Below are 114,376 nucleotides of genomic sequence, written 5' to 3' on the forward strand. Positions count from 1 at the left end.
TCGGCCGCCCGTCACAGCGGTGCCCGATCGGTTCGAGCGGGGTGGGGAGTGAGGGGCGCGTCATGCGTGAACCATCCACAGGTCTCCAGCGCCCCCGCGCCGACAATCAGTCTACCGATCGGGCGGGCCCGCCCGATCCCGCCGCCGGCTCACCACCAGCCTCCCTTGCGCAAGCCCAATCCCCGCTGGCTCGTCCCAGACGACAGAACCAGCAGTTCCCGCGATCAGAGGCTGTTCCCGCGCAGTACACACGCGGGCCTGGTCCTGGCTGAGGCTCCGTGGTCGGTCGTAGCGGCGGCAGAGTCATGTCTCCTGCGGGCGTCTTCCAGGCGCGGCCGAAGTGAGTGGAAGGGCCATGGGATCATTCTGAGGCGCAGGTCCTGACGCCAACAGCAGGCTGAGCACAGTCTTGATCACGGAATACTGAGCCGCGGGAGATGTCCATGTGGGAGACCCTCTACGGCACCGTGGTCCTCGCCATCGTGACCGAGCCGCTCCTGCGCCCGATACAGAAGCGACTGCGCAGGAGTCGCATCTCCCGGAGGGTCGCCGCGGTGAACCGTGGGGAAACCACCCGAATCCGCTGCGCCGCGCGATTCCGCAACTCTGGCGGAGCTCGACACCGCGCTCGCCTGACGGTGAAGACCGAGGGCGTCTTCCTTTCCACCCTTGACGGCAAAGTCGCGGAACTGCGGCTCGGGACGCCACGCACCAGTGTCGAAGCCGCCGCCGAGCTCTCGATGATGGTGTGCAACGTAGCCGGGCGACAGCTTGAGATTTGGCTTCCGGCCGAGGAAGATCGCCTCTTCAAGGCCGTGGTGGCCAGGCTTCTGGACTGAAGCGACGCCCCCCGCCGCAGTCGTATCGTCCCAAGATCGGTTTCGGACTCAGGGCCCGCGCACCATAGAAGTTGAACCCGAACCCAACCTCGCGGGCAACGCCACGGCCATTTCGGATTGAGGCCGCAAGTTCCGTCATCGATTCGTATTGGCCTCCTTGGTGGTGCCGGTGCGGACCGGAAGGGCAAGCAGACCGCGGGATCGCATCGAGGGCCGCCATTGCAGTTGGCTCGGCGACACGTCGAGGGTCAGGTCGGGGAAGCGGTCGAGGAGCGCAGCTAGCGCGATCTCGGTTTCCATCCGGGCCAGAGGAGCGCCGAGGCAGTAGTGGATGCCGTGGCCAAGGGCGAGGTGGCCGGTGGCGTCGCGGTCGATGTCGAACTGGTCCGGATCGGTGAAACGGTGCGGGTCCCGGTGCGCGGCGGCAAGGGAGAGCAGGATGGTCTCGCCAGTGGGGATGGTTACGCCGCTGATGGTGACGTCCTCGGTCGGAAACCGGCGGATAGCCAGGGGTACTGGGCCGTCATAGCGGGCCAGTTCCTCCACCGCCGCGCTCATGCGGGTGGGATCGGCCCGCAGCTCGGCCAACTGGTCGGGGTGGCGAAGCAGAGTCAGGACCGCATTTCCGATGAGGTGAACGGTGTTCTCATACCCGGCGAACAGGATGAGGAAGGCCAAGGACATCAACTCGTCCTCGTTCAGTCGGTCTTCCTCATCGCGCACGGCGATCAGCGCGGAGAGTAGGTCATCGGTTGGGGCGGTTCGCTTGTCGGCGATGAGTTGGGTGAGGAACGACAGCATGCTGCCGACCGCTTCCTTGGCGAGGAACGGCCGCGCTGGATCGGGAGCAACGAGAGCGTCGGTCCATGAACGGAAGTCGAGCCGGTCGGCTGGGGCTACGCCAAGCAAGTCACAGATCACGGTGATCGGCAGCGGCGCAGCGTACGAAGCAATCAGGTCCGCGCGCTCAGCCACAGCAATAGCGTCCAGCAACTGGTCAGCGGTGCGCCGGATCGGCTCACGTAGCTGCTCGATCTGGCGCGGGGTGAAGGCCCGGCTCACCAGCCGCCTGATGCGGGTGTGGTCCGGAGGGTCCATGTTGAGCAGATTTGCGTCCAGCGCCGGCGGTAAGGCCATACCTCGGTAGCCGCCGGGCGCCGCGTTCCGCTTGTCCAAGGAGAGCCGCGGGTCGGCGAGAGCCTGGCGTACATCGTCATAGCGGGTCACCAGCCAGGCAGGCAGCCCGTCTGTCCCAATGATTCGGTGGACGGGCCCGGCTTCGCGAAACTGCGCGTACACGGCGTACGGGTCGGCAGCGAGTGCCGCATGGTCAACAAGAGTCTGCTGAGCCGGAGTTGTTTCGGTCATGCCCTGACCCTACTTACAGGCGTTGACCTGCGATGTCAGGATCCCTCAACCCTTGAGCTATGACTGTCGGAAAGTCTGTTAACCTCCCGCCACTGAAGATCAAGGGGGCCTCCATGGACAAGCGTTATGTATTTGGGTACGCCATCACGGGGGCTGCGTGCCTTGCGCTGGGGGCTGCGGTCGGCGTAGCCAGTAGTACAGAGGCTTCACCGAAGCCGAGCCCGACCGTCACTCAGACTGTCACAGCGCCGACTGCAACACCGACGGTCAGTACACAGCCTGTCAGCGTTCCCACGTCGAAAGGTGAGTGGACACCACAGGAGTGGGCCAGCGCCTTCAAGGTATTCACGGCGAAGCAGGGAACAGCCCAGCAGAAGGCCGCTGTGGGGCACGTAGTCAAGATCAAGGGAATCGACGGCAACGAGGACGACTGGGAAGTCAACGACGACATCAAGATCTTCATGGACCTCAAGGGAGAGGACTACGCCTATACCTCGCAAGCGGAGCTGATCCTTGACGCGCTCACCGACTGGCAGGAAAGCCGCGACGGCGACGTGCTCGTAGAGGTCTACAACGCCAATGGAAGCAACCAGGGCAGCGACTACATGTGAGGCGCTGCAACGGTCACTACGCCGCCTCCGCGAAGTCGCGAAGATCCGAGGCGCTATAAAAGATCGGGATCAAGCGACTCTCCCCCGATGGGCGGAATTCCGGAGTCGGACTTTGGCAGTCCGAGGTACATACGAACGGCGTCGTTGTCTCCGGTGGCATCGGCGAGCCGAGCAGCGGCCTCAAACGCCCGGGACTGGATGCGCTCGATCTCGGCTTGCGCGTCGTCGATGGGGTATCCGGCATCAATGAGCATCCGAACACCGGTCTCGACAGACAGCACACCGGCTCCCACGCCCTTGACCACCTCGTCCAGGACCGCGGCGCGGTCGGTCGGGGTGTGCGGGCCCCACATCAGTCGTGCGGGCAACGACTCCCCTACGGGCCAGCCTTCGGCCTGTCCGGCTTGGTGGAGGCGCTGCACCAAGCGCAGCAGGACGACGTACTTGTGGTGGCGGGCCAGGCGCATGGCAGCGACAAGCGAGTCGAGCGGGCCCAGTGCGAGCTGTAGCGCGTAGCCGGATGGCAGAGCGGTCGGGTCGAGAGTGCCGAGGCCGGCGGCGGTGAGGCGGCTGTTCGCGGCGATGCGGTCGAGGATGTGGTCGACGCGGGCGTGCAGTTCGGCGAGTTGCGCCGCGGCGTTGAGGACATCCATACGCCCGTTGTCGTTGAGCTGCCACACCGTCCCGGCCTGCACCTTGATCGGGAGCGGCTGGCCGGTGGCGCGGTCAATGGGCAGTCGGGCCCCGGCCAGACCGATGATCGGCGAGCCGGTGGTAGCCGAAGCGCCGGAGCTGTCGGTGTCCGTGGCGGACAGTTCATCGAGGGCCTGGAGGACGGTGGCCACGGTGGGCTTGCCCCAGTGCTCCCCGCTGGCGGGGATGCTGTTCGTGATGTGGACGACGGGGATGAAGTCCGCCATCAGGTCGAGCCGGTCAAGGACTTCGCCGTCCGAGCGGACCCGGTACCGGACTTTGTGCATCGGCAGGTCGTACAGCAGGTCGGCGTATGTAAGGTCGTCCAGGTCCCATTCCGCGTCGGTGAGGTAGCACGTCCACGGGGAGGGTCGGTTGGGTGCCCACGGGTAGGTGCGGGTGATGACGCCCGTGTCGGCGTTGCGTGCGTCGCCGTTCACCAGGACCGGGTCGCCGCTGTCGGTGTACAGGTGCTCGCGTACTGGGCTGCCGCCCTTGGCTGCGCCGCGCCGGCTGGCCGGACCGATCGGACCGAGTTCGTAGGTGACCCGCCGAAGCCTCGCCTTGAGCCCACGCCGTTTGTCCTCAGATAACTCCCACGCCAGGTGAACGCGCAGCGGGAACTCGGCGCCGTCCTGCTCCCCGTCCTCCGGCCACTCCGGGAAATACAGGCCCGGGTCCCAAGTACGCAGTAAGACTCGGCTCTTCGCGGGATCCCACGCCAGGGTGTAGACGGCGTCACCCAGCAGGATCGCCGTTCGCTCCGCCTGCTGAAGACGCAGCGGCAGCATTTCCTTCTCCGCCCAGGCTCTCAGCTTGTCCTGTGCAGCCAGCGCCGCGGCCGCCTCGGCAGTCGGCTCATCGTCACTGTGCTCCGCGCCCGCGACGCTGATGACCTGCTGGGAGCCAAGAAGGTAGCCGAGTGCGGTGTCGACCAGCTTGGAGGCGTCGCCGAGCTCCCTCCGTTCGACACCGGCCTCATCGCCCCCGGTCACGGCGGCGACCTGACCGGCCTGATTGGAGTCGTACGCGGCCAGGAGCCGGTAAGCGGCCAGGCGTCGCAGGTCCTCGTCCGGCACCCAGGAACGGGTCAGTTCCGCCCAGGTGTTACGGCGCGGGTCGGCCATGGCTGGCTTGTAGTCCAGCCAGCTCCAAACGTCGGTGATCAGCTCGCGCAGGCCCACAGTGCCCCTCCGGCAGTCGACCCCGCGCCGCGCCTCCAGCCTACGAGACGTCTTCTACGTCGGACTTCCGCAGTTCCCAGCACCTCGGGATCCGGAAATTCCGAGCAGCCGAAGGCTCCGGGGCCGAAGATTCCGTCATGAACAGCAACCTGCCGGATGATTGGTCCCCAGCGGACAATCCGTACTCGATCGCGCTCTCGGAATCGAGCTGGCTGCGTGCCACGGTCGCCTTGACCGTGGCACGCATGCACGGTGATGACGTCCAAGTCGGCTGGTTCAGCTCCCGGCAGATCGACGCACGAACACTGGTCGTCGCCCTGCGCCAGCTCCTCGCCGCGGTCAAGCTCGAACGGATCGCCCTCACAGACCTCGGCATGGATCCCGCGGTGATCACCGCACTCGATGACGCCGAGCAGGTCTTCCTTGACGCCCTGCCAAACATCAAGCACGTCCGCGACGGCCTCACTCACTTCGAGGACTGGGCCCGCGGCAGGGGCAGCGGACCGCAGAAGGACGCCCGCAAGACCGCTGACCCACGCGACGTAGCCCGCGACTTCTGGAGCTTCGGCTACGACCCGCTCACCGACACCGTCACCATGGGGCCGTTCACCATCTCCGTCAACGCGGCAGTCCCCGCCGCCAGTGCACTGTGCGATGCGATCTACGCCGCGACACGTGAGGTCGACCAGCGGAGCACGGCCGAACTACGGGACCAAGTCGTCCAGGCGCTGACCGACGCGACGATTCCCTGTACTCCCCCACAGGACCCGGTCCTCGTCTCGCAGGGCCACGACATGCGGGTCTGGCTCTCCTTCAATCTCAGCAGCGTTCCGGGCGGAGAACACAAGGAACTGGCAGAGCGCGTTGCCACGGTAACGGCCCACGCCGGGCTGCGGCTGACGTCGTCGGCGTTCCCGGAGGCACAGGACATCGCTGAACGCCTGGTCGCTGGCGAGCCGCTGCGCGTGGAGAGGAACGGCCCGTAGATCGGCAAGTCCCCAGGCAGGCCACCGGCGGCCATATCGTCATGGGCCGTTTCCTCTTGGGGCTGTTTCCGGTCGTACGTCTGCCCTCGCCAGTTCAGCGACGGCCGTCGAAACGGTCGTCATCGGTGTCGGTGGGCAGGGTGTCGAGCTGGTCGGGGTCGGCCAGTTCGGTCAGTCCGTGAACGGCGGCGTCCATGCGGTCGGGGCTGTCCATTCCCTCGACCCAGGTGACCATCTGGCCTTCCAGGTCGGGGTATTCGCCGACGTGGTGTACGAGCTGCTGTTCGTAGAGTTGGGCCACGGGAGCGGCGCGGAGGCGTTTGCCGACTCGCTTGCGGGTCTTGGCGTGGTGGGTGGCGTCGAAGCGTTCGGGCCACAGCGCCTCGCCAGGAGCGCGGCCGAGCGGGTCGTCGAGGCTGTCGGCGATGGCGGGCAAGTCGATGACTCGCCAGGCGTCGCGCTCGGTGGCGAGGATGCGTCCGGCGAGATCGTCTTCGTGCCACCGGGTCTGGATGAGGCAGATGGCGCCGACTGGTTCGAGTCGGGTCTGCAGTACCGAAGTCCACCAGTCCCAGGCTCGCTTGCGCATGGTGGGGCTGTCGGCGTCGGCCATGTCCTTGACCGGGTCGTCGACGATGGCGATGTGTGCGCCACGTCCGGTGAGACCGCCGCCGATACCGGCCGCGAGGAGGCCGCCTTCGCCGCCGACGATGTCGAAGCGGTTGGCGGCCTGGCTGCCTACCTTGAGCTGGATCCCGAGGTCGTCGCCCCAGGTGTTGATCGCGTCCCTGATCCACCGGCCGTGGTCGTCGGCCAGGTCGGCAGAGTAGCTGGCGATCATCATGCGGTGGCCGGGGTTGCGCCGCAGGTACCACAGGGGCGCCCAGCGAGAGGCCCGTCGGCTCTTGCCGTGCCGCGGGGGCATGGTCAGCATGACGCGGTCGCATCGGCCTGCGGCCATGTCGATGAACGCCTGGTCGATGAGATCCAGGTGCGGCGCCTGCATCTCGCGCCCGCCGGTCAGGACGGCGGCGAGTGCACCGGGCGAGCGGTCCATGGCGAGTTGGCGTTCGACGCGCACCAACTCGGCGCGCAGCGTGGGAGATGCGGCCCGCGCGATGGTGCGGCGCTGCGCTGGTGGAAGAGTCTTGTAGTTGGCGATGACGCTTTCGTGGTCACGCGGGGTCATTCGCCGTCCGGATCGGTGAGCGCGATCAGGGCGTCGAGTTCGTCGACGGTCACGTTCTCGACCTGGACCGGTCCGCCGTCCGGGCCGGACATTTCCGTACGGACGGGCATGTCGAGGCCGAGCAGCCGTGCGCGGCGCTCCATGATCCGCAGAGTGCGGTCGATGGCGGCGAGGTCCTGGTCCCGGACGGCCTTCTTGTAGGCAACGAAGAAGAGCCGGTCGAGTCGGTCAGCTTCCAACGCACGCAACTCGTCAACATCGTCGTTGAGTTCAGCACGTCGGTCGGCAAGCGCGGTGCGGACGTCCGGCAAGCAGCGTGAATCAGGGCCTCGTTGGTGGGCGGGTCCTGGTTCTTGCGGTACCGCTCGACTCCATAGCCCTGCGGGTAGGCGATCCCGTCAGAGTTGACGGTCGGGTCGGCAGCGAGCTTGCGGGCGATCGTCAACCAGTCGACGCCGGCGAGGCGTAGATCGATGGCGTCCGAGCGGCGGCGCGCGATGGCCGCACGCGCGGCTTTGTCGGGGCGTCCCACTGCTGGGTCCTCTACAGCTCGGGTGCACCCCCGCGCCCAACACCATGATCGCATCCGTCGAGAAGGAAGTCGTTTCCGCAGCCATTGTGATCAACGAAACTGCCGTACTACCCTGCCGAGCAGAAGGTGACTTCGCCAAGCACCTTCCATGTCAGATGGATGAGTTGACGTTTCAGGGTCCGGTCCGCCAATGGTCCAGTACGGATCCGCTCGCCAGCCACGTTGACATGAACTGGGGGGTTGCGGACCCGATGTTCCGCTAGGACGCCGATGGGCGGCGTCAAGGCGCTAACCGAATACGGCCTGGACGTCGGCAGGGCCTCAGCTGATCACCATTGATTCATAGTCATGTGGTGGTCGATCTGAGACCTGCCACTTCGTGCACACTCAGCTCGGCCACCCATAGAAGGGAACCGGGCAAGTGGACTCTCAGGCCGTTCTCTGGGTGCTGGCATGGGGTGGCGTGGCTTCCGTGCTTTTGTTTGTGCTCCAGGGACTAGCACAGCAACTTTCCGACTTCCTTGAAGCGTGTGGTCCATTGATGGACAAACTCCGAAGCCGGTCCGCTTCCCCCGCCTCTGCTGATACCGATGGTCAACCTGATCCGTCTACGGGGAATGCAAACGAGGCGACAACGACGCTACTTGCACACACCAGTAATGAGAGCGAAGAAGCCGACAGGGGCCGGCAGGATCCACACCTTCCGGCCCCATGAGCATCACATCAGTGACATCTGCTCCCCTTCGCCGGGCCGCTTGGGCGGCACGCACTCGGGTGGCGCATCGCGCGCCTTGCGCTCAGTGCGCAGCCACCAGGCGAACTGGTAATTGCGGCAGGTCCGGAAGCGGACCGACTTCCGGCGCGGCTCGCTCTCGGGAATGTTGTGCTCGCCCCACCCGGTGATGGGGCGAGCGTTCTCCAAATGCACATAGAGGCCCGGTACCAGGGCGGGTCCCTCCCACCGCTCCCCCGGTGCGCCCTCGAAGGCAAGGTGCGCGTTGCCGCTCCATTTCCACGGGTTGGGCAGCGCGCACAGATACCAGGCCAGGGGCGGGTTGCGCTCGGGGAGCTCGATCGTCTGGCGCTGGCGGCTGACGTCCAGCCGGGGACGGTCGGGCTGGCCGAAGCTGCGCAGGCAGTGTTGGTCGAGGGCTACGTGCCGCACGCCTGCCAACCACATGATGTGGTACCGAGTTTGCGATTCAATTTGGACCTGTATTCGCTGCGACATCCGTTCCCCATTTACCCGTTCCAATTGGCGAGAGATTCATTTCTCTCTGCTACTAATTTTATCGAATTTCCCACCAATTCTAGATGCCTGTCATGCCGGAAGGCGTTCGGATAAGGCATGTTGAATTCCTCTTCGAATGCCTTCTCGTATTCCTCCTTGGGGAGCGCGATGGGGCGTCGGAAGGTGGCCTTGATGTTGGAGCCACTGAGGTCGGTGACTTGCACGTCCTCGAAGTAGCGGCGGAGCAGCGGCTCCAGGGTCCCGGGGGTGTGGAAACGCAGCTTCTGCCACTTCCCCCTGACGAAGTTCATCTCGACGTTGTCCTCGTCGAGGAAGCTCATCTTCGTGGTGGCGGTCTGGGAGGTGACTCGCTTGGCCTGCTCGTCCCGGAGTTCGCGGGCGAGGTTGCGTGTGCCCAGGCACACGACCCCGTCCGCCGAGCAAAGAGCGTTGACGGTGGTCATCACCCAGTGCTGGTAGTCGAGGGTGGTGGTGGCGTTGATGACGGAGTCGAGGACCACCACGTCGTACAGGCCGTTGGACTGGATGTCCTTGTCGATGTCGCGGATCATGCCGACGACGGCGCGGATGTCGACGGCATACGAGCCGTCCCGGCAGCGGTAGGGCTCGTAGTCGTGGATGTTGAAGCCCTTGGCGCGCAGGTGCTTGGCGTAGTCGCCGTACCCGGCGCCGAAGTCCACGACCCGATGGGTGGGCTTGAGCCAGGGAGTGACCAACTGGTCCCAGGTCTCGGAGCCGTAGGCGAGCTTTCCGGCCTTGGCCTTGGAGGAGAACTTGCGGAGCCTCTTGGGCTGCACGATGTGCTGGTTCCACACCGGGGCCTTGCTCTCGATGGTGGTCCAGTCGTAGACGCCGTACTCGCCGGTGAGGTCGGCGTGGAGTTGGGCGGCGTCGGCGGACGTGACGGTCCAGGCGAGGAGGTCGAATCGGTTGATGGAGGCGACGACGGCGTATTCGGCGTTGAGGACAATGCGGCCCTGGTCGTCGATGACCACGCTCCCCCAGGGGCCATGGCCGGCGGTCATGTGCCCGATGGCGTTGACGAAGGAGAGGTTCTTCCGTTCCGCGACCCGGATGGACTGCCATGGAATCCACGACCAGGCGCCGATGACGCCGGGCTCGGCGTAGACGATGCTGGCCTCCGTCTCGACTCGGTTGTGCAGCAGGTTGAACTGGATCTCGTCCTGCAACCTGACCTTCGTGCCCAGCATGACCGCGGGCGTGTGCATCAGGCCGATGGCCTGGAGGCTCTTGGTTCTCTGGTGGCCTGCGACCAGCGTGCCGTCGGCGTTGAGGATGACGGGCTTGACGACACCGTGGCGTCGCAGTGACGCCTGGAGCCTGACGAACGCCTCCTCGCTGAGGCGGCGCGGGTTGTAGTCGGCGGGGCGAAGCCGGTCGAGCGGGTACGCCTCGTAGAACGTCGTGGTGGGCGCGCTGCTCATGCCGCCTCGCCCTCCTCGTGGGCCTGCTGCAAGACGTGCCAACCGAAGCCGAGGTCGCTGTTGGTGTCGTCGACGAACTTCGTGTAGATGGCGTTGAGGGCTTCGACCTCTTCGGAGGTGATCCGGACCCGCTTGGACTCCCACTGGAGGTAGTCGACGGTGGCTGCGGCACCGGTGCCCGCGCCGTCGGAGGTGAGTTCCAGCGTCTCGGGCAGGGAGGTGTCGTCGAGGAGCCGGTCCACGCTCTCGCGGTCGTAGCCGGTACCGGCCAGATCCGGAATCTCGGAGAGGATCTCGGCCAGGAGCACGGCGTCGTATCCGGCGAGGTCGTTGGTCCGGTTGTCGACGATGACGATGCGGGCCGCCGCGTCATCATCGACGTCGACCCAGGTGACGGCGATCTGCTCCCAGCCGAGCTGCTGGGCGGCCGCGTACGTGTGGTTGCCCGCCAGAATCTCGTTGCGGCGGCCCGTGTGGGTGCCCTTGTTGACGACGATCGCGCGGTACTGGCCGTTGACGGTCAACGATTCGGCGATCGAGGGGAGGTCACCGTTGCGGGGGTTCCGGTAGTACGGAACAAGGTCCTCGGTGGGGACGGCGAGCGGCAGAAGCAGTTCGGGGATGTTGGCGGGCGTCGGGGTCACTGGGCGTCCCTTGTGTAGGCCGTTCCCCGCGCCCTACGCAACCCAAGGGTAGGGGATCAACCCGTCCCCTCGCGTGCCGAGAACAGTTCCGCGGTCAGGACGTAGCTGACGTCCAGGGGGCGGGGCCATCCACGCGCGTACGGGGAGCAGACCGGGCCAGCGGTGCCCCGGTCACCGATCAGGGAACCATCCCCGCGTGCGCGGGGAGCAGTTGCGCCACTTCTCGGTGTCGTGGACGGACTCGGGACCATCCCCGCGTGCGCGGGGAACAGGAGCGCCGCGTCACGCGTCGAGTCTCTGTCGAGGCCAACGCCTCCTTGCGCGAGGGCCGCAAAGGCAAGCGCAAGATCACCAGCGCAGCCACGATGCACCGCATCAACGCCACCCTCCGTTCATTCCTGGGGAGCGGCATCAAGCGACGCGAGTACACGACGAACTGGGCTCAATTCGTCGAACTGCCCGCAGTCAAACGGCCCAAGCCGCTGGTGTGGACCCCGGAGCAGGTCGAAGAGTGGCAGAGAACCGGCGAGAAGCCCGGCCCGGTCATGGTCTGGACCCCGGAGCAGACGGGACAGTTCCTCGACTACATCAGCGACGACCGGATGTACGCCCTCTGGCACACCTTCATCTTCCTCGGCCAGCGGCGTGGTGAACTCTGCGCCCTCCCATGGCCAGAGGTCAGCCTCACGGCGCTGTGGATGCGGATATCAGTGCAGATCGTCGAGGTCGCCCACCAACTGTACGGCGAGTCCCCGAAGGCCGACAGCATCCGCACGATCTCCATGAGCACAGAGTCAGCGAACGTCCTGCGAGCCTGGAAGGCAAAGCAGGAACAGGAGCGCGAGCAATGGTCCGGCGAGCAAGCATGGACGGAGACGAACCGGGTCTTCACTCAGGAGAACGGAAAGCCCTACCACCCCGACTGGATCAGCCGGCGGTTCAAACGCCTCGTAGAGCTTTCCGCACTCCCGCCGATCCGCCTGCACGACCTCCGGCACATCTCGGCCACGCTGCCCCTGCTCGCGAAGAACGACATCAAGGTCGTGCAGGAAAGGCTCGGGCACAGCTCGCGCCAGATCACCTCGGACACGTACACCAGCGTGCTTCCTCAGCTCATGACCGCGGAGGCCGAATCCACCATCTCGATAGTGCCCCGGACCCGGAAGGAGACTCACGGACCGAGCGAGCAGGCCCGATCACGAAGCCACGGCGAAGCCTCTTGAGCCGAGCACGCCGCCTCAGACGAGACCACGTCCCCCGCCGCGTGACCTGCGTCCTCAATCTGTCCTCATGATCATGAAACCGTGATCACGACGGGCCGCCAAGATCCTCACCTCACCTGACCAGTCGACAAAGTTGCTGGTCGCGTTGATTCTGACCCCGTAGCGCCTTATGGGCCGTGTGCGACTCAGACCCACGCCCGACGGATGATGAGTCCGTCGCCGCCCACACCGCGCTTCTGGTGAACCCGCCCGCATCCCCACCCGTGGCCCGAAGGACTCGCACCATGACCAGCACCACCCCTGACCTTCCGGCGCAGGCCGACCTGGGGCAGTTGCGCACCCAGGCCAAGGACCTGCGCCTGGCCGTCCGGCACGGCAAGCCCGGAGCCGCCGAACGCGCGGCCAGGAGCGGCCCGGTGGACCCGGGCCGGTTCTCCATACGCGACGCGCAGCATGTCATCGCCCTCGAACACGGCTTCGCCCGCTGGCAGGACGTCGTCAGCGCGTTCGGCAACCGCCAACCACGCGAACGCGACCTGCACCGCTGGTTCGCCGTCGAGCTCAACAACGCGCTCGGCGATCTGCTCTTCGACCTCACCCCCAACGCCCCGCGCGCCGAGCAGGACCGCGCCCTCTACCAGGCGTACGCGGCGTGCTACCACTGGCTGGAGGCAGGCACCCCGGCCAACCACGGCCGCGCCGAGTACGCCATCGCCCAGACCGCCCTGGCCATCGGCCGCCCCTGGATCGCCGCCCACCACGCCCCGCGCTACGCGGAGCTGATCGCCGAGCACCCGGGCGACTTCACCGACTGGGACGTTGCCCTCTCCACCGAGATCCTGGCCCGGACGGCCGCGGCCACCGGCGCTCCGGACGCCGGGGAACTCAAAGCCCGCGCCCGGCGCCTCGCCGACCGGATCGCCGACTCCGACGCGCGCGAGGTCGTGCGGGAACGCCTGGACCGGGGGCCCTGGTTCACTCCGGAAGGGGAATCCGACGCTGCGGGCCCAGCGGATTGATGAACCGTCAGCTTTGGTTTCCTGGTTCTTCTCCCCGACAGGGAGAGGAGGACCGGGGTGAGCTCGCGCCGGCCGTGGGACATCGAAGGCGGGTTGTGGAGCGGATCAAGCCGCCGCCGTCCGGTTCGAACCGGGCTGCCCGGCAAGCGAGTTGCACCGGTCCCCCGTGAACAGCCGCCGCGGCGAACAGCCCCGGCGCCGGGCGCGGAGCGAATCGCTCCTCAGGCCCGTGCCGAGGAGGCGTCCGGCCAAGTTCCCCGCCCCGCAAGGTCGAGGATCAGGGCGGCGATGTTCCACGCGTCGTCCTCACCCCGGTGGTGTCTGCCCTCCAGGGGCAGTTCCGCGAGGCTCAGGGCGTATGCCATACCGGGCCGCTTGCGCAGTCCGTGAGCCGTGGTGAAGACCGCCTTGGCGTTGGTGTGCCGGTGGCCGAAGGGGTACGGAGTCGTCGTGGCGGCGCACTGACGGGTGAACTGATGACGGTCGTAGTCGCCCCAACTCGCCCACGGTCGCTGCCCCGCGCTGTGACGCGCGGCCAACTCACGGCAGGCTTCGGGGAACTCGATCCCCTCCGCCACCTCGCTCTGGGTCAGCCCGGTCAGTTCCGTGCAGAAGGCGCTGACGGTCGACCTCGCGGGCCGGACCAGGAGACGGTGCTTCTCCACCCGTACGCCCCGGTCCAGGTCGACGACCGTCAGACCGATCTCGATGATCTCGCTCACGGCTCCGGGCGGAGGCGGGCCTTCCCAGCACGTCGCCTCGACATCGACGACGTTCAGCAGTCCCCCGGAGCTGTTCATGCGGGTGAGCGTAGGGGGCGGCGCGTTGCCGCGTCATCGGGTTTTCCGCCAAGACGGCTCGGCCCGGCGGCAGTCGGGCCAACGGGTCACGGGCGTGGCCAGGGACGTCCGCCGATGCGCTCGATGTCGGTGTTGAAGCGCCGCAGATAGGAGGCGAAGGCGGCGATGTCCGTCTCCGGCCAGTCCGCCATGACACGGTCCAGGGAACTGATGAGCCCCTGCCGCTCCTCGTCGAGGAGCCGCGCCCCCTCGTCCGTGATGCGGAACTTGCGGGCCATGCCGCCGTCGGGGTCGGGGATCCGCTCGACGAGTCCGGCGCGCTTCGCCGCGGCGGTCTGCCGGTTGAGGGTGGAGGCGTCGAGCCCGAAGGCGTCGCTGAGTTCACCGATCGACATCGGCCCCTGGACCCGGATCCGGCTGAGCAGGATGTAGGCGCTGCGCTCCAGGACGCCGTCCTTTGTCCGGCCGCCCCTGTGGTTCATCAGTCCGTGGCGGCTGAGCAGCATCTGCTCGTACTCGACCTCGTGTGTGGGCCTGACCATCCGCCTGCCGCCTCCCGCTGTCACCTGAGCCGCGCGTCCCGCGCCTGTCGGTACGGCCCGGCTCCATGGTCCCACACCCGCGTGCACCAGCCACATCGCATGCATGAGCCACATCACATGCGTGATGCATACAGCATGTACGATGCACATCCCTTGCCCCGCAGACAGACCCCGAGGAGTCCCTCATGGACGCCCCCCAGCCCAACGCCCGAGCAAGCGGCGTGGTCGCCACGCTCGCCTTCGCCGGCACCGTGGCGGCGATCATGCAGACGCTGGTCACTCCGCTCATCGCCGAGCTGCCCCAGATCCTGCACACCACGCCCGCGAACTCCGCCTGGGTGATCACGGTCACCCTGCTGGTCGCGGCCGTCTGCGTCCCGGTCTCCGGCCGGCTGGGCGACCTGGTGGGCAAGCGGCGGATGCTGCTCGCCTGCTCCGTCCCGCTCATGGTGGGCTCGGTCGTGTGCGCGCTCTCCTCGTCCGTCGTCCCGATGATCGTCGGACGAGGCCTCCAGGGAATGGGCATGGGCATCGTGCCGCTGGGCATCGCCCTGCTGCGCGACGTGGTGCCGGCGGAGAAGCTGAGCTCCTCCATCGCGCTGGTCAGCGCGTCCATGGGCATCGGCGGCGGCCTCGGCCTGCCCATCGCCGCCGCGGTCGCTCAGTACACGAACTGGCGCGTCCTGTTCTGGGGCTCCGCCGTGCTCGCCGTGGCGATCGGAACGCTGATCTGGTTCCTCGTCCCGGACGTGCCGGCCAGCGTCAAGGGTCAGCGCTTCGACGCGCTCGGTGCGCTCGGACTCGGCGCCGGCCTGGTCTGCCTGCTCCTCGGCGTCTCCAAGGGCGCCGACTGGGGCTGGGGTTCCGCGACGACGCTCGGGCTGTTCGTCGCCGCCGTCGTGATCCTGATCGCCTGGGCTGCCTGGGAGCTGCGCGCCAAGGACCCGCTGGTCGACCTGCGCACCACCGCCCGCCCCCGGGTCCTGCTCACCAACATCGCCTCGATCTTCGTCGGCTTCGGCATGTACGCGAGCATGCTGATCATCCCGCAGCTGCTCCAGTTCCCCGAGGCCACGGGCTACGGCCTGGGCCAGTCGATGCTCGCGGCGGGCCTGTGGATGGCCCCCGGCGGCATCATGATGATGATCGTCTCCCCGTTGGGCGGGAAGCTGACGGACGCCCGCGGCCCGAAGTTCACGTTGGTCTGCGGTGTCCTCGTCGTCGCCCTCGGCTACGGGGTGTCGCTGGTTCTCATGGGCTCGGCCTGGGGTCTCATGCTGACCCTCATGGTGACCAGCAGCGGTATCGGCCTCGCCTACGGTGCGATGCCGGCCCTGATCATGAGCTCGGTCCCGCTCTCCGAGACCGCCGCGGCCAACGGCTTCAACACGCTGATGCGCTCGCTGGGCACCTCGATCGGCTCGGCCGTCGTCGGCGTCATCCTCGCCCACATGACGACCAGCGCGGCCGGCTACACGTTCACCTCCGAGGGCGGTTTCCGCACCGGCCTCATCGTCGGTGGCTGCGTCGCCCTGGTGGCCGCCGCCATCGCGGCCGTGATCCCGGCGGCCCGCGCGGCCACCGACGGCGACAAGGCCGGCCCCGCGGCCACGCCGGAGACGGCCGCGGCCGCGCGCTGAGGTTCGCGTCGCGCGAGCGCGCCGGTTTCCGACGGCCCCTGTTCGCCGGATCCGGTGCGCTCCGCCCGTGACGCGCCTGATCCAGTACGCCGTCGCACCTCGGAACCGGGGCACCCGGCACCTGCCGGGTGCCCCGGTCGGCACCACCCCCCGCACCCTCGCGGCTACGAACGCCCGGAGCCCTCCGGCACGGTCACGGCCACCGGCCGTTCGGCGTGCGCCGGCCTCTCCACCACCGTCGACCTGCCCAGATAGGTGAGCGGCCCCGGATCGTCGACGGGAATCTCGTGGAAGCCGAGACGGTCGTAGAACGCCCGCGCGGGCCTGTTGGCGGTGACCATCCCCAGGTGGACGGCGGGCACCCCGCCGTCGTGCAGCGCGGCCAGGAAGGTGTTCATCAGCGCCCTTCCGTAGCCGCGCCGCTGGAAGTCCGGCAACAGGTCGATGTGCAAGTGCGCCGGATAGTCGCCGAGTTCGGGCAGGATCATGCGCTCGGGGGTGTGCAGCAGCCCGACCATCTCCTCACTGGGCGTGCGCGGCTGTGCCGTGAGGACGGGATAGCGGTGGGCGACACGCGGGATCCAGGTGTCGCGGAACCGCGCGACGAACTCCGCGGTGTCCCCGGTGCCGACCACATAGCCGACCGCCCGGCCACTCCCGTCGTCCAGGACGAAGGCCAGTCCGGGCTCCAGATGGCAGTAGGGCTCGGCGAAGATCGTCGGCATCAACTCCTCGTCGGGATACCGGGCGCGTGAATCCCCTCCCTCGTCCGCGGTGCTCACACACACCTCGGCGACGGCGGTGCGGTCGGCGGGCCGGTAGGCGCGAATGATCGGCAATGGGTTCATGTGCGGCATCCTGGCGAATTGGGAGCGCTCCCACAAGGGGATCGCGGAAATCGTCCCGACGCCACCGGACCACCCCTCACCGGGCAGGGCGAAGCGCCGGAGGGCCCTTGGGCGCCGGTGCAGGCGGCCTCGGCCAACCGGCGGTGCACCGTCGCCTTCCGACCGGCAGCGAACGATCACCGAGCGCCGACCCGATGGCTGCCTCGCCGTTTACGAACTCGGAGACTCAGCGCAGGGCGCCCACCGGTGCCATGCTGGAGTTCCGGATCATGACGGCGGGAGCGGGGAAAAGTGGCAGCGTGAGGACAGTGGCACGGCCGAGTCGGGCGGGCATCTGGAACCGGTTCTCGGCATCCGATCCGGGTCTGCTGCGGCTCATGGCCGGCCTACGGACCGTCGTCGCCGTCGCCCTCGCGCTCGCCGTTCTCGGCCTGCACGGAGCCGATGTCGCCCAGATGGTGCCCGGAGCCACGACCGCCATGGTCGCGACGTTCGCCATCAAGGAGAAGCAGCGCCGCGAGCAGGCCCGCACGCTGGCACTGGGTCTTCCCGTGGCGGTCCTGGCCATGTCGCTGGGCGCGCTGCTGAGCAGCCATGTGGTCGCGGGCGACGTGTGCTTCATCGCGCTCATCTTCGTCGCGGTCTACTGCCGCCGGTACGGTGATCGCGGTACGGCACTCGGACTGATCGGCTTCCAGATCTACTTCATTTCCCTGTTCCTCGGAGCCGGCGTCGCCGACCTTCCCGGACTGTATGCCACCCTCGCCATCGCCTTCGCCTGCAGCGCGGTGGCCCGCTTCGTCCTCGTCGTCGAGACGCCCGAGCGCGTCCTCAAGCGGCTGCGCAAGGCGTTCCGGGCCCGCGTGGGCCAGTTGGTGTCCGCCCAGACCGAGCTGCTCGACGCCGACCGCGACGGGGTCGAGGAGGCCCTGGACGACGTACGGCTGCACACCGCGCGGCTGCACGAGAGCGCGATGATGATCCAGAACCGCCTGGAGGAGGGGACCAGCGACAGCACGACTGCCTCGCTGCTCCAGCGGCGGATCGCCGATGCCGAGATCGCCGCCGAGCGGCTCGGCCTCCTCATCCTCACCGCGCGCAGCGCCGAAAGCGCCGACACCCTCACCCTGCACCTGCCGCACGCGCCCTTGCCCGAGCCCGGCGACCGGCTCCAAGCGCAGGACGACACGACCGCGACCCTGCACCGTGATCTCGACGCGCTGCGGCTCCTGGTCACCCGCCCGTCCTCCGCCGGGGACGGCACAGGGGTGGCACAACTGCGCAACCGGCTGCTCGGCTACCGGGACGAGGAGAATCTGCCCCGTGGCCCGGCTGCCGTGCAGGATGTCTTCCGCGGCATCGGAGAGACGGCCCGCGCCGCCCTCGGGCTGCGGCTGGCGCTCGACGGACCCGAGGACGAGTCCGACGACTCCCCCGAGACGACCCGTTCCCGCGAGGAGCTGGACGCCGAGGACGTCGCCATCGTCGCCGAGGTGGAGCAGGACGAGCCGCACCCCAGGGGGCTGGACCGGCCCACGACCCGGGCGGCGGTGCAGGTCTCGGTCGGTTCGGCGCTGGCCATCGTCGGCGGGGAGCTGCTCTTCCCGCAGCGGTGGTACTGGGCGGTGCTGACCTGCTGGGTCGTCTTCCTGAACACCTCCTCGACCGGGGAGATCCTGGTCAAGGGATATCGCCGGCTGCTGGGCACGGTCCTCGGCGTCATCGCGGGTGTCGCTCTGGCGGGTGTGGTGGGCGACCACACCTGGACCGCGTTCGCGCTGGTACTGCTATTCATCTTCGCCATGTACTTCACCGGCCCGGTGTCGTACGCCCTGCAGTCCTTCTTCGTCACCGCGATGCTGGGGCTGCTGTACACCGTGCTCAACACGTACAGTTCGGCGGTGCTCGTCCTGCGGATCGAGGAGACGGCGCTCGGTGCGGTCTGCGGGGTGATCGCGGCCGCACTGGTCCTTCCGGTGCCCACCGACCGCCGTACGGACGAGCTCCTCGCCACCGTGCTCACCCGGCTCGGAGACGTCAGCGGTGCGGCGGTCGAGCAACTGAGCGGGGGGATCGCCCTCGACCTGCTGGACAAGGCACGCGATCTGGACGCGGCACTGGATGATCTGCGGGCCTCCACCAAACCGTTGACCCACCCGATCACTCCGTGGCGGGCCCGCCGTCAGACCGCCCGCTACATCGTCGCCCTGCTGGAGACGTGTGCCTATCACGCGCGGTCACTGGCGGCGACGGCCGAACTCGTTCCCTCCAGCACGACGGTCGCCGCGGACCCCCGGCTCAAGCTGGCGGGCAGCCGGATCGGCCACAACATCGACATCCTCGTCGCGCGGGTCGAGGACGACGCCGACGACGGCGTCGTGGAGACCGGCGCGAGCCTCGCCGCCATGCTGGAGCCGCAGACGCCGGACGCGCCCCGCCACGACCGCGTCACGGGGCGGGTCCTGCGGCATCTGCAGCGCCTGGACGAAGGGGTGGTCGGTCTCGCCCGCCCGCTCGGGGTGCGGATCTCCACGCCCGGCAAGAAGGTGTCCGGCAGCGTGGCGCGCTGAGGGCTGTCCCGTAATCCCCGGCGCCGGGCGCGCTCAGCCCACGTTCCACAGGAACCGGTGCGTGTGGATCCCGAAGTAGGGGAACGACTGCACCTGCCGGACGCCCTCGATCTGCCGTACGACGTCGTTGACGAAGTCCAGCAGATCCCTCGGTACCGGGCAGACGACCTCGGCGAACAGGTCGAAGCCGCCCGAGGTCAGCACCGAGTAGACGACCTCGGCCCGTTCGGCCAGCGCGTCTGCGACCGCTCGCGGATCGCCGTCCACGGCGATGCCGAGCAGGGCCATCGCCTGGCCGCCCATGCCCATCGGGTCGGTGACTCCGACGACCTGGACCGCCTGCGAGTCGAGCAGGCGTTGCAGGCGCTGGCGGGCCGCCGACGCGGACAGCCCGACCTTGGGGCCGAGTTCCGCATAGGCGATACGGCCGTCGATCTGCAGTTCGCGCAGGATGGCCCGGTCGATCTCGTCCACGCTGTTCCTCTCCGGCTGACCCGGTCCAAGGTTAACGGGGCCGTTCAGCCGACCAGTTCGGCCAGGGCGGCGGCGAAGACGTCCGTGTGCCGGTCCACGTCCTCCTCGGTGGTCGCCGGGCACATGAGCGCCATGTTGTGGAACGGGGTCAGCAGGATGCCCCGGTTGGCGAGGTACAGGTGGAGGAAGTCCTCCAGCTCTGTGTCGGCCGCCGCGGCCGATTCCGTTCCGGTGCGCGGCGCGGGGTCGGCGAACCGGTATTCCGTACGGGCCCCGAGCCGGCTCACCGACCACGGCAGGGCCCACTCCTCGATGCCCGCCCGCACCCCTCCCTCGAAGCGTTCGGAGAGCTTCGCCATCGTGTCGAACGCCGCGTCGGTGAGGACGTGTTCCAGGGTCGCGCGCATCGCGGCCACGGAGAGGGCGTTTCCGGCGAGGGTGCCGCCGACGCCGCCCATGTCGACCAGGTCCAGGTCGGCGCGGCCGAGCAGTTTGTCGGCGAGTTCGGCCGAGAGCCCGTACGCGCCGGCCGGGATCCCTCCGCCGATCGCCTTGCCGATGGTGAGCATGTCCGGCTCCAGCCCCCAGGCGGCGGTGCAGCCACCGGGGCCCGCGGAGAAGGTGTGCGTCTCGTCGTTGATGAGGAGGGTCCCGTACCGGCGCGTGAGGGCGCGGACGCCTTCCAGGTAGCCCGGCTCGGGCAGCACGATGCCGATGTTGGTGAGCGCGGGTTCCATGAGGACGGCGGCGACGTCGCCGTGGGCGAGCTCGCGCTCCAGCTGCGCCAGGTCGTTGAACTCGGCGACGCGGCTGGTGAGGGTGACGTCGCAGGGGGCGCCGACGTTCCCGGGGCGGGCCGTGCCGTGCCCGTCAGGGCCGACCACGATCAGCGACTCGTCGACGCTGCCGTGGTAGCTGTAGCTGTTCACCAGGATCTTCGGGCGGCCGGTGACCGCCCGGGCCAGCCGGATGGACCAGCGGTTGGCGTCGGTCGCGGTGAGCGAGAAGCTCCAGCGCGCGAGCCCGAAGCGGCGGGCCAGTTCGGCGCCCACCCATTCGGCGTCCTCGGTGGGGAGCATCGCGGTGGCGCCGCCGCTCTCCGCGAAGCGGGTCCGCACCGCCTCGGCCACCACCTCCGGGGAGTGACCGGCCATCGCGCCCGTGTCCCCGAGGCAGAAGTCGATGTACTCGTGGCCGTCGATGTCGGTGATCCGGGCGCCGCGTGCGGTGTCCAGGTACCGCGGGAAGGCTCCCGCGGTCTTGTTCATCCAGGTCATCGGGACCCTGCCGAACAGATGGCCGGCGCGCTCGTACGCGGCCCTCGACCGCGGGTTTCGGCGCTCGGCCTCGGCGCTCTCACGAGCCAGGAGCTGCTGCAGGCGAGTGCGGTCCATCGAGGGACTCCTCAGTCGGTGAACTCTGAAGGTGAACACAGCGGGTGGGTCAGTGGGGGGCAGCAGGGGGGCTCTGCCGACGCGCGGATTCAGCAAGAGTACGAACGCATGAGCCGTCCGAGCAAGACATGACGATCGATTCGGCTGCCGTGGCAAATGATTCCGCCGCAGCGGCGCTCGATTCGACAGTCGCCTTCTCGAACCGAACCCGCCCTAGACGCATCACAACCGATCAGAATGAGTCAACCAGTGATCGCCCTCGTATCTCTGGATCAGCGCGGAGTCGCCATCCGAATCAGCGCGCAGTCGCCGACGGGTGACCGGTGACAAGAATCGTCAAGGAGCGGGGCATGGCAGGGAAAACGGGGGAATCGACCTGTGCGGGACGGAGCCGGACGGAATTCCTCGCGTCGGGTGAAGGGCCCGTGTTCGTCGACGAGAGCGGGCGGCGGCGTTCCTGGCTGCGCAGCATGGGCTGGATCGTCGCGGTCTCCTGCGTCTGCTTCGCCACGGCTCTCACTGCCCTGGTGAGCGGAAGCGACTCGGCCGCGCCGTGGCTGCCCCTGCCGAACGGGGCACGGAAGGCGCACAAGGACACCTCGGCAGCCGACGCCGCATCGCGTGTCGAGGAACGACCCACCGGCACCCCGTCCCCGTCGGCCGTGGGACGTGAAGGCGCGTTCACGAGTCCGCCCGGGCTGCCCGCCGGGCATGTGACCCCGCCGACGGGCGACCCGGCCGCCGGCCAACGGGTCGGCGCCGCGTCCGAGCAGCGACCGCCCAGCCATGGCGCGAGCGCCGCCTCCTCACCCTCGGCCGTCTCGCCGAGTGGGCGGCCCAGTGCAACACCTCCGCGCGTCGCGCCCGCCACCCCGGCCGGTGAGACGTCCGGCTCCCCGTCCCCCTCCCCGAGCGGGACGCCCGGGGAGGCCACGCAGCCACCGGCCCCTGACCCGAGCGCCGGAACGACCGCCGGAACGACCTCGGCCGCGGGCCCACTCGTACACATACGGGTCACGGGGCTGCCGGCTTTCGGATGACCGATGCCGAAATCGGGTCGGGGGTCGGGGTATGGGGTCGGGCGGCAGCACCGGATGGCCCTTTGCCCCCTCGTCGCGCCGCCCGGTTGCCGAAGTCGCCTACCGGGAGACCTCCGGGGCCCACACGCGGTCGGCGTAGTCCAGGAAGTTCCTGCCGAGGATCTTCTCGATGCGCTCGGAGGTGTAGCCGCGCTGTTCCAGGAGGCGGACGAGTTCCCGGAACTGGTCCACTCCGCGCAGGTCGAGCACGAAGGGAAGCGTGTCGTCGCGCTCCCCCGCCGCGCCGACACCGGCCTCGCGCCGCAGGGCCACATGTTCGGCGAGATGCGCGCGGTAGGCGTCGAGATCGTCGATGGACGTGACGGTCCCGTCGGTGCCGATGCCGACGTGGTCCTCGCCGCACACGTCGACCGCGTGGACGATGTGCTCCACGACGTCCGCGGCCGTCGCATGGCCAGACATGTTCAGGAAAGGCATGAAGTAGATGCCCACGAAGCCACCGCGCGAGGCCACCAGACGCAGTTCCTCGTCGGTCTTGTTGCGGGGGAGGTCGGCGAGCGCCCGGCAACCGGTGTGGTTGATCGACACGGGGCGCCGCGCCGTCCTGGCGGCGTCCAGGCAGGTGCGCTCACCGCTGTGGGAGAGGTCGACCATGAGGCGGTGCTCGTCGAGAGCCTCGACGACGCTCCGGCCGAAGTCGGTCAGTCCCCTGTTGGCGGGCGCCATCGAGCCGTCGCCGATGTGGTTCGCCTGGTTGTACGTGAGCTGGACGACCCGCACGCCGAGGTCGGCGAAGGTGGCGATGCGCCCGGTGTCCTCGCCGACCGCGACGGCGTTCTGGAAGCCGTAGACGACACCGATCCGGCCCTCCTGCCTGGCCCGGTGGAGGTCGGCGACCGTACGGACCTTGAGGAGGTCGGACGCGTTGTCCCGGATGATCCCGTCCCAGACGGCGATCTCGTGCAGGGTGTGCTCGTACGGCGGCAGGTCGCCCATCGTGTAGCCGAGCGTGATGTTGACGGCGGTGAGGCCCGAGGCGTGGGCGTCGGCCAACGTACGGGCGTCGACGGTCAGTTGCTCGCTGGAGGGGTTGAGCTGCGCGGCGGCTTCGACCGACTGCGGGGCGTTCGGATTGTCGAGCTGCCCGAGCGCGTTGATGATCATGGGGAGGTCGGTCATCGGGTCTCCTCGACGGGGTGGGTCGCTGCGTGCACTTCGGCCTCGGGGGTCCGGTCGCGGTCGGACCGCCCGGCGCCGGGGGCGGTGCTCTCGAACTCACGGCGCTCGAAGCGCCGGCCGCGCTTGACGGTCAGCGTGACGCTGCGCAGATGCTCGATGTCCCGCAGCGGATCGTCGTCCAGGACAACGAAGTTGGCGAGCTTGCCCGCTTCGACGCTTCCCATGACGTCCTCGGCGCCGGCGCTGCGGGCGCCGATCAGCGTGGCCGAGCGCAGCACCTGCTCGGGTGACATCCCGCAGCGGTGCACGAGGAATGCCAACTCCTCGTACAGGGCGGGGAAGGGGTCCTCGGGGCCGGTCTCGTAGTCCGTGCCGGTCGCGATGTCGACACCGGCGCGGTGGGCCTGGGCGGTGAGTACGGCGGCGAGTTCGGTGTTGGCCGCCGCGCGCGCCGCGTCCTCGGGACCGTCGCCCGCGAGGGCCTCGCTCGCCCACATCCCCGCGGTCGCGTCGAGCACGGTGCCCTTCTGCCGCATCAGGGCGAAGAGTTCCTCGATACGGGGGTCGTCACCGGCGGCGAACCGCTCGTACTCGACCGGCGGCTTGTTCTTGTAGCTGATCAGCGGTGCGTCCGTGCCCTCGAAGGCGAGCAGGGTGACGTGCGAGATGCTGTCCGCGCCAGCCATGACGATCTGGCCGGGCGTCGCCGGGAAGACGGTGGCGTGGGCCCAGACGGGGATGCCCTGGCGGTGCGCCTCCGCGGTGATCGCCGCGACGGTGGCGTGGTCGAGATCCGCGTACACCTTGATCGCGGAGGCGTGGGTTCCGCGCGCCAGGGCGACAGCGATCCGCAGGTCGGTGTCCTTCGTGATCGCCTGCATCCACGGAACGGCACCGGGCGTCTCGCCCTGGGACACCTGGTGGGTGCGCGGGTCGTCGAAGAAGCCGGGTCCCGCCATCAGCGCGGCGTAGCGGATGTCGGGGCCGGGGATCTCGCCGACGAGCGTCGCCCTCGCCAGGTCACCGACCTGGCGCAGGTCGTCGGCCATGTCACGGATGGCCGTGACCCCGCTGTGGACGAGCCGGCGCAGCACCGCCTCGGCGACGGGCCGGTCCGGCGGCGTCGCGATGTGCTGGTGGGCGTCGATCAGACCGGGGATGACGAAACGTCCGTCGAGGTCGAAGACCTGGGCGTCGGCGGGCAGGGTCTCGGCGATCACGGCATCGTCCCCGACGGCACGGATGACCGGGCCGTCGATCACGATCGACGTCGAGCTCCGGACCGGACCACCGGTTCCGTCGAACAGTGTCGCGCCGCGGTACACCGCGACGGCTCCCTTCACCGCGGGAGCGTGCGGGGCCGGAGCGCCCGAAGCCTCGTCCGTCATCTTCACCTCAGTACTCGCTCTGTCCGGACCGGTCAGCATCTCAATCCGACCGTTGTTACGCTCTACGCAACAGACGTATCGCCTCTCGCAACATGCGCTACCGTACGCTCGCATCTCACGACGCCACAAGGAGGGGTCGGACGTGCCCGAAGCACCCCGTACCGCGGTGGACAAGGCCCTGGACCTGGTCGAAGCCGTGGCCCGCGCGTCCCAGCCCCCGCGCCTCACCGACCTGGCCGAGGAGGTCGGCCTGCATCGCGCCACCGCCTATCGCGTGCTCGTCGACCTGGTCCGGCGTGGCTGGGTGCTGCGCGCCGGCGACCGCTATCTGCCCGGCACGGCGGTGCTGCAGCTGTCGTCCTCGGCGGCCAGGAACTCACTCGGAGCACTCGCCCGACCGGTTCTCGCGGCGCTGTCCGAGCGCACCGGCATGATGGTCAACCTTCAGGTGCCCGAGACGGACCGCTCGCGCGTGATCGATGTCGTACGCCCCGACCGTCTGGCGATGATCAGCAGTCTGACCGGCGAGGCCCTGCCCGTTCACCGTTTCGCCGGTCCGCTCGCCCTCGTCGCCGCCCTCGCCCCGGCCGACCGGGTCCCCTACCTTCGCGCCGCGGAGGAGGCCGGGCACCCGCTGACCGGAACCGACGGGCTGCTGGCCGACATCGAGCTCGCCGAGCGGACCGGATTCGCCGTCGAGTACGGGCGCAACGAACAGCCGGTCGCCTCGCTCGCCCGTGCCGTGGTCACGCGTCCAGGCGCGCCCGTCTGCGCCCTCACCCTCGTCGGCCTGGGCCCGGAGTTCGACGAGGCCCGGCTTCCCCGCCTGCGGGAGCGGCTGCGCGAGGCGACGGACGAGCTGGGGCGGATCCTCTCCGGCCCCGGCACCTCCGGAGCCGCTCAAGTCTCCGAAGTATCAGGAGACTTCGGACACTCCTCCTCCGGTCCCGAGTCCTCGTCCCGGCCCACGTCCCGGGCCGCGTCCGCGTCCACCTCCACCGAAGGTCCGGCATGAGCGAGATCCTCTTCCTCGACGGGGCGCGGACGCGCGCCGCACTCGATCCGCACCGAGTCCTTGACGCCGTGGCGACGGCCCTCGTCGCCATCGGCCGTGACGAGGTCTCCGTGCCGCCGCGGATCGCGGCGCACGCGCCGGGCGGCCTGCTCGGCGCGATGCCCGGTCATGTGCCCGGTCTCGGGCTCGCGGCCAAGCTCGTCTCCGTGTTCGCCGACCCGGCGCGGCCCGGACGCAGCAGTCACCGAGGCATCGTCGCGCTCTTCGACGAGGCGGACGGCCGCCCGCTGGCCCTGATGGACGCCGAGCCCCTCACGGAAATCCGTACCGCGGCGACCGCCACACTGAGCGCTCGGGCCCTGGCCCGTCCGGACGCCACCCGGGTCGCCGTCATCGGAACGGGTGCCCAGGCACGTGCGCAGATCGCCCTGCTCGCGGCGCTGAATCCCGAGAACCCCGTGTCCGTCGCGGGCCGCGATCCCCGGCGTGCCGAGAGCGCCGCCGCCTTCCACCCCGCCGGCCGGGGCACGGCCGGCATCGAGGAGGCGGTGCGCTGGGCGGACACGGTGTTCTGCTGCACGGGCGCCGTGCGGCCGGTGATCCGTCGCGCATGGCTCGCCCCCGGCACGCACATCAGCTCGGTGGGCGGCTCCCACGGACCGGAACTGGACGCCGACACCGTCCGGGACGCCACCCTGTTCGCCGAATGGCACGGCGCCGCCACCACCCGGCCCCCCTCCGGCGCCCACGAGCTGCAGGACCTACCGCCCGAGCGGTCCGTGACGCTCCTCGGTTCGGTCCTGGGCGGCGAACACCCCGGTCGACGCGACGACACCGAACTCACCCTGTTCAAGTCGACCGGCCATGCCGCCCTGGACGTCGCGGCCGCCCACGTCGCCGACGCCGTCGCCCGCGCGGAGGCATGGGGCACCCGCATCGCCATGTGAGCCGTATCCGTGACGGCGAGTGTGCGGCGAACCGCGCCACGGGCCACGGTTCGCACATCACGGGGGACGGGCCACTGGTGGCTGGTGACTCAGCGTGTATCCGTGCACGTCGTCCACCCGTGGACTTTCTTCCCCGAGGTCGGCCATGCTGAAGGGTGCTTGAGCCGGTGCGCGCGCAGACCCGGGACCCACGGTCACGGACCGCATCCGCCGGGCCCCGCGGCGACGAATCCACCGCGGGCGGCCCACCGTGTGGCGTGGGCCGAGCGGCCGATCGACCTGGCGGTCCCGGACAGGTAGCGGGCCCGAGGGACCACGACGCGGAGGAGGCCAAGACCCCCATGAGACAGACAGGAGCGGACGGCAGCGGAGTGCGGGAACGGCTGGGCAGCGCTCTGTTCAGCCGGGTCGCGGGCCCGGAGGGAGAGAAGAACCGCGCCCGTATCCACGGCACCCCCGGACCCCGCTGGTTCGGCCCGGACCGCCCCATCCGCACCGTGCACGGGGACGCGTCCATGTTCATCGGCGGCCTCTCCGCGCTGCTGCTCCAGTCGCTCCACCCGCTCGCCATGGCCGCCGTGTCCGCGCACTCGGGCTTCCGCGGGGACCCCTGGGGAAGACTCCAGCGCACCTCGACCTTCCTCGCGGTGACGACGTACGGGACGGCCGAGAGCGCACAGGAAGCCTGCGAACGGGTACGGGCGGTCCATGAGCGGGTGCGCGGGGTGACCTCGGAGGGAACGGCGTATCACGCGGCGGATCCGCACCTCCTCGGCTGGGTCCACGTCGCAGAGATCGACAGCTTCCTGCGCGCGCACCGGCGGTACGGCGCGCGCCCGCTGTCCGACGCCGACTATGACGCCTACGTGGCGGACACGGCCCGCGTCGCCGCCGCTCTCGGTGTCCTGGACCCGCCGACGAACCGTGCCGAGCTCGCGGAGCGGCTGACCGCGTACCGCGGCGAGGTGCGGGCGACGCCGGAGGCACGCGACGCCGCGCGGTTCCTCCTGCTGAACCCGCCGGTCCCGCTCGTCGCCCGCCTCCCGTACGGGGTGCTCGCCGCGAACGCGGTGTCCCTGCTGCCCACCTGGGCCGCTGCCGAACTGCGGCTGCCGCGCCTGCAGTTGGTGGACAGCGTGTGTGTACGTCCACTCGGCTGCGCCTTCACATCGGCCGTGCGCTGGGCCATGGCTCCGCAACGCGCGCGAACCGTCGAGGCGGTCGTGTGACCGGCCACCGCTCCGGCGCGCACGGAGCGCCCCTCCCGCTCTCGTACACGAACCCGGGACAGAGTCGGCGAAGTCGGCACGCCGAAGGATCCAAGGCCGAAAGACCGTCCGCGTGTTGAAGAATCTGCCGGCCGTTCCTCCCGATTTCGTCGGACGCCCTGGAGATGTTCCGCCTTCGGCCTGGATCTGCCGGCCTCCGCGCTCGCCGCGCAGGGCGCGGGAGAACGGGCGGTCGCCGCGTACGGCGCCGGGGAGACGTACTGGAGCGCGGTGGGCCATCCGCAGCGTGGCACGCCCGAGTCGGGCCCGGTGCGCGAGCGCTACGAGGACACGGCCCGTTCCCTTCTCGGCGACGACGGCTGCGAAGAGGCCCTGCTGCGGTCGGCGCTGAGCGACCCCGAGACCGTGCTGCATCACCTCCTCGACGGCTCCGGCCGGGGTTTCCGAGTCGCGTCGGGCCCGGCCGTCGGCACGGCGGTCACCACGACGACGGGGCACGGCATCCGCCACGACGGCCGATGCGGTCCGGCCCCGGTTCGGACCAGGGGACGAGGGCCGCTCCGGGTCGGGAAGTGAGTCTGCGGCGGGCCTGGTGTGATTCCGCCCAGGGGAGGCGGGGCAACCCCGTCGCCACGAACGGGCCGGTTCGCTGCATCCAATGGGCCGCCCCGCACCGAAGCAGGGGTTGAGCCCGGTGGACCGGCCGGTCCCGGACGGCTCCGGAATCGAGGCGAGGTCCCGTGATGATCTGCTGCCGTCGTACGCAGGGCCCCGCCACCCGTGGGTGCGGAGCCCCTTCCGCCGGGCCCTGGTCCACCGTGCCCCCGGGGGCCGCCCCATGGAACTGAGCGTCCACGGGGAGACGGAGACCGTCGGCGTCGGAGTGACCACCGGTTTCCTGGCGCGCAAGCTCGGGGTGTCGCCCACGACACTGCGTTCCTGGGACCGCCGGTACGGGCTGGGACCCGCGGTGCGAGCCGACGGCCACCACCGCCGGTGGTCTCCCGATGACGTGGCCATGGTCCAGGAGATGTGCCGGCTGACCGCCGCCGGCCTGCCTCCCGCCGAGGCCGCCCGCTCCGCGAAGGAGGCGGCCCGCGGTCGTGTCGCTGTATCCCCGCTTCTCGCCGCCCGGACGCAGGCCGGCGTCCGGATTCCTGAGTGGTCCGCGGCGACGGCCCCGGGCCCGGGAACAGCAGGGTCGCGCTCGGGCACAGGGCTGCCGTTGGGTGATGTGGGCCAGGACTGCCGTGGTCTGGCCCGTGCCGTGGTCCGCCTGGACGCCCTCGGCGTCCAGGAACAACTGGCGGCCGCGGTCCGGACCCACGGCCTCACCAGAGCCTGGGACGAAGTGATGGTGCCCACCCTGCGGGCGGTGGGCCGCAAGTGGGAATCCTCGGGGGACCGTTACGTCGAGGTCGAACACCTCCTGTCCTGGCACGTCTCCGCCACCCTGCGGCATGTCTACGTGTCGGCGTCGGGGCGCACACCGCGCGCCACCGCGTCACCCGTGCTGCTGGCCTGCCTTCCGGACGAGCAGCACACCCTGCCGCTGGAGGCACTCAACGCGGCGCTGGCGGAACGGCGGGTACCCGTCCTGACGCTCGGTGGTGCCGTTCCGCCCGAGGCGCTCATGACGGCGGTGCGGCGCGTCGGTCCTCCGGCGGTGGTCCTGTGGTCGCATTCGCGGTCCACGGCGAACCTTCCGCTCGCCCGTCACATCGCCGCGACACGCTGGGGAGTACGGGGAGCGCGAACACGGAGCCAGGTCCTGCTGACCGGACCGGGCTGGGGCGGACAGTCGGGCCCGGGGCTCCTGCGCCCACACCACCTGGCCGAAGCGCTCCGTCTGATCACCGCACCGGACAACCGGCCCGACGACTACGGTGCGCTCGCGACCTGACGACGCCCTTGCGCTCACCCGGCCGGCCCTTGCCCGGCACAACCGCGCCCCGCGACGTCTGGAACCGCCCCTGCGCCTACGCCCGCAGGAAGGCCGCCAGTCCCTCCAGCAGCCGTTCCACGTCGTCCTTGTCGTTGTACGGCGAGAGTCCGACGCGAAGGCCACCGGTGTCGCCGAGTCCGAGGTGCCGGGAGGCCTCGATCGCGTAGAACGATCCGGCGGGCGCGTGCACACCGCGGGCCGCCAGGAACGGACAGGCGTCGGCCGCGTCCCGGTGGTCGAACGTCAGCAGCAGGGTGGGTGTGCGGTCGGCCGCGCGGGAGCGGACCGTGACGCCGGGCAGCTCGGCCAGGCCCGCCTCCAGCCGCTCGCGCAGCGCTCCCTCATGCCGCTCGATCGCCTCGAAGGCCGACCGCAGCCGGTCTCTGCGCCCGCCCACCGCGTCAGTGGCGAGCCCGGCGAGGACATCGATGGCGGCGGTGGTGCCGGCGAGCAACTCGTAGGGCAGCGTGCCCAGTTCGAAGCGCTCGGGAACCACGTCGGTGGACGGCAGCAGCTTGTCCGGGCGCAGCCCCTCCAGCAGCTCCGGGGAGGCGGTCAGGACACCGTGGTGCGGGCCGAAGAACTTGTAGGGCGAGCACACGAAGAAGTCGGCACCGAGCCGCGCGAGATCCACGAAGGCGTGCGCCGCGTAGTGCACCCCGTCCACGAAGAGCAGCGCCCGCGGGTGCCGGCGGACCAGGCGTGAGATCTCGGCGATGTCGGGCACGGTCCCGATCAGGTTCGAGGCGGCGGTGACCGCGACCAGCCGGGTGCGCTCGGTCAGCAGGTCCCCCACCGCCGAGGGCGGGAGTTCACCCGTCCGCGGATCGAAGTCGGCCCAGCGCACCCGGGCTCCGGCCCGTTGCGCCGCCTGGATCCAGGGCCGGATGTTGGCGTCGTGGTCGAGACGGCTGACGACGACCTCGTCGCCGGGAGCCCAGTCCTTCGCGAGCGTGTGGGAGAAGTCGTACGTGAGCTGGGTGGCGCTGCGGCCGAAGACGACCCCGGTGGGGTGGCCGCCGACCAGGTCGGCCACCGCCTGCCGGAACCCCTGGACCAGACCCTCCGCGTTCGCCTCTCCCGGTGTCAGGCGCCCTCGGATCGACAGCGGGCCCGTGAGCGCGTCCGCGATCGCCCCGGCGACCCGGGCCGGGGTCTGTGTTCCGCCCGGACCGTCGAAGTGCGCGACGCCGGACAGCAGGGCGGGGATCTCGGCGCGCAGTGCGCCGACGTCGTACGTCACTCGGGCTCCTCAAGGCGGCTTCGCGGCCCGCGCCGTTCGGCCGGGCAGCGGTCGGGCGGGCAGGAGCCGCGTGATCGGGCGGGCGCACACGTGCTCCGGTGATCATGGCAGGACGCCCGCCGCGGTGGGAAGTCGGCGCGGAGGCGCGGGCGCACCCCCAGGCGTCCCGGGACGCCGTAGGAGTGCTGGCCCGCGGGACTGCTGCTCCCAACCCGCGGCTTGGCGCAACCGGTACCCCTCGTCAGGGGGCACACTCCGAAATATGCGCCGCGTTCACTCGTACGGACTTCCGATGGACGACTCACGGCCTGGGGCCGGCACCCTGAGATTCAGGGTGCCGGCCCCAGGCCGTGAGTCATGACGCCCGAACGGGCCCGTGACCCCTCAGGCGTGGCGGTGCGACCGGCGGTTGCCCGTCAGCATCCGGTACAGAACCAGAAGAATCAGCGATCCGGCGATGGCGGCGATCCAGGTCGACACGTCGAAGAACCCGTCGATCGAGTCGACGCCGAAGATGACCTTGCCCAGCCAGCCGCCCAGCAGGCCTCCCGCGACACCGATCAGCATGGTGATGATGATCCCGCCCGGGTCCTTGCCCGGCAGGAGCAGCTTGGCAATGGCACCGGCAAGCAACCCGATCAGAATCCAAGCGATGATTCCCACAGTTCCTCCACCGTTCGTCCGTACAAGATGTGACTTCCTCAGTCCGTGTGCGCCGTCCCGGCCGGAACAAACCTGCACGTCTCAAACTGTTGCCCGATTCCTCGCCGCCGCGGCCCCGTTCAGCTCGGCAGTGAACTGCGCGCCGGCCAGCAGCGCGAGGTTGGACAGCCACAGCCACACAAGGAAGACGACGGGACCGGCGAGCGAGCCGTAGAGCCTGCTGTAGGCGCCGAAGCCGGAGGCGTACAGGGCGAATCCGGCGGAGACGGCCAGCCAGAGGAACGCTGCCAGGATGCCGCCGGGCAGGCTGTACCGACGCCTGGCGGGTGGCGGACCCGTGTGGAAGACGACGAGGACCAGCAGGGCCACCAGGCACATCAGCAGGGGCCAGCGGAGCAGGTTCCAGGCCACGGCCACCGTGCCGTCCAGCCCGAAGACGCGGCCGGCGGCCTCGGCCACGGGGCCGGTCAGCAGCAGGACGAGCGCGCTCACGACGAGCAGCCCGAGCAGCGCCAGCGCGGTCAGCACCAGCCGGTGCGCGGTGCGCCAGGCCGAGCGGCGGTCCGGCACGTCGTGCATGCGGTGCAGGGCCCGGCGGAACACCGCGAGGTAGCTGGAGGCCGACCAGAGCGCGCTCGCGGCACCGGCGACCAGCAGCGTCCAGGCGGCGGATCGTTGGCGCAGCATCTCCCCCAGCGCCTGGTGCAGCTCCGCCCCCGACTGTGCCGGCGCGTACGCCGTGACGTGTGCGATGAACTGCTCGGCAGTGTCCGGACTGATCAGGCCGAAGGCGATGACCATGACCAGCATGGCCGGCAGCACCGACAGGATCGCGTAATACGTCAGAGCGGCCGCCCAGTCGGAGACGTCGTCGTTCCACATCGAGACCGGAGTGCGGCGCAGTGCCGGCCACCAGAGGGCGGGCAGCCGTGGCCCGTACCGACGGAGCCGGGCCGGGCGGACCGCCTCGACGGCGCCGCCCGGCCCGGATTCAGTGGACATGCGCGGTGCGGTGGGGGCGGCTGCCGATCCGTACCCGGGTGAGGTCGCGAGTGGGTACTCCGGCGAGGCCCCGGCACGGAGCGGCAATGCCCGTCCTTCCGGATGGATTCGGACGATTCGTCTGCTCATCCCTCACCTCTCAGCACCGGTCCGGCCGGCATTCCCGGCCCCCTGCCTGACGAGGGGGCCGGTCGGGGCTCTCCTTCCACGCGCGAGCCCCCCTACGCCTCCTCACCGCCGTGCTCCGGCAATCGGTGGTGCGCCAAGGACGCCGTCAGCGGACTCGTGCGGGACACCCGGGCACCCATCGGCGAGAAGGGACGGGGAGTGGCCGGACGGACGCTTGTCCCGGCCACTCCCCTCTTTACCTGCCCGCCACAGGAAACTCCCGTCGGCCCCGCGGCTGTCGACCGCCGGGCCGGAGCATGCCGCCGTGTCAGCTCTTGGGCATCAGGACGGTGTCGATGATGTACACGTTCGCGTTGGCGGTCTTCACATTGCCGCACACCACCTCGGCGGAGTCATTCACCGTGTACGAATCCCCCGACCCGCTCGTCATCAGCTTGCTCTTCTCCAGGGTCTCGAACGAACCGTTCTCCAGCTGCTTCGGCGTCAGTTTCCGGCCCACGACGTGATACGTCAGGATCTTCGTCAACCGGGCCTTGTCCGCGAGCACCTTGTCCAGGGTCGCCTTCGGAATCTTCGCGAACGCCTCATTCGTCGGCGCGAACACCGTGATGTTCTCCGCGTTGTTCAGCGTGTCCACCAGACCCGCCTTCTTCACGGCCGTCACCAGCGTCGACAACGCCGGGTTGTTGGACGCCGCCGTCGCCACCGGGTCCTTCGCCATCCCGTCGAACGACCCCGACCCGTCCTTCGGCACCGACACGCACCCCGGACCGAACGGCTCGTCGGAACTCCCCGCCATCGCCGACGAACCGGCCGATCCCCCGTCCGGCACAGGGGCCGAAGCCGCTGCCTTCGCCGAGTTCGAGGCGCCATTGTCCTTGCCGTCGTCGGAACAAGCCGTCAGCGCGATCGGCAGCACAGCAGCGGTGGCGACAGCCAACGCGACACGACGGATACGCATGTTCATGAGGTTCTCCTGTCGGAACGAAGCGGCATTCGACGAGCGGACCAGCAAATGCCGTGGCTTTCGAGCGGAAATTCCGTGGAGAACGAACGGACGGACGGACCTCCGCGAGGCGTCGGGGGGGCGCACTCGGGGGAACGCATCGAACTCTTCGGATCCCGGCTCACACGGGGAATCCGAGCCCGGAGCAGCGATGGATTGGCCGGCGGACGAGCATTCACCGATTCGAGGGAAATTCCGGCCGGGACCAAGCCGGGAAGCTCGCGGCTTCGGAGAAACACACCGCCCGAAGCCGCGGCACGGAGACCGCGGCTCGGGACCCTCGTATCACCCGACGGAGGAACGACGGTTGAACGTACTCGGGCGTCATGGGCTCGATCGCGGCCCGGCTTCGGGCGGGAGTGAGGAGAGGCGCTGGACGCGGTTCACATCAGGGGACGAGCACGCGGACATGGCGGCACGTCGTACGTCACTGCACGACGGCTCATGCCGGCTGTCGCGGCGGAAGGCTCCGGTAGTAGCGCCCGACGCTGGACAGGTACGCGGGGTCGAGGGTCTCGCGGTCGGTCTTGAACGCCGGCGCCGATTTGATCTCCTCGCGGGTGCACGCGACGGTGATCTTCTGCGACTCCGTGTCGATGCCGGCGACGACACCCACGGGAACCAGCACACTCCTGCCGAACACCCAGACGCCTGTGTCGACGACCAGGTGCCGCATCCCTGAATCGTCCGCCTGCCGGTCGACGTGTCCTATGGTCCCGTCGCTCGCCTCGACGCTGTAGCCGGCCAGTTCGTTCACTTCGGGGTGGTCGAACTCCGGTGCGTACGACCAGATTCCGTCGATTGTCATGTCTGTCTCCGTCAGCTCGTCGGTTCGCCTTGCCGACGGCTCCCCCGGGAGGGGGACGCGGCAGACGGATGACCCGAAGGCGGCGATCCGCCTCCGTGCCGCCTTACAGAGCTGCAAATACCCTGCTATCCGGTCGGCATTCGACGGAATCGCCCTGCGAATCCACGCCGTTGACGCCACACGTCCCGGTATGTGACCAGGTCGTACGCCTCGTCGGCCGGCTCCGGGACGCCGCGCCCAGCGCTCGCGTCGCAGGGCACGGTGAGGCAGTGCTCGACGTCGACGGTCGGCGTGAAGGCGGGGGATGCGGAGTGGTCATGCGGGCTTGAAAGGGGCCCTCCCGGCCGGCGGGTGCCGCTGCTACCGCCGCCGGGGAGATCCGCCCCTTCCGTCAGCGGCGCCGGCTGCGCGTCGCCCAGCCCCCGCCGACGCCCGAGAGGTGAAGAGCGAGCAGGGCGAGGCCTATGAGCATGACGTTGGTCGACGTGAACACGTGATTGGTCGAAACGTCACCGGCGTTGATCAGGAACGCGATGAACAGCAGTACGGCGGCAGCGATGCCGAGCATGAGATCTCCCTTGTCATTGGCCGACTGTCGAAGCGATGGGGTCCGGATGCCCCGAGAAATCCGCCCGACACTGCGTCGCGTGACGAATCCTCTGCATCCGCTGCGCGTTCCCGCGGGGAAGACAAATGACCTCCCGCACTTCTGGAGGCGCCTGCCGCGAACCCCACGAAAGGGAAGCTCCCATGGTCGAAGTCGAACGCACGGTCACCCTGCATCACCCTCTGCCCGGTGTGGTGGCCTATCTGGCGGACTTCTCACACACCGAGGAATGGGACCCGGGCACGGTGAGCTGCCGTCCGACCAGGGCCGGCGCCCCCGTCGCCAAGGGCGCGGAATGGCACAACGTCTCGAGGTTTCGCGGGCGGCGCACCGAACTCCGCTACCGACTGGTCCGGCTGGAAGACCTGAGGCTGACCTTCGTGGGGCGGAACCGGACCGCCACCTCCACGGACGACCTGACCTTCCGTGAGGAGAACGGCGCCACTCTCCTCACCTACCGGGCCCGTATCGAATTCCGCGGCATGGCCCGCCTGGCCTCTCCGTTCCTGCGCAGGGAATTCGAGCGCCTGGGAGACGAGGTGGCTCAGCGGATGCCGAAAGCGGTGAACAGCCACTTCGGCTCCGGCGGGAGCCCGACGGCCTGACCCCACCGCTCCGAGGAAGCGGCGCGACCGCGCGGCGGGTTCCCATGGAGCAGGAGAGCGAAATGCGAAGAAAGGGGCACCCTCCGACGAGCGACCTCGACGACTTCTGACGGTTCCCCTCCGGTACACGAAGGAACGAGCGATGAAGCTCCAGGACGAACTGCCCCTCGACACACCGACGAGTTGACGAACGGGCCGGACGAGGGGCTCGGCGGACGACGAGGGGCGCCTGCCAGGGCCGGTCACCCGGGCAAGCGCCCCTCTCAGGCCGCTGGCCTAGGAAACGCTCCCGGCTGAAGCCCGTACGCCCTCACACGCCACCATGCCCTCCACCGGGCCGGTCGCCCGCCACACGCTCTCGTGGTCCTCGGCCAGCCCGAGTTCGGCCAGGCCCTTCAGGTGCCCGAACACGGTGGAACGCCGGAAACCCACGGCAGCGCTGAGTTCGGCGACGCCCACTCCGCCGGGCCCGGCTTCCGCCAGCCGCTCCCACGTACGCACGGCGTGCCGGCTCAGACCGCTTTCGCTCACCTTCCTGGCCACGACGTCGGCCCTCTCCCCGTTCTTGTTCTGATCGGGAATCGGGGACTGGGTCCGTGCCGCCCGGAGCTCAGGCGTGCTCGCCTGCTCCCGCACTGCGCGCGGTGATCTCCTCGGTCCGACCGGACGCGGCGTCATGTTCACCTTGCGGTGCCTACGGCCCTTGCGGTGTCGGCTCATCGATTCCTCATCTCCGCCTCGACGATGCTCACAGGAGGAGAACGAGCCGGAGCCGACAAGGTAGTTCAGCCGTTCGAAGGATAGGCACACGACGGTCCACCCAGGACACAGCCCGCCCCGGCCACGCCGGAAGAGTCCTTTGCGGCGGCTCCTCGACACGTCGCGCGGCGCCATCGCACGGACTCCATCGACCGCCAAGGACCGGGTCGTTCCGTGCCACGCCGTCATGGATGCGCTCGCCGGATTTCCTCGCACACCAATCCAGCCACTCCCAGCCGGGATCCGTTGCCCGATCTTCACGCCATCATTGAGCCCTCGCCACCTGAGCGCGGCGGCCGTCGGCACAGGCCCCCGTCGCCGCGCGCCCCGGTGGCCGGCAGCTCGTCGAAAGCGAAAAGCAATGGCCAACGCCTGGCCCCCATGGGCCTGTTCTCCTGTCGGAGCCCAGTCATGACGGCGGCTCGAATCCCAGGACTGATTCTGCCCATCCTCTTCCTGTGCGCCTTCGTCGCGGGTCTCGTCTGGTACTGGCGACATCGGGGCGAATAGAAGCATGCGGTGGGGGCGCCGCCCGGTCAGGTGCCCCCACACCCCACCCCCCATCGCATTTACACGCCCGGCGATCAGAAAAGGGGACCTGGCGTGCCGACGCCCTGGCCGTTCAAAGCCCGCGCCTCGGTGTGCGGCTGCGTCAACGGCGAGGCGACCGCGGACATCCCGTCCGGCGGGACGGCCGGTGATGTCCGGTTTCCCAGCAGCCCGCCCGGCTGCGCGTCCCGCCGGTTCGCTCCGGCCACGAGCATGGCGTCGGCGGCGACGACGGCGTCCCGCACGCTGGTCGTTCCCGTCATCACACAGAGCGTGTAGGTGACGTCCTCCAGCCGGCGGGCCGTCTCCAGCGTCTCCTTCTCGGCGTACGCGATCTTCAGGGCCGCGTAACGGGTCAGCAGCCTCCGGACAACCTTCGGGTCGGGCACGAGCACGGCGAGGGCTCCTCTCTCGAGTTTCCGTCCGTGTGCCCGGGTTCACGTCGGTTCATTCGCAACAGCCGCCCCAGACAACCTATTTGGCCCAATGCCGTCTCCGGGACGGAATTCCGCCGCATCCATCACCACGTGCGGCCTGGACCGGCGCCCCGACAAGAGGTGTGACGCAAAGGAACCAGGGCACTTGGAGGCACTGGAGGTTGATACCCATGGTTCCCCTGCTTCTCGTTCTTCTGCTCGCCCTGGTCCTTTTCGGCGCGGGTTTCGCCGTCAAGGCGCTGTGGTGGATAGCGGTCATCGTGCTGGTCGTCTGGCTCGTCGGATTCGTGGCGCGTCCGGGCGCTTCCAGCGGCGGTCGCGGCCGCTGGTACCGCTGGTAGACGCACCGACGAACAGCCGTGACCGAGAACATCCGCAAGATATCTGTGTGCGAAGGAAACGAACATGGCCACTCCCACGACACCGAAATACACGGTTCCCGGCGTCAGTACCCACGACGGCGGCCGGATCATCGACGTGCTGAGCAGGCGGCTGCACGCCCTCAACGACCTTTCGCTCACACTGAAACACATCCACTGGAATGTGGTGGGCCCGCATTTCATCGCCGTTCACGAAATGCTCGATCCCCAGGTGGACCGCGTACGTGACCTGGCCGATGACACAGCTGAACGGATCTCCGCCCTCGGCGGGGTTCCGCACGGCACGCCGGGCGCGCTCGTCGCCGAACGGACCTGGGACGACTACAGCGTCGGCCGTGCCGATGCCATCGCCCACCTCGGCGCCCTCGACCTGGTCTACACGGGAATCGTCGAGGACCACCGCGCGGCCGTGGCCGAGGTCGGAAAGATCGACCCGGTGACCGAGGATCTTCTCATCGAACAGCTGCGCTCGCTCGAACAGTTCCAGTGGTTCGTCCGGGCACACCTGGAGAGTTCGGGCGGTTCCCTGTCGCAGGCCGGGGCCCGCACGGAACGCGAGGCGGCGCGATCGGCCGGGCCGGGCACCGCGTCGTAGCGGCCGGCGGAGACGGCGGTACATGTCGGTGTGGGGACCGAACCGGGAGAACGGGTCGGTCCCCACACCGATGTGTACGGGTGCGCGGACGCCACCACGCGAACCCATCGGCCTACAGGGTGAAACGAGGCCGGCGCGGTCACCCGTGGCCGGCTTCACGTACGGGGTGACATGGACGTCCGCCGTCTCCCGTCGTCGAGGCGGTCGCCGGACCCGGTCAGGTGCGGGCGATGTAGCTGCGCACGGTCGTTCCGGAGTCATCGGTGTGCACACGGACGAGGTCCGAGATGAAATGCACGAGGAACAGGCCCCGTCCGCCGATCTGATCGGGGCGCACGGGACGCCTGCCCGCCAGCGGATCACTCAGCCGCCCCTCGTCCCGGACCTCGCACACGATCTGCTCGCTCTCGGCCCAGATCCGCAGGCTTCCCGAACCGCCCCCGTGCACCACGCTGTTGGTCGTCAGTTCCGCGACGACAAGGTTCAGATCCTGCAACCGGGCCCGTGTCATCCCGCGTTCCCGGGCCTCGCTCATCGCGAAGTCACGGGCGGCGGGCAGAAGTTCCGCGTCGAAGCGGGCCGTCGCCGCTCCCGGCGGGTGGCGCAGCGCTTGATTGCAGCGCGCCAGCACCCCGTCCGGGTCGTAGGACGGGCTGACGCTCCGGCGGCCACCGCTGATCACGACGGGGTGTGTGGCGTGGGCGTCGGCGATCACGTCGTGGGAGAGGGCGCGCGCGTCGTAGGGACAGAGGATCGTCACGTCCCGTCCGCCGAACGCCGTGTTGATCAGGGCTTCGTGCTGGACGCAGGCCGGGTACTCCGCCGCCGTACGGCCGTCCCAGACGGGTTCGCCGATGATCCGCACATGCACGTCCTGGTGGGCGTCGGCGAACGCCCGCAGAACGGAGGGGATGATCCGGCCCGGGTTCCGGCCTGCCTGTGTCATGTCGATCCAGCGGACGCCGGCGCCGAGCGGCCCCAGCGCGCCTCGGATGAGCTCCAGTCGTGCGGCGGGAACGGCCACCGCCACCGGTTCCCCGGCGGCTACGCCGTCCGACACGAAGCGCGTCGTCCCTTCCACGTACTCACGGTCCCCGTGGTAGAGGAGCGCGGGGTGGACGAAGGGGTCGCCGCAAAGTGCCGCCGCCGTCATGCCACGACCACCGCGCCCCGGGGCCCGTGTCCGGCGAGCGGTCCCGCGTCGAGGCACACCGAGGGGAAGAGCGTCTGCGCTCCGTCCACTCGCTGCTCAATGCCCACCGACTCACCCCGAAACCCATTTTACGTGGCCGCCACGCCCCTGGGGCAGGCACCCGGACGCGGCGCCACCGCGCCCGGTCCCCACCTGCCCCAGGTTCCCCGGCAGAACCATCAGAGGATCGGTCGGAAAATTGGCGACGTCATCCCGCATCCGAACCGTGTCCCCGGACGGAAGTACCCCTGACCCGGCGCCTGGGGGAGGCGGGACCTACGCGTTCCGCAGAATTCTGGCAACGGGGTGGCATGAGCGGTGTGATGCAGGGCAGACGGGCTCTGTCATCATTTCCTTCGGACGATTTGGGGTGGACGGCATGGCGGCCGTGGCGACAGCGAAGGCAACGGACACGGCGTACCAGGCAGCGACGGCCGTAGGGGGCACCCTTCCGCAGATCGACGAGCCGCTGAAGATCAGCCCGAGGGACGCTCGCGAGCTGTCCCGCCAGTTCTTCGACCGGCTCTCCGTTCTGGAGGAGGGCACGCACGAATACCAGTACGCCCGCAACACCCTCATCGAGATGAATCTCTCCCTCGTCCGGTACGCGGCGGCGCGCTTCCGCAGCCGCAGCCAGGGTGAGATGGAGGACATCGTCCAGGTCGGCACGATCGGGCTCATCAAGGCCATCGACCGCTTCGAGCTGTCCCGCGAGGTCGAGTTCACCTCCTTCGCGGTTCCGTACATCGTCGGTGAGATCAAGCGCTTCTTCCGCGACACGAGCTGGGCCGTCCATGTGCCGCGCCGGCTGCAGGAGGCCCGCGTGGAGCTGGCCAAGGCGACGGAGGAACTGCGGACCCGCCTCGGCCGTACGCCCACCACACGTGAACTGTCCGAGCTGATGTGCCTGACCGAGGAAGAGGTCATCGAGGCCCGCAAGGCGTCGAACGGCTACAACTCCTCGTCCCTCGACGCCGCTCTCACCGCCGACGGCGGCGCGGACGGCGAGGCCGTCCTCGCGGACTTCATCGGCGAGGAGGACGCCTCGCTGGAACTGGTCGAGGACTTCAACTCCCTGGCCCCGCTGATCGCCGAACTCGACGACCGCCAGCGCCGGATCATTCATCTGCGGTTCGTCGAGGAGCGCACCCAGGCGCAGATCGGCGAGGAGCTCGGTATCTCGCAGATGCATGTCTCCCGGTTGATCACCCGCATCATCAAGCGTCTGCGGACGGGGCTCCTCGACCCCTCGGTCGCCTGACACAGCCGCACGGCACGGCCCGTACGACGGTCCCGTCGCCCCGCCCCGGACTCCGGTCCGCAGCGGGTCGGCGGGACTTCGCGTGTGCGGTCCGGGCGGCCTCGGAGCAAAAGAGTTCTGTGTATCCCCTTCACTCGTGGTTATTCCTGTCACCGGCAACATTTTTGAGCAGCTGGAGACTTTCCTCGCACGCTTTGTTCAGTCCCTGCCTTCTGGGTTAGCCTGCGGCGTATTTTCTTAACGGGACGACCCGTGATCTGCGGGAATTCCACGGACGGGCGGGGGGCCGTCCGTGGGCCCGGCGTGGTTCCGAGTTCCGTGACACGGAACTCCAGGGGAGCGGAACGAGGGTGGCCATGACCAGGGCAGCGAGCGGGACGTCCGTACGGACACCGGGTGAGCAGGAGTTGCGCCAACTGCTGGCCGGCCTCACCGCCGTGCGCGACGGCGACTTCGGCACCCGGCTCCCCGACGAGACCGGCGGCCTGCTGGGTGACATCGCCACCGTGTTCAACGGCATGGTCGACCAGCTGTCGGTGTTCACCTCCGAGGTGACCCGGGTGGCGCGCGAGGTGGGCACGGAGGGGACCCTCGGCGGCCAGGCGGAGGTGCCGGGCGTGTCCGGTACCTGGGCGGATCTCACCGACTCGGTCAACGCCATGGCGGGCAACCTCACCACGCAGGTCCGCGACATCGCGCAGGTGGCCACGGCGGTCGCCAAGGGTGATCTCTCGCAGAAGATCGACGTGCCCGCCCGCGGCGAGATCCTCCAGCTGAAGGAGACCGTCAACACGATGGTCGACCAGCTGTCCGCGTTCGCCGACGAGGTCACCCGCGTCGCCCGCGAGGTCGGCACCGACGGACGCCTCGGCGGCCAGGCCCAGGTTCCCGGCGTCGGCGGCGTCTGGCGCGATCTCACCGACTCCGTGAACTTCATGGCGGGCAACCTCACCGCCCAGGTCCGCAACGTCGCTCAGGTGACGACCGCAGTGGCCCAGGGCGATCTCTCCCAGAAGATCACCGTGGACGCCCGCGGCGAGATCCTCGAACTGAAGAACACCATCAACACGATGGTCGACCAGCTGTCCGCGTTCGCCGACGAGGTCACCCGCGTCGCCCGCGAGGTCGGCACCGACGGACGCCTCGGCGGCCAGGCCGACGTCAAGGGCGTCAAGGGCACCTGGCGCGATCTCACCGACTCCGTCAACTTCATGGCGGGCAACCTCACCGCCCAGGTCCGCTCGATCGCGCAGGTGGCCACCGCCGTCGCCAAGGGCGACCTCTCCCAGAAGATCACCGTGGACGCCCGCGGCGAGATCCTCGAACTCAAGGAGACCATCAACACGATGGTCGAGCAGCTCTCGGCGTTCGCCGACGAGGTCACCCGCGTCGCCCGCGAGGTCGGTACGGCGGGCAACCTGGGCGGACAGGCCACGGTGCGGGGCGTCTCCGGCACGTGGAAGGACCTCACCGACAACGTCAACGTCATGGCGTCGAACCTGACCGGTCAGGTCCGCTCCATCGCGCAGGTGGCCACCGCCGTGGCCCGGGGCGACCTGTCGCAGAAGATCACCGTGGAGGCGAAGGGCGAGGTCGCAGCCCTGGCCGACGTCATCAACACGATGGTCGACACGCTGTCCGCGTTCGCCGACGAGGTGACCCGGGTCGCCCGCGAGGTCGGCACCGAGGGACGCCTCGGAGGCCAGGCGCACGTGCCCAACGTGGCGGGCACCTGGAAGGACCTCACCGACAACGTCAACTCGATGGCCAACAACCTCACCGGACAGGTGCGCAACATCGCCCTGGTGACGACGGCGGTGGCCAAGGGCGACCTGTCCAAGAAGATCGACGTCGACGCCCGCGGCGAGATCCTCGAACTCAAGACGACCATCAACACCATGGTCGACCAGCTCTCCGCCTTCGCCGCGGAGGTCACCCGCGTGGCCCGCGAGGTCGGCAGCGAGGGCAGGCTCGGCGGTCAGGCCGAGGTGGAGGGCGTCTCGGGCACGTGGAAGCGGCTGACCGAGAACGTGAACGAACTCGCCGGCAACCTCACGCGACAGGTCCGCGCCATCGCCGAGGTCACCAGCGCCGTGGCCGAGGGCGACCTCACCCGGTCCATCACCGTGGAGGCCTCGGGCGAGGTCGCCGACCTGAAGGACAACATCAACTCCATGGTCGAGTCGCTGCGGGAGACCACGCGCGCCAACCAGGAGCAGGACTGGCTCAAGACGAACCTGGCCCGTATCTCCGGCCTGATGCAGGGCTACCGCGACCTGGACGTGGTCGCCGACCTCATCATGGACGAGCTCACCCCGCTGGTCACCGCGCAGTACGGCGCCTTCTACCTCGCCGAGGAGACCGCGAAGGGTACGGAGCTGCGGCTGGTCGGGTCGTACGGCTATCCCGACGAGGCCGGGCGTCCCACCCGCATCCCGCTGGGCCGCTCGCTCGTCGGGCAGGCCGCGCGCAGCCGCCGTGCCATCACGGTGGACGAGGTGCCGCCGGGCTACGTCACCATCTCCTCGGGGCTCGGACAGACGGCGCCGACGGCTCTGGTGGTGCTCCCCATCGTCGTCGAGGAACAGGTGCTCGGCGTCATCGAGCTCGCCTCGGTCACCCGCTTCAAGCAGGGGCACCGGACCTTCCTGGAACAGCTGATGGAGACCATCGGCGTCAACGTCAGCACCATCGTGGCCAACGCCCGCACCGATGAGCTGCTGGGCGAGTCGCAGCGGCTGACCGCCGAACTCCAGGCACGCTCGGAGGAGTTGCAGGTCCAGCAGGACGAACTCCAGCGCTCCAACGCCGAGCTGGAGGACAAGGCCTCACTGCTCGCGACCCAGAACCGCGACATCGAGGCGAAGAACCTCCAGATCGAACAGGCCCGGCAGGAACTCGAAGCACGGGCCCAGCAGTTGTCGCTGGCGTCCAAGTACAAGTCCGAGTTCCTCGCCAACATGAGCCACGAACTGCGGACCCCGCTCAACAGCCTGCTCATCCTCGCCCAGCTGCTGGCGCAGAACCCCTCGCGCAATCTCACGCCGAAGCAGGTCGAGTACGCCGGCATCATCCACTCCGCGGGCTCGGACCTGCTCCAGTTGATCAACGACATCCTCGATCTGTCGAAGGTCGAGGCAGGCAAGATGGACGTCACCCCCGAGCGGGTCCCGCTGCGCCAGCTCCTGGAGTACGTCGAGGCCACCTTCCGCCCGATGACCTCGCAGAAGAGCCTGGAGTTCACGGTCAGCACCGCTCCCGGAGCCCCGGTCGACCTCCTCACCGACGACTCCCGGCTGCGCCAGGTGCTGCGCAACCTGCTGTCGAACGCGGTGAAGTTCACCGAGCGGGGACGCGTCGAGCTGCGGATCGAACCGGCGGCCGACCAGGAGATCCCCACGGGCGTACGGCGTGGCGGCACGGTCGCGGCCTTCCGGGTCAAGGACACCGGCATCGGCATCCCCGAACAGCAGCTGGAGACGATCTTCGGCGCGTTCCAGCAGGCCGACGGCACGACGAGCCGCAAGTACGGCGGGACCGGTCTGGGGCTGTCCATCACCCGGGAGATCGCCCACCTGCTCGGCGGAGCCGTCACCGTCGACAGCACCCCGGGGCAGGGCAGTACGTTCACGCTCTTCCTGCCGGTCGCCCGGCCCGACTTCGAGGCGCTGCTCGCGGGCGGCCGCACATCCGACTCGGCGTCGGACGAGGGTGCCACGGCACTCACCCGGCCGCGGCACGCCGTCACCGGTTCGATCAGCCTTCCCCGCCAGCGACGGCGACGGCTGCTGGTCGTCGAAGAGCGGCCACGGGGCCTGCTGACGCTCGTGGCCGAGAGCGCGGTCGGGGATGTCGCCCGCAGCCGTGACGAGGGCGACGCGCGGGAGAGCGTCGACGTCATCACGGTCGTGGGGGCGCAGGAGGCCGCGAGCGCGCTGGCCGCGGAACCATGGCACTGCGTCGTCCTCGAACTCGGCATGCCGGAAGGGGAGACGGCCCGGTTCCTCGAAGCGGTGGAGGGCGACTCGGCCCTGGCTACCGTTCCGGTCCTCGTCCACAACGGCAGCCGTGTCGACCTCGCGCAGGAACAGGCGCTGCAGTCCCGCTCGGGAGCCCGGTCCCTGGAGTTCCTGTCCAGCCTGGACGAGTTGCGCGAGCGCATCGCGCTTCACCTGTCCGCCGAGCAGCCGGGCGACGTGGTCCCGCTGGTCCGCGCCGAGGAGGCGAGGAGCCGGCCCGCGCAGCCGATCGACGACGCCTTCCGGGGCCGTACGGTCCTCGTCGTCGACGACGACGCCCGCAACCTCTTCGCGCTCAGCGGGATTCTGGAGCTGCACGGATTCCAGGTGCTGCACGCGGAGAACGGCAGGAAGGGCATCGAGACTCTGCTGAGCCGGCCCGAGGTCGCGCTGATCCTGATGGACGTGATGATGCCCGAGATGGACGGGTACACCGCGACCGCCGAGATCCGCAAGATTCCCCGGTACGCCGACCTTCCGATCATCGCGGTGACGGCGAAGGCCATGCCCGGCGACCGGGAGAAGAGCCTGCTGTCGGGTGCCAGCGACCATGTCACCAAGCCGGTCGACACCGACGACCTCATCGCCTGCGTCCGACGCTGGCTGGGGGAATGAACATGGTACTCGGCACCCACCACTACGGCCGGTCGGCGGGACGCCCGTCGCTGCTGCCCCTCCCCCGCGCTCCCCGGGGTCCCCGCCGAGGAGCGACCGCACCGTGAACACTCCTGAGACGACCGACGCGAACGTCGCCGATTCCGGGGACGCCGTCGCGGACGGCGAACAGGCCTGCGATCCCCCGGGCGCGGCCCGGACGTCCCCGGTGGGACGGCTTGCGGCCACGGTCGAACGGCTGCGCCGCGAGGTTCGGGCCGCCCAGGTGGAGGCCGACGGACGGGCCCTGATCGAGCTGGCCAAGGGCATCCTGGTCGAGCGGCTGGGCTGCGGGCCCGCGCAAGCCGCCCGCCAGCTGGCCGAGTTGGCCGAACAGGCCAAGGTACCGCCCCTCCAGCTCGCGGTGGAGATCATCAACCAGGCGGCGCACGACCGGCTTTCGGAGGTGACCAGCACCTTCCTCGCCGTCACGGCGGAGCGCACCCCCGAGAAGGAGGCCGGCGCCCCCGCGGTGCGGCTGCGGGCGGCCGAGAGCGGCGCGTTGGCGGCCAACGACAGCCAGGCGGTGGCCGATTCCCTGCTCCAGCACGCGCTGACCCCGCTCGGGGCCGTCGCCGTCGCCATCTGGGCGGCGGACGCCGACGGTTCGCTCTCCCTGGCGGGCAGCGCCGGATTCTCGGCGGCCGAGGCCAGGCGCTGGCGTTACGTACCGCCGGGCGTGGCGACGATGGCCCGCCGCGCCCTGTCCGAACGTACGGCGCAGTGGGCGGACTCGCTGGCGAACACCGGGCTGCCGTCGATCGGGCACGCGGACCATCCGCAGGGCGGAAGGGTCGCGGTACCGGCCGGATCCGGGGGCCGTATCCACGGCGTCCTGGAGATCGCCTGGCCGTCCGTCCTGGAACCTCAGCCCCCGCAGGTACTGCGCCAGGTCGAGGCGCTGGCGGAGCTGTGCTCGCACACGCTGGAGACCCACACACTGCCGAACGACGGCCACGACGTGCGGGCGACGACCGACGTCTCCGAACTGATCGACCTGGTCGACGGGTTGCACGATCCGGCTCTCGTCCTGGTGCCCCATCTCGACGACCAGGGACGGCTCGCGGACTTCCGCATCCGTCATGTGAACGGACGCTTCCTCGATCCGGCCGGCAGGCCGCGTGGCACCGTCCACGGGGCGCTGCTGCTGGAGGCCTATCCGATGGTCGCCGGGGACAGCGACCTCTTCCGGTGCATCGAGCGGGTCTACGCCACCGGGGAACCGTTCCGGGCACGGCGCATGGATCTCACGGCGCTGGTCGACCAGGTGCCGCTGCCGGCCGTCGCCGACATCAACGTCAGCCGGCACGGCGGAACCGTGCTGCTCATCTGGCGTATAGAGGACGAGACGGCGCGGCTGGCGAGTCTGCTCCAGCACGCCCAGCGGCTCGGCAGGATCGGCGGTTTCGAGGAGAACCTGCTGACCGGCGAGATCATCTGGAACGAGACGCTCTTCGATCTGTACGGCCGCCCGCCCTCGGGCGCTCCCGTGCCGCTGGAGGAACTGCCCGCGTACGCCCATCCGGACGACGCGGTCACGATCGGCCGCTTCCTGCGCACGGTCCTGCACCATCGCCGCCCGGGCACGGCCGCGTTCCGGCTGCAGCGTCCCGACGGCGTCACCCGGCACATCCGCATGGTGGCCGAGCCGGTGCTCGACGCCGACGACCAGCTGTTCGTGGTGCGCGGGGCCTACCAGGACATCTCGGCGCAGCACTGGACCGAGGTCGCGCTGGCCGTCACCCGTGACCAGCTGGCGCACACCGAACAGCAGGCGCACGAACGCAACCGGCTGACCCTTCAGCTGCAGCACGCGATCATGCCGCCGACCCAGGCGCCGTTGCGGGCTCCGGGTCTCGACGTGGCGGTGCGCTACCGGCCGGCGGAGACCGAACAGCTCGTCGGAGGCGACTGGTACGACGCCGTCGTCCTGCCCTCCGGCCTGGTCCTGCTGTGCGTCGGGGACGTGGCCGGTCACGGGATCGAGGCGGCGACCAGCATGGTGGTACTGCGCAACGCGCTGCGCGGACTCGCCGTGACGGGTGCCGGGCCGGGCCAGTTGCTGTCGTGGCTCAACATCGTGGCGCACCATCTGACCGGCGGGGTCACCGCCACCGCGGTCTGCGGGGTCTACGATCCGCGCCGCCGGGTTCTGCGGTGGGCCAGGGCCGGTCATCTGCCGCCGGTTCTGGTCCGGGACGCGGACGCCAACCCGCTTCCGCTCCTCAAGGGCATCCTGCTCGGCGCCGTCCCCGAGGCGACGTTCGAGGAGGACGAGGTGCAACTGGCCGTCCACGACACGCTGTTGATGTACACGGACGGTCTGATCGAACGGCGTGACCGCTCGGTCGAGGTGTCGCTGCGCCAACTGCTCAACGCCGCTCGTACGACGTCCAGAACGCTGGACCATCAGCTCGACCGGCTCCTGACGTACAGCAGGTCCGACACCGACGACGACACCTGCATCGTGGGCATCCAGGTCCAGTAGGACGAGACGGGACGGGACGAACAGGGTCCGGCCGCGAGACGCACGAATGCGGCCCCGCCGACAGCCGGGGGGAGTGACTGCCTGCGGGGCCGTGCAGCCCGGGTTCGCCAGGGGGGTGGCTTCCTCGAGCTGTCTCAGGATGCTGCTGCCCCGGTCCCGGCGATGCATGCACACGGGTTTCCGGCCGGGATTCCCCTCGTATGGCCGAGCAGTCGGCTCAGAAGCGCTCACGCAGGGCACTCAGCAGCGGCTCCAAAGAAGCCGTGACGGTCTGTGGGGGAACCCCGGCCTCGTGCAGAAGCCTCGCTCTGGAGGGGTTGCGGGCGTATCCGAGGAAGCGGACACCGGCCCGGTGTGCCGCCGCGTGGTCCGAGGGAGTACCGCCGATCATCAGCGAGGCTTCCGGCACCGCCCCCATCTCGTTCAGGGCTCGTTCCAGGATCGCCGGATGCGGCTTGAGCGGGCTCAGGTCCGGCATGCGGCCGTACACGTGCGGAGCGAAGCAGGGCGTGAGCCGCCGCGAATCCAGGTACGAGGTGACGGTCCGGACCGAGTTGTCCGTCGCCACGGCGAGCTTCGCCCCGACCGCCGTCCACGTGCGGATCAGCGGATCCGCGTAGGCCGTGGGCATCGCTGTGCGAGCCGCCGTCAGTTCGAACCGGGTGAGACGCTCTTCGAGTTCGGCCACCAGCTCACTGCCGGGATGGCGTCGGGCCACCGCCGTCAGCATGCCGTACGGGTCCCTGTGGCCGCGCCCTTCCTCGGTGAGCACCGCGTACAGGCCCCGTTCCGTCAGCCACTCCGCCTGGACCCGCGCGACGGCCTCCGCCGAGTGTCCGGGGAACAGCCGGCAGATCGGGCCGTCGAAGCCGAAGAGGACATACCGCGTCCGCGCGACCAGTTCCCGAACGTTCTCGATCCGACTCGTCACCACCTTGGTCTGTCCAGTCCCGGCAGTCACCAATCGAGCGAGTGTCGGCCATTCGGCGCCCATTGCTCGGGCTTCGGCACCGCACCGCACCGCACCGCACCGCACCGCACCGCACCGGGACAGACTTGGCCGGCCGGGCGTCAATGGGCCATGTCCGCGAGGTGCGGTACCACCCGGGTCAGCCGCAGGACGCCCCAGAGGACCACCCCGGCCCCGACCAGCTCGGGGAGCAGCCACCAGCCGGTGCGGATCGTCTCGTCGAAGAGGGTGACGCCGAGCAGCAGGCTCAGTGTCGCGTCACCGATGGTCAGCGCGGGCTGCGAGGCGGCCAAGGGGCCCGCCTGCAGGGCGTTCTCCAGCAGCAGGACAGCGACGACTCCGGTCACGACGAACCCGTAGGTCTGCCACACGCTCAGGAAGTCGACGAACCCGTCTTCGTCGAGCGTGCCCACGGCCGACTTCAGGAGCGCGGCGGTCAGCGCGTTGCTGATGGCCGACGCCGATCCCAGCACGGCGGCGCGGAACAGCGGCGGACGGCCGGGACGGGCGACCACGACCGCGACGGCCACAGTCCCCAGACACAGGATCAGTACCGGGATCCAGCGTTCCATGGAGGCGTCGGACGTTGCTCCGGAGGGAGCGGCCGCGAGGAGGACGAGCCCGAGACCTGCCACCACAGCGGCGACGGCCCACCATCCCGCGCGGGGCAGACGGCGGTGCAGCAACGGGATGGCGATCATCAGAGCGAAGGGCAGCTCCAGGATGAACAGGGGCTGCACCAGGGACAGCGGTCCGTTCGCCAGTGCGAGGGCCTGGAAGAGCGCGGCCCCGGTCACCCCGGCGATGCCGATGAGCCACGGGGGCTGCCGGGCCAGTTGGAGGATGAACCGCAGTCCGCCGCCTTCGGCGACGCGGGAGGCCGCCTTGCGCTGGAATGCCGTGCCCATCGCATTGCTGGCGGCCCCGAGGAGAGCGAACAGCACGGCCAGTCCTGTCACCCCTCCACCATGCCCCGGGACGGCGGGCCGGGCCTCCCCGGACTCGCCGACCGGAGGACGCGGTGCCGGGGCCCGGCCCGCCGTGGAGAGCCCGGCCGGATCTCGGCCGGATCCCTTGCGGAGCGGACGGCTGCCCGGGATAGGGTCGGCGCCAGTGCTTGGGAAGCAGGCACGCACCGCGTGATGTCCGCGGGCCGCGCCCTCGCGCGCCCCGGCCGTGCGGCGGCGGCCTGCCCTGCCTCCCCTGGGCGTTCGGGCTGCCGATGGAGACCGACGCCGTCAGTGAGGATGCCGTACACCATGAGTCAGGAGCCACAGCTCCCGCCCGCCGCCGACAGCCGCGTCCCCGAGCCGGACGCGGACTCCGCCGGCCTCCACCGCGAGATCGTCCGGCTGCGGGAGCAGAACGCAGGCCTGCAGGAGCGTCTGCACGCGCATCCGGCGATCTCCCTCGCCCAGGGCGTGCTGATGGAGCGCTACCGGCTGCCCGCGCCCGAGGTGTCCTTCACCCTGCTGCGCGAGGCGTCGCAGCGTTTCAACATCAAACTGCACACGCTGGCGGACGCGGTCGTACGGACCCCGCACCGCCCCGAGGGACCGGCCCGCGCCGCGGAACGCACCCGGACGCCCCCTCCCCCGCTGCCCGGCCTGCGGATCGCCGGGGCCGATCGCACCCACCAGGGCGAGGTGCTGAGCGCCACCCTGCACCGGGTCATGGACATCACCCAGACCGGTATGGGCAACGTCCAGCTCGCCGAGGGAGGGCGGCTGCGGATGGTGCGGCACGCGGGTCTGGAGCGCGAGTTCACGAGCTTCTTCGCGTTCGTCGACTCGCCCACCACGTCGTGCGCCCAGGCCGCCGAGGACCGCCGGCAGGTCACCGTCCGCGACGTGGCGACCGCCGATGTCTTCGACGAGGGCTCACGGCACGTCATTCTGCTGGCGGGCAGCCGGGCCTGCCACAGCGTGCCCCTGGTCAACCGGGCCGGTGTGCCGATCGGTATGGCCTCCTCCCACCACGAGCGGCCGCTGCCCGGGTTCACCCGCGCCCAGCTCCACGCCCTGGAGGCCACCGGCCTGATGGTGGGCCGCTGGCTCTCCTGGCACCGGCACACCGTCGTACTCGACGCACTGGCCCATCTGCACACGGCGGCGACCGAGGAGCGCTGAGCGCCCGGACTCCGCCGTGTCCACGATGCCTGCCGTGTCTCCCGTGTCCGGCGCGTCCGGCGGGAACGTGTCCAGGACCGGGCGTCGTGCCGGCTTCAGTCGACGGTGACGACCACGGAGTGCCGGCCGTCGGCGCCGTCGGGAACGGTCCGGGTGCGCTTCTCGGTCTGTACGTGACCGGTGCGGTCGGTGGCCCGGACCGTAAGGGTGTGGCCACCGCGGGTGGCCCGCCAGGGGAAGGACCACTGCCGCCAGGTGTCGACGGTGTCCTCGGCCGCCAGGTCGGCCTCCTGCCACCGCCCGTCGTCGACCCGCACCTCGACCTTGCCGATCCCGCGGTGCTGGGCCCAGGCGACCCCGGCGACCATGACGGTGCCCGCCCTGGGCCGCGCGAACGGCTTGGGCGTGTCGATGCGGGACTGGGTCTTGATCGGCGCCCTGCGCGCCCACTTCCGCTTCACCCAGTACGGGTCGTAGGCGTCGAAGGTGGTCAGCTCGATGTCCTTGATCCACTTGCACGCGGACACATAGCCGTACAGACCCGGTACGAGCATCCGCACCGGAAAGCCGTGCTCGAACGGGAGCGGCCGCCCGTTCATCCCCACGGCCAGCAGAGCGTCACGGCCGTCCATCACGTCGTCCACCGGGCTGCCGATCGTCATCCCGTCGACAGAGCGCGCCACCAGCTGATCGGCCGGTCCGCCCCTGGACGGCGGTCTCACCCCGCACTCGGCGAGCAGGTCGGCCAGCCGCACTCCGATCCAGCGGGCGTTGCCCACGTAGGGGCCGCCGACCTCGTTGGAGACGCATGTGAGCGTGATGTCCCGCTCGATCAGCTCGCGCCGCAGCAGTTCGTCGAAGGTCAGGGTCATCGGGCGGGTCACGCCCTCGCCGTGGATCCCCAGCCGCCAGGCGGTGGCGTCCACCTTGGGAACCACCAGGGCGGTGTCCACCCGGTAGAAGTCGGCGTTCGCCGTCACGAACGGGCTGACGCCGGGCACGCGGACCTGCGCCCCCCTGGGAATCGGCGCGGCCGGGGACGCCACGACGGGCAGCACCAGGTCGGCACGGGAGGCGACCGCGTTCCGACCACGGGAGCCGTTGAGTGACCTGCCCAGTGCGCCGGCCCCGGCCGATGCCGCGGCGGCCGCGGTGGCGGCCGCGATGAAACCTCGCCGGTCCCAGCGGGACTCCCTCGGCGTGGTGGCCGGGGCGGCAGGCCCGGCGGCCGTCACGGGAGCGTCCCCGACCGGCCCGGAATCCGGCACGGAAGTCGGCATGGCATCCTGCGCGGAAGTCGGCACGGCACCCGGCAGTACATCCGGCGCGGAGGGTGCGGACCGGGCCGTGACGAGCCGGCCGGTGAGGACGTGGAGGACCACCGCGCCGCACAGGGCTCCGGCCACCGACGGCAGGGCGTCGGTGACGCTCGTGGAATCGGGACGGTTGATCGCGGCGGCGCCCCCGATCACGCCGAACAGGAGCACTCCCAGCGCTCCCGTGCGACGACGGTGCACCGCGAGCACGCCGAGCACACAGGCGAACAGCGCGAGGACGCCCAGGATCCCGAGCTGGAGAACGAGCTTGTCGTTCGTGCCGAAATGACGAATCGCCCAGTCCTTCACCGCGGGCGGTGTGCGGTCGATCGCGGCGCCCCCGACCGCTACGACCGGGCCCGCTTCGGGTCGTACGAACGCGGACACCAGCTGGGCGACGGCGAGTGCGGTGATCCCGGCGAGCACCCCGCTCAGGGCGCCGAGCGCGTTCCGTACCCAGGCCGCCGGTGAAGGCACGTTGTTCTGTCCTGTCGTCACGGTCGGAATCCGGATCCGGGGCTCCGGCGGATTGGCCGCTCACCCGATCCGATGAAGTCCGGCCTCGAGCCGATCCGCGCAGCGCTCGACGGGCGGACCCGGCCCGCGCCGATCGGCCCGCCCGCCGCCGCGGCCGGGACGACGGTGTATTGGATCTCCGCCGACGGGGCAGCCGCCCTGCGGAGCCCCGTCACCTCATCCCCGTGGTGGCGGGGCTCTCCGCGCGGCCGACCGGAATGCGCCGCGGCACGGAATGAGGGAGCGTGGTGGCTGAAGGAGGAGTGCCATGGCCACGAAGGCCGCGCCCGGTCAGCGGGACGACCACCGGGGATGGCTGCGCGGCTCGCCCCCTCCGCGCTGGGTACGGCTGCTTCCGCCGGTCCTCCTGATAGGGGTCTGCGTCAGTGAGCTCGTGAGCAGTCACTCGCTGGACATCGGCTTCCTGCTCGGCGCCATCCCCTCCCTGGCCGTCCTCTCCTACGGGCCCATGGCGACGGCGGCCTTCGGCGCGGTCGTCGTGTTCCTGCTGACCATCCCCAGCCTGCAGCTCAACCATCCGGGCAACGCGGACCTCCTCACCATCAGCTTCATCGCCGTGCTCAGCGTGTTCGTGGCCCTCGTCCGCAGCCGCCGGGACGCGCATCTGGTCACCGTGCGGTCGGTGGCGGAGGCCGCCCAGCTCGCGGTTCTGCCACCGCTGCCCGACCGTGTCGGGTTTGTCAGCTGCGTGGGGCTGTACCGGGCCGCCCAGGGGGAGACGCTGGTCGGCGGCGACTTCTTCGACGTACGCGACGGTCCCTTCGGGGTCCGGGCCGTGATGGGCGACGTACAGGGACACGGACTGTCGGCCGTGGGGACGGTCGCCTCGCTTCTCGGGGCGTTCCGGGAAACGGTGCTGGACCAGCGCGATCTGGAGGCGGCGGCCGCGCGGCTCGATCGCAGGCTGGTGGTGGACTCCGCGGGGGTCGATCACGCCGAGTTGTTCGCCACCGCGCTGCTCCTGGAGTTCCCGCCCGGCACCGATACGGTGCGGCTGGTGTCCTGCGGGCACCCCTACCCGCTGTTGTTGCGCGGTACGAAGGCCCTCGAACTCGACACCGAGCCGGGGGCCCCACTGGGGCTGGGGTTCTTCGAACTGTCCCCACCGCGGGGCCGCACCGTCGACCTGGAGCCCGGCGACCGGCTGTTCCTGGCCTCGGACGGTGTGAGTGAGAGCCGGGATCAGGCCGGCGCCTTCTACCCGTTGCCGGATCGGCTGGCCGCGTTCGCCGAGGAGCCCTCGGACGCGCTCGTCGACCGCGTATGGCAGGACCTCGTCGAGTTCTGCCCCTCGATCCGCGACGACGTCTCCATCCTGGTCCTGACGCCACGGCTCCGAAGCGAGGAGAACGCCGCCGACGGCGAGATCGGCTGACGGCTTGAGACGGTGGCGGGTCCGTACCCCGCCCCCGCCCCGCCCCGTCAGGTCGCCGCGATGTCCAGCGCCGCGATGTACCCGAAGGTCATCGCGGGACCGATCGTCGACCCCGCTCCGGCGTAGCTGTGGCCCATGACGGCCGCGCTGGCGTTGCCCGCCGCGTACAGGCCGGGGATCACCGTGCCGTCCGGGCGCAGGACGCGTGCGCGAGCGTCGGTGCGCAGACCCCCCTTGGTGCCGAGGTCGCCCGGGACGATCCTGAAGGCGTGGAACGGCGGGAGCCACAGGGGGGCGAGACAGGAGTCGGGGAGGATCGCGGGGTCCGTGTAGTAGTGGTCGTAGACGCTGTCGCCGCGGTGGAAGTCCGTGTCCGTGCCGCTCAGGGCCAGGCTGTTGAAGCGGCTGACGGTGGTGCGCAGGGCGGCCGCGGGGACGCCGATCCGGCCGGCGAGGTCGTCCAGGGTCCACGCCTTGTACGCGGCGCCGGAGGTGTACCAGGAGTCGGGGAACGTGAACGTCGGCGCAATGTCCTTGAACAGGTAGCGGTTGCGGTAGTTCTGGTCGACGACCAGCCATGCCGGGATGTCCGGAGCACTCGGGTTGCGGTCGTACATGGTGTGCACGACGTCGCTGTAGGGCCCGGCCTCGTTGACGAAGCGCGCTCCGGCGGCGTTGACCAGCAGGCCGCCGGGCAGCGTGCGTTCGGCGAGGCAGAAGTAGGGCTGGCCGGGCAGCGGAATGGCCGGACCCCACCACGCGTCGTCCATCAGGTCCAGCGCCGCCCCCACGCGTCGGCCCGCCTGGATGCCGTCGCCGGTGTTCTCCTTGGCGCCCACCGTCCAGGCGGTCCCGATGGGCTGCCGCTGGAACTCGGCGCGCATGGCCGCGTTGTGCTCGAAGCCGCCGGACCCGACGATGACCCCGCGCCGGGCCCTGACCAGGCCGGACGTGCCGTTCTGAGTGACCACCGCGCCGGTGACGGCGCCGCCTTCCACGAACAGGTCGGACAGCGGGGTGTTCAGCCACACCGGGACCTGGGCGGTGAGCAGGCCCGCGCGCAGCCCGGCCGCGAGCGACTGGCCCATGGTCAGCGGCTTCTGGCCGAGCAGCGCCGCGTTGGTGCCCCGGGTCAGGCACTCGGTGGCGACGGCCGCGCCCTTCGCGCTCACCGCTGCGAGGGTGAGCCATTTGTAGTCGGCGCTGAAGACGACCATGCCGGCCGGGACCGCCATGTACGCCGGGTTCAGGTGGGCGAGTTCGGCTCCGAGGATGGTGCCGTCGAGCTGGTCGGGCTCCATGGAGCGGCCGCCCGGGAGACCGCCGGGAAGCTCGGGGTAGTAGTCGCTGTATCCCTCCATCCAGCGGAAGCGCAGCGGGCTGTTGGCCATGACGAAGGAGATCATGGCCGGTCCGTTGCCGAGGAAGGCCTGGCGTCGGTCGGCGGAGACGTCCGGGCCGACCACGGCGGCGAGGTAGGCGGCGGCCTTCGCCGGGGTGTCGGGGACCCCGGCGGCGAGGATCACCGGATTGTTGGGGATCCAGATGCCCGCGCCGGAGCGTGCCGCCGAGCCTCCGAAGGTGGCCGCCTTCTCCAGGACGACACAGCTCAGTCCGTGTTTCGCGGCGGTCAGCGCCGCGGTCATCCCGGCGGCTCCCGAGCCGACCACGACGACGTCGTACGTACCGAGCGGGAGCAGGTCGGCCGCCTCGGCGGTTCCGGTTCCGACCGCGGCTCCGGCGACACCGGCCGCGAGCGCGAGTGAGGCGCCCGTGGCCGCGCCGAGCACCCGGCGCCGTGACGGGCCGGGTGCCGAGAAGGAGTCGGTACGTCTGGCGGGGTCCGCGTTCGGGGACATGGCAGGGCGCTCCAGCAGGGCGAGGGAATGGGAGGCGTTCCGTGCTCCGGGAGCCGACAGGCCCCCGCCGTACCGGTTCTGATGCAGCGTCAGGAAATGTCGCGCGAGGGTCTTGTGAAGTCAAGGGCAAGCGGATCAGACCTCGCCGATCACCCCAAGATCGGACAGAAGTTACCAACCGGTATGTAGTGACTTAACAAGCCAGTAACAGTAGAACCTGTTCCCACTCATCGAGAGTGAGGAGTGTCACATGGGTGACATCAACCAGCACAACGAGGATTCCAGGGGTGTCTCGCGCCGACGATTCATTGCTGGAACAGGTTCTATTCTTGGAGCGGTGACCCTCGCCGGCCGCGCCGTCGCGGCCCCGGCTCGGATCGCGACGGCGGCCTCGTCGATCCCTTCCGGAGCACACGTCCCGGTCCTGGTGATCGGCACCGGATACGGCGGTTCCGTCGCCGCCCTGCGTCTCGCCCAGGCGGGCGTCGACGTGCAGATGGTCGAGATGGGCATGGCCTGGGACACACCGGGCTCGGACGGCAAGATCTTCGCCAACACGACCAGCCCGGACCAGCGTTCGTACTGGCTGCGCACCAGGACCAAGCAGCCCCTCAGCAACTTCCTCGGCTTCCCCATCGACAAGGACATCCCCCGCTACACGGGGATCCTGGACGCCGAGGAGATGGGCCAGATCATCGTGTACCAGGGCCGCGGCGTCGGCGGCGGATCGCTGGTCAACGGAGGCATGGCGGTCACCCCCAAACGGGAGAACTTCGGCGCCATCCTCCCGTCGGTGAACGCCGACGAGATGTACGCGACCTACTATCCGCGCGCCAACGCCGCGCTCGGCGTCGGTCTCATCGACCCGGCGTGGTTCGACACCACCGACTGCTACCAGTACGCACGGGTCGGCCGTAAGCAGGCCCAGCGTTCCGGCTTCCCGTTCGTCTTCGTGCCCGACGTGTACGACTGGGACTACATGAAACAGGAGGCGGCCGGCACGGCCACCAAGTCGGCACTCGCCGGGGAGATCCTCTACGGCAACAACTACGGCAAGAAGTCCCTGCAGAAGACCTATCTCGCCCAGGCCGCGGCCACCGGCAAGGTCACCATCTCACCGCTGCACAAGGTCACTTCGGTCGCACCCGCGGCCGGCGGGGGCTACACGGTCCTGATCGACCAGCTCAACACCAACGGCGACGCCACGGCCTCCAAGACGGTGACCGCGGACCGGGTGTTCTTCGCGGCCGGAAGCGTCGGAACCAGCAAGCTCCTGGTCAAGCTGAAGGCAACCGGCGCGCTGCCCGGCCTCAACGGCGAGATCGGCCAGGGCTGGGGCGACAACGGCAACGTCATGTGCGGCCGGGCCAACCATCTGTGGGATCCCACGGGCGCGCTCCAGGCAAGCATCCCCTGCGGCGGCATCGACAACTGGACCGCGGGCGGCGCGTTCGCCGAGGTGGCGCCGCTGCCCACCGGCATCGAGACCTACGCGTCGTTCTACCTGTCCATCACGAAGAACCCGAACCGCGCCCAGTTCTCCTGGAACGCCGCCACCGGCACCGTCGACCTCAACTGGCAGACCGCCTGGAAGCAGCCCGGCATCGACATGGCCAAGTCGATCTTCGACAAGATCAACGCGAAGGAGGGGACGATCTACCGGACCGATCTGTTCGGCGTGTACAAGATCTGGGGCGACCACCTCACGTACCACCCGCTCGGTGGCGCCGTGCTCAACAAGGCCACCGACAACTACGGCCGTCTGCGCGGCTATTCGGGCCTGTACGTCATCGACGGCGCGCTGATTCCCGGCAACACCAGCGTCAATCCGTTCGTCACCATCACGGCCCTCGCCGAGCGGAACATCGAGAACATCATCGCCGTCGACCTCTAGCGAGTCCGGGCCGCCCGTGCGGCCCGGATCCGCTCAGTGGGCCGCGTACGCCGTGCGGCCCGGATCCGCTCAGTGGGTCGGCAGCACGCACACGGCGTCCAGGCCCAGCACATGGTTGAGCCGGCCGAACGCCAGCCACGAGCCGATGCTCATGGTCAGCTCCACGATCTCCCGCTGGCTGTACAGCGCGGTCATCCGCGTCCAGAACTCCTCGTCAAGACCGTGGTGATCCAGGGCGTACCGCTCGGCGTACTCGGCGGCCAGCCGCGCGCGGTCGTCGAAGACGTCGGTGGTACGCCACTGGGTCACCGCGTCCGCGAACTCCTCCTCGACCTTCCGGCCGTCCCGCTCCGTACGCCAGTCGAGGCAGAACAGGCACCCGTTGATCTGCGCGATGCGCAGGCGCGCGGCCTCGAACTCGCGCAGGCCCAGCGTCGTGTGCTCGTACACCGACAGGGAGAAGTTCGCGGCGGCCATGCCGATGCCTGGCACCATCTCGCCCCACACGTATCCGATCGGTTCCTGTCCCTCGGGAATGTCGATGTGCAGGGTCATGGGTCACTTCCTTCCGAGTCGGCCGACTGCGGGGCGCAGCGGGACGTCGAGTGCGTCGTAGAGGCCTGGTTCCGCGTCCACCAGCCAGTCGATGGCGCCGACCAGGCGGCCCACCGCGGTGGCGTTTCCGCCGGCGGAGCGGTTCTCGCCCTCGTCGGTGGCCGCGACGGTGACCTCGATGCGCGGGCGGCCCTCGATGATCACGCGGTGGGCGCCGTCCCCGTCGGGCGGCACCGGCCAGTCCGGTGCGCAGGACGCGTGGATGCGGGTGACGTGCTCGATGACGATCCGGGGCTCTCCCCCGACGATCCCCTGCACCTCGAAACGCACGGCGCCCTGGGTGCCGGCCGCGAACTCGCCCATGGTGCGGGTGCGCACCGTGTCCGTGAGCGGGCGCCGCTCCATCGTCTCGCGGATGTCGTCGAGTTCGACGCCGAGAGCCCGCGCCATGAGCCGTATCTGGCCGCCCCACACCATGGTCGGGATCGACGGGGCGAGCATCAGCGGCTCGTAGTCCATCGGCTGCCCCATACCGACCAAGTACCTTACGGATTCCTCCTGTTCGTACGTGGAGTAGTCGAAGATCTCCTGGCAGCGGATGGCGTCGACCGTGGTGCCGAGACCGCTGATCAGCAGGGGCAGGACGTCATTGCCCCAGCCCGGATCGACTCCGGAGACGAACAGGGAGCCGCCGCCGTCCGCGATGGCGGCGAGCACGGGGTCCCGGAACTCCGGCGGGGCGTTGCGCTGGTCGTAGAGCGGATAGAGGGCGGGCGTGACGACCACCGCACCGGCCCGGACGGCCCTGCCGATGTCGGCGAGGGCCTCGTCGGGGCGGATGTCGCCGGTGGCCGCGTAGACCACGGCTCCGGGGCCCGCGGCCAGAACCGCGTCGATGTCGTCGCTCGCCGCGACGCCGAGACCGTGGTCGAGACCGGCGAGCTCGCCCGCGTCGCGGCCGACCTTGCCCGGGTCGTGGACCAGCACGGCCGCGAGTTTCAGCTTCGGGTGGGCCTCGACGGCGCGGATGGCCGCGCGGCCGACATTGCCGGTACCCCAGACCACCGTGGAAATCATGCGGCGGAGAGTAGCGAGACGGCCTCGAGGTTCCTATAGCCGTGACCGGGGAAAAGATTCCCGGCGCGAAACCAACGGCGAAGGTGTCCCCGGGCGCACGGCGGGACACCGTTGGTGCCGGGCACGGGTGCCGGGGCGCGGCCCATCCGATGGTGACCGGGTGCGGCTCGGCGGGTGTCACCGGGGTGAGCCCCTAAGCTCGAAGCATGGCCAAGTACTTCGACGTTCACCCGGAGAACCCGCAGCGGCGCATCATCAGCCAGGTGGCGGAGATCGTCCGCAGCGGCGGGCTGATCGTCTACCCGACGGACTCCTGTTTCGCACTCGGCTGCGCGCTCGGCAACCGGGACGGGATCGACCGCATCCGCTCGATCCGCCAGCTGGACGAGCGGCACCACTTCACTCTGATGTGTGAGGACTTCGCGCAGCTGGGGCACTTCGTACGGATCGACAACGCGGTCTTCCGCACGGTCAAGGCGGCGACTCCGGGCAGTTACACCTTCATCCTGCCGGCGACGAAGGAGGCTCCGCGCAGACTGCTGCACCCGAAGAAGAAGACCGTCGGGGTGAGGATTCCGGACCATGCCGTCGCCCAGGCGATCCTGGCCGAACTCGGCGAGCCGCTCCTGTCGAGCACCCTGCTCCTGCCGGAGGAGGACAAGCCGCTGACCCAGGGCTGGGAGATCAAGGACCGCCTCGATCACGTGGTGGACGCCGTCATCGACTCCGGCGACTGCGGCACCGAGCCGACGACCGTCATCGACTTCTCCGGCTCCGAGCCCGAGGTCGTACGCATCGGAGCGGGTGACCCCTCCCGGTTCGCGTAGGCCCCGAAACGGCGCCGCGACGTGGGTCGCCCTTGCGGGGGACCCACGTCGCGGCCGTGTGGGGGGAGTCGGGTGGTGCCGGTCAGCTGGTCGTCAGGGCGGTGTCATCCACGACGAAGCTGGTCTGGAGCGAGGAGTCCTCGACGCCGCTGAACTTGAGCGCGACGGTCGAACCGGCGAAGGAGGACAGGTCGAACGTCTTCTGCGTGTAGCCGGTGGCCTTGTTGAGGTTGGAGTAGGTCGCCAGCGTGGTCGATCCGGCCGTGACCGTCAGCTTGTCGTACGCGGAGCTGGTGGTCGTCTCGGCCGTGTCGATGTGCAGGTAGAACGTCAGCGTGGCCTTGCAGCCGCTGGGCACGGCCACCGACTGGGACAGCGTGTCGGTGTGGGTCGAGCCGTAGCCGTTCATCCACGCCTTGTACGAGCCGCCGTGGGCCGCCTCGCCGGTGTCCGTCGTGATGACCCCGCTGGACGCGGTCCAGGTCGTGTTGCCCGACTCGAAGCCCGGGTTGCCGAGCAGCTGCGCCGAGGTGCAGGTGCCACCGCCACCTGAGGTACTGACCGTCCAGGTGAAGGAAGCGGTGCCCGTCGCCCCGGTGCTGTCGGTCACGGTGACGGTCGTGCTGTACGTCCCCGCGGTGGTCGGCGTGCCGGTGATGGCGCCCGTCGAGCTGCTGATCGACAGGCCGGCCGGCAGACCGGACGCGGCGTAGGTCAGGGAGCCGGTGTTGGTGCTGCTGGCCGAGATCTGCAGGCTGACCGCCGTGCCGACGGTGGAGGCCTGGCTGCCCGGGTTGGTGACGGTCACACCGCTGGTCGGCGGGGTGACGTGGCTGCCGACGGCGATGCCGGCGAAGGCGTTCGCCACACCCGCGTACTGGGCGGAGCTGGAACCGTACAGCGCCGTAGCGGCGCTCAGCGCGGCGGTACGGGCACCCGCGTAGTTGGTGGTCGACGTCATGTACGTCGTGAGCGCCTTGTACCAGATCTGCAGGGCCGCGGCCCGGCCGATGCCCGCGACGGCCACGCCGTCGGAGGTCGAGCTGGTGTACGTGGTGCCGTTGATGACCTTGGTGCCGCTGCCCTCGGAGAGCAGGTAGAACATGTGGTTCGCGGGACCCGATGAATAGTGGACGTCGAGGTTGCCGACGCCGGAGTACCAACTGTCCGCGGAGCCGCCGTCCTTGCTCGGCTTGTCCATGTAACGCAGCGGTGTGCCGTCGCCGTTGATGTTGATCTTCTCGCCGATGAGGTAGTCGCCCACGTCGGTCGAGTTGTTGGCGTAGAACTCCACGCCGGTGCCGAAGATGTCGGAGGTCGCCTCGTTGAGACCGCCGGACTCACCGGTGTAGTTCAGACCCGCGGTGTTGGAGGTGACACCGTGGCTCATCTCGTGGCCCGCGACGTCCAGCGAGGTCAGCGCGTGGGTGCTGCTGGTGCCGTCGCCGTACGTCATGCAGAAGCAGCTGTCGTCCCAGAAGGCGTTGACGTACGCCGAGCTGTAGTGGACGCGCGAGTAGGCGGCGACGCCGTCGTTCTTGATGCCGCTGCGCCCGAAGGTGTTCTTGTAGAAGTCCCAGGTCATCTGGGCGCCGTAGGCGGCGTCCGCGCCGGCGGTCTGGGTGTTGGAGCCCGCGCCGGTGCCCCAGACGTCGTCGGAGTCGGTCATCAGGGTGCCGGTGCCGGAGGTGCCGTTGTTCAGCGAGTACGTCTTGTGACCGCCGCGGGTGGAGTCGGTCAGCTGGTACGTCGAGCCGGACAGCGTGGTGTTCAGCGTGACCGTGCCGCTGTACTGGGTGTTGCCGGTGCCGGTCTCGATGCCCTCGTACCGCGTGAGTTCCTTGCCGGTGGTGGCGTCGGTGATGACGTGCAGCTTGCTTGGCGTGCCGTCGTCCTGGAATCCGCTGATCACGGTCTCCCAGGCGAGCCTGGGTGTGCCGATGCCCGCCCAGATGACCTTGCGGGCGCTGTCGGTGGCGGGCTTCTCCGCCTTGAGCGACTTGGCCACCGTGAGCGCCTTGGCCGCGGCGGCGTCCTTGGTGAACGTCGCGGTGGTGCTCGCGACCTTGATGGTGTGCTTGTTGTTGAAGGTCGTGCTCACCGTGCCGGTGGCCTGCGAGGCAGGCGGGGTGTGGACGACGATGTCGCCGCCGAGCACCGGGAGGCCGGCGTAGGTGCGCTCGTAACGGGTGTGCAGGGTGCCGTCGTTGTCCTTGACGACGTCCTTGACGACCAGCTTCTCCTTCGAGCCGAGGCCGAGGGTGCCGGCGGTCGCCGTGGTCTGCTTCGATGCCTTCGTCAGCAGCGCCACGTGCTGGGCCGGGGTGAGCTTGGCCTCAAGTCCCCCGGTGCGCAGGGGGGTTGTGTGGGGGGCGGGCTTGGCGACTGCCGGGACCGTCTGTATACCGACGGCCAGGAACGCGGCGGTGGCCACCAGGGCTCCGGCCGCAGTCGCCTGACGGGGGAAACGTCTCACTCGTACTCCTACTGCTTCGGCCGCGGTCGGCGGCCGGTGACAGACCGGGCAGACGGGATGTGCTGTCCGGGAAGAGCTGAGCAGGGGCGTGCGGGAACGCGACCGAGGGCAGGCGTGGGGCACCTGCCCTACAGGTGGAGGAAGGATCGCATTCTTGACCCAGGCATGACATGCGCTTGCTGCCAATCGAGGGTTATCCCTACGCCCGCGTCCCGAAACCCCCGCCTCGCACCCTGCCACCCGGGTGGCAACGCCGACGATCGGCTCACGGCTGCCGCCGAACTCGCTTCCACTGGATGGGAGTTGCTCTCCGAACCGCCCTGCGCTCCACCCCGGGCGCGCACCCGAACCGCCCGACGTCACCTCCCCGAACCACGCCCCCCCAAGGCACCCGACGTCACCTCCCCGAACCACGCCCCCCGAAGCACCCGACGTCACCTCCCCGAACCATGACTTTCCCGAACTGCCCGCGGCCGCATCCCTGTTGGAGTACCGCCGGGCAACCGCCTCAGGGCCGGCCCGCTCCCGGCACCTCGACCCGCGTGGCGAGTACCTGTCCGGAGCCGGGTGTCACCATCTCGGACTCCGTCATACCGCGCCAGGTGGCGGCCACGATGAACAGCGTCCGCCTGTCGTGGCCGCCCAGCACACAGGCGAAGCCGCCGCGGTCGAGGTCGACCCGGTCCAGCACGGCACCGCCCTCGGCGACGCGCACACAGCAGCGCCCCGGTACATCGGCGTACCAGACGGCGTTGTGTGCGTCGACGCAGATGCCGTCCGGGGTTCCCTCTCCCAGGTCGGCCCAGACGCGGCGGCCCGACAGAGTGCCGTCCGCGCCGATGTCGAAGGCGACGAGGCTGTGCCGGTAGGAGTCGGCGACGATCAGCGCGGAACCGTCGGGCGTCACGGCCATCCCGTTGGGGAACGCGATGTCGTCGGCCACCTGGCGGACCACGCCGTCCGGGGTGACCAGCGAGACGGAGCCCGGCTTTGCCGCCTCTCCCGTCATCGGGTCGAAGTCGGCCCGGTTGACGTAGGTGTTTCCGCGGCCGTCGACCACGATGTCGTTCCAGCCGGGCCGGCCCAGGTCCGCGTACGTGGCCAGGGAGCCGTCGGGTTCCCGGCGGAGCAGCAGGCCCTCCGCCGAGGAGACGATCAGCATGCGGCCGTCGGGGAGGCGGTCGGTGCACAGTGGCAGCGACGCCACCCGTGCGACCACCTCACTGTGACCGGCCGCCGGATCGAGGGCGATGACCTCGCCCGCGGTCCAGTCGGAGAAGTACAGCCGGTCCCCGTGCCAGCGCGGCGACTCGACCAGCCCATGCCCTTCGAGCAGCGTCCGTACCTCGTACATCCTCATCACTGCCTTCGCTCCGTACCGGCTCAGCACCGGCTCAGCACCGGCTACGCACCGGTGTCCCACTGACTGAACGAACGGGCACCGGCCGGATCGACACCTCCCCGCCGGCTGACGGCGAAGAGGCCGGGGGCCGTGCCCCACCCGTCCGGGTTCGGGTGGCCTCGCCCCGGCTCTCGCCGGGCCGCGATGATCGTCACGTCGTTTAATGACGAAGTCGGAGGTGTCGTCTTCCAGCAGGAGCAGCGCATGTCTGCGACACAAGCCACTTCGGGGAGCGGGCGGAGCAAGCCCGGGAGACTGCAGCGGCTGGGTGAATGGTGCGCCCGCCATTTCGTGATCGTCATCGTGGCCTGGCTCGTCGCGCTCGCCGCGCTGCAGACACTGAACCGCTCGTTCGGCGGAGAGTACTCGGACAATTTCACGCTTCCCGGAGTGCAGTCCACCGAAGGCCTGGACGTTCTCAAGAAGCACGATCCGGCGGCCGGCGGTTACAGCAGCCAGGTCGTGCTGCGCGACACGCAGAAGCCCCTGACGTCGCTGAGTTCCCAGATGAGCCAGACGGTCGGCGATCTGCAGAAGCTGCCGCACGTCCTGTCCGCGCAGAATCCGCTTCCGCCGCCCGGCTCGCAGCCGCCCTCGGGGCAGTCCCAGCAGCCGAACGTCGGACCGCTGTCCACCGACGGGAAGACCGGCTACATCACCGTCCGCTTCAATGTGCAGCCCTCGACCCTCGGCGACGACTACCTCCACGGTGTGGACAGTGCCGTGCAGCCGCTCCGGGCGGCGGGCGTCGACGTCGAGTACGGCGGCCCGCTGGGAGAACTGGCCCGACCCGCGGCGAACGATCGGATCAGCGAGGCCATCGGCTTCGCGGTGGCGATCGTCGTCCTGCTCGTCGGATTCGGCAGCGTCATCGCGGCGGGTCTGCCGCTGGTGAGCGCCCTGATCAGCGTGGTGGGCGGCCTGGCCTGTCTCGGCCTGCTGGCCGCCGCTTTCACCTTCGCGACGGTGTCCCCGACGCTCGCCACCATGATCGGACTGGGCGTCGGCATCGACTACGCCCTGTTCCTGATCACCCGTCACCGGCAGAACCTCATCGACGGCGCCGATCCGGTGCGGGCGGCGGGCCGGGCCACCACCACCAGTGGGCGGGCCGTCCTCGTCTCCGGCTGCACGGTGATCATCGCGCTGGCCGGGCTGTCCGTCTCCGGTGTCTCCTTCATCAGCAAACTCGGGCTCGCGGCGGCCGTGACGGTCGTCTCGGCCGTCGCCGGTGCGCTGACCCTCGTACCCGCCCTGCTCGGGCTCGTCGGCAAGCGCATCGACCGCTATCACCTGCGCAAGCCGGTCGCGGAGACGGACGCCGAGCCCGGGACGCCCGCGCACGGCACCTGGCACCGCTACGCGCTGCGTGTGCAGCGGCATCCCTGGCGGTTCCTGTCCGGCGGCCTCTTCACGGTGCTGGTGCTGGCCATCCCGCTGTTCACCATCCAGCTCGGGCACATCGGCGACGGCGCGGACCCCACCTCGTTCACGGACCGACGGGCGTTCGACATCATGTCGGACTCCTTCGGACCCGGCTCCAACGGGCCGTTGACCGTCGTCATCGACCAGACCGACGTTCCGTCCGACAAGCGTTCCGCGCTGGCGTCGCAGGCGCAGAAGACGATCGACGGCGTGTCGGGGGCGGCCGCGGTCACGCAGCTGACGGCCACCCAGGACGGGGACGTGCTGGTGGGCACCGTCTTCTCCAAAGTGTCTCCGCAGAACCAGGACACCACCGACCTGACGAACCGTCTGGTCGACACCACACTGCCGCAGGCCGTGTCCGGCACCACCGCCAAGGGCTACGTCACCGGCACCACGGCCGCCCAGGTCGACTTCCGCAACATCGTCTCCAGCCGGCTGCCCCTCATCATCCTCGTGGTGGTCGCGCTCGCCTTCATCATCATCCTGATCGTCTTCCGCGGGCTGCTCGTCGCGTTGAAGGCGGCGGTCCTCAACGTGCTGTCCATCGCCGCTTCGTACGGTGTCGTCGTCGCCGTCTTCCAGTGGGGCTGGGGCGGGCCTGCGCTCGGTGTGTCGGGCAAGGTGCCCATCGAGAGCTATGTGCCGATGATGATGTTCGCGATCATCTTCGGGCTCAGCATGGACTACGAGATCTTCCTGCTGTCGCGGGTCCACGAGTTCTGGCTGCGCACCGGGGACGCGAAGGGCAGCGTCGCGCACGCCCTGGAGATCACCGCCCGGGTGATCACCTGCGCGGCCCTGATCATGGTGAGCGTCTTCGCGGCGTTCATCGTGAGCGACAACATCGTGGTCAAGATGCTCGGACTCGGACTCTCCGTGAGCGTCCTGATCGACGCGACGGTCGTACGGCTCCTGCTCGTGCCGGCCGTGATGACCCTGCTCGGGGAACACGCCTGGTGGACACCGCGCTGGCTGGACCGGATCCTCCCGCACATCGACCCGGAGGGCGAACCCGCCTCGGCCGTCCCGAATCCCACGGGCCCTCCGGCCACCGGGTGACACCGACGGCCACCGACAGCCACCGACAGCCACCGACAGCCACCGACGGGGGATCGCCGTACGGGCGTTCGCGCATCACTCCCCTTCGTACGACCCGCGTGACGTCGATGGCGTGCGTTCAGGGACGCGCCGCAGGTCCTACGGCATCGGGAAATGCCGGATGCCCGGACCTCCACCGCGGCGGAGAAATCCAAGTGCCCGGGGCCGCCCGGCTCCTTAGCATGGCCGGATGCCCCGACTCGAACGTCTCCGCCTCGACCACGCGCCCGCGCTGCTCGCGTTCGAGCGGGAGAACCGCGCCTACTTCGCCGCGTCGATCCCCGACCGCGGCGACGCCTACTTCGCGGAGTTCGACGCCCGCCATCGCGAGCTGCTGGCCGACCAGGATGCGGGGCTGGACTTCTTCCATCTCGTCGTGGACGGCGCCGGCGCGGTGCTGGGGCGCTTCAACCTGTTCGCCGTGGCGCAGGGTTCGGCGGAACTCGGGTACCGCGTCGCCGAGCGGGCTGCCGGGCGGGGGCTCGCCACGACCGCCGTGCGGGAGGTCTGCGCCCTGGCCGCGACCGAGTACGGCCTGAGAACCCTGCGGGCCAGAACGACCGCCGACAATGCCGGGTCGCGGACCGTCCTGGCTCGCACGGGGTTCCTCGTCACCGGCGACATCGAGTTGAACGGCCGCCCGGGCCTTCGCTTCGCGCTGGACCTCCCGGCCTCCGACGCAGCGTTCCCGACCGGGCGCCGAGCAGCCGGTCAGGGAATCGGTTCGGCGGCCGGGTTGATCGGGGACTGATAGGCGCCGCTGGCCAGCATGCGGACCTCGCCGGCCGGGCTGATCTCGGCGCGGAGAATGCCGGTGGGATCGCTGTACACCGGGTTGCCGCCCGGCCCGTGGGCAGTCGTCCGTTCGACGACCACCTCATCCGTCACCATGCGCGAATCCGGTCCGGGATGGGTGAAGGTCAGCCGGTAGCGGTCCACGGTCGTCATCTGGGCCTCCCGCGCCGAAGCGACAAATCCGGGTGAAAAGATACGTCTCCCATCATGCGGCCAGACGCCCGCGAGAGCAGCGTCGTCCGCGCCGGACCAGCGCTGTGACGGGCCCCACGAACGGGACGGCAAACGCTCACTGTGCGTGATGCCCCTCGCCACCAGGCGTCCGGCAGTGTAGACATAGCACATGGTCGGACTATTGGGTCGAACCCGGGCTCAGTCGACCCGCCGCCCCAACACAGCGCACCATCAGCGTGGGTCACACGAAGGCAAGCACAGGCACGACCCGTCCAACGGGCTTCGTTCCGCGCTCGGCGGGCGCAGTGTCGCCGGACAGGTGTTCGTCCTGCAAGTGGTGATCGTGCTGCTCCTGGTCGTCGCCGCGGCGGTCGCACTGATACTCCAGGTGCGGCACGACAGCACCCAGGAGGCCCGCAACCGCTCGCTCGCCGTCGCGGAGACCTTCGCCAACGCGCCCGGCACGCGCGCGGCGCTCAACGCTCCCCACCCCACGGCCCTGCTGCAACCCAGCGCCGAAGCCGCACGCAAGGCGTCGAAGGTGGACTTCATCGTCGTGCTGAACACCGACGCGATCCGCTACACCCACCCCAAGCCCGACCGGATCGGAAAGAAGTTCGTCGGGACCACGGCACCGGTGCTGGCCGGGCACTCCATCACCGAGCAGATCAACGGGACGCTCGGACCGCTCGTGCAGGCCACGGTCCCCATCAAGGCACCCGACGGCAAGGTCGTCGGCATGGTGTCGGCCGGCATCACCACGGCGAACGTGGGCGGCGCCGCCGACCGCCAGCTGCCGCTGCTGCTGGGCGCCGCCGGCATCGCGCTCGCCCTGGCGACCACGAGCACCGCGCTGGTGAGCCGGCGCCTGCTGCGCCAGACGCATGGCCTCGGCCCGTACGAGATGACCCGGATGTACGAGCACCACGACGCCGTTCTGCACTCCGTCCGGGAGGGAGTGATCATCGTCGGCGGTGAGGGGCAGCTGCTCCTGGCCAACGACGAGGCGACCCGCCTGCTCGACCTCCCCGCGGACGCCGAGGGACAGCACGTCCAGAAACTCGGCCTCGACGCCGGCACCGCCGAGCTGCTGGCCTCCGGGCGCGTCGCCACCGACGAGGTGCACCTGGTCGGGGACCAGCTCCTGGCCATCAACCAGCGGCCCACGGACCTGCAGGGCGGCCCGGCCGGCAGCGTCGCGACACTCCGTGACTCGACCGAACTGCGCGCGCTCTCCGGCCGGGCCGAGATCGCCCGCGAGCGGCTCAAACTCCTCTACGACGCCGGCGTGGGCATCGGTACGAGCCTGGACGTCACGCGGACGGCCGAGGAACTGGCGGAGGTCGCCGTCCCCCGGTTCGCGGACTTCGTGACCGTGGACCTGGCCGACGCCGTACTGAACGGACAGGAGCCGGACGCGGGCGCCGGTCTGCGCCGCACCGCCTCCGGCGGCATCCGCAAGGACGCCCCGCTCTATCCGGTCGGCGAGCACATCGGGTTCGTCCCCTCCACCCCCCAGGCGCACAGCCTCCGCACCGGCGAGGCCGTCGTCGAACCCGATCTCGGCGGCGCCCCGGGCTGGCTGGCCCAGGACCTCCAGCGCACCGCTCAGGTCGTCGACTACGGAATCCACTCCCTGATCACCGTCCCGCTGCGCGTCGGGCCCCTGGTCATGGGCGTGGTCAACTTCTGGCGCTCCGAGAAGCCCGAACCCTTCGACGTGGAGGATCTGGCCCTGGCCGAGGAGCTGGTCGCCCGTGCGGCGGTCTCCATCGACAACGCGCGCCGCTACACCCGCGAGCACACGATGGCCGTGACGCTGCAGCGCAGCCTGCTGCCGCGCACACTGCCCGACCAGAGCGCCCTCGACCTCGCCTACCGCTATCTGCCGGCCCAGGCGGGGGTCGGCGGCGACTGGTTCGACGTACTGCCGCTGCCCGGCGCCCGGGTGGCCGTCGTCGTGGGCGATGTCGTCGGCCACGGGCTGCTGGCCGCCGCGACGATGGGGCGGCTGCGCACTGCGGTGCACAATTTCTCCGCGCTCGATCTGCCGCCCGACGAACTGCTCGGACTCCTGGACGAGCTGGTCGGCCGTATCGACCAGGACGAGACGACGGAGGACGGCAGGGCCGCCGTCACGGGCGCCACCTGCGTGTACGCCGTCTACGACCCGACGACCCGGCGCTGCACCGTCGCCCGGGCCGGGCACCCGCCGCCGGCCGTGATCCGTCCGGACGGAAGCGTCGAGTTCCCCGATGTTCCGGCCGGCCCGCCGCTCGGCCTGGGCGGTCTGCCGTTCGAGACGGCCGAGCTGGAACTGGCGGAGGGCAGCCGGCTGGTGCTCTACACGGACGGCCTGGTCGAGGACCGGGAACGGGACATCGACGTCGGGCTCGAACTGCTGCGCACGGCGCTGGCCGGAGCCGACCGCTCGCCGGAGGAAACCTGCCAGGCCGTCCTGGACGCCCTCCTGCCGGCCCGGCCGAGCGATGACATCGCGCTGATCGTGGCCCGTACCCACGCTCTGGGTGCCGACCGGATCGCCTCGTGGGAGGTGCCGTCCGAACCGGCCGCCGTCGGCGAGGTGCGTGCCTCGGTCAGCCGGCAGCTGGCGCGGTGGGGGCTCGACGAGATGGCGTTCACCACCGAGCTGATCCTCAGCGAGCTGGTGACGAACGCCATCCGCTACGGGAACGGGCCGATCGGCGTCCGCGTGCTGCTGGACCGCACGCTGATCTGCGAGGTCTTCGACGGCAGCAGCACCTCACCGCATCTGCGGTACGCGGCGACGACGGACGAGGGCGGGCGCGGCCTGTTCCTGGTCGCACAGCTCACCGACCGCTGGGGCACCCGCTACACACCCGAGGGCAAGGTCATCTGGGCGGAACAACCGCTGCCCTGAGCCGACCGCTCAGGGCGCCTCCCGGAAAACTCGGGGATCGACTCGACCGGGCGCACGCCCGCCACCCGCCTGGAAGCCACCGGGCTCGTCTCCCGCGGCCAGGAGTCGGCGGTCAGGAGTCAGCAGGGGTGAGCGGGCCGGGTGCAGCCGGGATCGGACGATCCCTCACGGGCGTCCGGCTTCCCCGTCGGTGCCGCGCGCCGACGCGCCCGCCGCGTCGCCGGATCCGTCAGCGGGTGTGAAGGAAGCGGCGCCTCCCTGGAGCCGCTCCAGGTCGGAGGGGCGTACCTGGATGACGATCAGGGCGACCAGCGCGGCGAAGACGGCGAAGACGGCGGCCGCGACGAACGCCCCCGAGATGCCGGACGTCAGCACCTGCTGGCTCCAGGGCGCCGGCAGCTGTCCCGTTCTGCGGAACTGCAGACGTTGCGCCGGGGTCGCTGTCGACAGGAAGTCCGCGACCTGGCTCGTGGCCTCGTTGCGGCTCGCGGTGCCGAAGACCGTGACCAGCACGGAGAGGCCGAGGGAGCCGCCGACCTGCTGGGTGGCGTTGAGGATGCCGGAGGCGGCACCCGTCTCCTTGGGCTGGACTCCGGACACCGCCATCAGCGTCAGCGACACGAACTGCAGGCCCATGCCGAATCCGAAGACCAGGGTGGGTCCGAGGATACTGCCGAGATACGTGCTGTCGACGTCGGTCAGCGTCAGCCAGCCGAGACCCAGGGCGCACAGGACCGCGCCCACGGCCATGAAGGGTTTGGGACCCCACCTGGGCAGCAGGTTCGAGGCGAATCCCGCGCCGACCGCGATGATCGCGCTCACCGGCAGGAAGGCGAAGCCGGCCTGCAGCGGGCTGAACCCGAGGATGTTCTGCACGAACAGGGTCAGGAAGAAGAACATCCCGAAGATGGCGGCGGACAGGCTCAGCATCATCGTGTAGACGCCCGCGCGGTTGCGGTCGCGGAACATCCACAGCGGCGTGATGGGCTGTCTCGACCGCCTTTCGGTGGCGATGAACGCGATGAGGAAAACCAGCGCCGCCCCGAAGGCCGCGAGGGTGACGGGGTTGCTCCAGCCCTTCTCCGAGGCCCGGATGAAGCCGTAGACCATCAGCACCATGCCCAGCGTGGAGGTGATGGCGCCCAGGAAGTCGAACTGGCCCGGGTGGCGCTCGGACTCCTTGATGTAGCGGGGGGTGGCGAGCACGATCAGCAGGCCGATGGGGATGTTCACGAAGAAGACCCAGCGCCAGTCGAGCCACTCGACGAGGATGCCGCCCGCGAGCAGCCCGATCGCACTGCCGCCCGCGGAGACGGCGGCGAACACGCCGAACGCCCTGTTGCGCTCGGGCCCTTCACGGAAGGTGGTGGTGATCAACGCCAGGGCGGTGGGCGACGCGATGGCCCCGCCGACGCCCTGCAGCGAGCGTGCGGCGAGCAACTGCCAGGATTCCTGGGAGAGTCCGCCGAGCAGCGACGCGAAGGCGAAGAGCAGCACGCCGAATATGAAGACCCGGCGTCTGCCGAGGATGTCACCGGAGCGTCCGCCGAGCAGCAGCAGACCACCGAAGGTCAGCGTGTAGGCGTTGATCACCCAGGAGAGGTTCTCGGTCGAGAAGCCGAGCGAGGTCTGGATGTGCGGCAGCGCGATGTTCACGATGGTGATGTCGAGGACCACCATCAGCTGACACGAGGCGAGGATGAAGAGCGCCATACCGCTGCCTCGTCCCCGCTGCGGGGACTCGGCAGACTCGGAGGATGTCACGTGATCGGCCGTCATGGGGGATGGCCCTGCATCTCGGGTCGGCGGTGAACGTGGATGTTCACTCCATCGACGTTAAGCCTGACCGCCCGGCCTCACCAATCGATCAACGGGCCCGGCCCGGGTCGCAGGCTCACCTGGCCAGCCGCCCCAGAAGTGACGACGCGGACAGGATGCCGAGGGCCGCGGCCACGACCAGGACGTCGTAGTCGAGGGCCAGGTGCGAGGGTGTGCCGAGCAGCAGTCCGCGCAGGGCGTCGACCTGGTAGCTGAGCGGGTTGACCCTGCTGACGGCCTGGAGCCAGCCGGGCATGACGGCCACCGGGTAGAGGGCGTTGGAGCCGAAGAACAGCGGCATGGTGATGGCTGGGTCAATCCCGGTCCACAAGCTATATCGACCTCAATGACGCCCTGGCTGGCATCCAGTCGCTGACCTGCCCAGATCTCCCGCCGATGAGCTTCCACGCAGCCTCGCGATGCCACCAGCAGTGTCTTTCGGAGGCCAAAAAACCCCAACGGGTACTGCGGGCTCGGAGGGCGACAGCCAAGCCATCTGTTCGAGACTACTGAGCTTGAAAGCGTGATGCCGTTGCAAGGAGGCGGCCCGGTCGGTCCGGGGCCGCCTCCTTGCGTGCTGCGCTGCGGCCGGTCGTTGTCGGGTTGGCCTAGGCGTCGAGGGACTTCGCGGCCTCACGGATCACATTGAGGACGAAGTCAGGATGCGAGAGCATGGGAACGTGGCTGCTGTCCACGGGACGGATATTGGCGCCCATGCGCTCGGCGGCGGATCGCTCCAGGTCGGGGTGCACGGTGTGGTCGTTGTTGGCGACGATGAACCAGCTTGGCTTCGTCCGCCAGGCGGTGCCGGGAACCTGTTGGTTGAACAGGTCCGCCACTGGCACAGCGCCCGTCGCCAGGACGAGCTTCTGCTCCGCTTCCGGGAGGTCGCCGCAGAAGTGCGGGACGCCCGAGGGCTTGAGCCACACGCGGCCGTCAGCGACGTCCACGTGCTCGAAGATGGGCGTGCGGGGGAATTTGTCCTGCTGTTCCTGCGACGTCTCGTCCTCGTCCGGGGCGAGCGCGGCGATGTACACCAGAGCGCCGACGCGGTCGTGGGTGCCCGCTTTGGTGATCAGGGTCCCACCGTAGGAGTGACCGACCAGCACGATCGGGCCGGGGACGTGGTTGAGCGTGAAGTTGACGCACGCGACGTCGCTTTCGAGCGAGTCGAGGCCGTGCTGCGAGGCGAACACCTCGTGCCCTTCAGCCTGGAGCGTGGGGATGAGCTTGTTGAAGCACGACCCATCCGCCCAGAGCCCGTGGGCGAAGACAATGCTGGGCTTGCCCGCCATGACGTTTCCTCCTACAGGGAGATCAAATATTAGACATTGCACCACTTTGCACGTTTAGTGCCCTATTTGTAGTGATGGCCAGGCGTGTCGCCCCATCCCAATCGTTGGGCCTACGAGGTTGAACGTGTTGTCGTGGTGGTCGCCCTGAATCGTGTGGGCCAGGTGGAAACGCCGCCCGATCACCGTCTTCACGCGGCTAAGGGTCCAGCGTTGGTCCCCCCAACCGTGCGGTGGCCGGCCCCTTGGACAACTCCGCCTCCACTTGAGCGAACTGCTTGTCGCTCAGCCTCGGCAGCGACGCCGGCCCCTGCGACCGCAGAGCCGACGGACCGCCCTCCTCCCACGCCTGCCGCCACCGCTGCAAGGACCTGACGCTGACGCGCAGGTCCTTGGCGATCACCGCACTCGCCTCACCCCGGGCGAACCGCTTGGCCGCCTGAAGCCGCAACTCCTCACCGAACTGCTGCCGTTCGGCGGCAAGCCCGCCTACCTGGTGATGCCGCACGGACGACAAGCCGTCAGCACCTACGACTCCACGAGTTCAACCTCAGTAACCAGGGAGCCTCCTGCCCGACCGGTGCAGCTCCGGATGTCCTGTGACACCGAACCTTGATCATTGCCACCCAAGGTTGATCACTGGCCGTTTCGTGACAGTGAAGGTTGACCGCCCAGCTCACACTTGGTGCGAGGTGCCGTGGGCGTTCCGCGCATGATTGCCGCCGTGGAGAACGCGGTCGAGAAGATCAAGGTGCGGTTCCGGTTCGTCCCGCGCGAGGGCTGGTTCCCGCAGGACACGGAGGGTCTGTGGGCGACAAGGCTCAGTGCCGACACTGCCAGAGTTCAGAACGTTCCGTTCCTTCAGGACGGCGTGGCCGAGGGTTATGTCCCGTGGCGTGATGTAGGGGATCAAGCGCTACGTGTTCCGGTACGAGCCCCCTGACGATCTCCGCGGAGACGACGACCCACGCAGTGCCCCGGTAGGGCGAGTTGGGCACCTGATCGAGCCGGGCCGCTCTCCCTGGCCTGCGGATTCCGGCGTCTTGATCCCTTACACCACGTGGCGGGACACCATCTGGCCGAGGGCGACGTCGTACGGTTCCAGACCCACTCCGACGGGCTGCACTGGGCTGTCGGGAGGGTCAGTTCCGCCGATATTTGCACGATTCGCGTTGTGCCCATTCCTTCCGGCCCCCTGGGGCGCAGCCCTCAGGCAGTGCATCAGCGCCTTTGGCGTTCCGTCTCAGCGGTGAAGCCTTCAGCGAGGACTTCCCCATGGTGGCCCTCACCGCACGGGCTGGCGCGGATTTCGCAGGTATCAAGGCACTCCTGAATCAAGGGCAAGACGAGGGCTGGTGGCACTACGAAGTCGGTTGCGGCACCGACGAGTGGTGGAACGCCTGACTCCTACAGGCACGGAAGCCCTCATGATCAACCTTCGATGGCGCGCGCTCAACCTTCGCTGTCACGGGACACCGACTGTCCCCCGAGATCGGCACATCCAGTGCGCCGGCGCCACTCCCCCACCGCGTGTGAGGTTCCCCCGGCGTGCGGGAGGTGCTGATCAGCTGGTCAGGGCGGGTTGACGGGGTTTCAGGTTCGTTCGTTCGGCCGTTGCCTGGTCGGCGTAGTGCTTCTCCTCGAACTCGACCGGGCTGAGGTAGCCGAGCCGCTTCTGGATGCGCCGGGAGTTATAGAAGCCGTCGATGTACTCGAACAGCGCGAGATTCGCCTCGGCCCGGGTGGCGAAGACGTGGCCGCGGATGCACTCCGTCTTGATGATCATCCACAGGTTCTCCGCGAGAGCGTTGTCGTAACTGTCCCCGACCGAGCCCATCGATGCTTCAACTCCCACTCGCAGCAGTCGAGTTGTCAGCTTCACGGATGTGTATTGACAGCCGTGATCCGCATGGTGGATCAGCTTGCCCGGTTCGACTTCCCGGCTCGCGAGCGCGTACTCGAGGGTGGTCAGGACCAGGTCGGCGTCCGCGCGGGCGGAGGTCTCCCAGGCGACCACCCGGCGGGAGAACGCGTCCCGGATCGCCGAGAGCCACAAGGGCCCCTCACCGGTGGTGATCATGGTGAGGTCGGTGACCCACAGCCGGTTCGGCGCCGGTGCGGTGAAGTCCCGCTCGACCAGGTCCGGGGCGAGTATGGCCCTGGGATCGCGGCGCGTGAAGCCGTCCCGGCGCGGGCTGATCCCCGCGATCTCGGCCTCGCGCATCAACCGCTCGACCCGCTTGCGCCCCACGTGGACGCCCTCGCGCTTGAGCACGGCGTGCACCCGCGGTGAGCCGTAGATCCCGCCCGAGTCGGCGTGGATCTCCTTGATCTGCTCGGTGAGTTCCACGTCCCGGCGCCGGCGTTCGCACGGCTCGCGCTCGGCACGACGCCAGCGGTAGTACGTCGAGGAGGCGATGGAAAGTTCCCGGAGTACGCACTCGACCCCCAGGTGCGGGTGCTCGTCAACGAGCGCCGTCACCTGGGCCGGGTCGGGTCGAGCTGCGCCGCGAAAAACGCCGAAGCCGTCCGCAGGACCTCGTTCGCCCGCTTGAGCTGGACGTTCTCCTTGCGCAGCGCGGCGAGCTCCGCTCGCTCGTCGGTGGTCAGCCGGTCGTCGCGCTCGCCGGCGTCCGCCTCGGCCTGACGGATCCAGCCGCGCAGGGCCTCCGGATGCACTCCGAGATCGACCGCGAGCTTCTTGATCTGCGGCTTGGGGTCGGAGGTGCGATACATCCGTACCGCACGCTCACGCAACTCCAGCGAATACTTCCTGGGAGCAGCCATGGTCGATGTTCCTCTCATGAGTCCCATCTGACCCTCTGTCAACGCACTCCGCATCTCGGGGAACCTCAGTGCGAGCGGGAGCGCATGACGTGGGTCAACGTCGGTTCACAAGGTATTTGCTGTCGCCCCCAGCTGGGTGGGGCGGGTGGCGGCCGTCTGGATCACGAAGTCCCCTTCGTCATCACTGAGTAGGCGTGGACGGCCTCCCGCCCAGCGAGGGTCCGGGCATTCGAGCCCGATCTCATTGAACTTGTGGATCACGTCCCGGACGTTGTCCTCGTCCGCTTGGACCAGCCGGGCGATCACTGGGCATTCGTCTGGGATGGAACGTGCATGATGTCGCCCAGGTCCTGGCATCTGCGGCGCCACCATGGCCAGGCACGTGGAGCATGAGGGTTGGGCAGGGTGCGTGCCAGGAAGTCGGCGTCGGCATCTTTGACGATCGACGCGATTTCCCGGGCTGCTCGTCTGTCGAGAGCGCCGATGGCTCGTTCTATCAGGAGTCGGTCATCCCAGATGTCGTAGCCGGGCAGGTGCGGCTCGGGCAGGTAGAGAGGCCATCCTGGACGGCGTACGAACGCTTGCCAGCAGTGGACGGCGTCTTCGAGCTGCCGGATGGATAGGCCGCGTTCGGCTTCGAAGCGGGCCGCCTGACGAAGTGTGTGAGGTGAGAGCCGTGAAGGCTGGCGCCGGTAGCCCCGAAGATGGGACCGGCAGAGGGCGTCCAGACGTAGAGCAGCCGCCGTCTTGCGGGGCATGACTCTTCTTTCACAAGTAGTGATCTCGGTGAGGAACTCTACTGTGGGAGCTTGCGGCAGGTCAGGTCCTGAGCCAGATGAGAAGTACCACTGCGGTCACAATGAGGTGACCCCGCTCGCCGGACAGCGCGAGGACGTGCAGGCCGTGGCGGCGATGCTTGCCGGAGCAGTTCGGCCGACTCGCCTTCCCGGTGCGGCGCCGGGCGGGGACGAGGGTGCCGTCGGCCAGGACGACCTCACCGCCCCGCCGGGCGACCTTTTTCAGGGTGCGGTCCAGGCAAGGAACAGGCAGGCACTGGTGGACCAGGGACACGGTGTCCCCGGCGTGCTCCTTGGTGCGGACTCAGCCACCCCCGACCCACGGTCCGGGACCAGCCGCACCGCCCGACCTGCCACCTGGACCACCGCGCCCACCGGCCCAGCTGGCTCACCTGGCGACGCCGCCTCGAGGCACGATCACGAGCCAGGGATTAGTGGTGACAAGCCACATCCCAAACGTGAAGATCACGATTTACGGCGGGGGCATCAGGCTGCGTTCATAGGTGAACTGAAGCTCTGTCAGCCGCAATCCGGTCGACCGCGGACCGTTCTGCCCGGCTGTCCGCCGCGCCGACACCGCGGCCAGGCAGGGCGGACGGGGTCAGCCTGCAGCAATCGAAAGAGGGGAGCAATACGGGACGCCGGCTTACGGTAACGACGATTTGCCCGGCATGACCACATCCAATAGCATTGTTCTTGCATGAATCATGCGACTGCCGGACAAGCAAAGTCGGGAGAGGTCGCAATGTCTGCCATTCAACCGGCTTTGGTTCACGCGCTAAATAGCCCCGTGACTACGCCGGGTTTCGCACACAAGGCAGCAACGGCGGACACCGGTTTCATCTGCGCCATTTCCTGGTTCGCCATCGTGGTCTCTGCGGTTGCCCTCAGCGCCAAGATCACGCCGAACGTCCTCAAGCGCAGCGATCATGGAATCGTCCGTAGCGCACTGGCGCTGATTCTCGTCGCCAGCCTGGCGCTACTTGCCGCTGTCGCTCACTTCGACGACAAGAATTCCCAGCGGCAGACTCTGCCGCTGGGCGCGGTTGCGGCTCCGGTCTCCGCCGTAGTGGCCTTCCTCTCCTCACGCAGTGCAAAATCCGCCCGGAAGAACCTGCTGTCCGCGATGAATATCGGCCCCCAGGTCCCCGTACCCGACTTTGCGGGAACGACCGTCGCCGTAGCGAAATCCCAAATGAGCGCACTCAGTAATTCTCTGACGCTCCCTCTGGGGTTCCGGAACCGTTGCCGGGAGCGAGACCACAACCGACACCGGGAGCTGCACAACAACCTAGGAAAACGCCTGACGGAATCACTCGGCAGGCTCGGTTCAACAGCGGAACGGAGGCGCTCCCCATGACTCGGATCATGTACGACGCGGTCACGCCGTCGAATATCCCGGCCACTGCCACGATGGTCGCCGGCTACACGGACGGCCGGTACGCCAACATGTCGCAGCTCAAAGCTCGATTCCCGCACGCCACCGTCGTGTCGATCGCGGTGCACCACACCACCGCGGCGCAGGTACTGGACGTTGAGCGGGGCGACGCGACCCCGCCGGAGGCGGTTCTGTGGTGTACGCACACCATGGCCAGTACGTCGAACAAAGAGCTGACGGTCTACTGCAACAGTTCCACCTGGCCCCAGGTACGCGCCGCGTTCCGGGCCGCCCGGGTGACCGAACCGAACTACTGGATCGCACAGTACGACAACAAGCCACACATCCCGGACTCCGCAGTGGCCAAGCAGTACGCCAGCAACAAAGGTTTCGACACGTCGGCCGTCGTCGGCCACTGGCCCGGCGTCGATTCAGCCTGACCCACAACTCTTCTTGGTCTCCATCACGGCTTCTCGACTGCATGACTCCGGAGAAGTCCGACCAGATCCGAAACCGCATGAAACTGGGCACCCGCGGCGGCCGTCCGCCGAAGTTCGACAAGGACGAGTACCGCGAGCGCCACGCGGTCGAGCGCGGGATCAACCACCTCAAGCGCCACAGAGCGGTGGCCACGAGGTATGACAAGCTCCCCGTCCGCTACGAGGCCACCGTCACCATCGCGATCACCAATGAGTGGCTGTGACCCTTACCGCCTGCGGCCCAGCAACTGCACCGCCTGGGACCGATGTCCGTTCATCGTGGCGACCTCGATCCGGTGCTCGTCCACCAAGTCGAAGTCCGACAGCAGGGCGCGCAACTCTGCGATGTCGTGGTGCCGGCACACCGCACCGTCGTCTGTGATGAAGACCCCGTACGGTGTGCCGAACAGCTGGGCATGGGCGGCGTAGCGGCTGTGATTCCGTTCGTCGGCCTGCAGGACCAAGTCGCTGACGTAAAGCAGCCCGCCGGGCGCCAGGACACGGCACAGCTCAGCAATCAGAGCCCGCTGAGCCGTCTCTTCCGGGACGCACGTCAGCACCGCGAACAGCAGGACGACATCGAAGCTCGCCGACGCGTACGTCAGGTCCGGAGGAGACTCCAGGACTTCGAAGCGCAGGTCAGGACGCAACTGGCGGCCCCGGTCGATCAGCGCTGGAGACAGGTCCACGCCGGACACATCAGAGAACCCGCGCTCGCTCAGCTCCGCCATGACGCGGCCGTATCCGCAGCCGTAGTCCAGGACCCGAGCGTTCGCACTCACCCCCGCCAGCCAGCTGAGATTCACCGGATGAGTGAACGTCTTCGTGGCGCCGACACCGTCCCAGTATGCGATCTGACTACCAAGATCCTTCATGCGAGTGCAGCATACGGTTCAGGCGACTCCGCACTCGCCACTTGATCCACTTCTGAAACAGACCCTTGTACTACAGAGGCACTTGTAGGTGATGAGGGTAGCCGCGTCGTCGCCAGTGGCTGATCTTGGCCTGGGCTCGGTGGCGGCGGAAGCGAGATCAGGCGCGAGTGTGGGCGAAATCGCCGAACGACCGGAGGATTGTGCGCACGAGGAGCTTTCGGATCTCGTTGCGGGACAGGCGAATCAGAATGATTTGTTGCACATGACCGCCCCCGGGATCGAGTGATTGGCCCGGATCACCGCCACGAGGTTAGCAGCGAGCATCGCCAGCGTTATGTGTCGATACCAGGCCGACCATTTGCGGACGGATGTCGTACTGGTCCAGTCCGCACTCATTCTTCGCGGTTTCGAAGCACGTTACCCGATCGCTTGAGCCCGCCGGCGATTAGCGAACGGCATCTTTCCCAGCTTTCGCCTGCCACCAGGCGAGCGCGCGCCGGATGGTGAAGGTGTTGGGGTGGTCTGGGCCCAGCACCCGCAGTGCGTCCGTCAGCAGCTCTTCGTAGGCGACCAAGGCACCCGCGGTGTCCCCCGTATTTCCCTGCCAACGGGCGAGGTGGTCGCGGGTGGCGAGAGTGCCGGGGTGACCGGGACTAAAGAGCCGCTCCCGGTCGGCCAGCAACTCGGGATAAGTGGCGCCGTCGAGGACGCCACCCGCCTCGTATCGCCAATGGGCCAGGTGGTAGCGGGTGTTGGGGGGTCTCGGGGTGGTCTGGCCCCGCGGCCGGCCGCGTGGTTCGGGTGGGCTCAGGAGGTCGGGGCGACGAGCATGTGTTCGGTTCCCAGCTGGTTGGCGAGGGTATCGGTGTACATGGTGGTCTCGCCGTCGGACCAGCGGATGACGAGGTCGTCGGTACGGCCGTTGCCGGTGAAGTCGCCGGTCGTCATGGCCGCGTCGTGCTTCCAGAGCCCGTTGGGGTCCAGGATGCGATGCTCGCCGCCGAGGCCCGAGGTCGTCGTACCGACGTAGTCGTCGAGCTCGCCGTCGATCCAGCGCACCATGAGGTCCCATTTCTGGTTGCCGGAGAACTCACCGGCCGTCAGGAGTGTGGCGTCGCGCCAGGTGTCGTTCTTCGGCTTCAGCTGGTGCTCCTGCCCGAAGGTGCCGGCGCTGACGTTCGTGTAGAGGGTCAGCTCACCGTCGACCCAGCGCACGACGAGGTCGGTGACGTACTTCGAGGCGGCGAAGCGGCCCGCGGCGATCTGAGTCGCGTTCTTCCAGCGGTCGTTGGGTTTGATCATCTGGGTGCCGGCCCAGTTCAGTCCCTTGGAGCCGACGTCGCCGTACAGTGTCACCTCGCCGTCAACCCAGCGGACCAGCAGGTCGAACTGGTTGGACCCGGTGAAGTCGCCCGCCGTGATGGTCCTGGCGTTCTTCCACGTGGAGTTCTTGGGCAGCAGCTGCCGCTCGGGATCGTAGCCGCCGTGTCCATTGCCGGGGTGGAGCGTGACCTCGCCGTCGGACCAGACCACGATCATGTCGCTGTGGCCGGTCTGGCGGAAGTCGCCCGAGGCCATCAGGTTGGCGTCCTGCCAGGTGGTCGCCGCGCCGGGCAGCCAGGGGTCTCCGGACGGCTGGTACGGCGGCTTGTCCTCCTCCACTTTCCGATGCGCGGCGGCGTCGGCGAACAGGTCCTGGGCGTCGTTGCCGTAGATCGGCGAGTAGGTCACCCAGTCGTCGTTGGCGTCGTTGCCGCCGCCGTTGTATCCGCCGGTGTTGCCGATCACCTTGCCGGTGCCGTTGGTGCTGTTGTAGTCCTCGATCCACGGGCCGCCGGAAACACCACCGTAGAAGCCGGTGCAGGTCATGCGCATCTGCCGGAAGCCTGGCAGTTGAGAGGTGCTGACAGGGCAGCGGACCGGCACGTGGTCGGGGTTGACACCAGCGTCGTCGGGATAGCCGATGACGGTGACCTTGTGCTTGTAGCCGCCGGCCGGGGTGAAGGTCAAAGCCCCCGTGACGTCCTCCACCTTGCCCCTCGTGTTGGGGTCGACCTGCGCGAAGGCCAGGTCCAGCTCGGAGGTCGGCTTCTTGGTGTTCGCGTCGTAGCGCGGGTCTATGTACAGGCGGGACACCGGGTACACGCCGAACGGCTGCTCGACGGCGGACCTGCCGATGCGGTACTGCGGAACGAAGATGCGGTGGGTGGCCCTCTCCAGGCCGCGGCCGCAGTGTCCGGCGGTCAGGACGATGTCCTTGGCGGCCGTGTGTACGACGCTGCCGGTGCAGTACGTCTTCGGGCCGCCGAGCGGCTTGCCGTCGAAGAAGAACGTGCCCACCATCGGGTGGCCGAGGAAGTGCTCCGGGGCGGGGGTGCCCGATGGCGGCGGCCGGTGCGCGGCGGCTGTGCCGGCCGTGATGCCGTGCTTCGCCACGGCCGAAGCGGGGGTCGGCGGGGAGCCGATCGGGACCGCGTCGTCCATGCGGTCCGCCGTCCAGTACTTCTCTTCCTCGCTCAGACTCTGCCCGTCCGAGGGGGAGGGAGAGAAGGTTGGCTCGGCGGACTGCGTCGAGGGCGCCGAGGGCGTGGCGGAGTCGGTCGGCTCGACGGCCCCCGCGACCGTCGACGGCGCCGAGGGTGCCGGCGGCTTCGGCAGGACCTGATGCCTGGTGCTGGGAGCCGCCGGTGAGGCGGAGGCCGTCGGCGAGGCGGAAAGCGCCGGGGCCGGATGGCCCGTCGCGGCCGATGCCGTCCCGGCGCCGAGAACGCCGACGCCCAGTCCCAGCGCCAGGACAGGAATCCATCTGTGTCTGGAACGCAACAAGGTGCCTTTCCGTCTTGTAGGGGGTCGTACGGTGAGCGAGCCCCGAACTCCCCTTTGTCGTACACGGGTTCAATTGCACTGTACTATCCATCAATAACTGACATATCGCCAAATAAGGGATGAGCAAGGCGATGGACCGACTCAGCAGGACCGCATGGGCGGCACTCCCTCTCCTGCTGCCCTTTCTGGCAGCCGGGGCGGCCTCGGCCTCCCCGCTCGAGTCGTCCCTCCCGTTCGGAAGCGTCCGGTCGGTGCGTCCCGGCGACACACTGACGGTCAACGCCAAGTCTGGCGAGGCCAGTTACGCCGAGACCGTCACTTCGTCCGCGTTCATCGGGGCAGGAAAACTGCGGATGATGAATCCGCTGCTGACCACCACCGTGACCGTCGCCTGCGATACCCGGCCCGGCACCTACCCGGTCCTGCTGCACGGCGCCGGAGACGTGGGCCCGGAGGAGCATCCGTTCCGTTGGGCACGCGTACGCGTTGAAGCCACCGACGAGGCGGCACGCCGCGTCTGCCGGAACAAGGTCCAGAAACTGCCCCCGCCCAGCCTGGAGGAACGCTGGGCCCCCGCCAGCACGTGGCCCCAGTCGGAATGGGACGTGCGGACCTTCCGGGCCGGCAGCCGCATCACGATCACGGACAACTATGACGAGGGATCGGACGGTGACATCACCCTCACCTCCCGCGCATTCACCGACCGCTCCGTCCTGCGCGGAGCCAGAGCCGTCCTGACCACCACCACCACCCTCAGATGCGACTCCACACCCGGCCTCTATGTCGTCTACCGGCATGACGCCGACCAGGCCGGCCCCGACAAACCATGGGCCCGTCTGCGTATCGCCCCCGCCGCACCCGGAAAGGCCTGCGCTGCTCAGCAAGCCGCAAAGCACTCAGCCGGGACATCCCGTACCGGCACGGTGGCCTGGGCCGCGGGCGGCGTACTCCTCGCTGCCGCAGCCGGCGCCGCACTTCTTCTGTGGGCCAACTCCCGCCGCACACGCTCCGCCTGAGCGCGCCTCGCCACTCGTCGGCCGGCTTGGATCGCTGCTGCTTATCACCGCGGTGGGCTGTGGTGGGCGGTCCAACGCGAAGACGCACGGAGGATTCGCCGACGCTGGTGTGGTTACGCAGCCGCGGTATCCGGCACCGCATCACCTGCACCCTCATCTGCTACCGCAGACCCGCCAAATGAGTTGATCTCCAAGAGGGCGGTTCGTGGGCTGATGTCCTTTTCTGGGTCTGGCTGTTGGCCCGGCCGAGCGTCAGAGCCGGCCTCTAGGCTGATCCGATGCTCAATCGGCCGGACATCATGATGTTGCCACCAGGGTCCCGATGGGCTGCTCAGCTGCGGTTGTGGATCGACGGCAAAGATGTGGTGGCAGACCCGGTCGGCGAGGGAGGCCGTGGCCCGTTCGCGGAAGAGGCACTGCCCACCAACGGTCGCCGCCCGCTGTGGGCGACCGCAGAGGGAAGACGTGTGGTGTTGGGGGAGCCCGAGTGCACGGGCGGATGCTGCGGCTACCTCTCGGTGTTCGTGCAGCGGCACGGGGACATCGTGGAGTGGTCCGACTGGCAGGTGCCTGGAGGTGAAACACGGCCTCCGGCATTTCACTTCGAGGCCGGGCAGTACGACGCCGAGGTGGCCCGAGCTTCGACAGATCGGTCTTGGCACGTCGCCACGGGATGATGAGGCTGACCGACTCTCACAGGCCCGACTGTCGGGTCGCCGGAGACCGACAATGGCCTCCGGTGGCCACAACTCCGGCAGAGCTGTCGGTCGCGGGGGCACGGGCTACTGCCGCCTGGCGAAGTCGCCAGTGTTGCTCTCGGCGAGGATGCCGACCTTGACCAGGCGTTCCAGCTGGCGCGGGCACCTTCGATATTCTTGGGCAGCGGTTCGTGGTCGAGGGCTTCGCAGACGTCGCGGGCCCGGAGGGGGCCCGGTGCCTCGTCGAAGGCGGCGAGGATGCGGGGGTAGTCCGGGTGTTCGGGCAGGTCGGGCGCAGAGGTCCGGGCTGGGAGGCGGTCAGCGAGAGCGGTGACGGCGATGACCAGGTCCAAGCACGTCCACGGCCGGTCCCCGCTTGCGGCCCAGCACCCGTTTCGCCACGTCCAGGCCGGTCGTGGAGGCGGGGACCCCGGCAGCCGCGTGGACACTCTGGGTGTCCAGCATCGCTGTGGCACTTTCCCCGTGCGGATGGCCATCCCGGGCTCGGTCAGCCGTGGCGTCCCGCAGCCGCCGTGAGGTGTTGCCGCCGGATCGGCAGACGTGTGCCACCTCGATGCGGAGGAAGAACCGGCCGTCGGGGTCGGCGGGATCTCGGCGCTTGGCCTGGCCGTGCGGGGTGACGTCGTGCTGGTCGGCAAGGTGCAAGAGCTCTTCGAGATCATGAGGTTGCCGCATCAGCCGGTCCGGACGGCATGTGGGGATGTGTCTTACCTGGCCGTTGCCGACAGCCTCGGGCAGCGCCCGTCCGGCCCGGGCCCGGGCCCGGCTCTCACCTGGCCAGCCGCCCCAGAAGTGACGACGCGGACAGGATGCCGAGGGCCGCGGCCACGACCAGGACGCCGTAGTCGAGGGCCAGGTGCGAGGGTGTGCCGAGCAGCAGTCCGCGCAGGGCGTCGACCTGGTAGCTGAGCGGGTTGACCCTGCTGACGGCCTGGAGCCAGCCGGGCATGACGGCCACCGGGTAGAGGGCGTTGGAGCCGAAGAACAGCGGCATGGTGATGGCCTGGGTCAATGCCGGTTCACAAGGTATTGAACCGTTCCGGGTTTGATCGAGACTCTAGATCTTGACTGTGACCTGGTGTTTTGCAGTCTTGCTGTAGTAGTTGGTTTCGTATTCGGCGGGCGGGGTGTGCCCGATCTCACCGTGGAGTCGTCGGTGGCAGTACCAGTCGACCCACTCGGTGGTTGCCAGCTCGACCTCGGAGAGTGTCTTCCATGGGTGGCGGGGCTTGATCAGCTCGGTTTTGAAGAGTCCGATCGTGGACTCCATCAGGGAGTTGTCGTAGGCGTCACCGACAGTTCCGATCGACGCGGCGATGCCCGCCCGGTCGGGGTGCTCGGCGAGCGCGAACGATGTGTACTGCGACCCGGCATCGCTGTGATGTATCAACTTGCCTTTCTGGTGCGGGTGTTGGTCTCGATCTCGCTGCCACAGGGCCATCTCGAGGGCGTCCAGGACGAGGCGGGTCTCCTTCGAGGTGGCTGCTGACCAGCCGACGATGCGGCGGGAGAAGGTGTCCACGACGAAGGCGACGTAGACGACGCCGGCGAACGTGGCGACGTGGGTGAAGTCGGCGACCCAGCAGCGGTTCGGCGCTGATGCGACGAAGTCGCGGTCCACCAGGTCCGGGGCCCGCTGGGCGCTCGCGTCGGGGATCGTGGTGATCACCTTTTTGCCGCGGACGGCGCCGGTGATGCCGAGGTCACGCATGAGACGTTCGACGGTGCAGCGGGCGACCGTGACGTCCTGGCGGTTCAGGTGCCGCCAGATCTTGCGGGCGCCGTAGACGCGGTAGTTGGCCTCGTACGCCTGGCGGATCAGGGTCTTCAGTTCGGCGTCGCGGACGGTGCGGGCCGCGGGTGCGGTCTGGCGTTTGTGGTGGGCGTAGTAGGTGGACGGTGCGATCTTGCAGTCGTGGTCGGTGAGGACCCGGCAGATCGGCTCGACGCCGCCGAAGCGGTCCTTGTGCTCGTCGATGAACGCTACGAGCGTGTGTGTGGCCGGTCGAGCTCGGCCGCGAAGAAAGACGCCGCGGCCTTGAGGATCTCGTTCGCCCGCTTCAGCTCGGCGATCTCCTTCTTCATCGCCTTGACCTGCGCGGATTCCTCCGTCGTCACGCCCGGGCGGGTCCCGGCGTCGGTCTGGTCCTGCCGCACCCACTTGCGCAGCGTCTCGGTCGTGCCGATGCCCAGTTTCTGGGCGACCGCTTTCATCGCGGCCCACTCGGTGTCGTAGTCGGGCCGCACCTCGGCGACCATCCGCACCGCACGACGGCGCAGCTCAAGCGGGTACTGGGAGGGACCTGCCATGACTCGATCCTCTCAAACGATCGAGTCCCTACCGAACCCGGAACGGTTCACCTACCCCGACCAGCACGACTACCAACTCGGCGCCTGATCAACGGCCTTCACTCGACAGGATCCGCACCCTCGGCCAGGTGCCGGCCGATCCGGTCGATCACTGCGGCGTGGTGGGTCAGGCCGTGGGTGTCGACTCCGCCTGTGATCTGCCGGCCGTCGTGCGTCATGCTGGTCATGTCCGTCCTTGCGTGTCCCATCCGAGGGCGGCACGCGCCGGTCGGGCGGGTGGACAAGACAGTGACGGGGCTTCTGGACCAAGCTCCCATGAAGTCACAAGCGCCCGTCCGGCCGCGTGCGTGGTGGCACCCGATGGGCCGACAAATCCCAGACAGGACAGTCGAAACGTCAGCCAGTCGGAGGGTCGGACCCACCAGCAGCGTCACCACGTCACATCCTCACTGTCAGTCGGCGGCGAGCAGGTGGGCGGGGGCGATCCGGGACAGCCCCCGGATCGGGACTGTCAGAGCCGCGCTCACCAGGGCGGTCGCGGCAAGCGTGGCCAGCAGTGCGGCGCCGGCGACCGCAAGGAGGTGTCCGTGCAGCACGCCCTGACCGAGCGACAGCACCACGAGCAGGCCGGCCACCGCGCCGGTCAGGCCGCCCAGCAGAGCCAGTCCGATCCCCTCGTACAGGGTCAGCATCGCCAGCTCGCGGTTGGTCCAGCCGGTCGCCCGCAGCACCGCGAGATCGGCGGCGCGCTCGCGCTGCGAGATGATCAGTACGTCGATAGCGCCGGCGGCACCCAGCAGCAGGGAGAGGGCGACGCTGAGGTAGTCGGCCCCGCGTGCCTGCGCCACCACGGCGTTGCCGAGCAGCGAGCCGGCCGCCTCGCCGCGGAAGGCCAGTGTCAGGGCGAGCAGCACGGTGAAGGCGGCCACTCCCAGCGCCAGCCCTGCCGCGCCCAGCAGCGTGCGGCCCCGCACCCGCAGCAGGTTGAGCACGGCCAGTCCGGCCACCGAACCCACCGGGCGGGAGCGGCGGGCCGCGGTCACAGGGGGTCGGACGGCTGCCATAGGCCCCAGCCGGGCGGCGAGCCAGGCGGGGATCAATCCCGCCGCCAGGGCCACGAGGAGCGCCACCGGCAGGACGAGGAGTGACTTGGCGCCGGCGCCGGGCTGTCCCAGCATGCGGCCAAGGGCGTAGGCGAGGACCGTGCCCGCGGCTCCGGCAGCGAGGCCGATGACCGCCAGTTCGCCGAGGACCAGGCGGAGTACTTCACCGCCGCTCCAGCCCAGGCAGCGCAGCGTGCCGATCTCGGTGCGGCGTGAGCGCACCGAAGCCAGCGCCGCCTGCCCGAGGAAGAGCGCGCACACGACGAGGACCAGTACGAAGAGCACCGCGCTCTTGGTGTCCACCGCCCTGAGGATCCGCAGTGCCACGCCCTTGGCGACCCAGCGCTCCGTCACATGCGCCGAGGGACTCAGCGCCACCGTCTGAGGGGCGGGGGAACTGCCGACGGTGACGTCGACCTGGAGCCGGGGGTAGGCGGCCCGGATCGCCCCGGCCACGGCGTTCACCCGCGCACGGGAAGCGGTGTCGACGCCGCTCACGCCGGCCACCCGGATCCTGATCGCGCTGACCGGCGCCTTGTCCTGCAGGCTCGGGACCCGGCGGCTCTTGGTGAGCGCGGTGATGGAGTCCATCGTCGTCAGCATGGTGGGCGGCGGGCTGGCGTAACCGCCCAGGTTGCGGTCGGGCCGCAGCGGCTTGTCGTGGAGCACCGCGCGCGTGGCGGGGTCCGCGCCGGTGACCTGTGGCGACTGGTAGGTCTCCAACGGGACGTCGGACAGTGTCGAGAAGCCGCGCAGTTTGCCGGTGTCGTAGCGGCCGACCAGGCGGACGAAGGGATTGGGCAGGCGCCCGGAGTCGACCTGGTCGCAGTATCCCAAGCCTAGGCAGTCCGTGGAGGCATGGCTGACCACCTTCCGGTACTGCTTGCCCTGGTTCTCCTCGGGGACGTAGGGGACGGGCCGCTGTCCTTGGTTGGTCACCCACAGGCCGGGCTTCTGCCGCGGCTGTGCCTGCACGGCGAGGCCGCCGTCGGATGTCCGGCGGTAGGTGACAGGGCCCACCGTCCAGTAGGCGCCGGTGTCGAAGGAATCCTCCTCCAGCGCCTTCCGGTAGCCCTTGCTCAGATCGACGCCGACCTTGCCCACACGGGTCCCGTGCAGGCCGCGGACGAAACTGGCGGCTGTCGGATTGCCCAGTTTGGAGGGCAGCTCGGCCGGGTCACCGACATCGAGCCGCTCGACGGCGGCGTTGAGCGTTCCGGCGGTCAGCGGGCTGCTGCTGAGCAGCGCCGGGATGTACGAGTCGTGCTGTCCGTGGATGCTCTTGGAGGACGGCAGCGTCCACGGCTTGTCCTGCTCGGTGAGCATGCGGCCCGAGGCGATCGCGCCGCCCAGGCCCACCAGGCGGTTCTCGGCCTCAGGATCGACGGCGGACAGCAGCACGGGGTAACTGACCGGAACGTCGATGGTGGCCTTGCCCTGCCCGGACTGACAGTTCATCCACGAATTCAAGTCCCGGTCGAACGCCGACCTGTCACTGAGATCCTCGGCGATGAGGTTCGGCCTCATCGGCAGTTGCAGGTTGAAGTCCGTCTGCTCGGTCTTGTCCCGGTTGAAGTAGAAGCAGACGTCGTACTTACCCTTCAGCTGATAGCGCTGGGTGCTCTTGTCGACCGCACCCTTCTCCAGGGTGTCGGACTGGAAGACCTGATCCGACGACGACCCCGACGTCAGAGGGGAGCGGGTGAGGTAGACGTACTCGTCGGAGGTGCGATAGGCGCCCAGTCCGGCCGTGAGCGTCGGGCTGATGCGCAGGATCTGCCGGGACGCCTTGCTGTCCAGGAAGCGAGAGACGTCCACGGTGACGGTGCTCATCACCATGAGGTACCCGATGTTGGCGACCGGTGCGGCCACGTCGATCCCGGCCATGCCGCGGATGCGCCGGTACTGGTCCATGGTGATGCCGCCGAACGTGCCGGACAGGAAGTTCGGCTCGACCAGTCCGCTCTGCCGTTCCACGTCCGTCTGCGAGTTCGGCGGGCGCACCAGGACGTCGTAGGCGGACCGTGCGTTCTTGCGGACCGTGCCCACGGTGGTCGCCCTGCTGGTGCTCACCGTCGCGGTCAGCAGGGTGAAGCTGGTCGCCGCCACCAGGATGCCGGCGGCCAGGGCCAGCGCCCGCCCGCGCCGCCGCCGGAGCTGATCGAGGATCATCGTTATCACGGGCGCAGGCCCCCCAGCCGGTTCAGCACGTCGCCAGACGGCGTGACCCGCTGGTCAGAGGTGATCCTGCCGTCCTGCAGACGCACCACCCGGTCGCCGTTGGCGGCGACCTCCGCGTCGTGGGTGGCGATCAGCATCGTCATCGCGTACCGCTCGCGCAGCGACATCAGCAGATCGATGATCTCCCGCCCGATGACGCTGTCCAGGTTGCCGGTCGGCTCGTCGGCCAGCAGCAGTCCCGGCCGGTTGACCAACGCGCGGGCGACGGCGACGCGTTGCTGCTGACCGCCCGACAGCTGCGAGGGCAGGGCGTCGGACCGGTCTCCCAGGCCGACCGCTTCGAGCAGTTCCATGCCGCGCTCGCGCCGGTCGAAGTCCACTCTGCGGGGCAGGACGGGGGCGAGCACGTTGTCCAGCGCGGTCAGCGCGGGCAGCAGATGGAAGCGCTGGAAGACGAAGCCGATACGCCGCCGGTGGCGGTCGAGGTTCCGGGGCACCAGCTCCGTGCCGTCGATCTCGACATGCCCCTCGTCGGGCTGGTCCATACCGCCCGTCACATGCAGCACGGTGGACTTGCCGGCACCGGAGGCCCCGGTCAGCATCACCACCTCGCCGGCCGCGACCTCCAGGTCGATCCCGTCCAGAGCGGTCAGCCCGGGATACCGGCGGCTCACCCCGCGCAACGCCACGCTCACAGCCATAGATGCAGCCTCACCCTCATACATTGTCGCAATTCAAGGGTATGTTGTCACAATGCAGAAGGGAGCAATGCCGAAGGGAGAGGTATATGCCGCTCCACCACGCAGTACTCGCGCTGCTGACCCAGCGGCCGAACCACGGATACGAACTCAAAGCCCGGTTCGAGGAGGCCATCGGCCCGCAGTGGGGTGGCCTGAACATCGGCCACCTCTACCAGATCCTCGAACGGCTGGTCCGTGACGGCTATGTCTCACGCTCACAGGTCACGCAGACCGACCGGCCCGACAAGAACCTCTACACACTCACCGAGGCCGGCAGGACCGAGCTGAACACGTGGGCGACCAGCGCCTGGGTACGTGTCGGCGGCTTCCGCGACGAGCTGTTCCTGAAACTCCTCGGCGCCGTCGCCCTGGGCCCGCACGCCCTGACCACACTGATCGAGGCACAGCGGCAGACATACCTGTCCGAACTCGCCGGCCTGGCACAGCAACGCCGGGCCCACGCCGCCGAGCCGCTGGTCGCGGTCCTGATCGACGCCGCCATCGCGCACACCAAGGCCGACCTCGGACTGCTGGACAGCGCCTCGGCACACCTGGCGCCGCTCGCCGCGGCCCAAGACGCACAGGCGCCACAGCGTTCACAGCCCCAAGGATCCGGCGGTACGGACACCACCAGCGACGACAGCGGCAGGAGAGGACGCCGGTCGGAGTCCGCATAGCCGACGCCACGCGCGTTCAAAGGTGGTTACGGCGATGAGCGCAGCCGTCACCCGGCTCACAGCACGCGCTTGCGCGGCGACGACCGGACCCCGCACCCGGCGATGTGAAGCGACGGCGCATGCGATCCGGGTTGGGTGCGGTTCCTCCGGAGTGATGGACTGATCGAGAGCGGGTGCCAGGGGCGGGTGCCAAGATCGCCGCATGGGAGTCATCTATGGCTACTTCGCTGCTGCTGACGATGACGACGCGGTCCGGGCCGTGATGCGTGAGGACGACGAACCGACCGCGACGGGCTATGACGGGTTCGACGTCAACGGTATGGATCCGACCGTCGACCTGCTGCCGGCGGAGGTGATCCTTTCGGGCCGGTCTGCCGAGACCATCCAGGCGGACCCGCGGTACGGTCACCTGCTCGCGACGGCCGACGATGGGCAACTGTTGTGTCTGTCGCTGACAGATGCCCTGCGTGACGCGTTCGCCGCCGCTGACCGCGGTTCATTGCACCACGTGGCCCAGGTATGGGCCGCATCGGACGTGTTCCCCACGCCGCCGGATCCACAGGGCCTTGCGGAGTTCCTCGAGCAGGCCATCGACCTGGCGGGCCGGGCGGTCGAGCGAGGGCATCGCCTCTACTGCTGGATCTGCGTCTGACGGGCGCCTACCCCCTTGCCTTGCCAGTTCAGCGCCAGGGAGGAGGTTGAGACGGGGACCGTCGCTAGCTCCTGATCAGACTGTAGGGGGTTCCAGTAGTTCCCGCCGAGAAAACAACGCTAAGGAATGATCCGCAGGTCAGTGCGCGGGTTCCATCGTGGCCTTCTGCTCGTCGTGCTCGCGCAGCATCCGCATCACGGTCGCCGGAGCGGGGTGCTGGCCGCGCTTCTTTCCGATGCGGATGACGAGGCGGGAGGCGATCTCGCGCAGCGACAGGTGTTCCTCGTCGCGCAGCCGGAGCGCGGTGGCGAGCATGTCCTCGTCGGAGACCTTCATGCCGCCGATGGCCTTGCCCTTGCCGCGGGCGGTCTCCTGGCCTTCGAGGGTCTTGTCGCGGATGTAGTCGCGTTCGGACTCCGCCATGGCGGCGAAGAACGCGAACAGGGCCGCCCCGTGGCCGGCCGGGTCGTGCTTGCCCGCCAGCGGGCCGGTGAGGAATTCCAGCTCGATCTCGGCGTCGCGTAGTTCCTCGGCGACCTTGAGCAGCTCCAGGGCGCCGCGCCCCAGCCGCTTCATCTCGTGCACCACGAGCGTGACCTTCGCCCCCAGTGAGCGGTACTCGCGGGCGGCGGCGAGGGTCGCCTTCATCTCCGGGCGCTCGCGCACGCGCGTGCTGATCTGCTCCTGAAACAGCCGGTGCACCTGGGAAGCTTCGAGGGCGTCTACCTGTGACCGGATCTCCTGGGTGCGGGTGGAGACACGCGCGTACCCGAGACGGATCTCCATCGGGACGGCGGGCGCCGCGAGCTTCTGCACCGGTAGAGCGGTCCAGGCCGAGCCGGGATGCCGGACGGCGGGGGTGGCCACGTGGAGTTCGGAGCGGAGCGCGGGGACGAGTTGGAAGCGGGCCGTGTGGTACTTGAGCGCGACCTTGCCCGCGGTGGTCCGGCAGGGCGAGCCAGCCGGGGCGGTGCAGGTGGACATCGGGCACTTGTGCGCTTCGACGAGCTTGTGCGGGTCGGTGATCACGCCGGGATCGTTTCACAAGTGCGTTTCACTGATCAAGAGGAAGGAAACGACCGGTGAAACGCGGCGGCCTGCGGGAGCGCCGGTCGGGCGCGGTGTTGCAACAGGGACCACCTATGAAACACCTTCATCGTTCTGGCATGCCAGATGCCTGACATGGCCGAGGTGCCGCCGGGCGAGTCAACGGGACAATAAGTTGATCTTGAAGCTCCGGTGACTGCCCAACTCTCCGATTCGCCCTCGGCGAGGATGCGGTGGACCGTGGCGCGGAGGGGTGCTGACCCTTGCTCACGCCCTGGCGGGCGCCGCGTTCGTTTACGTGGTCGGCCACGCAAGTGATCGGCGCGCCCCGAAGCGAGTCGAGGTGGCCGCCTCGCTCCTGCGTCCGGCATTACTTGGCTAGCCACATGATTACTGTTACGTTGGTTATGTGGCCAGCCACACTTCTGGTGGCCGAAGGGATGGAGTCATCATGAAAGCAATCGTTTTCGACCAGTTTGGCGGCCCGGACGTGCTGCACGAGGCGGACATCGAGGTCCCGCAGCCCGGACCTGGCCAGGTCCGGGTCCGTGTGAAGGCCGCCGGGCTGAACGCGCTGGACGGCAAGATTCGCGCCGGGATGCTGGAGGCCGTCCGCCCGACGGCCTTCCCCGCCGTCCCCGGTGGCGAGCTCGCCGGCGTGGTGGACGCCCTGGGTGAGGGCGTGAGCGACGTGCAGGTCGGCGATGAGGTGCTGGGCTGGTCGGACACCGGCTCGTACGCCCAGTACGCGCTGGCCACCACCGTGGCCCCCAAGCCCGCCGGCCTCGACTGGGAGAACGCGGTCGCGCTGCCGGTGGCCACCGAGACGGCCGAGCGGGTCCTGAACCAGCTTGATGTCGCCGCCGGGGAGACCGTGCTGATGCACGGCGCGTCCGGAGCGGTCGGCACCCTGGCGATCCAGCTCGCCACAGCCCGCGGGGCACGCGTGATCGCCACCGCGGGCCCCTCCAACCAGGACTACCTCACCGCGCTCGGCGCCATTGCGACCGTGTACGGCGAGGGCCTGGTCGAGCGGGTGCAGGCGCTGGCCCCCGATGGCGTGGACGCGGTGTTCGACCTGGCCGGGAAGGGAGCCCTGGAGGACTCCATCACCCTGCGGGGCGGCACCGAGCGCATCGTCACCATCGCCGACTTCGGTGCACGGCAGCTGGGCATCACCTTCTCTCAGGGGTCCCAGGAACGCTCGACCGTCCGGTTGGCCGCCCTGGCCCAGGACGCCGCGGCCGGCAAGCTCGTCACCACCGTCACCGCCTACCCGCTCGACCAGGCGGCAACGGCCCAGCAGGTCAGCGACGCCGGGCACGTGCGGGGCAAGCTCGTCCTGACCGTCGACTGAGCACGCCCGCCCACCGCCTCCCCCCGACCACCCGCTGCCTTTACGGTGACCGGCCGGTCACCGCCCTATCGAAGGACCCCCTCATGCTGAACGCCCTGTGGACGCCGACCACTCTCGGCGGCATATCTCTGCCGCACCGCCTGGTCATGGCCCCCATGACCCGTGACCGCTCCACGCCGGAGGGCGTGCCGACCGAGCTGAACGCCGAGTACTACGCCCAGCGGGCCTCGCACGCGCTGATCATCACCGAGGGGACCCAGCCCTCCGCCGACGGCCAGGGCTACCTCCTGACCCCCGGCGTCTACGACGACGCGCAGATCGCCGGGTGGCGCAAGGTCACTGACGCCGTGCACGCGGCCGGTGGCCGGGTCGTCATCCAGCTGATGCACGTCGGACGGATCTCCCACCCTGACAACACTCCCCACGGGCGCCAGCCGGTCGCCCCGTCGGCGATCCGCCCCCAGGGCGTGATGTTCACCGCGTCCGGGCCCCAGGAGATGCCCGAGCCCCGTGCCCTGTCGACGCAGGAGGTCGCGGCGACGGTCGAGGACTTCCGGCGCGCGGCTGCGGCTGCCGTCGCGGCGGGCGCGGACGGTGTGGAGATCCACGGCGCCAACGGCTACCTGGTGCACCAGTTCCTGTCCGACAACACCAATCAGCGCGCCGATGGCTACGGCGGCTCGATCGAGGGCCGCATCCGCTTCGCGGTCGAGGTCGCCGCCGCGGTGGCCGACGAGATCGGCCCGGAGCGCACCGGTATCCGTATCTCCCCCGCAAACCCCTACAACGACATCGCCGAGTCCGACACCGCCGAGCTGTATCCGGCGCTCCTGGACGCCCTGCGCCCCCTGGACCTGGCCTACCTCCACGTGATGCACGCCGGCGACGAGGCCCTCCTTGACGCCCTGCGCGCGCAGTGGCCGACCACGCTGATCCTCAACCGGGGCGGCACCGACCTGCCCGCCCGCGCCAAGGACATCGACAACGGCACGGCCGACCTCGTCTCCGTCGGCGCCCTCGCGCTCGCCAACCCGGACCTGGTCGAGCGGCTCCGCGCCGGCGCGGAGCTGAACGCCCCCGATCCGGCCACCTTCTACGGCGGCGGAGCGGCCGGCTACACCGACTACTCCACCCACACCGGCTGAGGAAACGAACCATGCCCACCCCCGACCCCCGCATCCCCACGACGGCCGGCGCAGGACCGATGAGCTACGCGATCTTCCAACTCGCCCGCGCCCACCGCGCCTACGCCGCCACCCTGCTGCGCGAGATGGACCTGCATCCCGGACAGGAACTGCTGCTGATGCACCTTCTCGACCGGGACGGCCAGTCCCAGTCCGAGCTGCTCGAATGCCTCGGCGTGGACCACTCCACCATCTCCAAGGCGCTACGCCGCATGCAGGACGCCGGCCTGGTCATCCGCGAGCCGGCCGCACATGACCGGCGCGTCATGGTGGTCCACCTCACCGACAAGGGCCGTGCCATGCGCGAGCCCATCGCGGCCCTGTGGCAGGCCCTGGAGGAGACCTCCGCCCGGAATCTGTCGGAGCAGCAGGCGCAGTCCTTCGTGGAGACCGCGTACGCCATCACCGAGGCGATCAGCAGCCGCGCGCTGCCGGAAGAAGAGTCCGCGTGACTCCCCGGTGTGCACCCCATGCCCGCGTACGCCACACCACAGGTGACAAGGGGCACGCGGCCTGGGGTGCACACCGTCCCGCATGCGGCGCGACCACCTCCAGGTCGGCCGTATCACCCACCCCGTCCCGGCTGCCTTCGCACGCGGCACGTGGCGGCGAGGCGTACCGCGGATCCGCCCCCATGGCCCGCCATCATGAGCCCCCGGCGCGCAGGCGCCTCCGTCTGCAGCCACCGCCTGTCAGCCTGATGGAAAGTGAGACCTCCATGCCTGCCACCGACCCCACCACCCTCCCGGTCCTCGTCGTCGGGGCGACCGGCTCCCTGGGGAGCAAGGTCGTCGACGAACTACTCAAGCGCGGCAAGAACGTCCGCGCCCTGGTGAGGCCGGCCAGCGACGCCAGCCGGCTCGAAAGCCGGGGCGTTCAGATCGCCCGCGGCGACATGCTCGACGTCGACTCGCTCGTGGCCGCCATGAACGGCGCCGACGCGGTCATCACCACCGCCGCCGGCTACACCCGCGGCGGCAAGAACGCCAACGACATCGACACCATCGGCAACGCCAACCTCGCCGAGGCCGCCCACCGCACCGGCATCCGGCGGTTCGTCCTGACCAGCATCCTCACCAGCGACCAGACGCCCGATGTCCCGCACTTTTGGCACAAGAAGCTCGCCGAGGACAAGCTCGAACAGCTCGGCGTCCCGTTCGTCGCCCTGCGCCCGGGGGCGTTCCTCGACCAGGTCGCCAGCATGGCGGGCGACCCGGTCGACAAGGGCCGCATGCTGTGGATCGGCAAGGCCACCGTCCCGCTGACCTTCGTCCACACCTCCGATCTCGCGGCGTACCTCGCGGCCGCGGTCGACGCCGAGGCCGAGGCCGGTGAACGGATCGACATCGGTTGGGACCGTCCGGTCAGCATGCGAGAGGTGGCCGACGCGATGGGCAGCCGGGCCGGAAAGAAGATCAAGGTGTGGGCCGTCCCGTCCGCCGTCGCCCGCGCCGCAGGAGCCGTCACCGGCCGCTTCATGCCCCTGATCAAGGACCTGGCCGCGATGTTCCGCTGGTTCGAGACCGGACGCTACGTCGCCGACCCCCGCCGCCAGGAGCAGCTGTTCGGCCCCGTCCCCACGGCCGAGGACGCCCTCGCCCGGTTCACCGACGAGCTGCGCACCGCACAGCACCGGTGACAGGACCGCGTCCCAACCCTCGCTGCCCGGCGGCCTCACCAGGACGCCCCGGCCTATCCCTCCTGGCCGAGCCACTCCACACGGTTCCGGCCGAGCCGAACGGGTGATGGGGCGGTCGCTCAGGGCTTCGCTGTCGGGGATGGGGGACACCTGGTGAAGCGCCGCGGTCGCGGGGCTTCACCAGGTGTCCCCCATTGACAACCAGATGTCCGCACCTGACTGGGCGATTCGCCGGGTTTCGGCAGAGGATCGAGAGGTGCTGCGGCGACCACTTCGCCGCGGGCCGCAGCGGGGCGACCCCGCAGGGCCGTACCCGACAGGTAAGGAGCTGGCATGGACAGGCGTGCAGCATCCGCAGGCGCCGCCTCTGCGACGATGCGCGCGGTCGTCGTCACTCAGCCCGGCGGCCTGGATGCCCTTCAGGTCACCACAGTGCCGATGCCCGAGCCGCAGCCCGGATGGGTGCGGATCAAGGTGAAGGCGTTCGGCGTCAACGAGTCCGAGGTCTCCACCCGAAAGGGCGAGTCGGACCCGGAGGTCACCTACCCGCGGATCCCCGGCATCGAGGGTGTCGGTGTGGTCGACCAGGCCGACGAGGACAGCGCTCTGCGCCCGGGCCAGCAGGTGGCGACCATGATGGGCGGCATGGGCCGGTCCTTCGACGGCTCGTACGCGCAGTACGTGACCGTCCCGGAAGGGCAGGTCATCCCGTTCGAGACCGGCCTCCCGTGGGAGGTGGTCGGTGCGCTGCCGGAGATGTTCCAGACCGCCTACGGCTCCCTCGCCACGGGCCTCGGGCTGCAGGCGGGGCAGACGCTCCTGATCCGCGGCGGCACCTCCACGGTCGGGCTGAGCGCGGCCACGATCGCGAAGGACCTCGGCGCCACCGTGCTGTCCACCACCCGCAATTCGGAGAGGGCCGGGGAACTGCGGGACGCAGGTGTCGACCATCCTCTGGTCGACAACGGCACCATCGCCGACCAGGTGCGCGAGCTGATGCCGGACGGCGTCGACGCCGCACTGGAACTGGTGGGCTGCTCGGCCCTCGCCGACACCTTCCGCACCGTCCGCCGCCACGGCACCGTCTGCTTCACCGGAGCCCTGGCGGGCCAGTGGGCGATCCCCGACTTCAGCCCGTTCACGATCCCGAGCGGGGTGCGGCTGACCGCCTACGCGGGCGAGGCCTCCGACCTGCCCGCGCAGGTGTTCCAGCAGCAACTGCAAGCCATCGCCGCCGGGCGGCTCAAGGCCCCGGTCGCGAAGGTCTACCACGGCCTGGAGCAGGTTCACGAAGCCCAGGCCGACGTCGAGGCCGGCACGACGCCGGGCAAGCACGTCGTGCTGCTCGACGACTGAGAAACACACACCCTTCCACGCCGGTCAGGTCAGAGCCGGCCGGCCGCAGCATGCACGAAAGGAATCGACATGGGCGTCAACAAGGAAGAAATCAGCAAGACCATCATCGAACTGGAGAAGTCCTTCAACGAGCGGTGGAGCGTCGGCGACAACCGCGGCTACCTCGACGGGTTCGCTGACGAGGTCAGCTATTTCGACCCGATCCTCAAGAACATTGTGGTCGGTCGAGACAAGGTCATCGCATGGATCGAATCCATCTACTCCAACCCGCACATCGTTCGCAGCGAGTACCTCAACCCGCAGGTTCACGTCAGCGACAGCGGTGACTTCGCTGTCCTGGCGTACAACCTGAACACCTACGTTCTCGACGAGAACGGCAGGGAGAAGCAGCTGCGCGCATGGAACGCCACTCACGGTTACCGCCTCATTGACAACCAGTGGCGCATCGTGCACTCCAACTGGGCATTCGCCCAGACCGTGACGGAAAAGATCGCTTCCTGACCGGGAGACGCCCCCTTCGGCGCGCACACCGAAAACGAAAACCAGCATGACCGACAGATTGGAGAATGTCGTGACCCCCGAAGAAGTCGAATCGCTCGTCGAGTTCGAGAAGTCCATCCAGTGGCAGTGGAGCTCGGGCGACCCGACAGGCTACATGGACGCGTTGGCCGAGGACGTCAACTACGTCGATCCGCTCGCCGAGTACGTGATCGTCGGCCGTGAAGCCGTGCGTGCGCATTTCAAGCGCATCCACACCGGCCCCTCGGGCATCATCCGGCAGGAGTACCTGAACGAGATCGCGCGCCCGCTCAGCGACGACGAAGTTCTGCTGATCTTCACTTTCAATACGTACCAGCCGGACGACAACGGCGGGGAGAAGCTGTTCCTGTCGTGGAACATGTCGGAGATCTTCCGCAAGACCGACGGCCAGTGGCAGCTGAGGCACGCGCACCTGTCCCTGCGTAATGCGTTTGATCCCGACAGCATCCCGAAGCTGCGCGATTCGTGGCTTCGCAGCAGCGTCGGCAAGTAGCGCGGCCTGCCGGGGAGGCCTTAAAGCAGCATCCACTTCTCGGAGTTGACAAGGCGGTACGGAGTGCCGACCGGGGGCTGGAAACCGTACAGGGGAACCGCGGCCTGCCCGCGGCGTCCGACAGAACGCCTGGGGTGTCGCTTGTCGACCATCACGTGTCCGCAGCCTACCGCCCGTTTCGCCCGCTTCAGGGAAAAGGATGGGGCGTGCCGTCTGCGTCCGTGGCCGACGCCTCAGCCCGCTACCACCTGAGAAAGGAAACACTCATGAACGGATCGACCCTGCAGACGTTCGCCACCGAGTGCGCGGAGGAACTTCCCGCAGCCCAGCTGGAGCATCCCTTCGGCCCGGACTGGGAGGTCTTCAAGGTCCGCGGCAAGGTCTTCATGCTGATGACCGAGGTCCCCGGGCGCCCCGTCGTGATCCTCAAGGCGGACCCCGAGGAGGCCCACGCTCTCCGGGAAAGCAACAGCCACATCACCCCCGGCTACCACATGAACAAGAAACACTGGATCACGCTGGAGGGCGGGACAGGCGTCAACGAGAAGCTCGTCAGGGAACTCGTCACCGACTCCTACCTGCTCGTCGTCTCCCACCTGCCCAAGGCCGAGCAGCCCGTTGACCCGCACACCTACGGCACCAGCACGCGGGCGGCCCGGTGAGCACGGCCGGTGACCGCCTCCAGGACACCGCCCGCAAGACGGCCCTCGCCCTCCCCGACGTCAGCCACGGCCGCCCCTTCACCCCCGGACTCGACGTGTACAAGGCCGCGGACAAGGTGTTCCTGATCGTCACCGACGACCCGGAGGAACAGATCATCACGGTCAAGTGCGAGCCCGAGCACGCGCGGGCACTGGAGCGCGGCTACGCCTCGATCACCCCGGGCCGCTATCTCGACAAGAGGCACTGGATCTCGCTGGGGCCCGGGCGGGGCATCACGAAGCGGCTGATCAACGATGCGGTCGAGCACTCCTACGACCTGGTCGTCGACGGTCTGCCACAGAGCGAGCGCCCGCCGCGATCCCCTGGCCCGGACGCGGCCGCCAGGTGAACGTTGGCCGCGCCCCCTTGGACACTGGCCGGCCTCAGATCAGCCAGGCGGCTCTGGGAGCTGGCGATGACGTCGCCTCATCGCGTCTCCGCGCCCGGCACTTCACCGTGGCCGATTCGCTGCTCTACAGCCCGGCTCCGGGATCGTCCGTCGCCACGGTCCGCAGCGGCCGGTGTCCCTGGTCGTCGAGCTGGGCCAGTTCGTGCTCGTAGTCGACGGTGATGGAGCCGTAGTAGTTCACCACCGAGCTGCGGGCCGGCGAAATGTGTGCCAGGACCTCGGCGTCCACCTCGCGGCCGGCCCCGCGCAGTTCGCCGACGGCCAGGCCCATGTACTCGGTGTGCCAGCAGACCACCGCGTTCGTCACCACCGTCAGGCACCACGCCTGCTCGTTCTGCTGCTCCGGCTGACGGCGGGTGACCTTGCCCTCGCGGGCGTAGTGGAGCTGGCGGCGCAGGGCGTGCAAGGACTCGCCCTTGTTCAGCTGCCGGGCGATCTTGCGCCGGTAGCCCTCGTCCGACAGGTACTTCGCGGCGTAGATCGTTCTGCGGATCGCGCCGTACTCCTTCAGCGCGGCGGCCAGCGCGTTCTGCCGGGAAGACGCCGAAAGCTTGCCGACGATCAGGGAGGCGGTGGCGTGCCCGTACTTCAGCGACCCCGCCAGCCGCAGCAGGTCGTCCCAGTGATCGGCGATCAGGTTGAGGTTGGCCTTCTTCGTCAGCAGCGGTCCTGCCTTTGGGAACCGCTCCTCGTAGTCGCTCTTGGCGCCCACCCGGTACAGGGTGATCTTGCCCAGATCGCGGATACGGGGCGAGAGCTGCTTTCCCACCAGGTCGAACAGGCCGAAGTTGACCAGGGTGACGCCGTGCGTGTCCGTGGCATGTTCGGTGATCGGCAGGTCGGTGGCGTTGCCCAGGATCTCGTCCAGCACGTAGTGCGCCTCGCGGTGCGTGGCCACGATGACCTTCGTGCCGAAGGTGGAGTGCTGGTCGGAGACGTGGGTGTAGGTGGAGATGCCCTCGGACACGAAGTACTTGTTCAGGTGCCGGGCTGTGATCGACTTGCCCCGGGTGGGGAACCGCTGGCCGTCGGAGGAGGACAGGGTGCCGGAGCCGAACATCGCGGTCACCGGCAGCTTGTGGTGGTAGTTGACCAGGTAGATGTTCGCTTCGCGGAGCGTCTCCTCGCGGATGTACCACTCCGCGGTCCACGCCAGCACGTCGTAGGGGATGCCGCAGGACGCGGCCATGCCGTGCAGGCCGAGGTTCGTGGAGAGCCCGATCAGGCAGGCGATCAGATTCCTCTTGAGCTGCGCAGAGCGGGCCTGTTTGCCGCCGGCGTGGACGAAGCAGTCCAGGAAGCCGGTGTGCCGGTCCATCTCCACCAGCAGCGAGGCGATCGGCACGTTCGGCAGCATCCGCTCCAGCTCGGCGTGCAGCTCCTCGGCCTCGGACGGGATGTCCTCCGCCGTCAGCGGCGAGATGACCAGCTCGCCGGCGTCGTTCAACCTGACCGGCCCGTCGCCGCGCCCCAGGACCTCCTCCAGGTCGGTCAGGGCCTCGTCGAGTTCGTCCATCACCAGCGGCAGGGCCTGTGAGGCGTCGGGGCTTTTGCCGACCAGGCGGCAGAACTCCGTGCGGTGCGTCTCCCACTGGGCGGGCTTGAACAGGTAGGCGGCCGGGTTGTCGTAGCGGCGCGAGCCCGGCACATACACATCTCCCGAGCGCAGGCCGTCGCGCAGCGCGAGCAGCGTGCACAGCTCCCAGTAGTGCCGGTACGCGGTTGCGTCGCCCTTGGCCGCGGCCTCGTCGAGGTAGCCCTGCCAGCGGGTCGGCACGAACAGCGTCGGTGCGTTGTCGGGGACGTTGCGGGCGCCGGTGGCGTTCAGCTCCCGCAGGATCGTGAGCGCCTCGATCAGGGGCTGCGCGTCGGTGCCGCCGGCGAACCGCACCGCCTGAAGCACCTTCGGTGCGAACTGCCGGATGTAGGTGTAGGAGCCCTCCAGCAGCGCCAGGTGCCCGTGGTCCTTCGGCAACCGCACCGTGGTCCCGGCGTGCGCGGCCCGCAGCCGGGACATGCCGATCTTCCCGCGCAGCAGCGTCCCCACCGCCTCGTCCAAGATACCGGCATCGGCCAGCACGGGCAGGATCTCCTCCAGCAGGGCGAGCCGGTCCTCGGAGAGCTTGGCCCGCTCGGCAAGCACCTCGCGCAGCTTGATCCGCGCGCGGGACTCCGAGCCCGACAGGGTCTGGTCGAAGAGCTGGACGACGGAGTCCAGGACATCGATCGAGGACTGGGCGAGCAGTGTCAGCAGGATCGGATGGCGCCGGTTCGGCTCGCGCCGCACCAGGGCCTGCGCGGTCAGACGGCGCCCGATCTGGGCCAGGTAGCGGCGCCGTTCGGCGGGCAGGGACGACATGTCGAGTGTGTCCGCGCCAAGTCCCCGCAGGAACCTCAGCTTCTCGACCTCGCCACCCACGCTCGTCGGCGACGCCTGCACCGGACCGGTCACCAGCCAGTGCAGCCGCGAGGACCGCAGCTGCGCATCGAAGACCAGCAGCCCGTCCAAGCCCTGCGCCCGCTCGGGGTTCAGCAGATGAGCCACGCGGGCGTGGGTCTCGTTCTCCGCGGCCTGGCGGGCGGCGGCAACCTTCTCCAGCAGCGAGACGACACCCGGCCGGATCACCTTCGCCGAACGCAGGTACTCGCAGCCCAGCCGGAACAGCAGGCTCGGGGCGTCGTGCTCCATCGCGCGGGCCAGCAGGAACTCGTCCAACTCCTTGAGCTCGATGGTCTTCGCCTGCTTCCACCCCAGATACTCGGCGATCTCCCGCAGATGATCGGTACGGGTCTGCTCACGCTCGCCGTAGCCCTCCAGATCGGCGACGGCGAGCCCAAGCTGGCGGGCCAGGCGGCCGACCGCCGCAGGCGGAGCGGCGGACACATCATCGGGGACGAAGCCCAGCCAAGGCAGGGCAGACAACTGCACAGCGGCGCCGAGCACGTTCTGGGCCCGGCGGAACTTCCGCAGGAACGCCTCGTCCGCCGGGGTGAGGGTGAAGTACCGGATCAGCTCGTCCTTGCCGATCGTCGGGAACGACCGCAGGGCCTCCAGCTCCTCATCACTGAAAACCCTCGTCGCCATCCGCCCGCCCTCCCATCACCGTCACCCGGTCAGCCCAACGAGCCACCCTGCGCACGGCAACGGGCCACCGCCCCGCCTTCCCCTAGATCACCCCAGATCAGGGGGAGCCTCGCAGGCTTAGCGTTGTTTTTTCGGCGGGAACTACTGGAACCCGTGTAGGCCCGTGTTCCTGCTGGCGGGAGACGGGATGGAGACGCCGGTGTCCGCGATGCCCGTGGTAGCGCCACTAGTCCTCGAAGTCACCATTTGCGGCGATGGGCCAGCCGTTGGCCGGTGCGGTGTCGTAGTGGAACTGGTCATCGTTCAGGACTTCAGCGGGCGTCTTCCAACCGGATCGTTTTCCGGGGCCTGCTGTTGAGGCGTGAGACACGACCTGGAGCTCATCTGGCCACCACCTGGCCAGGTCGGTGCCCCTGGGAAAGTACTGGCGGAGAAGCCTGTTCGCGTTCTCGTTCGTCCCGCACTGTCAGGAACTGTGCGGGTCCGCGAAGTAGACCGCGACGCCAGTGTCGAGCTTGAACTGGGCGTCAACGCCTTCATTCACCCTGCCGGCCTGCCCATCACACTCCCACCACTGCGAGTGTTGCGACGACCGGTTGAATCCACCCTGTGACCCGGCATCGGCGTGAAGTCTCAACTCGTCTTGGCTCTGGGGGGATTCCGTCCCAATCGCGTTGCCAAAAGGCCATGTCCAGGGCTTCCAGGACGAGCGGGTCTCTTTCCTTGTCGCGGCGGACCAGCCAACGATCCGGCGAATCTGCCCGCACAGTCGCACTGCAGCACGATAAAACCATCCGCCACTGGGAGATCCTGTACCACTCGCGCTATACCCGCTGGTCAGCCGTGCCGCCACTGCTTGGAAGCGGTACCGCGATGGCCTGGGTCAATGCCGGTTAACAAGGTGTTTGCTGTCGTAAGGACATTCTGAGGTTGCCTGCAGCAAGCGTCAGAATGCTTTCTGTCTTCTCCGGCGTGGTGTGCCGGATCCACCGGCGAGGTAGTAGGCGATCTCGTCGGGCTTGATTGATGCTGCGGCGTGCCAGTGCCCACCGCTGGTGGGTGGGCATGTCGCCGTCGAAGTCCTCGATGGACGTGATCTGCAGGGCGGCCCAGAGATAGAGGCGCGGGCCCTTCGCGCCGTCACCGCACGAACGTCTCTCCCATGCCTCGCCCGGTGTCTGGGAGAAGAGGTGATCGATGCGTCCGAAGTGCGGCACCTGCTGGGACTTCGGGACGGCCAGGACGTAGCCGATGGCGGTCTCTTCCCAGCATGCGGCGCAAGCGCCGCATGCTGGCCGTAGGCGGAATCGGCGGTCATCCAGGCGATCGGCAGCGGAGAGGCGATCACCCGCAGCACCATGGCCCTGGCCAGGTCAGGCTTGGTTGCGAAGGTGCGCTCGTCAGGAATGTGGGCGGCGCGGCAGCGGTCGCGGTCGGTGGTCCAGGACTTGGGCAGATACAACTCCCGGTCCACCAGGGCGCGTCCGCGTGTGGTGGCATAGGCAGCGAACACGCCGATCTGGCAGTTTTCGGTGCGGCCGGCGGTTCCGGAGTACCGGCGTTGCACGCCGGCCGAGGTGGTGCCCTTCTTCAGGAAGCCGGTGTCGTCGAGGATGAGGATGCCGTCGGGCTCGCCGAGTCGTTCGGTTACGTAGTGCTGGAGGTCGTCGCGGAGCTCGTCGACGTTCCACCGGGCGCCGTTGAGGAGCCGCTGCAGGCGGTCAGGGGTTCGGTTTTCAGCGTATTCGGCCAGTTGCCAGCCGTTCTTTCGGCCGACCGGGCCCAGCAGTCCACGGATGTAGTCACGCATCCTGCGACGCGGCTCGACGCGCTTGAAGCGGTGGCCGGTACGCAGGAACAGTTCCTCGAGCTCGTCGTTCCAGATCTCAACTGCACGCTCGTCAATCACGCTAGGAGCCCAGAGCGTTGCCACTACCGACGGCGGCTGCACACGATCGAGGGGCGGCCCGGGAAAGAGAACACAGGCCGGCAATCAGCTCACTACACTCACCGAAACCGCCCCTGAACAGGGAAAACGTCAAAGTGCTGCTGGAGTATTAGGCAATCAATTTGGCGCGAGCCTCAAAAAATCATGACCCCAACGTCGCGCTTCACCGGGCAGGTCCACAGTCTGCCCACCGCACTGGAAGCTTACGAGGCAATGATCACTCGCGCCAAATCAGCTTCACCTTCCTGAGGGCTGTCCCGTGATCCCCGGCGGGCGCACGACGACAGCTACGGCACTCCCCCAAGCTCTTCGGGCAGGGGGGACCCCCACACCGCGTTGTCGGATCGCCCGGATACGCCCAGCATGAGGACGACCCTCCGCCTTGCGATGCTCCCCCACAGCCCGAAAGGCGTGGGAGGGGCCCCCAGCATCTGACGCCGCGCGCTGATCCACCGGGGATTACGGGACAGCCCTTAGGGTGCCGCGTCGGCACCTGTCAGGCATGGCCTACGACCCGAATCCCGTGGATGGAACGGCCAACTCCCCAAGGAGTTTCGATCTGTCGGCTGCGTTTCGACACTCGTTTGGTCCATTGAGAGGAAAGGCCAGGGAGGAGGTCACAGCTGCGTCTCCGCCTGCCCCTGTAGCGAATATGCCCAGGTCACAGTCACAAGTGGAGTGTCCGGTTACTTGGCGGGCTTCCCCTCGGTATACGGACACGGCCACTCGGAGGCGGTTCTGAGTTTCGAAGTGATGACCTGCATGGTAAAGATTGGGGCGCAGGCGGCCATAGCGCCCGCCACCCTGTCATTGAGTGCAAGGAAGAAGAAATGACTCAGCGTTCCCTACGAGATCTGCTTGACGAGCTCGACACCGATAAAGTCAGCATCGACGAGAGCGGTCGCATCAGAAGCAGTGACCCGAATGTCGAAGCCCGTCTGAACGAGCTGAGGGATCTCCTCGACGTGAAGAAGCTGGCGAGGATGGACGACAGCAACGGAAGCATGTGCCATTGCACCGTCCCGCCGCCCCCCATGCAGTCGGGCTGTGCGCTGCAGTGACTGATACCGCTGCCATCCCAGGCGTCCTGGACGAGGAAATCCTAACGGCCTTCAGCGATGAGATCCTGCATCTCATCGTGCTCCCTACTGAACAGTGCAACTTTCGCTGCGTCTACTGCTACGAGGACTTCAGCGTAGGCACCATGAAGGCTCCCGTAGTTACGGGTGTAAAGCGGCTATTGGAACGTCGAATCCCTACCCTCAGGCAGCTCCACATCGGCTGGTTCGGTGGGGAGCCGTTGATCGCCCAGAAGGTAATCGAGGATATCTCTGAATCGGTACTGATGCTCACACGCACGGCGCCTGGAATCACCTACACGAGCGAGGTAACAACCAACGCTTATAAGCTCGACCTGGCGACCGCCAAACGGCTGCACAAGCTCAACATTCGACACTATCAGATCACGCTTGACGGTCCTGAAAAATTTCATGACCGAACGCGCATTCGACGCGATGGGGGAGGGTCATTCCAAAAGATTTGGACCAATCTCCTGGACCTTAGATCGAGTTCTCTCGACATCAGCGTAACCCTGCGGGTACATGTCACGCCAGCTAACTTGGATGTGATGCCTGAATTTCTACTCGGAATTCGCAAGGAATTCCTGAAGGACAGCAGATTCGTCATCCTCCCCAAGGCTGTGGGCCACTGGGGTGGCCCAAATGATAGTGAATTCAATGTCCTGGGGCATGCTGAAGCAACTCAAGCGGTCAGCGCGCTAGAGGAGCTTATTCGCGGGCAAGCTGGGAGCGAAAAGGTCTACCGCCCAGGCAACGTCTGTTATGCGTCTCGACCTAACTCGCTCCTAATTAGGGCTTCTGGTGACGTTGGGAAGTGCACAGTAGCGTTGTCTGACCCCGCAAACAGCATTGGCCGTCTGCTTGAGGATGGCACTCTCGAATTGCGGGAGGAAAGTCTGGGGCCCTGGCTCAGGGGCTGGAGCAAGGATTCTTCCAAGGCTCTTGGGTGTCCACTTGTGGGTCTCCCGCGATCTGCAGGAGAACCGGTTCTCATGCAGATCGGAGTCCGTCCCCCTGGCTCTACAAAGAGTGGCGATGTCGAAGTCGGTAAATGATTTCCTGTATCACTATCATCGAATTCCCCGTTCCCCTTTGGGGTGCTGGTCTGAAAGGCTGATCGAGTTTTTCCAGAGGGGCACTCCGCCAGAGTCCGATGAACGCGCGAAGGTAATTTCATCTCTTAGTAACGCCGCTCTGGTATTTGCCTATCTAGGGGACCTAGATAGGGCAAGAAAGATCTGCGAAGCGCAACTCTTCTGGATCGCAAATCAAGCGGATGGTCTCCCTCCGAGACGGTCGGCCCATCTTCTCCACCTGGCTCTCGACCCGTGGGTGAATATGGGGCGCTTGCTGGGATTCAAAGGGGAAACAAAAGGCGCCTTGGCGCATTTTTCTGATGTCTACTCGATTAACTTGGGTAGAGAGGTTCACCTTGGGCCGTGTCGAATCACTCCACAGATCTGGTCGGTGATCCTGGACGATGATCCGGACATGAAGGGAGTTCCTCGAGCTGTCTACGTGATCGACTCTCTAAAGGCATTCTTCCAGGCCCGAGATTTTCACGGTGCACTCGAGTTCATTAGCAGCCTGAAATTCATCGAGCATGCTGGAATCCGCTCCCTGGTGAACGAGGGTGAACTGATCCCCTATCCACGGAAAGGGTTGCACTATCTGGTTAACGAGGGGATGACAATCGCTAAATCCCGTCTTGGCTGGCATGGCGACGTTCTCGAGAGCGCAACTAGTCTTCCAGTCGGCGTGGATATGTACTACCAGGCTGTCATGATGCTCTATGGCATGGAAAGCCGTCTGGCACTGGGGCAGGAAACTGCTGTCCTGATTCGAAAGTTGGCTATTCTGGTAATTGGTGGAACCTTTGATTCCATCCCGCCAACGACGATGTTGCGGTTTATCGAAAAGTATGGTGATTTACTTGAGAGACTCAAGGAAGATGAACTCGCGCTTGGCGTTTACATGAAAGGTGTTCGGCTGGCCCGGAGGATTAACGACCAAGTCTCTGAATGGACTTTTCTGAGGTCCTTGATGCTACTGGGGGTCTACTCCGAGGAGCAAGAAGATTGGAGACTTTCATACGAGCGGCTAATCGCTGGCTGTGAATATGGCGTTGTGTGTAGGGTTGAAGGTAAGACCCATTCGCCAGCCTGGTCGGGGAGTGTATACGAGAGGCTGCTAGAAGTAGTAAAGAATCTTACGGGTGCCACGGAGATTTTGACCTGATCGCGCAAGAGCCTGGCTGCAGGATGGTGTGTCATTGCTTGATGGGATCTCACGCCTCGTGAGATCCTTAGCGTCAGGCCCTTGTTGGTGACCCTGATGGGCCGGAGACGACCCACGAGGAGTCTTGATGGGAAGCAGTAACCTGACTTTGACGGCGTACTCGCTATGCAGTCAGGTTATGCCGATCACGGTGGCGTCGCCAAACCGCGACTGGATGTCAGTGACTGATCAGAGGTTCGCCAATCGCTGCTTGCCTCTTCTTATTGCGAATCAGAGTGGCTGGGTAATCCATAACACTGTTGACTTCCAGGCGAAGTGGAGTGGCGGCGACTGCAAAAAATCGCTAGTTATTACACACGACCGGAGCGGGCCCGCTCCGTTGGCCCGTAGTCATTTTGGTCATGGTATTATCACGTGGGATATCCCGTATCTTTTCCGTACGCCGCCCGGGTATAATTTGCTTGTCCGTGGCCCCGCGAACTACCCCAAGGATGGGGTGTGTGCGCTGGAGGGTGTTGTAGAGACGGACTGGACGGCTGCAACGTTTACCATGAACTGGAAAATGACACGTCCCTTCACGGAAGTCGCCTTCGAAGAGGGTGAAACGATTTGCATGGTCGTGCCTCAGCGTCGCGGTGAGCTGGAAGCATTCCAGCCAGAGGTGCGGAGTCTAGAGTCCCACGCTGAAGAGAAACGCCGGTGTAAAGCATTTACTGCTTCGCGTCAAGCCTTTCTGGAACGACTTCCGGATCTCGGGCCGTCAGAGGCGAAATGGCAGAAGAACTACTTCCGCGGCCGCGATGCTGAGGGCAACACCCCTATGCCGGAGCATCAGACCCGACTTCACCTCCAGCCGTTCGGAACACCGGGCAGTGAGGGGCGCGAATGCCAACCAGACTGCACCAGTCAGGCCACTAAAGCGGAAGCGGTGCCCGCCGGAGCGGGATGCAGTTGCGGCTGACCAGCCGCTCTACGACGCGTGATGGTGGTTACAGTTCGGCAATCACCGCCACCGCAGTCATTTTCTGGCCGACCCGGCCTGCTAGACCCCGATGACCTCCCAGCCGATAGTTCGAGGCGAAGAGGTCATGCAAGAACCGTGCCAGATCGCGCGGGGGATGGTGGGGACCAACCCGCCGGCCAGCCAGGCCCCGTTGCCGCTCCGCCGCAGGTCAGTAACCGCCCGTAGATAGCCCAAGCTTCCCAAGCTGAGCTCCCGGAGAGGCACCCATCGACCATAGAGGCTGGGGCGCCGTTTCCATGAAGCAATACCTCGCCTCGATCGCCCAGGGTTGGGTACGGCCAGAGTCGTGTCTGGTGCACGCGGGTTGGTCACCCGTAGGCGTGCGCTGGTTGATCGTGCGCGACTAGGGGAGCTGGTTCGGGCATGGCGGTTGGCGCTGCTCAGGGTTCGGAAGAAGGCGACGTCGACGGATCGTGAACGCGATCTTCTATGTGGCGCGGACCGGGTGCGCCTGGTGCCAGCTGCCGAAAGACTGCCCGCGTTGGCCCACTGTGTACTGCTACTTCAGCTGGTGCACGACGACAGCACTGTCGAGCAGGTCCAGGACACGTTGCGCGGCTGGGTCCGCGCGACTGACGGCCGCAATGCAGAGCCGAGCTGATCGGCTCGGAGTCTGTGCGCACGGGGCGCCGACGCCCTCAGCTGATGGTCCGTGGCTGCAGGTAGCGTCACGTCTCCCCTCGCGTCGACCTGCCGCAGATGGGTACGGTCAATGTCGGCTCTGGCGCGTCGGGTTGGTCCCCTGCCGCGCCAGCGGATCGCGCGCGACTAGGGGAGCTGGTGCGGGCATGGTGGTTGACGCTGCTCGATCGGGGGACGGGTTCACGTCGGCGGGGGCGACGCGGGTGATGGTTGCCGCGTGCCGGGCTGCGGGGCTCGATGACAGAAGGGCGGAGTTGATCCGTCTCGGAGAAAACGCGTTGTTCCGGCTGGCTTCTGTGCCGGTGATCGTGCGGGTGGCCCGCGGGGAAGAGTGGCTGCCGAAGTCGCGCAACGAGGTGGCTGTGGCGCGGTGGCTGGCGGCGGAAGGGTTTCCCGCTGCGCGCGTCGTTGAGGATCTTGAACAGCCCTTCATGGTCGGCGGCCACCCTGTGACGTTCTGGCATCTGATCGAGGAGGGGGATCGCAAGGCAACGTACGGGGAGCTGGGCGCGATCCTGAGGGATCTGCACTCCTTGACGCTGCCGGCTGACCTGGAGCTGCCCTCGTTCGATCCCTTTGACAAGCAGGAGTTGCGGCTCGATCGGGCGGTGATTCCTGGGGATGACAAGGTCTTCCTGCGGAAGCGGTGGCGGGAGCTGCGGGACAAGTTCGAAGAGTTGCGGTTCGAGAGTCCCAAGGGGCCGGTGCACGGTGATGCTCACGTGCAGAACCTCATGGTGGACGATCAAGGGCGCGTGATCCTGATCGACTTCGAGGCCTTCTGCTTCGATCATCCTGAGTGGGACCAGATGGTCACCGCCGTCGAGCACCACAGTCTTGGATGGCAGACCGACGAGCAGTACGCCGACTTCGTCAGGGCCTACGGGCGGGATCTGTACGAGTGGCACGGATACGAGACGCTGCGCGGGTTGCAGGAGTTCGGCATGACGACGTGGCTGATGCAGAACGTGCAGGAGGACGAGCGGACGGCGGCTGAGTATCGCCGGCGTATCGCTGGGCTGCGCAATGACGACGGGCCTCGGGACTGGCGTCCCTGGTAGCCGCTATTCGTCGTCCAGGCGGGCGAGGGCGTCGTGCACCTGGTCGTTGAAGGCGGCCACGACGGGGTTCGCAGCGTGGATGCTCACTTCGGTTTGGAAGTCGGTCACGTAGCGCTGGAAGCGGGAGGACTGGAGGGTGTCTCCGCCGTCCACGGCCAGACTGGCTGTCGTGACGGCGGCTTCCAGTTCACCGTTCAGCAGGTGGCTTTGGGCGAGCACCATGCGGCAGAACCCCAGGGTGCGGGCGTACTTCGGGTCTGTCTGATCGACTGCGCGTTGCGCTGCCTCGATGGATTCGCGTCGCATCTTGAGGTCGCGGAAGCAGTGGCAGAGTTCGCCCATGAGTTCCGCGGAGTCGAAGTAGTCGAGCCACGCGGGGTCGTCGGCGGTGTCGGCATGCTCGAAGTGGCGTTCCGCTTCGTTCATCGCCCGGCCGGCGCCGATCGAGTCTCCTCCATTGGCCAGGGCACGGGCTTCCATGGCTGAGTAGTTCGCCATGGCTCGTGGCGTGGCCCGGCCCTTGGCACCTTCGACGGCGGCGCGCGCGAGTTGTATGGCCTGGGCGTGGTTGCCCAGGTAGTTGGCTTGGTGGCTGAGGTTGCCGAGGATGCGGGCACCGAACATGCGGTCGTCGATGACCTGTGACAGACGCAGTGTCGACGTCAGGTAGCGGTGGGCGAGTCGCTGGTTTCCGGTGTCGTACGAGGTCCATGCGAGGAGCTGCGAGACCTCGGCAGCGGCGCCGAATAAGGCGGTGCCGACCTTCTCGCTGTAGCTGGCCTCCAGGAGCGGAAGGACCTCCTGGCGGAAGTAGTGGCGCAGTGCCCGGTGGCCGTGGCCTCCGCCGTACTTGAAATCGAGCTGCATGAACATGCTTGCCGCATCTCGGATGGCCCGCACGTCGCGCATGCCGATGCGTTGGTGAGCGGGCCTGTCGGCCTCGACGCCGTCGGGGCGCGCGATCATCCACGACAAGACCGCTGAGTTGAGATCAGTGTCCGCGATCGTCAGATGGTCGGGGGTCACGGCTTCAACGCGCTCGTCGGCAAGTCCTTCGAGCATGGACAGCACGTCAGACACGGTGCCCGGGTAGCCGATCGGCTGCGGCGCCGACTGCTGGAGCTGGCGGAAGAAGCCGAGGTCGGCCGGTGTGATGCGACGGTTCAGCTTGGCACTGAGAACGTCCGCCATGACGGCCGCCGTCTGGGGCTGGATGCCCGCGCCGTCTCGCCAACGCTGCACGGCGACGTGCGTCGTCCCGAGACTCGTTCCGCGCTGGGCCGCGGCGTCCTGCATCCGCTTGGCGAGCCCCTTGTTGGAGACGTTCGCTTCGGTCATGACCGCGATCAACTGTGCGTTCGGCTCTCGGCTCATGCTCCCCTGCCAACCCGAGAATGACAGCGAACATTCATCGTGGCACAGAGCTACGACATTGGAGGGGTTCATCAGTGAACCCCCTTTGCATTTGCCGGTGTTCACGTGAACCCCCTGGTGAACGCTCCCGGTTCCGCGGCCCGCGCCGTTCACTGTTCTGCACGGAGCGACGAGCTACAGGGCTCGTCGGCAGTCGGCAGGGGACGCAATGGATGCTCGGCAGAGCAAACGCAGAGCGAACATCCCGCGGGCGGTCTCGCTGCGTGACGCGGCGCAGGATCCCTCAGCGGGGCACTTCCGGGCGCTGACGCTCTTCGACGAGTCCACCGGCACCGCATGCG

At 68.6% G+C, this 114,376-nt stretch carries 96 protein-coding genes and 11 pseudogenes (1 of these 107 cut by a window edge); 51 read left to right on the top strand and 56 right to left on the bottom strand.

Annotated features, from left to right (window positions below):
- The first annotated feature begins 443 nt into the window (after window positions 1-443).
- Complete coding sequence (locus N4G66_RS19405; RefSeq protein ID WP_261705392.1) at window positions 444-839, top strand: hypothetical protein; 396 nt, start codon at window positions 444-446, stop codon at window positions 837-839.
- A 135-nt stretch (window positions 840-974) separates the two neighbouring features.
- Here N4G66_RS19405 and N4G66_RS19410 read toward each other — a convergent pair whose 3' ends face one another.
- Window positions 975-2,207 (bottom strand): cytochrome P450 family protein, encoded by a 1,233-nt coding sequence (locus N4G66_RS19410; protein ID WP_261705393.1) that lies wholly within the window; start codon window positions 2,205-2,207, stop codon window positions 975-977.
- A 59-nt stretch (window positions 2,208-2,266) separates the two neighbouring features.
- Here N4G66_RS19410 and N4G66_RS19415 point away from each other — a divergent pair, with 59 nt between their 5' ends.
- Window positions 2,267-2,818: a hypothetical protein gene (locus N4G66_RS19415; protein WP_261705394.1), complete on the top strand. Its 552-nt coding sequence runs from the start codon at window positions 2,267-2,269 to the stop codon at window positions 2,816-2,818.
- A gap of 53 nt (window positions 2,819-2,871) precedes the next feature.
- Here the strand turns inward: N4G66_RS19415 and N4G66_RS19420 are convergent, their stop codons facing one another.
- Window positions 2,872-4,695, bottom strand: a complete 1,824-nt coding sequence (locus N4G66_RS19420; RefSeq protein WP_261705395.1) for a hypothetical protein — start codon at window positions 4,693-4,695, stop codon at window positions 2,872-2,874.
- A gap of 137 nt (window positions 4,696-4,832) precedes the next feature.
- Between N4G66_RS19420 and N4G66_RS19425 the strand changes: the two genes are divergently transcribed.
- Complete coding sequence (locus tag N4G66_RS19425) at window positions 4,833-5,681, top strand: hypothetical protein (protein ID WP_261705396.1); 849 nt, start codon at window positions 4,833-4,835, stop codon at window positions 5,679-5,681.
- Window positions 5,682-5,775: 94 nt separating this feature from the next.
- Here the strand turns inward: N4G66_RS19425 and N4G66_RS19430 are convergent, their stop codons facing one another.
- The 5 genes from N4G66_RS19430 to N4G66_RS19450 all read right to left on the bottom strand — a co-directional run bounded on the left by N4G66_RS19430 (window position 5,776) and on the right by N4G66_RS19450 (window position 10,743).
- On the bottom strand, window positions 5,776-6,870 hold the full coding sequence (locus N4G66_RS19430; RefSeq protein ID WP_261705397.1) for a terminase large subunit domain-containing protein: 1,095 nt from the start codon (window positions 6,868-6,870) through the stop codon (window positions 5,776-5,778).
- Complete coding sequence (locus N4G66_RS19435) at window positions 6,867-7,109, bottom strand: hypothetical protein (protein WP_261705398.1); 243 nt, start codon at window positions 7,107-7,109, stop codon at window positions 6,867-6,869. The genes N4G66_RS19430 and N4G66_RS19435 overlap by 4 nt, the downstream gene beginning before the upstream one ends.
- A gap of 1,011 nt (window positions 7,110-8,120) precedes the next feature.
- A complete protein-coding gene (locus N4G66_RS19440; RefSeq protein ID WP_261705399.1) occupies window positions 8,121-8,567 on the bottom strand; it encodes a hypothetical protein in 447 nt (148 codons plus the stop codon).
- A gap of 77 nt (window positions 8,568-8,644) precedes the next feature.
- Window positions 8,645-10,099, bottom strand: a complete 1,455-nt coding sequence (locus N4G66_RS19445; protein ID WP_261705400.1) for a methyltransferase domain-containing protein — start codon at window positions 10,097-10,099, stop codon at window positions 8,645-8,647.
- Window positions 10,096-10,743: a ParB/RepB/Spo0J family partition protein gene (locus N4G66_RS19450; RefSeq protein ID WP_261705401.1), complete on the bottom strand. Its 648-nt coding sequence runs from the start codon at window positions 10,741-10,743 to the stop codon at window positions 10,096-10,098. Before N4G66_RS19450 ends, N4G66_RS19445 begins: the two co-directional genes overlap by 4 nt.
- Before the next feature lie 257 nt (window positions 10,744-11,000).
- Here N4G66_RS19450 and N4G66_RS19455 point away from each other — a divergent pair, with 257 nt between their 5' ends.
- Both N4G66_RS19455 and N4G66_RS19460 read left to right on the top strand, forming a co-directional pair.
- A complete protein-coding gene (locus N4G66_RS19455) occupies window positions 11,001-11,966 on the top strand; it encodes a tyrosine-type recombinase/integrase (protein ID WP_261705402.1) in 966 nt (321 codons plus the stop codon).
- 284 nt (window positions 11,967-12,250) lie between these two features.
- The gene (locus N4G66_RS19460; RefSeq protein ID WP_261705403.1) at window positions 12,251-12,985 is read left to right on the top strand and encodes a hypothetical protein; all 735 of its coding nucleotides are present in this window, start codon (window positions 12,251-12,253) and stop codon (window positions 12,983-12,985) included.
- Window positions 12,986-13,206: 221 nt separating this feature from the next.
- Here the strand turns inward: N4G66_RS19460 and N4G66_RS19465 are convergent, their stop codons facing one another.
- Window positions 13,207-13,785, bottom strand: a complete 579-nt coding sequence (locus N4G66_RS19465; protein ID WP_261705404.1) for a 3'-5' exonuclease — start codon at window positions 13,783-13,785, stop codon at window positions 13,207-13,209.
- A gap of 86 nt (window positions 13,786-13,871) precedes the next feature.
- On the bottom strand, window positions 13,872-14,327 hold the full coding sequence (locus tag N4G66_RS19470; RefSeq protein WP_261705405.1) for a MarR family winged helix-turn-helix transcriptional regulator: 456 nt from the start codon (window positions 14,325-14,327) through the stop codon (window positions 13,872-13,874).
- Between the two features lie 185 nt (window positions 14,328-14,512).
- Here N4G66_RS19470 and N4G66_RS19475 point away from each other — a divergent pair, with 185 nt between their 5' ends.
- Window positions 14,513-15,967: an MFS transporter gene (locus N4G66_RS19475; protein WP_261705406.1), complete on the top strand. Its 1,455-nt coding sequence runs from the start codon at window positions 14,513-14,515 to the stop codon at window positions 15,965-15,967.
- Window positions 15,968-16,131: 164 nt separating this feature from the next.
- Here the strand turns inward: N4G66_RS19475 and N4G66_RS19480 are convergent, their stop codons facing one another.
- Window positions 16,132-16,815 (bottom strand): GNAT family N-acetyltransferase, encoded by a 684-nt coding sequence (locus tag N4G66_RS19480; RefSeq protein WP_261705407.1) that lies wholly within the window; start codon window positions 16,813-16,815, stop codon window positions 16,132-16,134.
- Window positions 16,816-17,192: 377 nt separating this feature from the next.
- Between N4G66_RS19480 and N4G66_RS19485 the strand changes: the two genes are divergently transcribed.
- Complete coding sequence (locus N4G66_RS19485) at window positions 17,193-19,385, top strand: FUSC family protein (RefSeq protein ID WP_261705408.1); 2,193 nt, start codon at window positions 17,193-17,195, stop codon at window positions 19,383-19,385.
- Between the two features lie 33 nt (window positions 19,386-19,418).
- On the opposite strand, the gene N4G66_RS19490 is transcribed toward N4G66_RS19485, so the two are convergent.
- Window positions 19,419-19,859, bottom strand: a complete 441-nt coding sequence (locus N4G66_RS19490; RefSeq protein ID WP_261705409.1) for an Lrp/AsnC family transcriptional regulator — start codon at window positions 19,857-19,859, stop codon at window positions 19,419-19,421.
- Between the two features lie 44 nt (window positions 19,860-19,903).
- Window positions 19,904-21,253, bottom strand: a complete 1,350-nt coding sequence (locus tag N4G66_RS19495) for a transaminase (protein ID WP_261705410.1) — start codon at window positions 21,251-21,253, stop codon at window positions 19,904-19,906.
- 350 nt (window positions 21,254-21,603) lie between these two features.
- Between N4G66_RS19495 and N4G66_RS19500 the strand changes: the two genes are divergently transcribed.
- Window positions 21,604-22,293 carry a hypothetical protein gene (locus tag N4G66_RS19500; RefSeq protein ID WP_261705411.1) on the top strand — a complete coding sequence of 230 codons (690 nt, stop codon included), beginning with the start codon at window positions 21,604-21,606 and terminating at the stop codon, window positions 22,291-22,293.
- Between the two features lie 99 nt (window positions 22,294-22,392).
- On the opposite strand, the gene N4G66_RS19505 is transcribed toward N4G66_RS19500, so the two are convergent.
- Window positions 22,393-23,472: a dipeptidase gene (locus N4G66_RS19505; RefSeq protein ID WP_261705412.1), complete on the bottom strand. Its 1,080-nt coding sequence runs from the start codon at window positions 23,470-23,472 to the stop codon at window positions 22,393-22,395.
- Window positions 23,469-24,860: an amidohydrolase family protein gene (locus N4G66_RS19510; protein WP_261705413.1), complete on the bottom strand. Its 1,392-nt coding sequence runs from the start codon at window positions 24,858-24,860 to the stop codon at window positions 23,469-23,471. Before N4G66_RS19510 ends, N4G66_RS19505 begins: the two co-directional genes overlap by 4 nt.
- A 142-nt stretch (window positions 24,861-25,002) precedes the next feature.
- Between N4G66_RS19510 and N4G66_RS19515 the strand changes: the two genes are divergently transcribed.
- The 5 genes from N4G66_RS19515 (at window position 25,003) to N4G66_RS19535 (ending at window position 29,954) form a co-directional block, all read left to right on the top strand.
- Window positions 25,003-25,875, top strand: coding sequence for an IclR family transcriptional regulator (locus N4G66_RS19515; protein ID WP_261705414.1), 873 nt, complete (start codon window positions 25,003-25,005; stop codon window positions 25,873-25,875).
- Window positions 25,872-26,822 (top strand): ornithine cyclodeaminase family protein, encoded by a 951-nt coding sequence (locus tag N4G66_RS19520; RefSeq protein ID WP_261705415.1) that lies wholly within the window; start codon window positions 25,872-25,874, stop codon window positions 26,820-26,822. The genes N4G66_RS19515 and N4G66_RS19520 overlap by 4 nt, the downstream gene beginning before the upstream one ends.
- Before the next feature lie 341 nt (window positions 26,823-27,163).
- Window positions 27,164-28,051, top strand: a complete 888-nt coding sequence (locus tag N4G66_RS19525) for an oxygenase MpaB family protein (RefSeq protein WP_261705416.1) — start codon at window positions 27,164-27,166, stop codon at window positions 28,049-28,051.
- Between the two features lie 270 nt (window positions 28,052-28,321).
- Window positions 28,322-28,627 (top strand): hypothetical protein, encoded by a 306-nt coding sequence (locus N4G66_RS19530; protein ID WP_261705417.1) that lies wholly within the window; start codon window positions 28,322-28,324, stop codon window positions 28,625-28,627.
- A 262-nt stretch (window positions 28,628-28,889) separates the two neighbouring features.
- The gene (locus N4G66_RS19535) at window positions 28,890-29,954 is read left to right on the top strand and encodes a MerR family transcriptional regulator (protein WP_261705418.1); all 1,065 of its coding nucleotides are present in this window, start codon (window positions 28,890-28,892) and stop codon (window positions 29,952-29,954) included.
- A gap of 76 nt (window positions 29,955-30,030) precedes the next feature.
- On the opposite strand, the gene N4G66_RS19540 is transcribed toward N4G66_RS19535, so the two are convergent.
- From N4G66_RS19540 to N4G66_RS19565, 6 genes are all read right to left on the bottom strand, one after another.
- A complete protein-coding gene (locus tag N4G66_RS19540) occupies window positions 30,031-31,239 on the bottom strand; it encodes a cysteine desulfurase-like protein (RefSeq protein ID WP_261705419.1) in 1,209 nt (402 codons plus the stop codon).
- A 384-nt stretch (window positions 31,240-31,623) separates the two neighbouring features.
- Window positions 31,624-31,902, bottom strand: coding sequence for a GlsB/YeaQ/YmgE family stress response membrane protein (locus N4G66_RS19545; protein WP_261705420.1), 279 nt, complete (start codon window positions 31,900-31,902; stop codon window positions 31,624-31,626).
- 81 nt (window positions 31,903-31,983) lie between these two features.
- On the bottom strand, window positions 31,984-32,904 hold the full coding sequence (locus N4G66_RS19550; protein WP_261705421.1) for a YihY/virulence factor BrkB family protein: 921 nt from the start codon (window positions 32,902-32,904) through the stop codon (window positions 31,984-31,986).
- Between the two features lie 436 nt (window positions 32,905-33,340).
- Entirely contained in the window at window positions 33,341-34,000 is a 660-nt protein-coding gene (locus N4G66_RS19555; RefSeq protein WP_261705422.1) for a fasciclin domain-containing protein, read from the bottom strand.
- A 481-nt stretch (window positions 34,001-34,481) separates the two neighbouring features.
- Complete coding sequence (locus tag N4G66_RS19560; protein WP_261705423.1) at window positions 34,482-34,847, bottom strand: PRC-barrel domain containing protein; 366 nt, start codon at window positions 34,845-34,847, stop codon at window positions 34,482-34,484.
- A 391-nt stretch (window positions 34,848-35,238) separates the two neighbouring features.
- The gene (locus N4G66_RS19565; RefSeq protein WP_261705424.1) at window positions 35,239-35,415 is read right to left on the bottom strand and encodes a hypothetical protein; all 177 of its coding nucleotides are present in this window, start codon (window positions 35,413-35,415) and stop codon (window positions 35,239-35,241) included.
- A 182-nt stretch (window positions 35,416-35,597) separates the two neighbouring features.
- Between N4G66_RS19565 and N4G66_RS19570 the strand changes: the two genes are divergently transcribed.
- Window positions 35,598-36,059: an SRPBCC family protein gene (locus N4G66_RS19570; RefSeq protein ID WP_261705425.1), complete on the top strand. Its 462-nt coding sequence runs from the start codon at window positions 35,598-35,600 to the stop codon at window positions 36,057-36,059.
- Window positions 36,060-36,335: 276 nt separating this feature from the next.
- Here N4G66_RS19570 and N4G66_RS19575 read toward each other — a convergent pair whose 3' ends face one another.
- Both N4G66_RS19575 and N4G66_RS45665 read right to left on the bottom strand, forming a co-directional pair.
- The gene (locus N4G66_RS19575) at window positions 36,336-36,602 is read right to left on the bottom strand and encodes a helix-turn-helix domain-containing protein (RefSeq protein WP_261705426.1); all 267 of its coding nucleotides are present in this window, start codon (window positions 36,600-36,602) and stop codon (window positions 36,336-36,338) included.
- 800 nt (window positions 36,603-37,402) lie between these two features.
- A complete protein-coding gene (locus N4G66_RS45665; protein WP_315903660.1) occupies window positions 37,403-37,762 on the bottom strand; it encodes a DUF5133 domain-containing protein in 360 nt (119 codons plus the stop codon).
- Window positions 37,763-37,974: 212 nt separating this feature from the next.
- Here N4G66_RS45665 and N4G66_RS19585 point away from each other — a divergent pair, with 212 nt between their 5' ends.
- The gene (locus N4G66_RS19585; RefSeq protein WP_261705427.1) at window positions 37,975-38,145 is read left to right on the top strand and encodes a hydrophobic protein; all 171 of its coding nucleotides are present in this window, start codon (window positions 37,975-37,977) and stop codon (window positions 38,143-38,145) included.
- 64 nt (window positions 38,146-38,209) lie between these two features.
- Window positions 38,210-38,776: pseudogene (locus tag N4G66_RS19590) on the top strand (Dps family protein); the annotation flags it as partial.
- A 220-nt stretch (window positions 38,777-38,996) separates the two neighbouring features.
- On the opposite strand, the gene N4G66_RS19595 reads toward N4G66_RS19590, so the two are convergent.
- Entirely contained in the window at window positions 38,997-39,932 is a 936-nt protein-coding gene (locus N4G66_RS19595) for a sensor histidine kinase (protein WP_261705428.1), read from the bottom strand.
- 418 nt (window positions 39,933-40,350) lie between these two features.
- On the opposite strand from N4G66_RS19595, the gene N4G66_RS19600 reads away from it, so the two are divergent.
- The 3 genes from N4G66_RS19600 (at window position 40,351) to N4G66_RS19610 (ending at window position 48,393) form a co-directional block, all read left to right on the top strand.
- Complete coding sequence (locus N4G66_RS19600) at window positions 40,351-41,232, top strand: RNA polymerase sigma factor SigF (RefSeq protein WP_261705429.1); 882 nt, start codon at window positions 40,351-40,353, stop codon at window positions 41,230-41,232.
- A 356-nt stretch (window positions 41,233-41,588) separates the two neighbouring features.
- Window positions 41,589-45,866 (top strand): HAMP domain-containing protein, encoded by a 4,278-nt coding sequence (locus N4G66_RS19605; protein ID WP_261705430.1) that lies wholly within the window; start codon window positions 41,589-41,591, stop codon window positions 45,864-45,866.
- Complete coding sequence (locus N4G66_RS19610) at window positions 45,802-48,393, top strand: SpoIIE family protein phosphatase (protein ID WP_391858836.1); 2,592 nt, start codon at window positions 45,802-45,804, stop codon at window positions 48,391-48,393. The genes N4G66_RS19605 and N4G66_RS19610 overlap by 65 nt, the downstream gene beginning before the upstream one ends.
- Before the next feature lie 217 nt (window positions 48,394-48,610).
- Here N4G66_RS19610 and N4G66_RS19615 read toward each other — a convergent pair whose 3' ends face one another.
- Complete coding sequence (locus tag N4G66_RS19615) at window positions 48,611-49,354, bottom strand: HAD family hydrolase (RefSeq protein ID WP_261705432.1); 744 nt, start codon at window positions 49,352-49,354, stop codon at window positions 48,611-48,613.
- Window positions 49,355-49,464: 110 nt separating this feature from the next.
- Window positions 49,465-50,322, bottom strand: coding sequence for a DMT family transporter (locus tag N4G66_RS19620; RefSeq protein ID WP_261705433.1), 858 nt, complete (start codon window positions 50,320-50,322; stop codon window positions 49,465-49,467).
- A 300-nt stretch (window positions 50,323-50,622) separates the two neighbouring features.
- On the opposite strand from N4G66_RS19620, the gene N4G66_RS19625 reads away from it, so the two are divergent.
- Complete coding sequence (locus N4G66_RS19625; RefSeq protein WP_261705434.1) at window positions 50,623-51,492, top strand: GAF and ANTAR domain-containing protein; 870 nt, start codon at window positions 50,623-50,625, stop codon at window positions 51,490-51,492.
- A 95-nt stretch (window positions 51,493-51,587) separates the two neighbouring features.
- Here the strand turns inward: N4G66_RS19625 and N4G66_RS19630 are convergent, their stop codons facing one another.
- The gene (locus tag N4G66_RS19630; RefSeq protein ID WP_261705435.1) at window positions 51,588-53,306 is read right to left on the bottom strand and encodes a molybdopterin-dependent oxidoreductase; all 1,719 of its coding nucleotides are present in this window, start codon (window positions 53,304-53,306) and stop codon (window positions 51,588-51,590) included.
- A gap of 286 nt (window positions 53,307-53,592) precedes the next feature.
- On the opposite strand from N4G66_RS19630, the gene N4G66_RS19635 reads away from it, so the two are divergent.
- The gene (locus N4G66_RS19635) at window positions 53,593-54,720 is read left to right on the top strand and encodes a PP2C family protein-serine/threonine phosphatase (RefSeq protein WP_261705436.1); all 1,128 of its coding nucleotides are present in this window, start codon (window positions 53,593-53,595) and stop codon (window positions 54,718-54,720) included.
- 47 nt (window positions 54,721-54,767) lie between these two features.
- Here the strand turns inward: N4G66_RS19635 and kstD are convergent, their stop codons facing one another.
- On the bottom strand, window positions 54,768-56,579 hold the full coding sequence (gene kstD, locus N4G66_RS19640; protein WP_261705437.1) for a 3-oxosteroid 1-dehydrogenase: 1,812 nt from the start codon (window positions 56,577-56,579) through the stop codon (window positions 54,768-54,770).
- A 250-nt stretch (window positions 56,580-56,829) separates the two neighbouring features.
- Here kstD and N4G66_RS19645 point away from each other — a divergent pair, with 250 nt between their 5' ends.
- Complete coding sequence (locus N4G66_RS19645; protein ID WP_261705438.1) at window positions 56,830-58,473, top strand: GMC oxidoreductase; 1,644 nt, start codon at window positions 56,830-56,832, stop codon at window positions 58,471-58,473.
- Between the two features lie 69 nt (window positions 58,474-58,542).
- On the opposite strand, the gene N4G66_RS19650 is transcribed toward N4G66_RS19645, so the two are convergent.
- A complete protein-coding gene (locus N4G66_RS19650) occupies window positions 58,543-59,022 on the bottom strand; it encodes a carboxymuconolactone decarboxylase family protein (protein WP_261705521.1) in 480 nt (159 codons plus the stop codon).
- 9 nt (window positions 59,023-59,031) lie between these two features.
- Window positions 59,032-60,105: an NAD(P)H-dependent amine dehydrogenase family protein gene (locus tag N4G66_RS19655; RefSeq protein WP_261705439.1), complete on the bottom strand. Its 1,074-nt coding sequence runs from the start codon at window positions 60,103-60,105 to the stop codon at window positions 59,032-59,034.
- Window positions 60,106-60,311: 206 nt separating this feature from the next.
- On the opposite strand from N4G66_RS19655, the gene N4G66_RS19660 reads away from it, so the two are divergent.
- Window positions 60,312-60,932 (top strand): L-threonylcarbamoyladenylate synthase, encoded by a 621-nt coding sequence (locus N4G66_RS19660; RefSeq protein WP_261705440.1) that lies wholly within the window; start codon window positions 60,312-60,314, stop codon window positions 60,930-60,932.
- 82 nt (window positions 60,933-61,014) lie between these two features.
- Here N4G66_RS19660 and N4G66_RS19665 read toward each other — a convergent pair whose 3' ends face one another.
- Window positions 61,015-63,408: a M4 family metallopeptidase gene (locus N4G66_RS19665; RefSeq protein ID WP_261705441.1), complete on the bottom strand. Its 2,394-nt coding sequence runs from the start codon at window positions 63,406-63,408 to the stop codon at window positions 61,015-61,017.
- A gap of 508 nt (window positions 63,409-63,916) precedes the next feature.
- Window positions 63,917-64,768 carry an SMP-30/gluconolactonase/LRE family protein gene (locus N4G66_RS19670; RefSeq protein ID WP_261705442.1) on the bottom strand — a complete coding sequence of 284 codons (852 nt, stop codon included), beginning with the start codon at window positions 64,766-64,768 and terminating at the stop codon, window positions 63,917-63,919.
- Between the two features lie 246 nt (window positions 64,769-65,014).
- Here N4G66_RS19670 and N4G66_RS19675 point away from each other — a divergent pair, with 246 nt between their 5' ends.
- Both N4G66_RS19675 and N4G66_RS19680 read left to right on the top strand, forming a co-directional pair.
- Window positions 65,015-67,297: an MMPL family transporter gene (locus N4G66_RS19675; protein ID WP_261705443.1), complete on the top strand. Its 2,283-nt coding sequence runs from the start codon at window positions 65,015-65,017 to the stop codon at window positions 67,295-67,297.
- Window positions 67,298-67,526: 229 nt separating this feature from the next.
- Window positions 67,527-68,087 (top strand): GNAT family N-acetyltransferase, encoded by a 561-nt coding sequence (locus N4G66_RS19680; protein ID WP_261705444.1) that lies wholly within the window; start codon window positions 67,527-67,529, stop codon window positions 68,085-68,087.
- Here N4G66_RS19680 and N4G66_RS19685 read toward each other — a convergent pair.
- Window positions 68,048-68,284, bottom strand: coding sequence for a DUF6296 family protein (locus N4G66_RS19685; protein WP_315903661.1), 237 nt, complete (start codon window positions 68,282-68,284; stop codon window positions 68,048-68,050). The genes N4G66_RS19680 and N4G66_RS19685 overlap by 40 nt on opposite strands.
- 190 nt (window positions 68,285-68,474) lie before the next feature.
- Between N4G66_RS19685 and N4G66_RS19690 the strand changes: the two genes are divergently transcribed.
- On the top strand, window positions 68,475-71,207 hold the full coding sequence (locus tag N4G66_RS19690) for a SpoIIE family protein phosphatase/ATP-binding protein (protein WP_261705445.1): 2,733 nt from the start codon (window positions 68,475-68,477) through the stop codon (window positions 71,205-71,207).
- A 165-nt stretch (window positions 71,208-71,372) separates the two neighbouring features.
- Here N4G66_RS19690 and N4G66_RS19695 read toward each other — a convergent pair whose 3' ends face one another.
- From N4G66_RS19695 to N4G66_RS19710, 4 genes and pseudogenes are all read right to left on the bottom strand, one after another.
- On the bottom strand, window positions 71,373-72,986 hold the full coding sequence (locus N4G66_RS19695) for an MFS transporter (RefSeq protein WP_261705446.1): 1,614 nt from the start codon (window positions 72,984-72,986) through the stop codon (window positions 71,373-71,375).
- Between the two features lie 115 nt (window positions 72,987-73,101).
- Window positions 73,102-73,347 (bottom strand): annotated as a pseudogene (locus N4G66_RS19700) (ABC transporter permease); the annotation flags it as partial.
- A 286-nt stretch (window positions 73,348-73,633) separates the two neighbouring features.
- Window positions 73,634-74,320, bottom strand: a complete 687-nt coding sequence (locus tag N4G66_RS19705; RefSeq protein WP_261705447.1) for an alpha/beta hydrolase — start codon at window positions 74,318-74,320, stop codon at window positions 73,634-73,636.
- 141 nt (window positions 74,321-74,461) lie between these two features.
- Window positions 74,462-74,825: pseudogene (locus tag N4G66_RS19710) on the bottom strand (helix-turn-helix domain-containing protein); the annotation flags it as partial.
- A 204-nt stretch (window positions 74,826-75,029) separates the two neighbouring features.
- Between N4G66_RS19710 and N4G66_RS19715 the strand changes: the two are divergent.
- Window positions 75,030-75,191, top strand: a pseudogene (locus N4G66_RS19715) (DUF4265 domain-containing protein); the annotation flags it as partial.
- 201 nt (window positions 75,192-75,392) lie between these two features.
- Window positions 75,393-75,721 (top strand): annotated as a pseudogene (locus N4G66_RS19720) (DUF4265 domain-containing protein); the annotation flags it as partial.
- A 160-nt stretch (window positions 75,722-75,881) separates the two neighbouring features.
- Here N4G66_RS19720 and N4G66_RS19730 read toward each other — a convergent pair.
- The 5 genes and pseudogenes from N4G66_RS19730 to N4G66_RS19750 all read right to left on the bottom strand — a co-directional run bounded on the left by N4G66_RS19730 (window position 75,882) and on the right by N4G66_RS19750 (window position 78,175).
- The gene (locus N4G66_RS19730; protein ID WP_261705449.1) at window positions 75,882-76,799 is read right to left on the bottom strand and encodes an IS3 family transposase; all 918 of its coding nucleotides are present in this window, start codon (window positions 76,797-76,799) and stop codon (window positions 75,882-75,884) included.
- Complete coding sequence (locus tag N4G66_RS19735; protein ID WP_179436216.1) at window positions 76,796-77,104, bottom strand: transposase; 309 nt, start codon at window positions 77,102-77,104, stop codon at window positions 76,796-76,798. The genes N4G66_RS19730 and N4G66_RS19735 overlap by 4 nt, the downstream gene beginning before the upstream one ends.
- A 126-nt stretch (window positions 77,105-77,230) precedes the next feature.
- Window positions 77,231-77,413, bottom strand: a pseudogene (locus tag N4G66_RS19740) (helix-turn-helix domain-containing protein); the annotation flags it as partial.
- Window positions 77,407-77,862: a hypothetical protein gene (locus N4G66_RS19745; RefSeq protein ID WP_261705532.1), complete on the bottom strand. Its 456-nt coding sequence runs from the start codon at window positions 77,860-77,862 to the stop codon at window positions 77,407-77,409. The gene N4G66_RS19745 and the pseudogene N4G66_RS19740, both read right to left, overlap by 7 nt.
- Window positions 77,863-77,923: 61 nt before the next feature.
- Window positions 77,924-78,175: a hypothetical protein gene (locus N4G66_RS19750; protein WP_261705450.1), complete on the bottom strand. Its 252-nt coding sequence runs from the start codon at window positions 78,173-78,175 to the stop codon at window positions 77,924-77,926.
- 426 nt (window positions 78,176-78,601) lie between these two features.
- Between N4G66_RS19750 and N4G66_RS19755 the strand changes: the two genes are divergently transcribed.
- Genes N4G66_RS19755 through N4G66_RS19765 form a run of 3 tightly spaced genes read left to right on the top strand, consistent with a single transcriptional unit; the run spans window position 78,602 to window position 79,982 of the window.
- Window positions 78,602-79,261 (top strand): hypothetical protein, encoded by a 660-nt coding sequence (locus N4G66_RS19755; RefSeq protein ID WP_261705451.1) that lies wholly within the window; start codon window positions 78,602-78,604, stop codon window positions 79,259-79,261.
- Window positions 79,258-79,719 carry a hypothetical protein gene (locus N4G66_RS19760; protein ID WP_261705452.1) on the top strand — a complete coding sequence of 154 codons (462 nt, stop codon included), beginning with the start codon at window positions 79,258-79,260 and terminating at the stop codon, window positions 79,717-79,719. The genes N4G66_RS19755 and N4G66_RS19760 overlap by 4 nt, the downstream gene beginning before the upstream one ends.
- Before the next feature lie 41 nt (window positions 79,720-79,760).
- Window positions 79,761-79,982, top strand: coding sequence for a hypothetical protein (locus tag N4G66_RS19765; protein ID WP_391858837.1), 222 nt, complete (start codon window positions 79,761-79,763; stop codon window positions 79,980-79,982).
- Between the two features lie 3 nt (window positions 79,983-79,985).
- Here N4G66_RS19765 and N4G66_RS19770 read toward each other — a convergent pair whose 3' ends face one another.
- The 4 genes and pseudogenes from N4G66_RS19770 to N4G66_RS19785 all read right to left on the bottom strand — a co-directional run bounded on the left by N4G66_RS19770 (window position 79,986) and on the right by N4G66_RS19785 (window position 83,117).
- Window positions 79,986-80,633 (bottom strand): class I SAM-dependent methyltransferase, encoded by a 648-nt coding sequence (locus tag N4G66_RS19770; protein WP_261705453.1) that lies wholly within the window; start codon window positions 80,631-80,633, stop codon window positions 79,986-79,988.
- A gap of 243 nt (window positions 80,634-80,876) precedes the next feature.
- Window positions 80,877-81,045 (bottom strand): annotated as a pseudogene (locus N4G66_RS19775) (IS701 family transposase); the annotation flags it as partial.
- 33 nt (window positions 81,046-81,078) lie between these two features.
- The gene (locus N4G66_RS19780) at window positions 81,079-81,315 is read right to left on the bottom strand and encodes a tetratricopeptide repeat protein (protein ID WP_261705454.1); all 237 of its coding nucleotides are present in this window, start codon (window positions 81,313-81,315) and stop codon (window positions 81,079-81,081) included.
- A 125-nt stretch (window positions 81,316-81,440) separates the two neighbouring features.
- Window positions 81,441-83,117: a trypsin-like serine peptidase gene (locus N4G66_RS19785; protein ID WP_261705455.1), complete on the bottom strand. Its 1,677-nt coding sequence runs from the start codon at window positions 83,115-83,117 to the stop codon at window positions 81,441-81,443.
- On the opposite strand from N4G66_RS19785, the gene N4G66_RS19790 reads away from it, so the two are divergent.
- Both N4G66_RS19790 and N4G66_RS19795 read left to right on the top strand, forming a co-directional pair.
- Window positions 83,116-83,298: a hypothetical protein gene (locus N4G66_RS19790; protein ID WP_261705456.1), complete on the top strand. Its 183-nt coding sequence runs from the start codon at window positions 83,116-83,118 to the stop codon at window positions 83,296-83,298. The genes N4G66_RS19785 and N4G66_RS19790 overlap by 2 nt on opposite strands.
- Window positions 83,299-83,590: 292 nt before the next feature.
- Window positions 83,591-84,475 (top strand): hypothetical protein, encoded by an 885-nt coding sequence (locus N4G66_RS19795; RefSeq protein WP_261705457.1) that lies wholly within the window; start codon window positions 83,591-83,593, stop codon window positions 84,473-84,475.
- A gap of 1,018 nt (window positions 84,476-85,493) precedes the next feature.
- Here N4G66_RS19795 and N4G66_RS19800 read toward each other — a convergent pair.
- The 6 genes and pseudogenes from N4G66_RS19800 to N4G66_RS19825 form a co-directional block, all read right to left on the bottom strand.
- A pseudogene (locus N4G66_RS19800) lies at window positions 85,494-85,638 on the bottom strand (IS5/IS1182 family transposase); the annotation flags it as partial.
- Between the two features lie 325 nt (window positions 85,639-85,963).
- Window positions 85,964-86,200, bottom strand: a pseudogene (locus tag N4G66_RS19805) (ABC transporter permease); the annotation flags it as partial.
- A 51-nt stretch (window positions 86,201-86,251) separates the two neighbouring features.
- Window positions 86,252-87,504, bottom strand: a protein-coding gene (locus N4G66_RS19810) for an IS3 family transposase (protein ID WP_261705458.1) whose coding sequence is annotated in 2 segments (ribosomal slippage) — window positions 86,252-87,222 and window positions 87,222-87,504 — 1,254 coding nt in all. Because the reading frame shifts where the segments join, the coding sequence is not laid out codon by codon here.
- A gap of 98 nt (window positions 87,505-87,602) precedes the next feature.
- On the bottom strand, window positions 87,603-87,731 hold the full coding sequence (locus N4G66_RS19815) for a hypothetical protein (protein WP_257040128.1): 129 nt from the start codon (window positions 87,729-87,731) through the stop codon (window positions 87,603-87,605).
- Window positions 87,732-87,956: 225 nt separating this feature from the next.
- Window positions 87,957-90,779 (bottom strand): FtsX-like permease family protein, encoded by a 2,823-nt coding sequence (locus N4G66_RS19820; protein WP_261705459.1) that lies wholly within the window; start codon window positions 90,777-90,779, stop codon window positions 87,957-87,959.
- Between the two features lie 5 nt (window positions 90,780-90,784).
- Window positions 90,785-91,489, bottom strand: a complete 705-nt coding sequence (locus N4G66_RS19825; protein ID WP_225900152.1) for an ABC transporter ATP-binding protein — start codon at window positions 91,487-91,489, stop codon at window positions 90,785-90,787.
- Window positions 91,490-91,575: 86 nt separating this feature from the next.
- On the opposite strand from N4G66_RS19825, the gene N4G66_RS19830 reads away from it, so the two are divergent.
- Window positions 91,576-92,205 carry a PadR family transcriptional regulator gene (locus N4G66_RS19830; protein WP_143600109.1) on the top strand — a complete coding sequence of 210 codons (630 nt, stop codon included), beginning with the start codon at window positions 91,576-91,578 and terminating at the stop codon, window positions 92,203-92,205.
- A gap of 202 nt (window positions 92,206-92,407) precedes the next feature.
- The gene (locus N4G66_RS19835) at window positions 92,408-92,857 is read left to right on the top strand and encodes a hypothetical protein (RefSeq protein WP_261705460.1); all 450 of its coding nucleotides are present in this window, start codon (window positions 92,408-92,410) and stop codon (window positions 92,855-92,857) included.
- A 138-nt stretch (window positions 92,858-92,995) separates the two neighbouring features.
- Here the strand turns inward: N4G66_RS19835 and N4G66_RS19840 are convergent, their stop codons facing one another.
- Window positions 92,996-93,886: a recombinase family protein gene (locus N4G66_RS19840; RefSeq protein WP_261705461.1), complete on the bottom strand. Its 891-nt coding sequence runs from the start codon at window positions 93,884-93,886 to the stop codon at window positions 92,996-92,998.
- 469 nt (window positions 93,887-94,355) lie between these two features.
- On the opposite strand from N4G66_RS19840, the gene N4G66_RS19845 reads away from it, so the two are divergent.
- From N4G66_RS19845 to N4G66_RS19885, 9 genes are all read left to right on the top strand, one after another.
- Window positions 94,356-95,261, top strand: a complete 906-nt coding sequence (locus tag N4G66_RS19845; RefSeq protein ID WP_261705462.1) for an NADP-dependent oxidoreductase — start codon at window positions 94,356-94,358, stop codon at window positions 95,259-95,261.
- A gap of 83 nt (window positions 95,262-95,344) precedes the next feature.
- Window positions 95,345-96,406 (top strand): alkene reductase, encoded by a 1,062-nt coding sequence (locus tag N4G66_RS19850; RefSeq protein ID WP_261705463.1) that lies wholly within the window; start codon window positions 95,345-95,347, stop codon window positions 96,404-96,406.
- Window positions 96,407-96,417: 11 nt separating this feature from the next.
- A complete protein-coding gene (locus N4G66_RS19855) occupies window positions 96,418-96,897 on the top strand; it encodes a MarR family winged helix-turn-helix transcriptional regulator (RefSeq protein WP_261705464.1) in 480 nt (159 codons plus the stop codon).
- 266 nt (window positions 96,898-97,163) lie between these two features.
- Entirely contained in the window at window positions 97,164-98,084 is a 921-nt protein-coding gene (locus tag N4G66_RS19860; RefSeq protein ID WP_261705465.1) for an SDR family oxidoreductase, read from the top strand.
- A 375-nt stretch (window positions 98,085-98,459) separates the two neighbouring features.
- Complete coding sequence (locus tag N4G66_RS19865) at window positions 98,460-99,440, top strand: alcohol dehydrogenase catalytic domain-containing protein (protein ID WP_261705524.1); 981 nt, start codon at window positions 98,460-98,462, stop codon at window positions 99,438-99,440.
- 69 nt (window positions 99,441-99,509) lie between these two features.
- A complete protein-coding gene (locus N4G66_RS19870; RefSeq protein ID WP_261705466.1) occupies window positions 99,510-99,941 on the top strand; it encodes a YybH family protein in 432 nt (143 codons plus the stop codon).
- 46 nt (window positions 99,942-99,987) lie between these two features.
- Window positions 99,988-100,473 carry a YybH family protein gene (locus N4G66_RS19875; RefSeq protein ID WP_261705467.1) on the top strand — a complete coding sequence of 162 codons (486 nt, stop codon included), beginning with the start codon at window positions 99,988-99,990 and terminating at the stop codon, window positions 100,471-100,473.
- A gap of 266 nt (window positions 100,474-100,739) precedes the next feature.
- Entirely contained in the window at window positions 100,740-101,135 is a 396-nt protein-coding gene (locus N4G66_RS19880; protein ID WP_261705468.1) for an MmcQ/YjbR family DNA-binding protein, read from the top strand.
- The gene (locus N4G66_RS19885) at window positions 101,132-101,524 is read left to right on the top strand and encodes an MmcQ/YjbR family DNA-binding protein (RefSeq protein ID WP_261705469.1); all 393 of its coding nucleotides are present in this window, start codon (window positions 101,132-101,134) and stop codon (window positions 101,522-101,524) included. Before N4G66_RS19880 ends, N4G66_RS19885 begins: the two co-directional genes overlap by 4 nt.
- A 124-nt stretch (window positions 101,525-101,648) precedes the next feature.
- Here the strand turns inward: N4G66_RS19885 and N4G66_RS19890 are convergent, their stop codons facing one another.
- The 3 genes and pseudogenes from N4G66_RS19890 to N4G66_RS19900 all read right to left on the bottom strand — a co-directional run bounded on the left by N4G66_RS19890 (window position 101,649) and on the right by N4G66_RS19900 (window position 106,578).
- Window positions 101,649-104,669 carry a Tn3 family transposase gene (locus tag N4G66_RS19890; RefSeq protein ID WP_261705470.1) on the bottom strand — a complete coding sequence of 1,007 codons (3,021 nt, stop codon included), beginning with the start codon at window positions 104,667-104,669 and terminating at the stop codon, window positions 101,649-101,651.
- Between the two features lie 226 nt (window positions 104,670-104,895).
- A pseudogene (locus N4G66_RS19895) lies at window positions 104,896-105,192 on the bottom strand (transposase); the annotation flags it as partial.
- Window positions 105,193-105,615: 423 nt separating this feature from the next.
- On the bottom strand, window positions 105,616-106,578 hold the full coding sequence (locus tag N4G66_RS19900) for an IS701 family transposase (protein ID WP_261705471.1): 963 nt from the start codon (window positions 106,576-106,578) through the stop codon (window positions 105,616-105,618).
- Between the two features lie 869 nt (window positions 106,579-107,447).
- Here N4G66_RS19900 and N4G66_RS19905 point away from each other — a divergent pair.
- From N4G66_RS19905 to N4G66_RS19930, 6 genes and pseudogenes are all read left to right on the top strand, one after another.
- Window positions 107,448-107,678: a hypothetical protein gene (locus N4G66_RS19905; RefSeq protein WP_261705472.1), complete on the top strand. Its 231-nt coding sequence runs from the start codon at window positions 107,448-107,450 to the stop codon at window positions 107,676-107,678.
- A complete protein-coding gene (locus N4G66_RS19910; protein ID WP_261705473.1) occupies window positions 107,675-108,751 on the top strand; it encodes a radical SAM protein in 1,077 nt (358 codons plus the stop codon). The genes N4G66_RS19905 and N4G66_RS19910 overlap by 4 nt, the downstream gene beginning before the upstream one ends.
- A 292-nt stretch (window positions 108,752-109,043) precedes the next feature.
- A complete protein-coding gene (locus tag N4G66_RS19915; protein ID WP_261705474.1) occupies window positions 109,044-109,934 on the top strand; it encodes a hypothetical protein in 891 nt (296 codons plus the stop codon).
- 127 nt (window positions 109,935-110,061) lie between these two features.
- Window positions 110,062-110,895 (top strand): DUF6065 family protein, encoded by an 834-nt coding sequence (locus N4G66_RS19920; protein ID WP_261705475.1) that lies wholly within the window; start codon window positions 110,062-110,064, stop codon window positions 110,893-110,895.
- 464 nt (window positions 110,896-111,359) lie between these two features.
- Window positions 111,360-111,464: pseudogene (locus N4G66_RS19925) on the top strand (transposase); the annotation flags it as partial.
- A 282-nt stretch (window positions 111,465-111,746) separates the two neighbouring features.
- Window positions 111,747-112,661, top strand: a complete 915-nt coding sequence (locus N4G66_RS19930) for an aminoglycoside phosphotransferase family protein (protein ID WP_261705476.1) — start codon at window positions 111,747-111,749, stop codon at window positions 112,659-112,661.
- Between the two features lie 3 nt (window positions 112,662-112,664).
- Here N4G66_RS19930 and N4G66_RS19935 read toward each other — a convergent pair whose 3' ends face one another.
- Window positions 112,665-114,035 carry a sporulation protein gene (locus tag N4G66_RS19935; protein ID WP_261705525.1) on the bottom strand — a complete coding sequence of 457 codons (1,371 nt, stop codon included), beginning with the start codon at window positions 114,033-114,035 and terminating at the stop codon, window positions 112,665-112,667.
- 208 nt (window positions 114,036-114,243) lie between these two features.
- Here N4G66_RS19935 and N4G66_RS19940 point away from each other — a divergent pair, with 208 nt between their 5' ends.
- Window positions 114,244-114,376, top strand: partial view of an ATP-binding protein gene (locus N4G66_RS19940; RefSeq protein ID WP_261705477.1) — the beginning only. Its footprint extends 407 nt past the window's final position; only the first 133 of its 540 coding nucleotides appear in the window; its start codon is at window positions 114,244-114,246; its stop codon lies off the right edge, out of view.

The sequence above is a fragment of the Streptomyces rhizosphaerihabitans genome (assembly GCF_025399795.1).
GTDB classification, from domain to species: Bacteria; Actinomycetota; Actinomycetes; order Streptomycetales; family Streptomycetaceae; genus Streptomyces; species Streptomyces rhizosphaerihabitans.

Coding starts and splice junctions, on each gene's coding strand:
- N4G66_RS19405 (WP_261705392.1), top strand. CDS start 444: ATGTGGGAGACCCTCTACGGCACCGTGGTCCTCGCCATCGTGACCGAG.
- N4G66_RS19410 (WP_261705393.1), bottom strand. CDS start 2,207: ATGACCGAAACAACTCCGGCTCAGCAGACTCTTGTTGACCATGCGGCA.
- N4G66_RS19415 (WP_261705394.1), top strand. CDS start 2,267: ATGACTGTCGGAAAGTCTGTTAACCTCCCGCCACTGAAGATCAAGGGG.
- N4G66_RS19425 (WP_261705396.1), top strand. CDS start 4,833: ATGAACAGCAACCTGCCGGATGATTGGTCCCCAGCGGACAATCCGTAC.
- N4G66_RS19430 (WP_261705397.1), bottom strand. CDS start 6,870: ATGACCCCGCGTGACCACGAAAGCGTCATCGCCAACTACAAGACTCTT.
- N4G66_RS19445 (WP_261705400.1), bottom strand. CDS start 10,099: ATGAGCAGCGCGCCCACCACGACGTTCTACGAGGCGTACCCGCTCGAC.
- N4G66_RS19460 (WP_261705403.1), top strand. CDS start 12,251: ATGACCAGCACCACCCCTGACCTTCCGGCGCAGGCCGACCTGGGGCAG.
- N4G66_RS19465 (WP_261705404.1), bottom strand. CDS start 13,785: ATGAACAGCTCCGGGGGACTGCTGAACGTCGTCGATGTCGAGGCGACG.
- N4G66_RS19470 (WP_261705405.1), bottom strand. CDS start 14,327: ATGGTCAGGCCCACACACGAGGTCGAGTACGAGCAGATGCTGCTCAGC.
- N4G66_RS19475 (WP_261705406.1), top strand. CDS start 14,513: ATGGACGCCCCCCAGCCCAACGCCCGAGCAAGCGGCGTGGTCGCCACG.
- N4G66_RS19480 (WP_261705407.1), bottom strand. CDS start 16,815: ATGAACCCATTGCCGATCATTCGCGCCTACCGGCCCGCCGACCGCACC.
- N4G66_RS19485 (WP_261705408.1), top strand. CDS start 17,193: ATGGCCGGCCTACGGACCGTCGTCGCCGTCGCCCTCGCGCTCGCCGTT.
- N4G66_RS19495 (WP_261705410.1), bottom strand. CDS start 21,253: ATGGACCGCACTCGCCTGCAGCAGCTCCTGGCTCGTGAGAGCGCCGAG.
- N4G66_RS19500 (WP_261705411.1), top strand. CDS start 21,604: ATGGCAGGGAAAACGGGGGAATCGACCTGTGCGGGACGGAGCCGGACG.
- N4G66_RS19505 (WP_261705412.1), bottom strand. CDS start 23,472: ATGACCGACCTCCCCATGATCATCAACGCGCTCGGGCAGCTCGACAAT.
- N4G66_RS19510 (WP_261705413.1), bottom strand. CDS start 24,860: ATGACGGACGAGGCTTCGGGCGCTCCGGCCCCGCACGCTCCCGCGGTG.
- N4G66_RS19520 (WP_261705415.1), top strand. CDS start 25,872: ATGAGCGAGATCCTCTTCCTCGACGGGGCGCGGACGCGCGCCGCACTC.
- N4G66_RS19525 (WP_261705416.1), top strand. CDS start 27,164: ATGAGACAGACAGGAGCGGACGGCAGCGGAGTGCGGGAACGGCTGGGC.
- N4G66_RS19535 (WP_261705418.1), top strand. CDS start 28,890: ATGGAACTGAGCGTCCACGGGGAGACGGAGACCGTCGGCGTCGGAGTG.
- N4G66_RS19550 (WP_261705421.1), bottom strand. CDS start 32,904: ATGTCCACTGAATCCGGGCCGGGCGGCGCCGTCGAGGCGGTCCGCCCG.
- N4G66_RS19555 (WP_261705422.1), bottom strand. CDS start 34,000: ATGAACATGCGTATCCGTCGTGTCGCGTTGGCTGTCGCCACCGCTGCT.
- N4G66_RS19560 (WP_261705423.1), bottom strand. CDS start 34,847: ATGACAATCGACGGAATCTGGTCGTACGCACCGGAGTTCGACCACCCC.
- N4G66_RS19565 (WP_261705424.1), bottom strand. CDS start 35,415: ATGCTCGGCATCGCTGCCGCCGTACTGCTGTTCATCGCGTTCCTGATC.
- N4G66_RS19570 (WP_261705425.1), top strand. CDS start 35,598: ATGGTCGAAGTCGAACGCACGGTCACCCTGCATCACCCTCTGCCCGGT.
- N4G66_RS19585 (WP_261705427.1), top strand. CDS start 37,975: ATGGTTCCCCTGCTTCTCGTTCTTCTGCTCGCCCTGGTCCTTTTCGGC.
- N4G66_RS19595 (WP_261705428.1), bottom strand. CDS start 39,932: ATGACGGCGGCGGCACTTTGCGGCGACCCCTTCGTCCACCCCGCGCTC.
- N4G66_RS19600 (WP_261705429.1), top strand. CDS start 40,351: ATGGCGGCCGTGGCGACAGCGAAGGCAACGGACACGGCGTACCAGGCA.
- N4G66_RS19605 (WP_261705430.1), top strand. CDS start 41,589: ATGACCAGGGCAGCGAGCGGGACGTCCGTACGGACACCGGGTGAGCAG.
- N4G66_RS19610 (WP_391858836.1), top strand. CDS start 45,802: ATGTCACCAAGCCGGTCGACACCGACGACCTCATCGCCTGCGTCCGAC.
- N4G66_RS19625 (WP_261705434.1), top strand. CDS start 50,623: ATGAGTCAGGAGCCACAGCTCCCGCCCGCCGCCGACAGCCGCGTCCCC.
- N4G66_RS19635 (WP_261705436.1), top strand. CDS start 53,593: ATGGCCACGAAGGCCGCGCCCGGTCAGCGGGACGACCACCGGGGATGG.
- kstD (WP_261705437.1), bottom strand. CDS start 56,579: ATGTCCCCGAACGCGGACCCCGCCAGACGTACCGACTCCTTCTCGGCA.
- N4G66_RS19645 (WP_261705438.1), top strand. CDS start 56,830: ATGGGTGACATCAACCAGCACAACGAGGATTCCAGGGGTGTCTCGCGC.
- N4G66_RS19655 (WP_261705439.1), bottom strand. CDS start 60,105: ATGATTTCCACGGTGGTCTGGGGTACCGGCAATGTCGGCCGCGCGGCC.
- N4G66_RS19660 (WP_261705440.1), top strand. CDS start 60,312: ATGGCCAAGTACTTCGACGTTCACCCGGAGAACCCGCAGCGGCGCATC.
- N4G66_RS19670 (WP_261705442.1), bottom strand. CDS start 64,768: ATGAGGATGTACGAGGTACGGACGCTGCTCGAAGGGCATGGGCTGGTC.
- N4G66_RS19675 (WP_261705443.1), top strand. CDS start 65,015: ATGTCTGCGACACAAGCCACTTCGGGGAGCGGGCGGAGCAAGCCCGGG.
- N4G66_RS19680 (WP_261705444.1), top strand. CDS start 67,527: ATGCCCCGACTCGAACGTCTCCGCCTCGACCACGCGCCCGCGCTGCTC.
- N4G66_RS19685 (WP_315903661.1), bottom strand. CDS start 68,284: ATGACGACCGTGGACCGCTACCGGCTGACCTTCACCCATCCCGGACCG.
- N4G66_RS19690 (WP_261705445.1), top strand. CDS start 68,475: ATGGTCGGACTATTGGGTCGAACCCGGGCTCAGTCGACCCGCCGCCCC.
- N4G66_RS19695 (WP_261705446.1), bottom strand. CDS start 72,986: ATGACGGCCGATCACGTGACATCCTCCGAGTCTGCCGAGTCCCCGCAG.
- N4G66_RS19705 (WP_261705447.1), bottom strand. CDS start 74,320: ATGGCGGGCAAGCCCAGCATTGTCTTCGCCCACGGGCTCTGGGCGGAT.
- N4G66_RS19735 (WP_179436216.1), bottom strand. CDS start 77,104: ATGGCTGCTCCCAGGAAGTATTCGCTGGAGTTGCGTGAGCGTGCGGTA.
- N4G66_RS19745 (WP_261705532.1), bottom strand. CDS start 77,862: ATGCCCCGCAAGACGGCGGCTGCTCTACGTCTGGACGCCCTCTGCCGG.
- N4G66_RS19755 (WP_261705451.1), top strand. CDS start 78,602: ATGAATCATGCGACTGCCGGACAAGCAAAGTCGGGAGAGGTCGCAATG.
- N4G66_RS19760 (WP_261705452.1), top strand. CDS start 79,258: ATGACTCGGATCATGTACGACGCGGTCACGCCGTCGAATATCCCGGCC.
- N4G66_RS19765 (WP_391858837.1), top strand. CDS start 79,761: ATGACTCCGGAGAAGTCCGACCAGATCCGAAACCGCATGAAACTGGGC.
- N4G66_RS19770 (WP_261705453.1), bottom strand. CDS start 80,633: ATGAAGGATCTTGGTAGTCAGATCGCATACTGGGACGGTGTCGGCGCC.
- N4G66_RS19790 (WP_261705456.1), top strand. CDS start 83,116: ATGCGGTCCGCCGTCCAGTACTTCTCTTCCTCGCTCAGACTCTGCCCG.
- N4G66_RS19785 (WP_261705455.1), bottom strand. CDS start 83,117: ATGGACGACGCGGTCCCGATCGGCTCCCCGCCGACCCCCGCTTCGGCC.
- N4G66_RS19795 (WP_261705457.1), top strand. CDS start 83,591: ATGGACCGACTCAGCAGGACCGCATGGGCGGCACTCCCTCTCCTGCTG.
- N4G66_RS19815 (WP_257040128.1), bottom strand. CDS start 87,731: ATGACCAGCATGACGCACGACGGCCGGCAGATCACAGGCGGAGTCGAC.
- N4G66_RS19820 (WP_261705459.1), bottom strand. CDS start 90,779: ATGATCCTCGATCAGCTCCGGCGGCGGCGCGGGCGGGCGCTGGCCCTG.
- N4G66_RS19825 (WP_225900152.1), bottom strand. CDS start 91,489: ATGGCTGTGAGCGTGGCGTTGCGCGGGGTGAGCCGCCGGTATCCCGGG.
- N4G66_RS19830 (WP_143600109.1), top strand. CDS start 91,576: ATGCCGCTCCACCACGCAGTACTCGCGCTGCTGACCCAGCGGCCGAAC.
- N4G66_RS19835 (WP_261705460.1), top strand. CDS start 92,408: ATGGGAGTCATCTATGGCTACTTCGCTGCTGCTGACGATGACGACGCG.
- N4G66_RS19845 (WP_261705462.1), top strand. CDS start 94,356: ATGAAAGCAATCGTTTTCGACCAGTTTGGCGGCCCGGACGTGCTGCAC.
- N4G66_RS19850 (WP_261705463.1), top strand. CDS start 95,345: ATGCTGAACGCCCTGTGGACGCCGACCACTCTCGGCGGCATATCTCTG.
- N4G66_RS19855 (WP_261705464.1), top strand. CDS start 96,418: ATGCCCACCCCCGACCCCCGCATCCCCACGACGGCCGGCGCAGGACCG.
- N4G66_RS19860 (WP_261705465.1), top strand. CDS start 97,164: ATGCCTGCCACCGACCCCACCACCCTCCCGGTCCTCGTCGTCGGGGCG.
- N4G66_RS19865 (WP_261705524.1), top strand. CDS start 98,460: ATGCGCGCGGTCGTCGTCACTCAGCCCGGCGGCCTGGATGCCCTTCAG.
- N4G66_RS19870 (WP_261705466.1), top strand. CDS start 99,510: ATGGGCGTCAACAAGGAAGAAATCAGCAAGACCATCATCGAACTGGAG.
- N4G66_RS19875 (WP_261705467.1), top strand. CDS start 99,988: ATGACCGACAGATTGGAGAATGTCGTGACCCCCGAAGAAGTCGAATCG.
- N4G66_RS19880 (WP_261705468.1), top strand. CDS start 100,740: ATGAACGGATCGACCCTGCAGACGTTCGCCACCGAGTGCGCGGAGGAA.
- N4G66_RS19890 (WP_261705470.1), bottom strand. CDS start 104,669: ATGGCGACGAGGGTTTTCAGTGATGAGGAGCTGGAGGCCCTGCGGTCG.
- N4G66_RS19905 (WP_261705472.1), top strand. CDS start 107,448: ATGACTCAGCGTTCCCTACGAGATCTGCTTGACGAGCTCGACACCGAT.
- N4G66_RS19920 (WP_261705475.1), top strand. CDS start 110,062: ATGGGAAGCAGTAACCTGACTTTGACGGCGTACTCGCTATGCAGTCAG.
- N4G66_RS19930 (WP_261705476.1), top strand. CDS start 111,747: ATGGTGGTTGACGCTGCTCGATCGGGGGACGGGTTCACGTCGGCGGGG.
- N4G66_RS19935 (WP_261705525.1), bottom strand. CDS start 114,035: ATGAGCCGAGAGCCGAACGCACAGTTGATCGCGGTCATGACCGAAGCG.